General features: G+C 50.8%; 92 protein-coding genes, 1 tRNA gene and 2 pseudogenes (1 of these 95 running past the window's edge). 47 read left to right on the top strand and 48 right to left on the bottom strand.

Annotated features, from left to right (window positions below; all coding sequences use genetic code 11):
• The 3 genes from ACYVJQ_RS00475 to hemN form a co-directional block, all read left to right on the top strand.
• Positions 1 to 1101, top strand: partial view of a homogentisate 1,2-dioxygenase gene (locus ACYVJQ_RS00475; protein ID WP_460891099.1) — the 3' portion only. The gene continues 99 nt to the left of window position 1, outside the view; 1101 of the gene's 1200 nt are visible here — the last part of the coding sequence; the start codon falls outside the window, past its left edge; its stop codon occupies positions 1099 to 1101.
• 232 nt (positions 1102 to 1333) lie between these two features.
• Positions 1334 to 1882: an REP-associated tyrosine transposase gene (locus ACYVJQ_RS00470; RefSeq protein WP_460891098.1), complete on the top strand. Its 549-nt coding sequence runs from the start codon at positions 1334 to 1336 to the stop codon at positions 1880 to 1882.
• 237 nt (positions 1883 to 2119) lie between these two features.
• Positions 2120 to 3517 carry an oxygen-independent coproporphyrinogen III oxidase gene (gene hemN, locus ACYVJQ_RS00465; protein ID WP_460891097.1) on the top strand — a complete coding sequence of 466 codons (1398 nt, stop codon included), beginning with the start codon at positions 2120 to 2122 and terminating at the stop codon, positions 3515 to 3517.
• Between the two features lie 246 nt (positions 3518 to 3763).
• Here hemN and ACYVJQ_RS00460 read toward each other — a convergent pair whose 3' ends face one another.
• The 3 genes from ACYVJQ_RS00460 to ACYVJQ_RS00450 form a co-directional block, all read right to left on the bottom strand.
• On the bottom strand, positions 3764 to 4291 hold the full coding sequence (locus tag ACYVJQ_RS00460; RefSeq protein WP_460891403.1) for a CopD family protein: 528 nt from the start codon (positions 4289 to 4291) through the stop codon (positions 3764 to 3766).
• A 138-nt stretch (positions 4292 to 4429) separates the two neighbouring features.
• A complete protein-coding gene (locus ACYVJQ_RS00455) occupies positions 4430 to 5050 on the bottom strand; it encodes a hypothetical protein (protein ID WP_460891096.1) in 621 nt (206 codons plus the stop codon).
• A 5-nt stretch (positions 5051 to 5055) separates the two neighbouring features.
• Positions 5056 to 5871: a metallophosphoesterase family protein gene (locus tag ACYVJQ_RS00450; RefSeq protein ID WP_460891095.1), complete on the bottom strand. Its 816-nt coding sequence runs from the start codon at positions 5869 to 5871 to the stop codon at positions 5056 to 5058.
• Positions 5872 to 6116: 245 nt separating this feature from the next.
• On the opposite strand from ACYVJQ_RS00450, the gene ACYVJQ_RS00445 reads away from it, so the two are divergent.
• Together ACYVJQ_RS00445 and ACYVJQ_RS00440 are read left to right on the top strand one after the other, a co-directional pair.
• On the top strand, positions 6117 to 6533 hold the full coding sequence (locus tag ACYVJQ_RS00445; RefSeq protein WP_460891094.1) for a hypothetical protein: 417 nt from the start codon (positions 6117 to 6119) through the stop codon (positions 6531 to 6533).
• Between the two features lie 80 nt (positions 6534 to 6613).
• Positions 6614 to 9484 (top strand): FlgD immunoglobulin-like domain containing protein, encoded by a 2871-nt coding sequence (locus tag ACYVJQ_RS00440; RefSeq protein ID WP_460891093.1) that lies wholly within the window; start codon positions 6614 to 6616, stop codon positions 9482 to 9484.
• A 138-nt stretch (positions 9485 to 9622) separates the two neighbouring features.
• On the opposite strand, the gene hemB is transcribed toward ACYVJQ_RS00440, so the two are convergent.
• A complete protein-coding gene (gene hemB / locus ACYVJQ_RS00435) occupies positions 9623 to 10603 on the bottom strand; it encodes a porphobilinogen synthase (RefSeq protein ID WP_460891092.1) in 981 nt (326 codons plus the stop codon).
• 276 nt (positions 10604 to 10879) lie between these two features.
• The gene (gene rocD / locus ACYVJQ_RS00430) at positions 10880 to 12121 is read right to left on the bottom strand and encodes an ornithine--oxo-acid transaminase (RefSeq protein ID WP_460891091.1); all 1242 of its coding nucleotides are present in this window, start codon (positions 12119 to 12121) and stop codon (positions 10880 to 10882) included.
• A 727-nt stretch (positions 12122 to 12848) separates the two neighbouring features.
• Here rocD and ACYVJQ_RS00425 point away from each other — a divergent pair.
• From ACYVJQ_RS00425 to ACYVJQ_RS00385, 9 genes are all read left to right on the top strand, one after another.
• A complete protein-coding gene (locus tag ACYVJQ_RS00425) occupies positions 12849 to 13046 on the top strand; it encodes a DUF5522 domain-containing protein (protein WP_460891090.1) in 198 nt (65 codons plus the stop codon).
• Positions 13047 to 13156: 110 nt separating this feature from the next.
• Positions 13157 to 13396: a 50S ribosomal protein L28 gene (gene rpmB / locus ACYVJQ_RS00420; protein ID WP_181305142.1), complete on the top strand. Its 240-nt coding sequence runs from the start codon at positions 13157 to 13159 to the stop codon at positions 13394 to 13396.
• 45 nt (positions 13397 to 13441) lie between these two features.
• On the top strand, positions 13442 to 15025 hold the full coding sequence (locus ACYVJQ_RS00415; RefSeq protein WP_460891089.1) for an aminopeptidase P N-terminal domain-containing protein: 1584 nt from the start codon (positions 13442 to 13444) through the stop codon (positions 15023 to 15025).
• Between the two features lie 204 nt (positions 15026 to 15229).
• Positions 15230 to 15418: a 50S ribosomal protein L33 gene (gene rpmG, locus ACYVJQ_RS00410; RefSeq protein WP_062543030.1), complete on the top strand. Its 189-nt coding sequence runs from the start codon at positions 15230 to 15232 to the stop codon at positions 15416 to 15418.
• Positions 15419 to 15420: 2 nt separating this feature from the next.
• Complete coding sequence (locus ACYVJQ_RS00405; protein WP_071887815.1) at positions 15421 to 15573, top strand: DUF4295 domain-containing protein; 153 nt, start codon at positions 15421 to 15423, stop codon at positions 15571 to 15573.
• A 109-nt stretch (positions 15574 to 15682) separates the two neighbouring features.
• Entirely contained in the window at positions 15683 to 16645 is a 963-nt protein-coding gene (ftsY, locus tag ACYVJQ_RS00400; protein WP_460891088.1) for a signal recognition particle-docking protein FtsY, read from the top strand.
• A gap of 211 nt (positions 16646 to 16856) precedes the next feature.
• A complete protein-coding gene (gene rimO, locus ACYVJQ_RS00395; RefSeq protein ID WP_460891087.1) occupies positions 16857 to 18170 on the top strand; it encodes a 30S ribosomal protein S12 methylthiotransferase RimO in 1314 nt (437 codons plus the stop codon).
• A gap of 1025 nt (positions 18171 to 19195) precedes the next feature.
• Positions 19196 to 20752, top strand: coding sequence for a bacillithiol biosynthesis cysteine-adding enzyme BshC (bshC, locus tag ACYVJQ_RS00390; RefSeq protein ID WP_460891086.1), 1557 nt, complete (start codon positions 19196 to 19198; stop codon positions 20750 to 20752).
• 2 nt (positions 20753 to 20754) lie between these two features.
• A complete protein-coding gene (locus ACYVJQ_RS00385; RefSeq protein WP_460891085.1) occupies positions 20755 to 21384 on the top strand; it encodes a 5-formyltetrahydrofolate cyclo-ligase in 630 nt (209 codons plus the stop codon).
• 110 nt (positions 21385 to 21494) lie between these two features.
• Here the strand turns inward: ACYVJQ_RS00385 and ACYVJQ_RS00380 are convergent, their stop codons facing one another.
• Positions 21495 to 21878 (bottom strand): PH domain-containing protein, encoded by a 384-nt coding sequence (locus tag ACYVJQ_RS00380; RefSeq protein WP_460891084.1) that lies wholly within the window; start codon positions 21876 to 21878, stop codon positions 21495 to 21497.
• A gap of 213 nt (positions 21879 to 22091) precedes the next feature.
• Between ACYVJQ_RS00380 and ACYVJQ_RS00375 the strand changes: the two genes are divergently transcribed.
• On the top strand, positions 22092 to 25205 hold the full coding sequence (locus tag ACYVJQ_RS00375) for a SusC/RagA family TonB-linked outer membrane protein (protein ID WP_460891083.1): 3114 nt from the start codon (positions 22092 to 22094) through the stop codon (positions 25203 to 25205).
• A gap of 11 nt (positions 25206 to 25216) precedes the next feature.
• Positions 25217 to 26635, top strand: a complete 1419-nt coding sequence (locus tag ACYVJQ_RS00370) for a SusD/RagB family nutrient-binding outer membrane lipoprotein (protein WP_460891082.1) — start codon at positions 25217 to 25219, stop codon at positions 26633 to 26635.
• A gap of 115 nt (positions 26636 to 26750) precedes the next feature.
• Here the strand turns inward: ACYVJQ_RS00370 and ACYVJQ_RS00365 are convergent, their stop codons facing one another.
• The 6 genes from ACYVJQ_RS00365 to ACYVJQ_RS00340 all read right to left on the bottom strand — a co-directional run bounded on the left by ACYVJQ_RS00365 (position 26751) and on the right by ACYVJQ_RS00340 (position 34265).
• Complete coding sequence (locus ACYVJQ_RS00365; RefSeq protein WP_460891081.1) at positions 26751 to 27134, bottom strand: SRPBCC domain-containing protein; 384 nt, start codon at positions 27132 to 27134, stop codon at positions 26751 to 26753.
• A 39-nt stretch (positions 27135 to 27173) separates the two neighbouring features.
• Positions 27174 to 27764 (bottom strand): hypothetical protein, encoded by a 591-nt coding sequence (locus tag ACYVJQ_RS00360; RefSeq protein WP_460891080.1) that lies wholly within the window; start codon positions 27762 to 27764, stop codon positions 27174 to 27176.
• Positions 27765 to 27958: 194 nt separating this feature from the next.
• Positions 27959 to 30469 (bottom strand): S9 family peptidase, encoded by a 2511-nt coding sequence (locus tag ACYVJQ_RS00355; protein ID WP_460891079.1) that lies wholly within the window; start codon positions 30467 to 30469, stop codon positions 27959 to 27961.
• A gap of 846 nt (positions 30470 to 31315) precedes the next feature.
• On the bottom strand, positions 31316 to 31990 hold the full coding sequence (gene mnmC2 / locus ACYVJQ_RS00350; protein ID WP_460891078.1) for a tRNA (5-methylaminomethyl-2-thiouridine)(34)-methyltransferase MnmC2: 675 nt from the start codon (positions 31988 to 31990) through the stop codon (positions 31316 to 31318).
• A 326-nt stretch (positions 31991 to 32316) separates the two neighbouring features.
• Entirely contained in the window at positions 32317 to 32976 is a 660-nt protein-coding gene (locus tag ACYVJQ_RS00345; RefSeq protein WP_460891077.1) for a hypothetical protein, read from the bottom strand.
• A gap of 326 nt (positions 32977 to 33302) precedes the next feature.
• Complete coding sequence (locus ACYVJQ_RS00340; protein WP_460891076.1) at positions 33303 to 34265, bottom strand: YihY/virulence factor BrkB family protein; 963 nt, start codon at positions 34263 to 34265, stop codon at positions 33303 to 33305.
• Between the two features lie 214 nt (positions 34266 to 34479).
• Between ACYVJQ_RS00340 and ACYVJQ_RS00335 the strand changes: the two genes are divergently transcribed.
• Entirely contained in the window at positions 34480 to 35244 is a 765-nt protein-coding gene (locus tag ACYVJQ_RS00335; RefSeq protein WP_460891075.1) for a hypothetical protein, read from the top strand.
• Between the two features lie 137 nt (positions 35245 to 35381).
• On the opposite strand, the gene ACYVJQ_RS00330 is transcribed toward ACYVJQ_RS00335, so the two are convergent.
• From ACYVJQ_RS00330 to ACYVJQ_RS00310, 5 genes are all read right to left on the bottom strand, one after another.
• Complete coding sequence (locus ACYVJQ_RS00330) at positions 35382 to 36809, bottom strand: DUF4403 family protein (RefSeq protein WP_460891074.1); 1428 nt, start codon at positions 36807 to 36809, stop codon at positions 35382 to 35384.
• Between the two features lie 78 nt (positions 36810 to 36887).
• Positions 36888 to 37217, bottom strand: a complete 330-nt coding sequence (locus ACYVJQ_RS00325) for a thioredoxin family protein (protein ID WP_460891073.1) — start codon at positions 37215 to 37217, stop codon at positions 36888 to 36890.
• Between the two features lie 87 nt (positions 37218 to 37304).
• A complete protein-coding gene (locus ACYVJQ_RS00320) occupies positions 37305 to 38033 on the bottom strand; it encodes a DUF3891 family protein (protein ID WP_460891072.1) in 729 nt (242 codons plus the stop codon).
• Between the two features lie 183 nt (positions 38034 to 38216).
• Complete coding sequence (locus ACYVJQ_RS00315) at positions 38217 to 38876, bottom strand: outer membrane beta-barrel protein (RefSeq protein WP_460891071.1); 660 nt, start codon at positions 38874 to 38876, stop codon at positions 38217 to 38219.
• A 231-nt stretch (positions 38877 to 39107) separates the two neighbouring features.
• The gene (locus ACYVJQ_RS00310) at positions 39108 to 40070 is read right to left on the bottom strand and encodes an NAD-dependent epimerase/dehydratase family protein (RefSeq protein WP_460891070.1); all 963 of its coding nucleotides are present in this window, start codon (positions 40068 to 40070) and stop codon (positions 39108 to 39110) included.
• Positions 40071 to 40179: 109 nt separating this feature from the next.
• On the opposite strand from ACYVJQ_RS00310, the gene ACYVJQ_RS00305 reads away from it, so the two are divergent.
• From ACYVJQ_RS00305 to ACYVJQ_RS00295, 3 genes are all read left to right on the top strand, one after another.
• Entirely contained in the window at positions 40180 to 41115 is a 936-nt protein-coding gene (locus ACYVJQ_RS00305) for a hypothetical protein (protein WP_460891069.1), read from the top strand.
• 49 nt (positions 41116 to 41164) lie between these two features.
• Positions 41165 to 42358, top strand: a complete 1194-nt coding sequence (gene kbl / locus ACYVJQ_RS00300; protein WP_460891068.1) for a glycine C-acetyltransferase — start codon at positions 41165 to 41167, stop codon at positions 42356 to 42358.
• A 760-nt stretch (positions 42359 to 43118) separates the two neighbouring features.
• Positions 43119 to 44015, top strand: a complete 897-nt coding sequence (locus tag ACYVJQ_RS00295; RefSeq protein ID WP_460891067.1) for an NYN domain-containing protein — start codon at positions 43119 to 43121, stop codon at positions 44013 to 44015.
• Positions 44016 to 44402: 387 nt separating this feature from the next.
• On the opposite strand, the gene ACYVJQ_RS00290 is transcribed toward ACYVJQ_RS00295, so the two are convergent.
• Complete coding sequence (locus tag ACYVJQ_RS00290) at positions 44403 to 45086, bottom strand: 3'-5' exonuclease (protein WP_460891066.1); 684 nt, start codon at positions 45084 to 45086, stop codon at positions 44403 to 44405.
• Between the two features lie 130 nt (positions 45087 to 45216).
• On the opposite strand from ACYVJQ_RS00290, the pseudogene ACYVJQ_RS00285 reads away from it, so the two are divergent.
• Positions 45217 to 46659 (top strand): annotated as a pseudogene (locus ACYVJQ_RS00285) (phytoene desaturase family protein); the annotation flags it as partial.
• Positions 46660 to 46871: 212 nt separating this feature from the next.
• Here the strand turns inward: ACYVJQ_RS00285 and ACYVJQ_RS00280 are convergent.
• The 3 genes from ACYVJQ_RS00280 to folP form a co-directional block, all read right to left on the bottom strand.
• Positions 46872 to 47795 carry a serine hydrolase gene (locus ACYVJQ_RS00280; RefSeq protein ID WP_460891065.1) on the bottom strand — a complete coding sequence of 308 codons (924 nt, stop codon included), beginning with the start codon at positions 47793 to 47795 and terminating at the stop codon, positions 46872 to 46874.
• Positions 47796 to 48666: 871 nt separating this feature from the next.
• Positions 48667 to 49497, bottom strand: a complete 831-nt coding sequence (gene cdaA, locus ACYVJQ_RS00275) for a diadenylate cyclase CdaA (protein WP_460891064.1) — start codon at positions 49495 to 49497, stop codon at positions 48667 to 48669.
• The gene (gene folP / locus ACYVJQ_RS00270; RefSeq protein ID WP_460891063.1) at positions 49494 to 50273 is read right to left on the bottom strand and encodes a dihydropteroate synthase; all 780 of its coding nucleotides are present in this window, start codon (positions 50271 to 50273) and stop codon (positions 49494 to 49496) included. The genes cdaA and folP overlap by 4 nt, the downstream gene beginning before the upstream one ends.
• Before the next feature lie 126 nt (positions 50274 to 50399).
• On the opposite strand from folP, the gene ACYVJQ_RS00265 reads away from it, so the two are divergent.
• The 5 genes from ACYVJQ_RS00265 to ACYVJQ_RS00245 all read left to right on the top strand — a co-directional run bounded on the left by ACYVJQ_RS00265 (position 50400) and on the right by ACYVJQ_RS00245 (position 56289).
• On the top strand, positions 50400 to 50969 hold the full coding sequence (locus tag ACYVJQ_RS00265) for a DUF1599 domain-containing protein (protein ID WP_460891062.1): 570 nt from the start codon (positions 50400 to 50402) through the stop codon (positions 50967 to 50969).
• Complete coding sequence (locus ACYVJQ_RS00260; RefSeq protein ID WP_460891061.1) at positions 50950 to 52065, top strand: BT_3928 family protein; 1116 nt, start codon at positions 50950 to 50952, stop codon at positions 52063 to 52065. The genes ACYVJQ_RS00265 and ACYVJQ_RS00260 overlap by 20 nt, the downstream gene beginning before the upstream one ends.
• 133 nt (positions 52066 to 52198) lie before the next feature.
• Positions 52199 to 52759, top strand: coding sequence for a shikimate kinase (locus tag ACYVJQ_RS00255; RefSeq protein ID WP_460891060.1), 561 nt, complete (start codon positions 52199 to 52201; stop codon positions 52757 to 52759).
• A gap of 78 nt (positions 52760 to 52837) precedes the next feature.
• Positions 52838 to 53449 carry a sterol desaturase family protein gene (locus ACYVJQ_RS00250; protein WP_460891059.1) on the top strand — a complete coding sequence of 204 codons (612 nt, stop codon included), beginning with the start codon at positions 52838 to 52840 and terminating at the stop codon, positions 53447 to 53449.
• Positions 53450 to 53970: 521 nt separating this feature from the next.
• Entirely contained in the window at positions 53971 to 56289 is a 2319-nt protein-coding gene (locus tag ACYVJQ_RS00245) for a T9SS type A sorting domain-containing protein (protein ID WP_460891058.1), read from the top strand.
• A gap of 93 nt (positions 56290 to 56382) precedes the next feature.
• Here the strand turns inward: ACYVJQ_RS00245 and ACYVJQ_RS00240 are convergent, their stop codons facing one another.
• Entirely contained in the window at positions 56383 to 56553 is a 171-nt protein-coding gene (locus tag ACYVJQ_RS00240) for a hypothetical protein (RefSeq protein WP_460891057.1), read from the bottom strand.
• A 360-nt stretch (positions 56554 to 56913) separates the two neighbouring features.
• Entirely contained in the window at positions 56914 to 58086 is a 1173-nt protein-coding gene (locus ACYVJQ_RS00235) for a S8 family serine peptidase (RefSeq protein WP_460891056.1), read from the bottom strand.
• Positions 58087 to 59247: 1161 nt separating this feature from the next.
• Between ACYVJQ_RS00235 and ACYVJQ_RS00230 the strand changes: the two genes are divergently transcribed.
• The 3 genes from ACYVJQ_RS00230 to ACYVJQ_RS00220 all read left to right on the top strand — a co-directional run bounded on the left by ACYVJQ_RS00230 (position 59248) and on the right by ACYVJQ_RS00220 (position 65179).
• Positions 59248 to 61398, top strand: coding sequence for a YDG domain-containing protein (locus ACYVJQ_RS00230; protein WP_460891055.1), 2151 nt, complete (start codon positions 59248 to 59250; stop codon positions 61396 to 61398).
• Positions 61399 to 62034: 636 nt separating this feature from the next.
• Positions 62035 to 63300 (top strand): T9SS type A sorting domain-containing protein, encoded by a 1266-nt coding sequence (locus ACYVJQ_RS00225; RefSeq protein ID WP_460891054.1) that lies wholly within the window; start codon positions 62035 to 62037, stop codon positions 63298 to 63300.
• Positions 63301 to 63646: 346 nt separating this feature from the next.
• The gene (locus ACYVJQ_RS00220) at positions 63647 to 65179 is read left to right on the top strand and encodes a SulP family inorganic anion transporter (protein ID WP_460891053.1); all 1533 of its coding nucleotides are present in this window, start codon (positions 63647 to 63649) and stop codon (positions 65177 to 65179) included.
• A gap of 357 nt (positions 65180 to 65536) precedes the next feature.
• On the opposite strand, the gene ACYVJQ_RS00215 is transcribed toward ACYVJQ_RS00220, so the two are convergent.
• The 5 genes from ACYVJQ_RS00215 to ACYVJQ_RS00195 form a co-directional block, all read right to left on the bottom strand.
• A complete protein-coding gene (locus ACYVJQ_RS00215) occupies positions 65537 to 66904 on the bottom strand; it encodes an MBL fold metallo-hydrolase RNA specificity domain-containing protein (RefSeq protein WP_460891052.1) in 1368 nt (455 codons plus the stop codon).
• Between the two features lie 467 nt (positions 66905 to 67371).
• Positions 67372 to 68400 carry a UDP-glucose--hexose-1-phosphate uridylyltransferase gene (locus ACYVJQ_RS00210; protein WP_460891051.1) on the bottom strand — a complete coding sequence of 343 codons (1029 nt, stop codon included), beginning with the start codon at positions 68398 to 68400 and terminating at the stop codon, positions 67372 to 67374.
• A 59-nt stretch (positions 68401 to 68459) separates the two neighbouring features.
• Positions 68460 to 69632: a galactokinase gene (locus tag ACYVJQ_RS00205; protein ID WP_460891050.1), complete on the bottom strand. Its 1173-nt coding sequence runs from the start codon at positions 69630 to 69632 to the stop codon at positions 68460 to 68462.
• 90 nt (positions 69633 to 69722) lie between these two features.
• Complete coding sequence (locus ACYVJQ_RS00200; protein WP_460891049.1) at positions 69723 to 71360, bottom strand: sodium/sugar symporter; 1638 nt, start codon at positions 71358 to 71360, stop codon at positions 69723 to 69725.
• Positions 71361 to 71455: 95 nt separating this feature from the next.
• Positions 71456 to 72499, bottom strand: a complete 1044-nt coding sequence (locus ACYVJQ_RS00195; RefSeq protein WP_460891048.1) for a LacI family DNA-binding transcriptional regulator — start codon at positions 72497 to 72499, stop codon at positions 71456 to 71458.
• A 715-nt stretch (positions 72500 to 73214) separates the two neighbouring features.
• Between ACYVJQ_RS00195 and ACYVJQ_RS00190 the strand changes: the two genes are divergently transcribed.
• Positions 73215 to 74369, top strand: coding sequence for a cellulase family glycosylhydrolase (locus tag ACYVJQ_RS00190; protein WP_460891047.1), 1155 nt, complete (start codon positions 73215 to 73217; stop codon positions 74367 to 74369).
• Positions 74370 to 74696: 327 nt separating this feature from the next.
• Here ACYVJQ_RS00190 and ACYVJQ_RS00185 read toward each other — a convergent pair whose 3' ends face one another.
• The 6 genes from ACYVJQ_RS00185 to ACYVJQ_RS00160 form a co-directional block, all read right to left on the bottom strand.
• Positions 74697 to 75380 (bottom strand): porin family protein, encoded by a 684-nt coding sequence (locus ACYVJQ_RS00185; RefSeq protein WP_460891046.1) that lies wholly within the window; start codon positions 75378 to 75380, stop codon positions 74697 to 74699.
• Positions 75381 to 75720: 340 nt separating this feature from the next.
• Positions 75721 to 76218 carry a hypothetical protein gene (locus tag ACYVJQ_RS00180; protein WP_460891045.1) on the bottom strand — a complete coding sequence of 166 codons (498 nt, stop codon included), beginning with the start codon at positions 76216 to 76218 and terminating at the stop codon, positions 75721 to 75723.
• 81 nt (positions 76219 to 76299) lie between these two features.
• Positions 76300 to 78084: a GmrSD restriction endonuclease domain-containing protein gene (locus ACYVJQ_RS00175; RefSeq protein WP_460891044.1), complete on the bottom strand. Its 1785-nt coding sequence runs from the start codon at positions 78082 to 78084 to the stop codon at positions 76300 to 76302.
• 36 nt (positions 78085 to 78120) lie between these two features.
• The gene (locus ACYVJQ_RS00170; protein ID WP_460891043.1) at positions 78121 to 79776 is read right to left on the bottom strand and encodes a P-loop ATPase, Sll1717 family; all 1656 of its coding nucleotides are present in this window, start codon (positions 79774 to 79776) and stop codon (positions 78121 to 78123) included.
• A gap of 629 nt (positions 79777 to 80405) precedes the next feature.
• Positions 80406 to 81077: a hypothetical protein gene (locus tag ACYVJQ_RS00165; protein WP_460891042.1), complete on the bottom strand. Its 672-nt coding sequence runs from the start codon at positions 81075 to 81077 to the stop codon at positions 80406 to 80408.
• A gap of 75 nt (positions 81078 to 81152) precedes the next feature.
• Complete coding sequence (locus ACYVJQ_RS00160) at positions 81153 to 81863, bottom strand: RDD family protein (protein WP_460891041.1); 711 nt, start codon at positions 81861 to 81863, stop codon at positions 81153 to 81155.
• A gap of 96 nt (positions 81864 to 81959) precedes the next feature.
• Between ACYVJQ_RS00160 and ACYVJQ_RS00155 the strand changes: the two genes are divergently transcribed.
• Genes ACYVJQ_RS00155 through ACYVJQ_RS00130 form a run of 6 tightly spaced genes read left to right on the top strand, consistent with a single transcriptional unit; the run spans position 81960 to position 88069 of the window.
• On the top strand, positions 81960 to 82922 hold the full coding sequence (locus tag ACYVJQ_RS00155) for a stage II sporulation protein M (RefSeq protein WP_460891040.1): 963 nt from the start codon (positions 81960 to 81962) through the stop codon (positions 82920 to 82922).
• Positions 82903 to 83787: a hypothetical protein gene (locus ACYVJQ_RS00150; protein ID WP_460891039.1), complete on the top strand. Its 885-nt coding sequence runs from the start codon at positions 82903 to 82905 to the stop codon at positions 83785 to 83787. Before ACYVJQ_RS00155 ends, ACYVJQ_RS00150 begins: the two co-directional genes overlap by 20 nt.
• A 12-nt stretch (positions 83788 to 83799) precedes the next feature.
• Positions 83800 to 84534, top strand: coding sequence for a DUF4129 domain-containing protein (locus ACYVJQ_RS00145; protein WP_460891038.1), 735 nt, complete (start codon positions 83800 to 83802; stop codon positions 84532 to 84534).
• Positions 84531 to 85733 carry a DUF4350 domain-containing protein gene (locus tag ACYVJQ_RS00140; RefSeq protein WP_460891037.1) on the top strand — a complete coding sequence of 401 codons (1203 nt, stop codon included), beginning with the start codon at positions 84531 to 84533 and terminating at the stop codon, positions 85731 to 85733. Before ACYVJQ_RS00145 ends, ACYVJQ_RS00140 begins: the two co-directional genes overlap by 4 nt.
• Positions 85734 to 85742: 9 nt before the next feature.
• A complete protein-coding gene (locus ACYVJQ_RS00135) occupies positions 85743 to 86738 on the top strand; it encodes an AAA family ATPase (RefSeq protein ID WP_460891036.1) in 996 nt (331 codons plus the stop codon).
• Positions 86738 to 88069 carry a DUF58 domain-containing protein gene (locus ACYVJQ_RS00130; RefSeq protein ID WP_460891035.1) on the top strand — a complete coding sequence of 444 codons (1332 nt, stop codon included), beginning with the start codon at positions 86738 to 86740 and terminating at the stop codon, positions 88067 to 88069. The genes ACYVJQ_RS00135 and ACYVJQ_RS00130 overlap by 1 nt, the downstream gene beginning before the upstream one ends.
• Positions 88070 to 88165: 96 nt before the next feature.
• Here the strand turns inward: ACYVJQ_RS00130 and ACYVJQ_RS00125 are convergent, their stop codons facing one another.
• From ACYVJQ_RS00125 to ACYVJQ_RS00115, 3 genes are all read right to left on the bottom strand, one after another.
• Positions 88166 to 88840, bottom strand: a complete 675-nt coding sequence (locus ACYVJQ_RS00125) for a helix-turn-helix transcriptional regulator (RefSeq protein WP_460891034.1) — start codon at positions 88838 to 88840, stop codon at positions 88166 to 88168.
• A 244-nt stretch (positions 88841 to 89084) separates the two neighbouring features.
• Positions 89085 to 90128: an SDR family oxidoreductase gene (locus tag ACYVJQ_RS00120; protein WP_460891033.1), complete on the bottom strand. Its 1044-nt coding sequence runs from the start codon at positions 90126 to 90128 to the stop codon at positions 89085 to 89087.
• 10 nt (positions 90129 to 90138) lie between these two features.
• On the bottom strand, positions 90139 to 90378 hold the full coding sequence (locus ACYVJQ_RS00115) for a hypothetical protein (RefSeq protein WP_460891032.1): 240 nt from the start codon (positions 90376 to 90378) through the stop codon (positions 90139 to 90141).
• A gap of 241 nt (positions 90379 to 90619) precedes the next feature.
• Here ACYVJQ_RS00115 and ACYVJQ_RS00110 point away from each other — a divergent pair, with 241 nt between their 5' ends.
• The gene (locus ACYVJQ_RS00110) at positions 90620 to 91021 is read left to right on the top strand and encodes a hypothetical protein (protein WP_460891031.1); all 402 of its coding nucleotides are present in this window, start codon (positions 90620 to 90622) and stop codon (positions 91019 to 91021) included.
• A gap of 74 nt (positions 91022 to 91095) precedes the next feature.
• Here ACYVJQ_RS00110 and ACYVJQ_RS00105 read toward each other — a convergent pair whose 3' ends face one another.
• Positions 91096 to 91335 (bottom strand): hypothetical protein, encoded by a 240-nt coding sequence (locus tag ACYVJQ_RS00105; RefSeq protein ID WP_460891030.1) that lies wholly within the window; start codon positions 91333 to 91335, stop codon positions 91096 to 91098.
• On the opposite strand from ACYVJQ_RS00105, the gene ACYVJQ_RS00100 reads away from it, so the two are divergent.
• From ACYVJQ_RS00100 to ACYVJQ_RS00075, 6 genes are read left to right on the top strand one after another with little or no spacing between them, the layout of a single operon-like run.
• Positions 91307 to 92575, top strand: coding sequence for an efflux RND transporter permease subunit (locus ACYVJQ_RS00100; protein ID WP_460891029.1), 1269 nt, complete (start codon positions 91307 to 91309; stop codon positions 92573 to 92575). The two genes, ACYVJQ_RS00105 and ACYVJQ_RS00100, sit on opposite strands and share 29 nt — an antisense overlap.
• Complete coding sequence (locus ACYVJQ_RS00095; RefSeq protein ID WP_460891028.1) at positions 92575 to 94503, top strand: efflux RND transporter permease subunit; 1929 nt, start codon at positions 92575 to 92577, stop codon at positions 94501 to 94503. The genes ACYVJQ_RS00100 and ACYVJQ_RS00095 overlap by 1 nt, the downstream gene beginning before the upstream one ends.
• A gap of 7 nt (positions 94504 to 94510) precedes the next feature.
• Positions 94511 to 95803, top strand: coding sequence for a TolC family protein (locus ACYVJQ_RS00090; protein WP_460891027.1), 1293 nt, complete (start codon positions 94511 to 94513; stop codon positions 95801 to 95803).
• Complete coding sequence (locus ACYVJQ_RS00085; protein WP_460891026.1) at positions 95781 to 97106, top strand: efflux RND transporter periplasmic adaptor subunit; 1326 nt, start codon at positions 95781 to 95783, stop codon at positions 97104 to 97106. The genes ACYVJQ_RS00090 and ACYVJQ_RS00085 overlap by 23 nt, the downstream gene beginning before the upstream one ends.
• 2 nt (positions 97107 to 97108) lie before the next feature.
• Entirely contained in the window at positions 97109 to 98308 is a 1200-nt protein-coding gene (locus ACYVJQ_RS00080) for an efflux RND transporter periplasmic adaptor subunit (protein WP_460891025.1), read from the top strand.
• Between the two features lie 46 nt (positions 98309 to 98354).
• Positions 98355 to 99008, top strand: a complete 654-nt coding sequence (locus tag ACYVJQ_RS00075) for a DUF2911 domain-containing protein (protein WP_460891024.1) — start codon at positions 98355 to 98357, stop codon at positions 99006 to 99008.
• Positions 99009 to 99149: 141 nt separating this feature from the next.
• Here the strand turns inward: ACYVJQ_RS00075 and ACYVJQ_RS00070 are convergent, their stop codons facing one another.
• Positions 99150 to 99824 carry a DUF305 domain-containing protein gene (locus ACYVJQ_RS00070; RefSeq protein ID WP_460891023.1) on the bottom strand — a complete coding sequence of 225 codons (675 nt, stop codon included), beginning with the start codon at positions 99822 to 99824 and terminating at the stop codon, positions 99150 to 99152.
• Positions 99825 to 100231: 407 nt separating this feature from the next.
• On the opposite strand from ACYVJQ_RS00070, the gene ACYVJQ_RS00065 reads away from it, so the two are divergent.
• Positions 100232 to 101290 carry a class I fructose-bisphosphate aldolase gene (locus ACYVJQ_RS00065; protein ID WP_460891022.1) on the top strand — a complete coding sequence of 353 codons (1059 nt, stop codon included), beginning with the start codon at positions 100232 to 100234 and terminating at the stop codon, positions 101288 to 101290.
• 135 nt (positions 101291 to 101425) lie between these two features.
• Here ACYVJQ_RS00065 and ACYVJQ_RS00060 read toward each other — a convergent pair whose 3' ends face one another.
• The 6 genes from ACYVJQ_RS00060 to pheS form a co-directional block, all read right to left on the bottom strand.
• Complete coding sequence (locus ACYVJQ_RS00060; protein WP_460891021.1) at positions 101426 to 101839, bottom strand: EamA family transporter; 414 nt, start codon at positions 101837 to 101839, stop codon at positions 101426 to 101428.
• Positions 101840 to 101865: 26 nt separating this feature from the next.
• Positions 101866 to 104925: an efflux RND transporter permease subunit gene (locus ACYVJQ_RS00055; protein ID WP_460891020.1), complete on the bottom strand. Its 3060-nt coding sequence runs from the start codon at positions 104923 to 104925 to the stop codon at positions 101866 to 101868.
• The gene (locus ACYVJQ_RS00050; RefSeq protein ID WP_460891019.1) at positions 104922 to 105854 is read right to left on the bottom strand and encodes an efflux RND transporter periplasmic adaptor subunit; all 933 of its coding nucleotides are present in this window, start codon (positions 105852 to 105854) and stop codon (positions 104922 to 104924) included. Before ACYVJQ_RS00050 ends, ACYVJQ_RS00055 begins: the two co-directional genes overlap by 4 nt.
• Positions 105851 to 107101, bottom strand: coding sequence for a TolC family protein (locus tag ACYVJQ_RS00045; protein ID WP_460891018.1), 1251 nt, complete (start codon positions 107099 to 107101; stop codon positions 105851 to 105853). The genes ACYVJQ_RS00050 and ACYVJQ_RS00045 overlap by 4 nt, the downstream gene beginning before the upstream one ends.
• 380 nt (positions 107102 to 107481) lie before the next feature.
• Positions 107482 to 107555 (bottom strand) — tRNA-Asn (locus ACYVJQ_RS00040).
• Between the two features lie 192 nt (positions 107556 to 107747).
• Positions 107748 to 108773 carry a phenylalanine--tRNA ligase subunit alpha gene (pheS, locus tag ACYVJQ_RS00035; protein ID WP_460891402.1) on the bottom strand — a complete coding sequence of 342 codons (1026 nt, stop codon included), beginning with the start codon at positions 108771 to 108773 and terminating at the stop codon, positions 107748 to 107750.
• Positions 108774 to 109150: 377 nt separating this feature from the next.
• Between pheS and ACYVJQ_RS00030 the strand changes: the two genes are divergently transcribed.
• On the top strand, positions 109151 to 110632 hold the full coding sequence (locus tag ACYVJQ_RS00030) for a TolC family protein (protein WP_460891017.1): 1482 nt from the start codon (positions 109151 to 109153) through the stop codon (positions 110630 to 110632).
• A 479-nt stretch (positions 110633 to 111111) separates the two neighbouring features.
• The gene (locus ACYVJQ_RS00025; RefSeq protein WP_460891016.1) at positions 111112 to 111369 is read left to right on the top strand and encodes an acyl carrier protein; all 258 of its coding nucleotides are present in this window, start codon (positions 111112 to 111114) and stop codon (positions 111367 to 111369) included.
• A 288-nt stretch (positions 111370 to 111657) separates the two neighbouring features.
• Here ACYVJQ_RS00025 and ACYVJQ_RS00020 read toward each other — a convergent pair whose 3' ends face one another.
• The 3 genes and pseudogenes from ACYVJQ_RS00020 to ACYVJQ_RS00010 all read right to left on the bottom strand — a co-directional run bounded on the left by ACYVJQ_RS00020 (position 111658) and on the right by ACYVJQ_RS00010 (position 114497).
• A complete protein-coding gene (locus ACYVJQ_RS00020) occupies positions 111658 to 112410 on the bottom strand; it encodes a M48 family metallopeptidase (RefSeq protein WP_460891015.1) in 753 nt (250 codons plus the stop codon).
• 646 nt (positions 112411 to 113056) lie between these two features.
• Positions 113057 to 113134: pseudogene (locus tag ACYVJQ_RS00015) on the bottom strand (DUF1232 domain-containing protein); the annotation flags it as partial.
• Positions 113135 to 113855: 721 nt separating this feature from the next.
• A complete protein-coding gene (locus ACYVJQ_RS00010; protein ID WP_460891014.1) occupies positions 113856 to 114497 on the bottom strand; it encodes a C40 family peptidase in 642 nt (213 codons plus the stop codon).
• Positions 114498 to 114784: 287 nt separating this feature from the next.
• Here ACYVJQ_RS00010 and ACYVJQ_RS00005 point away from each other — a divergent pair, with 287 nt between their 5' ends.
• Complete coding sequence (locus ACYVJQ_RS00005; protein WP_460891013.1) at positions 114785 to 115138, top strand: hypothetical protein; 354 nt, start codon at positions 114785 to 114787, stop codon at positions 115136 to 115138.
• Positions 115139 to 115343 lie beyond the last annotated feature (205 nt).

The raw sequence follows: 115343 nt of genomic DNA, 5'->3' as shown, positions 1-115343 counted from the left end.
CTCGGGTTCTCGGGTGTCTCTTCGCTGCTCTACCACAATCACCCGCCCACCCGCATCACGCGCATTGGCGAGCCGGTAGCCTACGGTCCGGTAAAGTCAGACGTGCCGCTGGCGCCCTACCACCTGCGTCCCTTCAAGGGAGAAAGCACCGGTATAGATTACCTAAGTGCCCGCAAGACGGTGCTCATGAACAATGATTGCACCATCTCCATCTGCCTGCCGCAGGAGCGCCAGATGAACTATTTCTATAAGAATGCGCTGGCAGACGAGATTGTGTTCATCCATGAGGGCTTCGGCGAACTGCTCTCCCAAATGGGGCGTCTGGAAGTAGAGGCTGGCGACTATGTGGTTATCCCGCGCACCATCATTCACCAATGGAAATGGAACGAAGGCCCCGTACGCCTGCTTATCACCGAAAGCTTCAGCCCCGTGGAGACCGTACGGCGTTACCGCAACCACTTCGGGCAGTTGCTGGAGCACTCGCCCTACTGTGAGCGCGACATCCGTCCGCCCCATGAATTGCTGGTAGATGATGCCCCCGGCGATTACCTGGTCCAAATCAAGAAAGAAGGCTTCCTGCACCAGTATCACTATGACTTCTCGCCGCTGGATGTGGTAGGCTGGGACGGCTATTTCTATCCTTACGCCTTCTCCATCCATGACTTTGAGCCCATTACCGGCCGCATTCACCAACCACCGCCCGTACACCAGACTTTTGAGACGCAAGGCTTTGTGGTTTGCTCGTTCGTACCGCGCCTCTTTGACTATCATCCAGAGGCCATTCCGGCGCCATACAACCACTCCAACGTAGACTCAGACGAGATCCTGTACTATGTGGCCGGTAACTTCATGAGCAGAAAAGGCATTGACATCGCCTCATTCACCATTCATCCCAGCGGCCTTCCGCATGGCCCGCACCCCGGAACCGTAGAAGCCAGCATTGGCAAGAAAGAAACCCATGAACTAGCCGTGATGATTGACACATTTAAGCCGTTGTATCTAACAGTGGATGCCCTGGAATTGCTTGATCAGAACTACCCCATGAGCTGGAACCCAGACATAGCTCCGGCCGCGCCCCGGCCCGCCGATATGATGGATTAGCGTTTTAAGCCCGTTTTTGGGAAAACAGGCTTAAAACAGCTTTTAAAGCAGCAGCCTCTCCTTCCAGAGAGGCTTCTGCTTCTTTAAAGGAAGTTTATAAACTTCCGGCATATTCATCACAAGTTACGCTATCGCTAAACTTGCGATAGGTAACACATTCTCCCGCAAGTTTAGCGATAGCGTAACTTGTGGGGACTTAGTGAAGTAAGTTTATAAACTTACTTATTCCCCTATGAGCCGCAGCTACAAAGTAAGAAACCAGCACTACCTGTACTTTGTCTCTTTCGCCACCGTTAATTGGATAGACGTGTTTACCCGAAGGGAGTACAAAGACATCTTCGTGGAAAGCCTGAAATACTGTATCAAGAACAAGGGCCTGGAGGTGTATGCTTGGTGCCTCATGTCCAACCACGCGCACCTCATTATCGGGTCAACCGGCGAAAAGCTGGAACATATCTTACGGGACCTGAAGCGGCATACTTCCAAAGAACTGACCAAGGCCATTGAAGGGAATAATCAGGAAAGCCGGCGGGCCTGGATGCTCTGGATGTTTGAGCGGGCCGGCAGCCAAAACCCAAACAACACGAAGCATCAATTCTGGCAGCAGCACAACCACCCCATTGAATTAAGCACCAATCTACTGCTGGAGCAACGCCTGAAATACCTGCACCAGAACCCAGCGGTGGCGGGTTGGGTAGACGAGCCGGAGCATTACCTCTACAGCAGTGCCCGTGACTATGCCGGTCAGAAAGGGTTGGTGCCGGTGGTTTTAATCAGCTGATAAGGAAGTTTATAAACTTCCGGATTTGTTACCCACAAGTTACGCTGTCGCTAAACTTGCGGGAGAGACGAGCTTTCCTGTTTTGAGCCCATTTTGGCCAAAACAGGCTCAAAACGGCATTCCTGGAGAATAACGTCCATAATGTCACCCAGCAGGAGGTAGTAAACTGATGAAGATCACCCTTTCCGGTGACGGGGCTCCAGTGCAGCAGGGGAGGCGGGTGCCTACCTTTGTAACATGGATTTGCAACTTACTCCCTCAGTTTCGTCTTCAGACTTAGTTAAGAAATATAATGTGCCGGTGCCCCGGTACACCAGTTACCCAACTGTGCCTTTCTGGGGCAATAGCTTACCAGACACCCAAGCCTGGCAAGAAACGCTACTTTCTACGTTTAAAGCCACTAACAAAGAAGAGGGCATTAGCCTGTACCTGCACCTGCCTTTCTGCGAGAGCCTGTGTACCTACTGCGGTTGCAACAAACGCATTACCAAAAACCACGGCGTGGAGCCTATTTACCTGAAAGCCATCCTTCAGGAATGGGACAAATATTTGGCGCTGTTCCCAGAGAAACCGGTCATCCGGGAAATTCACCTGGGCGGCGGAACCCCCACCTTCTTCAGCCCTGAGAACCTGACCCATTTGTTAACCAAACTGCTGGCCAACGCCGAAGTACACCCGCAGCATGAGTTCAGTTTTGAAGGCCACCCCAACAACACTACGGCAGAGCACTTGCAGGCCCTCTATGACCTAGGTTTCAGAAGAGTAAGCTATGGCGTGCAGGACCTCTCAGAGAAAGTGCAGAAAGCCATTAACCGTATTCAACCCCTTGAGAACCTCGTTCGGGCCACTGAACAGGCCCGCGAGATTGGCTACACCTCGGTGAACTATGATTTGATCTATGGGCTTCCGTTCCAGACGGCAGAAAGCATAGCGGAGACCTTCCGGCAGGTCATTGCCTTAAAACCAGACCGCATTGCCTACTACAGCTACGCCCACGTGCCCTGGAAAGAGAAATCGCAGCGGGCGTACTCAGAAGAAGACCTTCCGGCGGAAGACGAGAAACTGGCGTTGTACACCCTAGGGCAGAAAATGTTGCTGGAAGCCGGCTATGAAGACGTAGGCATGGACCACTTCGCGTTCCCGGAGGAGGAACTGTGCGTGGCCCAGCGCGAAGGCCGCCTACACCGCAATTTCATGGGCTACACCACCAACCAAACCCAGTTAATGATCGGTCTGGGCGTGTCTGCCATCAGTGACCTGTATCGCGGGTACCTGCAGAACGTGAAAACGGTAGAGGAATATTATGCCCTGCTAGCCATGGGTGAATGGCCCGTCATGAAAGGTTTCCTGCTCACCGAGTTGGACGTGCAGATGCGCCGCCATATCCTGGACATTGCCTGTAACGGACAAACCAGCTGGCAAGACAGCCCAGCCCTGGCCCTTATCCAGGGGAAAGTAGTACCCGCCCTGCAAGACCTGTCCGCCGATGGCCTGATTGAATTGGGTGAAAATGAACTGAAGCTTACCAGCACCGGCCGCCGTTTCCTGCGCTCTGTGTGTGCCGCCTTTGACCTGTACCTGAAGGCTACCCCGGCAGAAGGCCCGGCCAAGCCGATGTTCAGCAAGGCTGTTTAATAGAATACGTTTTGAGCCCGTTTTTTGAAAAACAGGCCTAAAACAGAACCATCAGGCCACGCCTGAACCAAAAGAAGTAGAAGAAGAAATCGGCTTACGCCGAAAAAGATATTTTTTGTTTGTTAGTAATGGTGAGAGGGAAGGCGCGGATTTTGTCTTAGTCATCCAGCAGTGTCAGGTGGTGCAACATCTGACACTTTTTTTTTGCCCAAACCGGAAGGGCGCAGCAAAAACAACGGTAGCAACTTAGTCTTTTCTAAGCCTTCTATACACCATAATGGCGGCCATGAGCAGCACGGAGAGCGCTATAAAACCCAGTACGCCCCACGTGGCGCTGAGTCCGTTTTTGAGCACCACCAGAAACACAATGCTGATCAGGAGTAGGGTGGCTACCTCGTTCCAGATCCGTAAGGCCGTGGAGCTTTGCCGTATCTCGCCGCGCTGCTGCTGTTTGAAAATGTGGTGGCAGTAAAACTGATACCCCAGCAATGCGGCTACAAACCCCAGCTTCATCCAGAGCCAACCTGGAATAGGCAGGTAAAACTGCAGCAGGCTAAGGCCCATGATCACGGTAAGGATGGCCGAGGGCCAGGTAATGCCGTACCAAAGGCGCCGCTGCATGAGGGCAAACTGTTTCTGCAGAATGCTTTTCTCGGGTTCGGGCTTTTGGGCGGTCTCGGCGTAGTACACAAACAGGCGCACAATGTAGAAGAGCCCGGCAAACCAGGTCACTATAAAGATGATGTGCAGTGCTTTCAGATATGCGTAGCTCATAGCGGTGGTGGCCAGGGGAGAAGCCAAGACTTTCTCCCGCAAAAATGGGGGGTTGTCCGGTAGAAACCTAACGGCAGCGGCGCAGAAAGGCAAATTACGTTTTGGGCCTGTTTTCTGGAAAACAGGCCCAAAACAGGTTTACAGGCTCAACCGCAGACCCACGGCCAGGTTAAGAATGTCTGGGATGCTAATGCCTTTGTTTCGGTACTTGTCTACAATCATCACCTCGCTGGTGCCAATCTCGCCATAAAATTCACCATACAGGGGTCGGTTTCTGCCCTTGAAATTCCTGCCTAAAGAGGAGCCTACAAACGGGAGAATACGGGTGGCGGTGGGCCAGATGTAGTAGCCGTTGGGGTATTTCTTAGGGAAGAACGTCTCAAACTGCTCGCCAATGGTCATGCTAATGCCCGCGCCCGCCTTAATCCAGCTTATCATAAAACCTTTGTACAGGGGTTTGGGATGGGACTGGTAGTAGATTCTGGTGGTAAACGTATGGATGGTGTTCTTGAACCCATGGTTGGGCGCGAAGCCGTACATGAGCTCGGCGTTGGTGCGGTCATGCTTACCGAAGTCATAGCCAAAACCCGCCGAGAGAACGCCAATGAGCCCGGCATGCTGCATTACCAGATAATCTGGGGCCCAGCGGCTGTTCTTGGGGCGGTCTACTTTGTCAACTTGGAGCGTATCTGTTTGTGCCAGCCCGCGCAAGGGGAGCGTAAGGCAAAGAAGCAGGCAAAAGGAGGTGAGGTAACGCATACGGCCTAAAAATCAATTTTTTCAAAGGTGGCTTGCGTGCCCTGCACCGTCACCAGCACATAGCTTCGTTTCTGAGAGGCCGCCGTGGTTACATACTGGATGCCGTCATTGTAAAGCTGCTTGGCTATGTAGTTGTGCGTATGGCCGTGCAAAGAAAGGCGCACACCGTACTTGCGCATGAGGCTGGCATAAGCCTGCTCTTTGGCTTTGTTGGCCTCGCCGTTATTAGGGATGATGTGTGAGATCACAAACTTATTGGTGATGGTGGCCGGGGTCTGCAGTTCTTTTTCCAGCCAGCCCAGGTCTGGCACGCTCTCATCAAACTCCAGGAAGTTGGTGTTCAGAAAGATGAATTTGTTGGGGCCGAAGGTGAAAGAGTGGTTCAGGGGGCCGTACATTTCCTTGTAGACCTTGTCACCGTCACCCAGGCAGTCATGGTTACCGATCACGGTCACGTAGGGTACCTTAAGCTTGGCCAAGACGCGGTGCATGCGCTCAAACTCATCTGTAAAGGCGTAATTGGTCAGGTCTCCGCCGTGCAGCACAAAGGCAATGTCACGGTTGTTCATGTCTTTCACCATGTCTTCGGTTTCGGCAAAGAACCCCTGGGTGTCTGCCGTAAAGGCGAAGCGCAAAGGCGTCTGGGGGTTGTACTGCCCCTCCAGGGCTTTGATCCACTCCACGTTCTGGGCGGTAAGGTTCTTGTATTCCAGTTTGCCCTCATAGGGATGGTTCTGGAACGCGTCGCAGCCGGAAAGGGAAAGAAATAGAAAAGATAGGGCTACTTGCCTGGTAAACCGGCGAAGCATAGGAGCATTCATCTGGAATAGGAAAAGGAGTAAATACTCTCCTATACCTATTCTTGCCAGAAGAGTTGTGTCCCCTAAGCTCTTATAGGCCCCTAAAGATCCTTTTGTAACTGAGAAATGTAAAATAAAAGCGCTTTTAAGGCCTAAACCTTTGAGGGATATAGATATATTTGTTTTTATGTGAAAGAATGACCGCCCTGTTTCGCACTATTTTAGTTGTTCTCTTGTCTGTACTAAGCAATACGGCATGTAAACAAATGGCAGATTCGGGGTCAGGAAAAGCATCACCAGATACGCTGGGAAATACGGTATCTATAGGAAAGGCTGGCAGGACCAGACCGGCCCTTGCGGTGCCGGCACCCATTGCCCCTGGCACCGCTCAGGTAACCATTATAATTTCTGAGATTTTTGCCGTGTCAGACCCCAATGGCGCGCCTTGTGCCCAGGGCAACTGCCGGGCAGAGGCTAAGGTAGAAGCGGTAATTGGTTACGGCGCTGCCTTCCAGGAGGCCTTTGGCGAAGGACAAGTGATTAAGCTGTTTTTCCCTGTGGGCATGAAGTTGGCAGAGGAGGGAGGAAAGATAGAAGTCCAGGACCGCCTGGAGGTGAACCTGATGGCCCCCACGCCTGCCAGCGGTTGGTTCACCGTAAATTCCTTCAGTAAAGTAAAGTAGTACCTGCTCTCAGGGCAAAAGCAAAGCTCAAATTCCAATTTTAGTACCTATAGATAATATACACTTTTACTATTTAGTGCATGAACCGTACTGCTCCGCAGCGCCAATTTATTCTTTCTGGCCTCTTGCTCCTGGTTTTTGGGGCCATATTGTACTTCGCGGCGTTGGTGCCGGCGGTAAAACAACAGAATTCCCATTTTTCATTAGAGGGTTTGTCTGCTGCGGGAAAACTGTCCCGGGCAGAGCGGCTGCATAAGAAAGGCGCCATTGGCACCAAGGAAAAGCCAGAAGCCCGCGCCGATTATGAATTGGAGCGTCTGAAAGATCCCGCCACTGGCGTGATTCCTAAAGGCATACGGGAACTGGAACTGGCTTACGCTGCCACTATTCCCACCATGGAGCAAGTGGAGCGCATGAAGAACCCCTACGGGTTGTTTGCCAGCACTGCCTGGAACAGCCGCGGTCCCTACAACGTGGGCGGCCGTACCCGCGCCATGGCCCTGGACGTAGCCAATGAAAGCCACATTCTGGCCGGAGGCGTCTCTGGCGGCATGTGGCGCAGCACCAATGGCGGCAGTTCTTGGTCTAAAGTGACAGACCCCAACCAGTTGCAGAGCGTGACTACTATTGCCCAGGATAAGCGGCCGGGCAAACGCAATATCTGGTATTATGGCACCGGCGAAATTCTGGGTAACTCGGCGGGTAAAACCGGCGCCACGTACCTGGGCAATGGCGTCTTTAAATCCATTGACAACGGTGTTACCTGGAACCCGCTGCCTGCTACGCAAACCACTAACACTACTACCTTCAACAACGTTTTCCAGTACATGTACCGCGTGGCCACTGGGACCAGCACTACCCAGGATGAGGTGTATGCCGCTACGCCCGCAGCCATCCATAGGTCTGTAGATGGAGGTGCTACCTGGGGAATTGTATTAGGGGGCGGAGCCGTCGGGTTTTCTACCAGCTCCTATTATACAGACGTTACCGTTAGCCCTGCCGGGGTAAAGTATGCGGGCATGAGCCAGTTTACCTCCAACGGCACCTCCACTGGAGGTACGGCCCCAGTTAGGGGCGCCTTCCGGTCATTGGATGGCGTGAACTGGACCAATATTACCCCCAGTACCTGGCCCGCCACCTACCGGCGCATTGTTATGGATGTGTCTAAGTCTAACGAGAACATCGTATTCTTTTTCCTTTACACAGATAACAACGCTGCGGCCAAAGCCAACCTATGGCGGTATCAGTACCTGTCTGGCGACGGTAGCGGGGCCGGTGGCGAGTGGACCGACCTTTCTGCCAACCTGCCTATGTTGGGCGGTTCATCGGGTAACCTGGATCTGCAGGGCGGGTACAACATGGTGGTGAAGGTAAAGCCAGACAACCCGGAGGTGGTGGTGTTGGGCGGTACCAACCTGTATGTCTCTACTGATGGGTTTGCCTCTACCGCTACCACCCGTAAAATAGGGGGCTATAACCCAACCAACGCTAATTATTCGCTTTATACCAACCACCATCCAGATCAGCACGAGTTTATCTTTTATCCGTCAAACCCAGCAAAGGCCCTTTCCAGCCATGACGGGGGCATAAGCAGAACCAGTGATGTGCTGGCGTCTTCGGTGGCCTGGGAGTCACTGAACCGGGGTTACCAGACCACCCAGTTCTATACCGTAGCCATGGATCTGAACACCCAGGATGATTTTGTGGTAGGCGGTATGCAAGACAACGGAACCTGGTCTGTGAGTAACATAGACGCCACCACCGTGTGGGAAGAGGAATTAGGCGGCGACGGCTCTTATACGGCGGTCACCACGCACTCGCTCTTCGTGTCTGTGCAGAACGGCACCGTATACCGCTACATCTTTGATGACGCCGGCAACTATAAAGGCTATTCCCGCATAGACCCGCCAGCCGCTAAAGGGTACCTTTTCATTAACCCCTATTCCGTTGACCCTAACAACGAGTACAATCTGTACATTCCGGCCGGTGACTCTTTGTGGCGCAACCGCAACGTGGCGCAGCTCCCTACGGGGGGTACCCAATCTGCCCTGGGCTGGGAAGTAGTAGCCGATATCAATGACGGCGAAACGATTACGGCAGTGGCTGTGAGCAAGGTGCCGGCAAACGTAGTGTACTTTGGCACCAACAAGGGCAAAGTCTACAAACTACAGGATGCGGCCCCGGGGTATGTAGATGTGTCTGGTTTTGATTTCCCGGTTAACGCCAACGTGGGCTGCATTGCCGTAGACCCCCGTGATGCCAACAAGGCCGTGGTGGCCTTTACCAACTACCGCGTGGAAAGCCTTTTCTACACCACCAACGGCGGCGCCTCCTGGACCGCGGTATCGGGTAACCTGGAGGAATCCGGTAAATTACCCACGGTTGGCAACGGGCCGTCTACCCGATGGGTAACCATCTTGCCAGACCAGGGAACCGGCACCAAGTTTTTGGTAGGCACCAGCACAGGTCTTTACTCCACCGCTACTTTAGACGGTTCTTCCACCACCTGGATTCAGGAGGGCGGCAGCACCATAGGCCAGGTGCCTATTGATATGGTCATCAGCCGTACCACCGATAACATGGTGTTGGTAGGGACTCACGGGAACGGGGTATTCAGCCGCCGTTATTCTGGGCCCTTGGCCACTAAAGACGAAATAGAGAAAGTAACACAACTGGGCCTGCAGCAAAATTACCCTAACCCGTTCCGGCAGGGCGGTACTACCACTATTCCGTTTGCCTTAGACAAAGCCACCGATGTGAAATTGGTGATCTATGACCTGAATGGAAGAGTAGTCACCACCCTGGTAAACGGTAAGAAACCGGCCGGGCAGCACCAGGTTGTCTGGTCAGGAGTAGGGGCCAACGGGCAGATTTTGCCTTCGGGTACCTACCTCTACCAATTGACCCTAGACGGCAAGCGCTATACCAAACGGATGGCTTTCGTCAGGTAATCTGTCACGCTGTTCAAAAGAAAGGGGCTGAAGAAATTTCTTCAGCCCCTTTCTTTTGCGGGTAATTGCCAACGTGACTAAGTATGGTAATTCCTGTTTTGGGCCCGTTTTCTGAAAAAGAGGCTTAAAACGCAATCCTTACCGCTTTACGTATTGGGCAAACTCCTTGGCGAAATAGGTAAGGATAATATCGGCGCCGGCGCGCTTCATGCTCAGCAGTGTTTCCAGCATCACTTTCTCGCCGTCCAGCCAGCCGTTCTGGGAGGCGGCCTTCACCATGGCGTACTCTCCGCTCACGTTATAGGCGGCAATGGGCAGGCTGGAGTGGTCACGCAGCAGCTTAATCACGTCCAGGTAAGAGAGGGCAGGTTTCACCATCAGATAGTCCGCTCCTTCCAGGGTGTCCAGTTCGGCCTCAATTAGGGCCTCGCGGCTGTTGGCCGGGTTCATCTGGTAGGTTTTCTTGTCGCCGTGCTTGGGGGCAGACTCCAGGGCATCTCTAAAGGGGCCGTAGAAGGCGCTGGCGTACTTGGCGGTGTAGCTCATGATGGCCACGTGCCCAAAAGCGTGCTTGTCCAGCAGCTGGCGGATGTGCGCCACCCGACCGTCCATCATGTCTGAGGGCGCCACTATGTCGGCACCGGCCTGGGCCTGCGCCAAGGCCATCTGGCCCAGTACCTCTAAAGAGGCATCATTGATGATTTCGCCGTTGTCTACAATGCCGTCATGGCCGTCACTGCTGTACGGGTCCATGGCCACGTCAGTGGCCAGCATGATGTCCGGGAACTGGCGTTTCAGCTCAGAGATGGTTTTCAGGTACAGGCCTTCGGGGTTCTTGCTTTCCTGCGCGAAGCGGTCTTTTTTCTCCTCGGCAATATTGGGGAACGGCGCAAATGCCTTGAGGCCCAAATCCACGCACTGGCCTACCTCATCTACCAGCCGGTCAAGGCTGAAGCGCGAGATGCCGGGCATAGAGGCAATGGATTGGGAAACATTCTGGCCTTCGGTAACAAATATAGGGTAGATCAGGTCATTAAGGCCCAGGTGGTTTTCCTGCACCAGGTTTCTGATCACTTCTGACTTACGGTTGCGGCGTGGCCGACGGGTTAAATGGTTCATAGCAGCTTGGTTAGAGGAGCAAACGGTTTGTTGGGCCGCCTGCCGCTGGTATAACAAAAACGAGCCTGGAAAAGTGTGCGGTAAAGGGAAAATCCGTGTCCTTCCAGGTTCAGGCGCAAAGGTACGGCAATAGGTTTATTCCCGCTATCTTTTTATGACCGCCAGGGAGGTAGTCTGTTTTAAGCACGTTTTTGCGAAAGCAGGCCTGAAACAGAAAGAGCTGCCCCACCCAAAAGGAAGAGCAGCTCTTTCTGTTTCTAAAGATAATGCCAACCATTAAAACTCCTCCAGCGTCTTTTCAATAATGTCACAGCACTCGTTCAGCTGGTCCTCTGTGATCACCAGCGGCGGGGCGAACCGGATGATATCGCCGTGGGTAGGTTTGGCCAGTAGGCCGTTCTCCATCAATTTCACGCAAACGTCCCAAGCGGTGCGCCCGTCTGGAGTAGGCTGAATAACGACGGCATTCAAAAGACCTCTGCCCCGTACCAGGCTCACCAGCTCAGGGTGTCGGTCTTTGAGTTGGTTCATGCGGCTTCTGAAGATTTCGCCCAGGCGCATGGCATTCTCGGTTAGGTTCTCTTTCTGGATCACCTCCAGGGCAGCTACGGCCACGGCACAGGCCAAAGGGTTTCCGCCGAAGGTGGAGCCGTGCTCACCGGGTTGGATGGTGAGCATGATGTGGTCATCGGCGAGCGCCGCCGACACGGGTAGCACCCCGCCGGAAAGGGCCTTGCCCAGAATGAGAATGTCTGGTTTGATGCCGTCATAGTCAGAGGCCAGCATCTTGCCGGTGCGGCCAATACCCGTCTGGATCTCATCTACAATTAAAAGCACATTGTATTTGGTACACAGCGCTTTGGCTTTGGCCAGATAACCTTCTGAGGGCACCATTACGCCGGCCTCACCCTGAATAGGTTCTACTAAAAACGCGCAGATGTGCAGGTTTTCCTGTAGGGTCTGCTCCAGCGCCTCAATGTTGTCATAAGGAATGACTTTGTAGCCCGGCATGTACGGCCCGAAGCCGGTAGTGCTGCTGGGGTCTGTGCTAAAGGAGATAATGCCAGTGGTGCGGCCATGGAAGTTATGCTCTACCACCACAATCTCAGCTAAGTGCGGCGGAATCAGTTTCTCTTTATAGCCCCACTTACGGGCCAACTTGATAGCAGTCTCCACAGCCTCGGCACCTGAGTTCATGAGCAGGGCCTTATCATAGCCAAACAACTCACAGAGGTATTTTTCGGCGGGGCCGAGTTTGTCATTGTAAAAGGCGCGGGAGGTGAGGGTGAGCTGCTGGGCCTGCTCGGTGAGGGCATTAATGATATGGGGGTGGCAATGCCCCTGGTTCACGGCGCTGTACGCGCTCAGGAAGTCAAAGTACTGCTTTCCTTCCACATCCCACAGGAACACGCCTTCGCCACGGGTCAGGACTACAGGCAGCGGGTGGTAGTTATGGGCGCCGTACTTGTCTTCTAAAGCGATAGCCTCCTGGCTGGAAGTGATGGTGGAAGTTTCCATAGGAAATAGGGTTAAGGTTAGGGAAAGCGCGACCAATTCTCTCTTTCCAGATTTGAATTAATACGCAGGAACCATTGGTGGAGATAAAAGTAAGGAAATTCTTTGAGGGAAAAGTTGCCGGCGGTTTGGCCTGGGTGCAGAAGTAGATAGAGGTGATATATGTGGGCCTAGGAAGAGGGCAATGCGTAGGGCGATACGCCCCTACGTATGGATTGGGCCGCAAATCCCTGCTAGGTAAAGCGAGAAAGGCCTGCTTGTGTAAACACCCCCCCTTCGCCCCCTCAAGGGGGGAGTCTGCGGTGAATAGGCGGCTATAGCGTTTTGGTCCTGTTTTCCGGAAAACGTGCCTAGAACGCTACCCACCTTTATCCAATCCCCACTACGCATTCCCCCGATTCCAGTCTTTACTTCGAGCGCCTCGCTTGTGGCCCTGCAGGGGCTTTGCTAAGAATAAAAGGCAACCCGGCCGCAAGGGCAGTGCGAGGGGGAAAGACGGGGCCCCGCGGCCGTGAGCGCTCGGAGAGAAACCATGAAACAACCAAGCATAAGGACTAAGGCATTGCGCTCGCCACGCCAGCAATAGGCGGATTGACGAACACAAGCAACTTGTAAAGCAGCTTTTGTCGTTGGCCCCAAGGAGTACCAACAAAGACCTCAAAACACTTCTAAAAAGAAAGCAATCAAAACAAACCTTTCCTGCTATGCCTTTCCCCCTTACCTTTGCGGGATGAAAGCGAAACCGCAGCCCCTGGAGCCCGGAGACTTCTATTTCAATGAGCAGGAGTTGATGGTGTTCACGGCGCAGTACCACCTGAGAAGGGGCTTCTGCTGCCAGAGCGGCTGCAAGCATTGTCCCTTCGGTAGTAAGAAATCAGCCCCCTCTGGCCACCCAGATGAAAGCAAAAAGGGGGCTGAGAACGGGTAAATCGCTTTTTAAGAACACCTTAAAGAAAAAAGTTGCGGAGCGGGGTTGACATTCCACATCTTTTTGCGGATATTTGCATCCCTTTTGTAATAAACGATACTAACGATACAATGGCACGAGTTTGTGATTTAACCGGTAAAAGAGTGCAGGTGGGTAACCGCGTTTCGCACGCCAACAATAAGACGAAGCGTAAGTTCTTCCCTAACTTGCAGAAGAAACGCTTTTACATCCCAGAAGAAGATGCTTGGGTAACCCTTAAAGTTTCTACTTCTGCCCTTCGTAACATCACCAAAAACGGCATCTCTGCTGTTTTGAAGAAAGCAAAAGAAGACGGTTATATCGTTTACTAAGTTTCTGCCATGAAGGCTCTGCGACACCTTTGTTTAACATTGCTTGTGTCGCTGTCCCTGGGTGTGGCCGCGCAATCTACCGGCCCAGACAAACCCTCGGATTTCCTGGATAAAGAATTTCACCGGCAACGGAGAGAAACCCTGCGGCGACAGCTGCCGGCTCACTCCGTTGCCGTTTTCTTTTCCAACCCCATCAGAAACCGGGCCAACGACGTAGACTTTCATTTCCACCAGGATCCTGATTTCTACTACCTCACCGGCTACCGCGAACCCAACGCTGTCCTGCTTATTTTCTCAGACCAACTCATGCTTAACGGGGTGGCCACCGAGGAAGTACTCTTTGCGCAGCCCCGCAACCCGGAGCGCGAGTCCTGGACAGGAAAGCGCCTGGGCGAAGAAGGCGTAAAGCAACACCTGGGCATCACCCACGCCCTGCCAGCCACCAGTTTTGCCGGTTTTAAGCTAGACACGGCCGCTTTTGAGCAGATCCTGTTCATGGATCTTCCCCATGACCTCCGCAATGACCCGCGAGACAAAGCGGACCTATATGACCTGGTGGCGCAGTTCCGGCAGAAGGTAGGCGTGGCGCCAGGCCAAAGCTTTGATCACCAGCAGGCATACCAGATCATTAAGCTATATGATGCGCAGGCGGGTGACAAAGTACAGCAAGAGGTGCAGCGCCAAATGGCCGCTAACCCGGCGCTGGCCGACAATCCGTTTTTGAAAAGGTATGTGGCCGCTAAAGACGCACCTACCCGGGCGGCTGTGGTAGCCAGCCTTCCCAAAGAGAAGCTGAACCTGTCTGCCCTGGAAGATATCCTGGCGGAGATGCGGGAGGTGAAAACGCCGCAGGAGCTAAAGCTTCTCCGGAAGGCAGTGGCTATGTCTGCCATTGGGCAGGTGGAGGTCATGAAGGCCATGCGCCCCAACATGTCTGAGACTGAGGTACAGGGCATCCATGAGTTTGTCTACAAGAAGTACGGGGCTGAGTATGAAGGCTATCCGTCTATAGTAGGGGCGGGTAACAACGGCTGCATTCTGCATTACATTGAAAACGAAAAGCCAAAGCTAGGCAATGACCTTGTCTTGATGGACCTGGGCGCCGAATACCACGGCTATACCGCTGATGTGACCCGAACCGTGCCGGCCAACGGCAAATTCAGCCCGGAGCAGAAGCAAATCTATGAGCTGGTGTATGCAGCGCAGGAAGCTGGTTTTAAGGCCTGCAAGGTTGGCAACCCGTTCAATGCTGCCAATGAGGCCGCCCAAAGCGTGCTGGCCGCTGGCCTGGTAAAGCTGGGTATCATCCAGAAACCCGAAGACGCGCGCCGCTACACCATGCACGGCGTATCTCATTACCTGGGGTTAGACGTGCACGATCGGGGCACCTACGGGCCTTTCAAAGCCAACTCGGTCATTACCGTGGAGCCTGGTATCTACATCCCGGAAGGAAGTCCTTGCGATAAGAAATGGTGGGGCATAGGCGTCCGGATTGAGGACGATATCCTGATCACCGACAAAGGCTGGGAGAACCTCTCTGCCGGCGCCCCACGCACCGTGAAGGAAATTGAGGCCACCATGGCCAAACCCAGCCCACTGGACAATTTCAAGCTCCCGGAACTGAAGTAACCGGCAGGTAGCGCCTAGCACAAAACAAGGGTATCGGTGTAAGGCTCTTTTGTCAAAAACAGGCTGGAAACGGAGGGGGCGCTGATTTTCTCCGGCCCCTGAATGCCTGATTGTTATTTCGGGTAAGAATTTTATAATAAACCATTTGTAATTACAGGACTGGTCTTGTATATTTGCAGTCCTAAATAAAAAATCAACTTCGCGATGGCAAAGAAAGCTAAAGGCAATAGAGTTCAGGTGATTTTGGAGTGCACTGAGCAGAAAAACTCCGGAGTACCTGGCATGTCTCGGTATATCACTACCAAAAACAGAAAGAACACTCCTGAGCGTTTGGAGATGAAGAAGTTCAATCCTTTCATGAAGAAAGTTACCGTACATAAAGAAATTAAATAACCATGGCTAAGAAAGTAGTAGCAACCCTGAAGACCGCCACTGGTAAAGACTGGGCAAAGGTGATCAAAGCTGTTAAGTCTCCTAAGACTGGCGCGTACACCTTCAGAGAAGAGATGGTGCCTATTGACCAAGTTCAGGACGCCCTGAAAAAGTAATTGCTGATATCGCATTCATGATATACCTGTAAAAGTCCCTCCATACGCGGGACTTTTTTGGTATTTCCCCCTTTCACTCACCCTTACACCAAACCGCACATTTACCGCCATGGCACTTTTCGGCTTCTTCAGCAAAGACAAAAAAGAATCTCTGGACAAAGGCCTTGAGAAAACCAAGACCAGCCTCTTTGACCAACTCAGCAAAGCGGTGGTAGGCAAGTCTAAGGTAGACGAGGAGGTGCTGGATGAGCTGGAGACCGTTTTGGTACATGCTGATGTAGGGATTGGCACCACCGTCAAGATCATTGACCGCATTGAGAAGCGCGTAGCCCGCGACAAGTACGTGGGCACCTCTGATCTGGACAAGATCCTGCGCGAGGAGATCATGGCGCTTATGGAGGAAAACAAAAGCGGCATTGCCGCTGACTTCTCCCTGCCAGACACCGGCGGGCAACCGTACGTGATCATGGTAGTAGGCGTGAACGGCGTGGGCAAGACAACTACCATCGGCAAGCTGGCCTCGCAGTTCCACAAAGCCGGTAAAAAGGTAGTGCTGGGCGCGGGGGATACCTTTAGGGCCGCCGCCGTGGACCAACTCAAGATCTGGGGCGACCGCGTGGGTATTCCCGTGATTGACCACGGCATGAACACAGACCCCGCCTCCGTGGCCTACGACGCCGTGCGTAAAGGCGTGGAGATGGGCGCCGATGTGGTGATCATTGACACCGCCGGCCGTCTGCACACCAAGGTGGGCCTCATGAACGAGCTTACTAAGATCAAGCGCGTGATGCAGAAAGTGATTGACGTGGCACCGCATGAGGTCTTATTGGTACTGGACGGCAGCACCGGCCAGAATGCCGTAATCCAGGCCCGTGAGTTCACCAAAGCCACCGAGGTAACCGCCCTGGCCGTCACCAAACTGGACGGTACGGCCAAAGGCGGCGTGATCATAGGCATCTCAGACGAGTTCAAAATCCCCGTGAAGTACATTGGTGTGGGCGAGCGCGTGGAGGACCTGCAGGTCTTTGACAAGCGCGAGTTCGTGGATTCGCTGTTCTCCAAGAATAAGTAAACCGTTTTAGGCCCGTTTTCCGGAAAAGAGGCCCAAAACGCAAAAGGATCTGGCCCGGGTTGTCAACTTTGGGCAGGCACAGACCGGATGGGAAACATCCTTCTGGTATAGAAAAAGACACATTTCCAATTAATTGGGCGCAGACTAAACCAAAAGAGCCTGTTTGGTTGTTGCCCTTCCAGCAAAGACAACAGGCTAAAGTAGAAGGCACGTGAAAGTAAGATCCCTTAAACAAGACAAATACAACGTGATCACCCTGGGGTGTTCCAAAAACCTGGTAGACTCTGAAGTGCTCATGGGCCAATTGCAGGCCAATGAATTTGACGTGGTCCATGACTCAGAGAAAGATGACGCCAACATCATCATCGTGAACACCTGCGGCTTCATCGACAACGCCAAGCAGGAATCCATTGACACCATTCTGCGCTACGCCGATGCCAAAGAGGCGGGCGCCATAGATAAACTCTACGTGACGGGCTGTTTGTCGCAGCGCTACAAAGACTCCCTGGAGGCCGAGATCCCGCAGGTGGACGCCTACTTCGGGACCCTAGAATTGCCCCAGCTCTTGAAAACCCTGGAGGCTAACTACAAGCATGAACTCATTGGCGAACGCCTGATTACCACCCCCAAGCATTACGCCTACTTCAAGATAGCCGAAGGCTGTAACCGGCCATGTTCGTTCTGCGCCATTCCGCTCATGCGCGGCAAGCACGTAGACCGCCCCATGGAAGACCTGGTGCGCGAGGCTACCCGCCTGGCCAACATGGGCACCAAAGAACTGATCCTGATCGCTCAGGACCTGACCTATTACGGTTTGCAGCAGTACGGGGAGCGCAAGCTGGCCGAGCTCCTGCAGCGTCTCTCAGACGTGAACGGCATAGAGTGGATACGCATGCAGTACGCCTACCCGTCACAGTTCCCCATGGATGCCCTGGATGTGATGGCCGAGCGCTCCAACATCTGCAAGTACCTGGACATGCCCCTGCAGCACATCTCAGACAATATGCTCAAGACTATGCGCCGCGGTATCTCCAAGCGCCGCACCCTGGAGCTGGTAGATACTATCCGTCAGCGCGTACCAGACATCGCCTTAAGAACCACCCTGATTGCCGGTCACCCCGGTGAGACGCAGCTGGACTTTGAAGAAATGTACCGTTGGGTGGAAGAAACTAGATTTGACCGCCTGGGCATTTTCACCTACTCTCACGAGGAGAACACCCACGCCCACACCTTAGAGGACAACGTACCCGAGGAAGTGAAGCAGGAGCGCGCCGATGCCATCATGGAACTGCAACAAAGCATCTCTATGGAACTCAACGAAGCCAAGGTAGGTAACACCTATAAAGTGCTGTTTGACCGCAAAGAAAGTGGCTACTTCGTGGGCCGTACCCAATATGACTCTCCCGAGGTAGACAATGAAGTGTTGGTACCGGCAGACAATACCTATGTGCGCCTGGGCGATTTCGCTAACGTGAAAATCACAGATTCTTCAGACTTTGACCTGTACGGTGAAGTAGTGTTATAGGCGTTTCAGGCCTGTTTTTTGAAAACCGGGCCTAAAATAGAAAAGATAGAGAAGCCCTCGCAGAAATGGTTTGCGAGGGCTTTTTTGTGGATAAAGAATTTGCTTGTCCCTAGGATTGTCTGCTTTTCTATGGCTTTAGAAGCGGAGTTGTTTCATCTTCTCTCTCCGAGCGCTCACGGCCGCGAGGCCCGCCTTTCCCCCTCGCGCTGTACCCTCTCGCCTGGCCCCTCAGGGCCTGCCGCTGGCCGCGGCACCGGGTCGAGTGCTAGGCGCTCAGACGAAAGGCTGGAAATAGGGAATGCGTGGGTATGGTAAATAGCGTATGTTTAGATGGCGGTGGCGTTTTGGGGCACGTTTTTACAAAAACAGCCTTAAAACCCAGTTGAAGTAAATAACAGTAGTATCGCTTCTTCAAGGCAGACTCTCCCCTTGAGGATCGCCCAAACGAGAGTTTGAGGCAGCGAGCGAAGCTCTGCAGAGGGAAGTTTACATAGGAGAGCACTCAAGGAGAAGACAATGGCGCGAGTCTCCAGACTCGTGCCTTGGGATAAGGGGTAGTCTCCAGACTACCCTCGCTGCCAAGCAGCGATACCACGCATTCCTAGACTCCGGGTGTTCTTATCCTATTCCCCGTGAGTCTGGAGACTCACTTCACATTTAGTCACGAGTCTGGAGACGCGCGCCAGGTGGATCTCCGGTCGAACCCGTATGTAGGGGCGTATCGCATACGCCCAACGCATTGCCCACGCATTTCGTCCCCCTTTGAAGGGGGTAGGGGGATGACTACTCGTGCAGATCAACTCAGAACTCTGCCCATCTGTTTTGAGCCCGTTTTTCTAAAAGCAGGCCCAAAACAGAAATGCCAGGTCTTTCTTAGGCTGGTAACCGCCAAACATTTTCTAACTAGTGTAGTTTCCTGTACAACACCATCTACAGATGGCGCAGAAACGTACTACCGGTATAATTCTGAAAATAGATTTTACCTTTGCGCGGTAGGTGCGCTTAATGTGGCCTACATCCCTGATATGAAAGTTTCCTGTATTGACTATAGCGCCACCGGTGCCTTCTCTTCCTTAGTGCTGGCCTATTTAAGCCAGAATGAAAGCCTGAAACCGTTTTATGCACGTTTCCCGGAGGTAGATTCCTTTTCAGCCTTGATGGAGGAACGCCATTTTCCCCAGGCGCAGCGGCAGGTATTGGTCCAGGAATTAGAGCGGCAATACCAGGGCTTGGAGATGCCGGAGGCGGTGCGGCAAAATATATCGGCGCTCGCCCATGAGCAGACCTTCACTATTACCACCGGGCACCAGCTGAACCTCTTTACTGGTCCGCTGTACTTCATTTACAAGATTGTCACGGCCATTAAAACGGCCCAGGAACTGCAGAAAGCCTATCCAGCGCAGAAATTTGTGCCCGTGTACTGGATGGCCACCGAAGACCATGACTTCGCTGAGGTGAACCACTTCACGCTCTTCGGGAAAACCTATACCTGGGAGAGTGACGCCAAGGGCGCCGTGGGCCGCTTCTCCACCGACGGGCTCAATGAACTTCTGGATGAGATGCCCGAAGATTACCCGCTCTTTGAGGAAGCCTATACCAACAGCACTACTCTGGCTGAGGCCACGCGCCGCATTGTCAATGGCTTATTTGGGCAATACGGCGTGGTTTGCGTAGACGGCGATAACCCGGCTCTCAAGCAGGCCTTCAGCGCGGTAGCACAGCAGGAGTTGACCGGTCAGGTAAGCTACAAGGCCGTCACCCAAACCAACACCCAACTGGAGAAGCATTTTAAGCCGCAGGTCATGGTGCGGGAAATCAACCTTTTTTACCTGGATCAAAACTTACGCGAACGTATTGTCCAAGAAGGCGACCACTACAAGGTGCTCAACACAGACCTGGAATTCACGCAGGAGCAGATCCTGAAAATTGCCCAGGAACAGCCCGAGAGAATCAGCCCGAACGTGGTCTTGAGACCTTTGTACCAGGAGTTGGTGTTGCCTAACCTTGCCTACATTGGCGGCGGGGCCGAAGTGGCCTATTGGTTCCAGTTGAAGGGCATGTTTGAGGCGTTTGGGGTGCCCTACCCAGCAGTGATGCTCCGTAACTCCGCGCTGTACATCACCAAGCCAAACGCCCAGCGCCTGGAGAAACTGGGGCTCACCGTCACTGAGATGTTCCAGGACTTGCCTGAGCTCAAAAAGCGCCTGGCAGTGCTGTTAAACCAAAAGGAAGTAAGCCTGGAGGAACAACGCGCTGCCTTGGCGGAAGCCTTTCGGCAAGTGGAGGAGTTGGCCCAAACCATAGACTCCACCCTGGTGAAAGCCGTGGGCGCCGAAGCCCAGAAAGCGCAGAACAGCCTGCAATTGCTGGAGAAAAAACTGAACAAGGCCGTGGAGAACAAGAATGATACGGCCTACAACCAGTTGGCCAACCTCAAAGATAAATTGTTTCCTGGGGGCGTGCTGCAGGAGCGGGTAGACAACTTGCTTACCTACAAGACCAATAACCCTCAGTTTATTGAGGAGCTGGTGGCGGCCTTTTCGCCTTTTGAATACAAGTTCACCGTTTTACAGGAAGAATAGGCATGGCGCTTAAAGCTGAACTTAGGAAAGCATACCTTGCCCAGCGGCGGGGCATTACTGAGCAGGAGATAGAGGCGCTTAGTCAGGATATTGCGCGTCAGTTTTTTACCCACTTCGCGCCTAAGGCCGGGCAGACGGTGCATACTTTTCTGCCAATTCAGCACCATCATGAGATCAATACCTGGCTGCTGGTAAAGGAAATATGGCAGCAGTACCCAGAGGTGCAGGTATCTGTGCCCATCGCCAATCTGGAAGATGGCTCTATGGCCCATTTCCTGCTCACCCCAGACACAACCTTGAAAGAAAGCAAATGGGGTATTCCGGAGCCTGTCAACGCGTTGCCTTTACCTGAATCTGAGATAACCACCGTCCTGGTACCTCTGCTGGCCTTTGACCAACAAGGGCACCGCGTGGGCTATGGCAAAGGGTTCTATGACCGGTTCCTGGCGTTAATACCCCAATCAAGCCTAAAACTAGGCCTTTCTCTGTTACCCCCGGTAGATCGCATTGATGACGTGCACGCCAATGACCTGGTGTTGGATGCTGTGATTACCCCAGAAAAAATCTGGCGGTTTGAGGACCAATCAAGCGACCAGGATTCTGAAGACGCAGACCTGGAGATTATTGACTAGCGCAACTCCGGTTTAAAGCTGACCAGATTCCCGTTTAGAACAGAACTTTTGCCCTGGTCTAAGTCTTCGCCGAAATCCTTTTCCGTAAAATCCCGCCCCAATGCCATCTCCTATCCTTTGTTCAGGATATGGGTGCTCAGCAACTGGTAGACCTCATTGATACGGTCGCCTTTGCCAAATTCCTTTTTAATAGGCACGTCATCGCCGGTAAGCCAGATCTTAAGTTCGGCGTCCAGGTCCAGAATGCCCGCGCTTTCTTTAGAGAACTTCTTGATGCTGGAATAAGGGATGGTCATGAAATCTACCTTAGAGCCGGTCAAGCCCTGCTTGTCTACCAGAATCAGGCGCTTGTTAGTGAACACAAACATGTCGCGTATCAGCCGGAAGGCCTTTTCTATGCGTTCGCCCTCAATAAGGATGGGTGCGAATTCCTTGCCTACATTCTCAATAGAAATTTCAGAGGCATTGCCCAGGAGGGCGTCAAATAGTCCCATATGGTTTTCTGGTTACAGGTGTGATTTAAGAAAATATAAAGCCTTACTCAAGAATAATGGCCAGGCCTCTATTTACGCACCATTTTCGCTAAAGAAGCAAACCTAGCGGAAAGAATATTAATTATTTAATACAGGGATTAGGAGAAATAGAAAATTATAAATATTATCCCCACTTAATTGCTCCACTTTTCCTCCAATCCAAACCTAACAAGCATGAAAAAAACCTTACTTCTTTTACTGGCGCTGGTTTCTTCGCTGAGCATGAGCTATGCGCAGCAACGGGAAATCAGCGGAAAAGTAACTGCCGCAGATGATGGCACCGGCCTGGCCGGGGTTAGTGTGGTAGTGAAAGGAACCACCAACGGCACTTCTACAGATGCTAATGGAAACTTTAGCCTGAGCGTGGCAGATAAGGCCACGGTACTGGTGCTAAGCTACCTGGGTTATGTCACCCGCGAGGTGCCCATTGCCGGGCAGACTTCCTTTAACATTACCCTTACCCCAGACAGCAGGCAATTGGGAGAGGTGGTAGTAACGGCCCTGGGTATCTCAAGGGAGAAAAGAGCTCTGGGGTATGCCACCCAAGACGTGAAAGCAGAAGAAATATCCAGAAGCAGGCAGCCCAACGTTTTAAATGCGTTGCAGGGGCAGGTGGCTGGCGCCCAGATTTCTAGTACGGGAGGGGCGCCTGGCCAGGGAACCAGCATACGTATTAGGGGGGTGAACTCCATTGACGTGGGCAGATCTAATGAGCCGCTGTTTGTGATAGATGGGGTTTTGATGGACAACTCCACGTCTACGTATGGGGCAGGGGCAGAGCTTAGGGGCATGAGCAACCGGGCTGCCGATATTAACCCAGACGATATTGCCAGCATCAACATCTTAAAAGGCGGGGCTGCTACTGCCCTGTATGGCTTAAGAGGGGCAAACGGCGTAGTGGTCATCACCACTAAAAAAGGCCAGGAAGGTTCTTTGCGGGTAAACTTCACCAGTAGCTTCGGGGTGGAGAATGTCAACAAACTTCCTGAAGTGCAACGCACCTACTCCCAGGGCTATCTGGGGGTGTATGACAAAGACAGCTTCTGGCCAGCTTGGGGACCCTCTGTAGAGGAGGCCCGCAAACTTGATCCTACCCACCCTGAAAAGCTGTTTGACAACCTGAAGAACGGTTACCGGACGGGCAAGCAATACAGAAACTCCCTGTCTTTCTCTGGGGGTTCAGAAAAGATCACCTTCCTTTCGTCGTTGTCTTATCTAAACCATGAGGGCGTATTGCCTTTCACAGACTATAAGAACTTCTCGGCGCGGTTAAACACCGAGGTGAAAATAAGCGAGCGGTTCAGGACCGGGGCTAACTTTAACTTCATAAACTCTGGGGGGTACCGCTACAATGCTGACCGCTTTGGAGAAAGCCTTGCCTACTTCACAGACCGGTGGGATGTGCGGGATTACCAGAACCCAGACGGGACCATGCTCACCCATGGCGGCAATGACAACCCTCTGTTCGGAGCTGCTACCAACCGGTTAAAAGACAACGTGAACCGCTTCATTGGTGGCCTCACCTTTGGCTACACCCCCTTTGAGTGGCTGGATTTCAATTATCGCTTAGGCCTTGATACCTACACAGATAACCGGACCGGTACGGCGCCAGGCTTACGCGGCATACCCGGGGAAGCTAACTATGATAATGGCTTGGGTTTCGTGAACGAGTATAACTCCAACTTCAGAGCCATTAACTCTACCCTGATTGCTACCTTGACGCATAACTTCGGCAGTGACCTGAAAGCCACCCTGCGCCTGGGCCATGACCTGTATGACAGAAGCACCAAAGATGTGGGAGTGTCCGGTTCTGAATTGACGGTATATGACTGGTTCAGCTTGAGAAACGCCAAGGTGATCAGCGCCACCCAAACCGACACAGATTACCGCCTGATGGGGATTTTTGGGGAAGCCACCTTAGATTACAAAGACTTCCTTTACCTGACATTGACCGGAAGAAATGACGTTACCTCTTCGCTATTAAAGCCTAATAACTCGTTCTTCTACCCATCTGTTAGCTTGGGCTATGTGTTCACAGAGCAGTTTGAATTACCTGAATTCATTGAATACGGAAAGCTAAGACTCTCCTATGCCAAAGTAGGGAAAGACGCTTTGGCGTATTCCACCTCTACGGGGTACACCTCTTACACGGGGCTTCCGTCTGGCTATACCGGTTTTACCAGGGGCTCTATTTTGGGTGACCCTAACCTGAAACCAGAGTTTACCAACACCTATGAGGGTGGTCTGGAGATGAACTTCCTTAACAACCGTCTTGGGTTTGACCTGACCTATTACCACTCCTTGAGTGAGGACCAAATCATCAACATAGATGTGTCCAACACCACCGGTTACCTGAAAGCGGCTGTGAACGCCGGAACCTTGCGGAACAAGGGCATAGAATTGGTGCTCAATGCTACCCCCATCCAAAAAGGAGATTTCAAATGGGATTCAAAGCTGATTTTCTCTGCCAACAGAAATGAGGTGGTAAGCCTGCGCGAAGGCCTGAAAGAAATACCTATGGGTTCTCAGTTTGGGTATGGCCGCGCCACCGTCACCATGAAACTGGTGCCGGGACAGCCTTACGGAAACATTTACGGCTCGCATTATCTGCGCTACTATGGTACAGACAAGCCAGACCCCTTGTTCACAGATACCTCCCGTCCAATGGTAATTGGGGCAGACGGCTTCCCGGTGATTGCGCCTTCCAGCAGCCAGAAAATTTTGGGTAACACCCAACCAGACTGGATTGGCGGTTTCACCAACACCTTCACGTTTAAGGGGCTAAGCCTTTCTGCGTTGTTTGATGCCCGCATTGGACAAGACAAATACAACCAGCTAGAGAACTTCTATTCAGCCTTCGGGAAAGCAGACTACACAGAGAACCGCAATGACTTTGTAGTCTTTGAAGGCGTGCTGGCAGACGGCACCCCTAACACCAAAAGAGTGTGGTTAGGCCAAGGCATAGGCCCAGACGGTGTAAACTACGGCAATGGCTACTACCGCAACGTGCATAGAACCGTGTCTGAGGAGTTTGTGCACGATGCCTCTTGGGTTAGGCTGCGCACGCTTACCTTAAACTACAACCTGCCTTCTACCTGGCTGCCCAAGAAATTCATCAAGAACTCCTCCATCTCTGCAACGGGCAACAACCTGTGGCTGTCAACAGACTACTACGGCTATGACCCAGAGACCAGCGGAACCAACAGCGGTAGCAACGTAGACGGCTTTTCCGGATTTACCTACCCGGCGGTTAGAAGCTTCTTCTTCACCCTTAATGTAGGATTCTAATTTACAAGCATATGAAAAGAGCATATAGATATATCCTTCCGTTTGCATTAATGGGGGCTTTGAGTTTACAGGGGTGCGATGATTACTTTGACTTGAGTGATAACCCCAACCAGGTCACAGACCCGGCGCTTTCGGCGTTGCTGACCACTACTACCCAAAAGGCGGGCGTGAGCAACTACAACGTGTCTAACATCACCTCATATTTTGTGCAGTACCTGGCCAGCCCCAGCGCGTCAGCCTCCACAGATATCTATGACATCACTAATTACTCTGGTACCTGGAACTCCCTGTACCTGGCCATGGCCGATATTTATGACATGCGCAAGAAGGCCATGGAGCAGGGCTCTAGTGAGTACCTGGGCGTGGCAGACGTGCTCATGGCCTATCATCTTACCCTGGTGACCGACTTGTGGGGGGATGCCCCATACTCGCAGGCGTTTAATCTAAGCACCCTCACCCCGGCCTATGACTCTCAGGAGAAACTCTACCAGGAAACCCTTACCCTGCTCAATGAGGCTATTGCCGAGTTAGGTAAAACAGACGCCAAGCTTAAGTTGAATGCCAGCTCTGACCTAATTTATGGCGGCAACCGGGCCAAGTGGCTGAAGTTGGCTTACGCCTTAAAGGCCCGTCAACTGAACAAGGTAAGCGAAACCTCTACCTATGCTCCGGCAGAGGTACTGGCCGCCCTGCAGAACTCCTTTACCAGCAATGCTGATGATGCCGGCATGAACGTGTTTCCTAGCCGTAACTATTGGTCTGGCGTGGCTTTATCCAATGAGAGTAACCTGTTGGGTGGTTGGTTGTCTGAGCAGCTCATAGACCATTTGAATGGCAAAACCTATGGCCTGGTAGACCCAAGGCTGCCTAAACTGGCCACCACTACGGTCACTAACACCTACAAAGGCACCACCAACGGGGCCGGTAACTTGGGGCCTGCCAGCAACACGGTGAAAGATGAGAGCTACATTTCCAGAACCTCTCCGTTCACCAGTGACACATCTCCCATCTTTCTGGTCACCTATGCAGAGCTGAAATTTGTAGAGGCTGAGGCTGCCTTCAGAGCCAATGACAAAACGCGGGCGTACGCCGCCTACCTGGCCGGTATTGGCGCCAGCATGGATAAGTTTGGCGTAGCCGCGGCAGACAAACAAACCTATTTGGCAAACCCGGCGGTGGCTGTGGGCGCTAGTGGGCTTACCCTGGCGTTGATCTTCAAGGAGAAGTACATTGCCACGTACCTTAATCCAGAGGCATGGAATGATGCTCGCCGCTTTGATTACCAGTACAAGGACTTCACCCTTCCGGTGAACGCCGCCTTGAATACCTTTATCAGAAGAGTGGCGTACCCTACAGATGAGATCAGCAGAAACGGCGCTAACGTGCCAAACGTAAGCGCTCTGTCTCAGAAACTGTGGTGGGATAAATAGTCTTTCCAAGGACTCTCATCATAAATAGAAAAGGCCGGTAAAATACCGGCCTTTTCTATTTCAACAGTTTCTGTTTTAAGCCTGTTTTTCTAAAAACAGACTCAAAACAGAAAGTTTACTGCTCCTCAAAGAAATTCAGCAGCTGTCCCATGTAAGCCTCGTCCCAACCTTCGGTGATGTCCTGGAAATCCTCGTCGGGGATGTTGGTGTGGCGTACCTCTACAGAGCAGCCCTGCTTGTGGGGATGCAGTTTAATAGTCACGGTGGATTCCTCCTCCTGTTCCCCGAAGTACCATTGCTGCACCAGCTTCTTGTTCTCCTCAAACTCCAGGTTCTTGCCTACAATGCTGCCTTCCCAGAGGGAAAACTCAGAGCCGGGCTCCGTGGACATCTCGGCGGGTTCGCCGGTCCAGATCTGCAGGGTGATGGGGTTAGTAAGGGCAACGTATACTTCTTCGGGCGTGGCCGGCAGGAGGTAGTATTTCTTAAAGTCTTTCATGCAGGTATTCTAAAGGTGCGGGCAACCGTCTCAGGGCTGTTATTTGACTTCCTGGATGTCGCCTTTGGGCGTTATTTTAAATTTTTTGCGGGTGACGGTGAGTTTGCGGGTGCCGGGCAGCTCATTGTCCTGGGCATCTGACTGCCAGCGGGCGGTGCTGTCTATGTGCTCAATGGTGAAGTCTTTCTGGATGGTGAACTGCTCGCGGTGGCTGAAGCCTGGTTCCTCGCCGCAGGTCGCAAATTTAAGGTCCTGCTCGTCTAGGATTATGCCTTCTTTGGAATAAGTCCTGAGCCGAGGCAATATCTCATCTGTGGGGAACAAGACCAAGAGAGCGGTCACGTTTTTATTGACCGATAAGCGCCTATACGGCTGCTCGTCGGGCTTGAGATAGGTGCTGGCCACGGTAGTGTCTGCCCTGGGGCCCACCACATACGCATAGGAGCAACCCGCCTTGAAAGGCAAAGGCAATACCGGCAATTTAGCGCTGAAACTGGCGAAGGAAACGGGAGAGGGGGCCTCTACCACCACTTGTTCTACTACCGGGTTGGCCTCATACTGGGCGGTGTTGTCTCTGGTACAGGAAAATAACAGCAACGAAAGCAGAAGGCCGGGAAACAGTTTTGTCATAGAAGGCTTATACGGAAAGTAACCGGGTAAAGGATTGGCCGCCGGAACCAGGGAGCAAGATAGAACTTTTACCCCAGCCGCCGGGAATCTGTTTTGGGCCTGTTTTTAGAAAAACGGCCTTAAAACGGGATAACGTAAAAAGCCGCAGTTCCTTACGGGCTGCGGCTTTTCTTTTACTTAAGAAGAGTTAGCGGTTATTCCTCGTCTTCGGGTTGGGTAGTGGTCCTGGTTTGTGGTCTTTTGTTGTTCTGCTCGGCTTCTCTGTTGATCTCTGTGATGTCTACGGTCTGCGAGAAATCACCCAGCAGGTATTTAGAGAAGTAGTCGGCGGTCATCCAGAAGGAGTACTCCGTCATGTCACCGTAGCCGTGGCGTTGGCCGGGCATCATCACAAAATCAAACCGTTTGTTGGCTTTAATGAGGGCGTCGGCCATTCTGATGCTGTTGGCGGGGTGCACGTTGTTGTCCACATCACCGTGGGTCAACAACAGGTGCCCTTTCAGGTTTTTGGCCAGTTCTGGGTTTCTGTCAATGGTGTACTGGAAGGTAGTGTCGCCTTTGGCCGTGATCACCTCTTTCACGCCGTGGTGCTTCTCTGACCACCAGCGGTTGTAGATGTTGTTCTCATGGTTACCGGCGCCAGACACCGCCACTTTAAAGAAGTCTGGGTACACCAGCATGGCGGCGGTAGACATGAACCCACCCCCGGAGTGACCCGTGATACCCACGCGGTTCACGTCAATGAAGGAATACCGGTCTGCCAGTTGCTCTACGGCAGCTTTCTTGTCGGCTAAGCCATAATCCCGCAGGTTGCCGTACCCGAAGGTGTGGTACCACTTGGAACGGGCCGGGTGACCCCCGCGGTTACCCACGGTAATCACAATGAAGCCCAATTGCGCCAGACGGTCCATGCGGTCCATGCTGCGCCCGAAGGCCTTGTTTACGGCCTCTGTCTGCGGGCCTGGGTAGATGTACTCAATGATAGGGTACTTCCTGGTGGAGTCAAAGTCAAAGGGCTTGTACATAACGCCGTAGAGGTCGGTTACGCCATCATCGGCTTTCACCATGAACGGCTCAGGGAACTTGTAACCGGTGGTCATGAGGCGGGAGAGGTCTGCTTTCTCCAGGTCCATCACTTTCTTACCATTGCTGTTATACAGGGCAGAAACCGGCACGGTATTCACGCGAGAAGCGGTGTTTACGAAGAACTTGCGGCTGTCATTTAGGCTGCTCTGGTGGTCAAAGTTGCCGCTGTTAAGCAGCTTCAGGCCCGAGCCGTCAAAGTTCACGCGGTACAGGTGCAGGAAATACGGGTCTTCCTTGGCTTCGCGGCCGTTGGCGGTAAAGTAGAGCACCCGGGCTTTGTCATCAATGCCTACAATCTCCTCGCAGTGGTAAGCACCCGAGGTGATCTGGTTTTTGAGCTTGCCGTTGCCGTCATAGAGATAGAAGTGGCCCCAACCGTCGCGCTCAGACCAATGAATTAACTCGTTTCCGCCGTTTACCAGGCCCACGCGGGTAATCTCTACGTAGGTGTTGAACCGCTCATCAATCAAGGGTTTCACGGTGCCCGAAGGAACGTCCAGCGACAGCACGTCAATCTTTTTCAGGTCACGGCTGGTGCGGGTAAAGTAGATTTTGTCATTGGTACCGTGCCACAGGTTAGCCCGGAACTCGTCATCACGAGAGCTCTGCTTGGCCGGCGCGGGCCACACCGAAAGCTCCTGGTCCTTGAACGCGGCGGCGTTTATTTTCTTAGCGGTCTTGTCTGCGAAATTGAACAACAGCAACTCTCTCATAGGCGCCTCTTTTTCGCCGGGCATCTGGTACTTGTAGGTTTCCAGGGCTGGGCGGCCGGCGGCGGTATTATGGATTACCCACAGGTCTTTCACCTTGCGGGCATCGGTGCGGGTCATGATAAAGTGTTTGCTGTCCGGAGACCACATGATAAAGGCCGGCTTGCGGTTCTTTTTGTTTTTCTCGCGCTCCACGTTGGTTTCGCCCTGCGAGTCGCCGTAGCTGTAATTCTCCACGCCATCAGTGGTGAACTTGGTTTCCACAATGGTGGAGTCTTTCTCGTTCTTGAGGGCTTTCTCATAGTTGGCGCGGTCCATCCAATAGAGGTTGTGCTCTTTGGCGAACACCACAAACTTTTGGTCCGGAGAAATAGAGGCCCACATGGGCTTGCGCTTGGGCTTGTTGTAGTCCTTGAGTTCGGTGAGTTTGCGGGATGCCAGGTTGTACTGGAAGTAGAAGGTTTTCTTCTCCAGGGAATCGGCGGCTTTTTTGTCTATGCGGTCTTTCTTCACCTGGTCAATGGAGCTTTTGACCTCAAACTGCACGTTTTTCTCATCTGGGGTGAACTTCAGGTTCTCCAGGGGCAGGTGCTGGGCATCAAACGGGTCGCGCACCACCAGGGTAATGTCGGCGGCCAGTTTATCGGTGTTGAAGATGGCTTGTTTTGATTTGGTGGCTGGGTCTACCACGTACCAGTTCTTGCCGTTGGAGGTCTCATACATGTACCAGAATCTATCTGTTTGTTTGAGCCAGTGCGGGTCCAGGCTGGTGGTGAAAATAAGCTTCTCCAGTTTTTTTGGCGAGAAGCGGGCGGCCAACTGGTAATTGGCTTTGGCCGGTTGCCCAGATTGGGCGTGCAGCCCCAGGCTGGCCATAAAAAAGACCGCCAGGAAAGAAAGAACTCTCATGTGAAAAGTAGTGTGTTTGTTTGGAAGCTGGAAGATACGAAACGGCTGTTGAATAATAAGATTGGAGGGAGAGGGGAGGTGAGCCATCCCTTTTAAACCCAGGCTTTTTTTGATGTTTATTATCGGGAGATTACTTCTTTCGCCGTTGTTGGTTTTCTTACTAACGACTTAGACTGCTTTTCGATTAGCTACACAGTATTCACTTCCTGTCCCTACTTTTTTAAGCCTTTACGGTCCATTACCTTTCCTGCCAAGCCTCAAGGCGGTAGTTGCGGCCTTCCCGCGTCTGTCACTTTTCTCCTTGATGAGAAAAGTAACCAAAAGAATCAAGAACCCCCGAACTCGCTGCCGCTCAGACAGGCGGGGCTTCCTTTCAGTACCACCGGGTGAAAGCCTTCTGCTGCGTAGGGAGCTGAGGCCACTGCCATTTTATAGAATACTGCTTGCCCCTGCCCATGCTTCGGGCTACGCGGTGGCGGCCCTCCGCAAGGTCCGGGGCACATAGGCCTATTGCTGCCGGTGGCGTTGCAATACCTTTATCGCCCGGTGGGCGGAGGGGGAAAGCAGTTTTAAGTTAGAAAGCGGCTGTTCCATTGACCTCGTAGCGTGCGCAGCTCCTACGAGTGTCTATGCCAAAGCCTTAACTTATGCAGTAAGGTATTAGATCACGTTGGTGTAGGGACAGGGCTTGATCTGTCCGTGTCTCAGGCTGCTAGGGGGCAGTTTCCTTGTAATAGCCTTGGAAACCCGTTTTGAGGCTGTGCCTCACGGAAGTTAAAAACTTCCGTCCAAGGTAGGTCCAAGTTGGAAACTTGAACCAGAGAAGGCCGAGATGGAGGCTTAAAGCTAATTGGCTTTCACACCCCTAGTCATTTCCCTTTTGCCGGGAGGGCCGGGGAGGGCTTCTACGGTGAAGCCGGCTGCCTTCAGGCTGCGTTTGAAGCTACCCTTGGCGCAGTAAGTGACCAAGGTACCCCCAGGGGCCAGGCAGTCATACATTTTCTGGAAGACGGCGTCGGTCCAGAGGTGGGGCTGTTTTTCTGGGGCGAAGGCGTCAAAGTAAATAAGGTCATAGCTTTCCGGCGCGGGCGCGAAGGTCTCCAGGTCCGTCTCCAGCTTGCGGAGAGTGAATTGCGGGGTAATAGCTACCGGTTGCTCCCAGGGGGCTGCGTGTAAGGGCGTGAAAAAGTCCAGCAGCTCGGGGTTCAGAATGAATTTCTCAAAATGCAATTGGGCCACTACCTCCATAGAAAGCGGGTATTTCTCCAAGGTGTCATACTGCACGGCGGCGCCTGTGGCCAGCGTGTGTTGCAGGGTAAGCAAGGCGTTCAGGCCGGTGCCGAAGCCAACTTCCAGAATGCGCACTGAGGGTAGGCGCTCCAGCGTAGCCTGCAGGCCCATCTTGATGAACACGTGCAATGATTCTTGCAAAGCCCCGTGCACGGAATGGTAATGCTCATTCAGCTCCGGCACGAAAAGCGTGGTAGAGCCGTCCTTGGTTTGTCTTACTTCCAGGTTCATGGGGTGAAATTAGGAATTAAGAACCAGGAAATAAGAATTTAGGGAAAGTGGAGATGGCTGTTTTAGAACCGTTTTTCAGAAAACAGGCTTAAAACGGAAACCTGCCAACTACCGCCATGAGCGGTGTGCTGCGTAGAGGAAAATAAGGAAGTGGCCTCCTGTTTTGAAGGTGATTTTATGAAAACAGGTCCAAAACAGAAATGGTCTGAAAAAGGAAAGGAATATGCCAGAAGAGATTATCAGGCAGGAAGCCTAGCCAGTAGTTTACGCAGGCCAAATCTGCACCCGCCCTTCACTCAGGACTCAGAACTCAAGACTCAGAACTCTTAGTCAATATACCCCTCATACTCAAAGCTAGTCACCTTGTCTTTTGACAGGTGGAACTTGAGCCAGGAGTTGCGTTCCCAGTCGCAGACTTCTACCACGTTTTTGTGCTCTTTGATGAACAGCTTGTAGCCTTGTAGTTTCTGTAACAGCTCCTGACGGCTAGTGCCTACCTTAATGCCATTCTTCAGGGTTAGGTTGGGACTTTTTACATCAGCGTAAGATAGCAGGAACTGTTTGGTGTACTGGGGGTAGTACAGTTCCACAGTGCTGGAGTCAAAGTTCACTTGAAAGATGGTGTCTATGTAACGGGCATTGTGCAGGTTGGCAATGGTGTCTTTCAGCACCTGAAAAGTAGTACGCACCTGTGCCGTATAATGCCTGAGCACGGGCTCAGTCACGGCCAGAAACGGGTTGGAAATAAAGTCGGTGGCTTTGCGCACTTCAGGGTTCTCGTTTTCCTGCATCTCAATGCGCTGGTAGAACGCGGTCATGCTGGCCGTGTTATTGAAGTTGCGCTGAAACGCGGGTTTTACGGGAACAGCTTTGGGTTTAAGGGCGGTGGCCGCGGCTACCCGGGGGGTGTCTGGTTCCTGCTTGCTCTGGCAGCCACCATACGCCCATACCGGGAGTAATAACAAGAGCACAATCAGCCGCCGCATACCAGAATCAGGAGTAGAAGGTTTATTCAGAATGGTAGAAGGTATACGGGAAAACGTGGGGCAAAGCTACGCAATACCCACATTTATTTCCCTTTTATTTGGACCAGGAAAGCAACTTTTACCCCTAGTGTCAGGGCAAATAAATCTGATAATTTTTATACTGAAACAGAGGTTATTTTTTGGCGCATAGAAACCGGTCAGGCAGCAACAATAAATGCTGCCGGCAGCTACCCTCATCCAAAGAAGGTGGCCTAAACCAAACCAGTCTGGCCCTCTGTATAGGAAACGCGTTCCAAGCCCATTCTTTGTGAAAGGGCCTTAACCGGCTATTCCTTAAAACGCCCCTGTGCGGGTGGCCGGCCAGCTTTGGCATCATCAGATTCTTCAAACGGTACTTCGCGTACCTCAATGCGCACAGAGTTCTCATTGGGAGTGATGGGTTGTCCGAAGCAGTCAGCGTATTCCTGGGTAACCTCTGCCCCAAAGAAGATGATGAGCGAGGAGTAGTACACCCACACCAGCAGAATCACCAGGGACCCGGCTGCGCCGTAAGAACTGTTGAAATCGCTTTGCCCAATGTACCAGCCAATAAGGTACTTGCCCAGCAAAAACAGGAAGGCAGTAATGGCGGCCCCCACCCAGACATCGCGCCAGCGAATAACGGCGTCTGGCAGGTACTTAAAGATCAAGGCGAACAAAAGGGTAATGAAACCCATAGACACCACCACGTCCAGTATGTAAATGAAGACGATGGCCACGTCTGGGATCATCTGTTTCATGTAGTCTGTAAGAATGCCAATGAGCGCGCTCACCACCAAACTCACCAGCAGCAGAAATGCAATGCTTAGAATCATGCCAAAGGAAAGCACCCGGTCCATGACCAGTTTCATGACTCCGTTTTTGGCCTTGGTCTTGAGGTTCCAGACCTGGTTAAGCGATTCCTGCAGGGTGACAAAAATGGTGGTGCCGGCAAAAACAAGTGTGCCAATCCCAATCCAGGTGGCCATGGTGCTGGTGCCTTCCAGGTGCTGCCGGGACAGCATTTCCTGGATTTGGGTGGCCGCGTCGGGGCCTACCAAAGAATCAAGCTGCGTGTACAACTGGCCGCTAACGGCTTTTTCACCGAAGAAATAGCCCGCGGCGGTGACCACAATGAACAACAGCGGGGGCAGCGAGAAAATGGTGTTATAGGAGAGCGCCGCCGCTAACCGCAGCGAGTTGTTCTCCATGAACTGCACCCCCGAATTCTTGATAAGGGAGAAAATACTTTTAGCAGCATACTTGGCCATTGGCGTGGGTCTTTTTAGTGGGCTTGGAGAGCCGGCTGCTTTTCTGTTTTCCTGGAATAAAAACCAGACAGAAGCCTACTCTAAGGCAAACTACGGGAGCGGCAATACAATTGTTGAAATTATAAGTATAAAGGCAAGGCGGTGCCGGGGTAGAGATAGCCGTTCATTCATGCTTTTTCGTACCTTAGTCCAACACCTTTGACCCACCCTTGCTATGAGATTGTTCTTTCTGTACCTGTTCCTGAGCAGCAGCATGCTGCTGGTAAAATGCGGCAGTACCAGCCCAGAAGCCCTAGGCACCGCCGACCCCAAAGCGGCGGCTCTTGCCAAAGAAGTGATGCAGGCCATGGGCGGCCGCAAAGCCTGGGAAGATACCCGCTTTCTGGCCTGGACTTTCAATAACCAATACCATCTCTGGGACCGCAAAACCAATGACCTGCGCTATGAGCGCGGCGACTCTCTGGTGGTGATCAGTAATCTGGATACCAAAAAAGGGCAGGTGTTTCTCAGGGGCACCCAGGTAACCGACACCACCAAGGCCAACCCCTGGCTTCGGCGCATGTACCCCACCTGGGCCAACAACTCTTACTGGTTTATCATGCCGTACAAGTTACAGGACGCCGGAGTAACCCTCAAATACGTGGGCGAGGGCCAGACCCAGGCCGGTGCCCCCGCCGATATCCTGGAAATGACTTTCCAGAAAGTGGGCGTGACACCCGATAACAAATACCTGCTGGCTATAGACAAGAAAAGCCACCTAATCACGGAGTGGAGTTATTTTGCCAAGTACACAGATCCTAACCCGGCCTTCACCCGCCCCTGGACCAATTACCAGCGGTACGGTAACCTGCTGCTTTCCTCGGGCCGCAGCACTGATCCCAATGACCGCCTCAATATCAGAGACATCGCCGCCCCGGCAAACGTGTCCCCGGACGTGTTTAGCAGCCCAAAGCCAATTAACCGGAGTCTTTTTAAATAGAAGGCTGAATAAAAGAACATCTTAAAAACAGGAAGGCCGAATCTCGTTTAGATTCGGCCTTCCTGTTTTTAAGAAAGTCATGGTTTTTGTTTTGAGGCTGTTTTCTCAAAAGTAGGCCTAAAACAGGATTCCAGCTATTACTCCACAAAAAGCGCCAGCTTGCCGGTGGCCTGGAAATGGGCGCGTATGCCGGTGGGGGTTACAAAAAGCGTATCTGGCTCCAGGGTAAAGCCAGAGCCCCGTAGCAGGACCTGTTCCTGCAGGCGGTTTTCGGCCAGGCCAGCCTGCAGGGCCTGCCGTAGCGTAGTGAGCTGGCTTTTCACGGGGAAGTCTAGGTTCTGCTCCAGCTGCGCCAAGAGTCGGTTTTTAAGCAGCCATTGGGCGGTGTTGAGGAGTTGGTCCTGGGTGTCTAGGGTGTAGTTTAATTGGCGCACTTTAATGCTTTGCGTGCTGGGGTCATAATACGGTACACCCTGTAGGTATATTTTTCCGGAGAATTTCTTGGTCAGGAAAGCCGCCTTGGTCTGGCCGCTGGTCTCCAGGGCCAGCAACAGCTTTGTGCCGGTTCCGCTCACCTGTGCCTGGTGAATGGTGAGTTGGTGCTTGCCGTCTTCAAAGGTAAACGTCTGGCCTTTGAGGCCCTGCTGCACCATTTGCGTGAGGGAGGCATAGGGTACTTCACTGGCCAGCGCAATCTGGGCTTCCTGGGGGAGCGTGCGCACGGGGGTAAACCGGGGTAATCCAGATAAAGCCTTCGCCTCTGGTTTTTTGCCGGTGGCTACATGTACAAAAGCGTCTATGCCCACCTGCAGGCTAAGTTGGTCCTGTTGAAGTTCCAGGGGCGTAACCCTAATGGCCTGCGGCGAAATGGAAAGCCAGGCCTGGTACTGCTTATTCAACAGCAACGGGTTTTGGATCTGCTGCCAGGTCTGGTTCAGGAAGGTTTGCAGCGGAATCCTTTCCTGCAGTTGCTGGTCTAACTGCGCCAATAACGGCGCCATCTGAGCTTTCAGCTTGGGTTCTACAAATGGCGCCAGATTGATGCGCAACGGCCCAAAAGAGACGGTAGGCTTGCGGGCGCCCCAGACAAAATCGCCGCTGGTATAACTTTTAAGGGTATAGTCTGGCAAGACCTGCAGGCGGCTATCGGTGCGCACGGTTACATCAAACTCGGTTTCTTCTGTTTTCTGGATGCGTTTGCACAGGGTGCAGGCGTTCCATTGCCATCGGCCGCGGGCCCAGATTTTAAGGGGCACCTCCATGGTGAGTTTGCTGAATGCGGCGGTTAGTTTTATAGGGCCGGCCTTGGTCACTTTCACTTCCAGGTTGTCATCCTGCAGGTTGTTGTCCTGGTAGAGCACGCCGTTCATTTCCTGGTTCAGGCGTTCTTCCAGCACCCGCACGGGCACGGTTACCGGCAGCGTGATGGTGGAAAGTTGCAGGGGAGGGGCGGTGTACTCATCAATAGCCGGTGCCGGGGCATTCTCTGCCAGGGAAGAGGTGCGCTGGCAGCCTGAAAGCCCTATTAGGGCCGGTAGAAAATACAGGAAAAAACGCTTGGGCATAGCAGGCAGAAATGAAGGAGCGCGGTAGAAAGCCTTTCTGTTTTGGGCCTGTTTTTGGGCACACGGCCTCAAAACGCCTTAGTCACAGCAGACCAAAAGCTTTTCAAGGTACTTTCTTACCTTTTCTTCAGTAGACAACAAGGCACAGTCCCGTAAAGTGCCTTTGTAGTAAATGGCAAAGAAAGGGGTGCCGCTTAGTTTCACTTCCTGGCTGGAAACCGGGTTCTCTGAGGAGTCAAGTTGCAGGAAGGTGATGTCTTGGTAGGTGGGGTTTTCAGAGAGCTTTTTATAGGCCGGGGCCAGGGCTTTGCAGATACCGCAGTTCTCATCCACAAACTTGACAATTACCCGTTCTTTTTCAAAGATGATAGAACGAAGCTCGTTGTCTGAGGAAATTTGAATAGCCATTAGGATAAGAAAGGAAAAATAAATTCAGGCTAGTATTAACGTGTGAAATAGGCTTTAGGTTAAAAAAAGGATACTGGATACCCTTATTCAGCCTTTCTGCAGATGCCATTCCTTGAGGTAGATGGGGGCTTCTTTCATGGCCTGGGCCAGTTCAGGATCATTGGCAAACTGCAGTTGCGTAAGGCAGCGGGCTTCTACCTGCAGGCTCAGTTCTGGGGCCTGGAAGGGCCAGGGCTCCAGCTGCACGGCACCTGATTTTAGTAATTTTACCTCATAGCGTATGCGGTCGGGGCCGTGGCTTATCTCCAGGGCGCGCTCCATCTCGGGCAGTTCGTTGCGGCACAGGATAAGCGAAAGGCGGTCACACCACTGCATGAAGTCATAGGCGTACTGGGCCTGGGATTTGGTGACTTTGAGTTGCCGGCGCCAGTCTTGCTGACAGGCCAGCTGTTGGTCTAGAAAGGCGTCCCATTCTTTTTTCTGGCCGAGCAGGTCTTCATACAGAAAGGAAAGGTGCATGCTGGTAAGCAGACTTCGCCACCGGCCCTGGAACCGGGCTTCTTTCATGACCTGTTTGGCCTGCTGCAGCGCAAAGGGCAGTTGCGTGAAATTGGCGGGTGCGCCGGCGGCAGTGAGGGCGTAGTGGCCGGTCCAGTCTTTCTGGCCGTCATCATGCTGGGCAATGGCGGCCAGGGTTTGCATGAAATGGAGCGGGTGTTTCTCTGGTGTCCAGGCGAAGCCTATCTCTGCGGCCAACAGCGCGTGCGCCTGCTGGTAGATAATTTCCCACCCTTTCTCATGCGTGTTTACAATCATACCGTTTTTTTGCCTAAAGTGCCGCCGCCGTTTTTAACTGAGAACCCCGCGCAAAGGTTTTATACCCAGATGCAGAAACTGTTTTGCACCTGTTTTGCCAAAAACAGGCTCAAAACAGAAAAGGCACAAAAAAGCCCGGCAGTATGCGTTACTGCCGGGCTTTGAAAGTACAATGGCTTGATACTAGAACACGAAACCCAGACGCAGGCCGCTGTTCACGGTTGGGGTCAAGGAAAGGGTGTTTCTGTCATCATCATACGTGATGGTGTTGCCAGAATTCTTGGGGTCTCTCTCTACCTCGCCGTAGGTTCTGTACTGGAAGCCCAGGCCAAACTCCACGCCTAAATACACGTGCTTGGCAAAGTAGTAATCAGCGCCGGCTACGGCCCCTAAGCCTAAGCCAAAATAGTTGCGGTTAGAAATGCCGTTCCCGTTAGACCAGGCACCGTCAATTTCCTCAAAGGAGCTTTCCTCATGGGCAGAGAACTTGGCCAGGGTAAGTTCAGCGCCTACGTAAGGAGACAGGCGGTCTGTGCCGGCAAAGTGTTTTTCAATGCCTGGGGCAATGGCCACGTAGGTAGTGCTGCGGTTGAAATTGTCGTCAAAGTCCTCAGTGGTCATGTTGAGGGAGAAAGAGGCGCGCACGGCCAGATCTGGGGCCATGAAGTAACGGCCGCGCAGTTGGTTCAGGCCCAGGCCCACGGTGTTGCCATCAGAAAGGCTCAGTTGCACCTCACCGGTTACCTCACCGGCAGCAGGTTTGATGATTCCAGAATCTTGGGCAGAAGCGGCAAAACCCAAAGAAAGACAGAAGGTGGCGGCAAAGAAAAATTTCTTCAACATACTGGTAATGGTTAAAAGGGGGTTAAATGAAGCCGCAATATTAAAGAAGCAAACCGTATTTATAACAGTATCGGCGCCAAAAGAAGAAACCAGAAATGCCAAGGTGATGAGAATGAACAGGATAAAAAATACAGGTACGTTTTAAGCCTGTTTTTCTAAAAACGGCCTTAAAACAGAACGCCCACCGCTTCTGCAACGGTGGGCGTTTTAAAAAAGAGTAAGGCAAGGAGCCTAGTTGTTGGTGCGCTTCAGGTTCAGGAGCATGTCATCGGTCATGGTGTCCAGGTCAAAGCTAGGCTGCCAGCCCCAGTCCTGGCGGGCGGCGCTGTCATTGATGCTCTGGGGCCAGCTATCTGCAATCTGTTGGCGGGCATCTGGCTCATAGGTAACGGTAAAGTCTGGGTAATGGCGCCGGATGCTGGTGGCAATCTCCTGGGGAGTGAAGCTCATGGCGGCCAGGTTGTAGGAGGAACGTATTTTCACTTGCTCCAGGGGGGCGTGCATGAGATCCAGGGTGCCTTTGAGGGCGTCTGGCATGTACATCATGGGCAGGCGGGTGTTCTCGCTCAAGAAACACTTGTAGGTGCCTTTGGCCAAGGCCTGGTGGTAAATGTCTACGGCGTAGTCGGTGGTGCCGCCGCCGGGCAGGGCCTTGTAGCCAATGAGGCCGGGGTAGCGCAGGCTGCGCACATCCAGACCGTATTTCAGGAAATAGTATTCGCACCAGCGCTCGCCGGCCTGTTTACTGATGCCGTAGACCGTATTGGGGTCCATGATGGTGTCTTGGGGCGTGTTCTGGCGGGGCGTGTTGGGGCCAAACACCGCAATAGAAGAAGGCCAGTACACTTTCTCTACTTTCTGCTCCAGGGCAAAGTCCAGCACATTGAAGAGGCCGTCCATGTTCAGGCGCCAGGCAAACTTAGGGTTCTTCTCTCCGGTAGCCGACAGGATAGCCGCCAGGTGGTAAATCTGGGTGAACTCATAGCGGGCGGCCAGGTCTGCCAGGTGTTGGGGCGTGAGCACATCCACAATCTCAAAGGGGCCGGTTTCGCGCAACTCGGCCTGTTTGGGGTATTGAATGTCAGCGGCCACCACGTGGGCGTTGCCGTAGAGCTTTCTCAATTCAAGGGTGAGTTCAGAGCCCAACTGTCCGCAGGCGCCTATCACTAGAATGGCATTTTTTTGTCTTGTCATGCAGGTGCTGAATAGGAAAACAAATGTACGTTATTCAACTGGCTCCAAAAAATATGGGGGACTGCACAGGTTTTGTATCTTTGGAAGTGGGAACCTGCGTACTGCCTCTATGACTTTTTCAGAGTTTCTGATTAAACGGCGCATTGCTGAAACGGCTTTTCAAGCCGATGATCCGGTGCGGTATGTCCGTTGGCAGGAGCTATACGCCCAAATGCACCCCAATAGTTTTTACAATTCGGTGAAGATGGTGCTCAATGACGTGCGCCGCCGCTACCTGCTAGTGCCAGAGCCAGCTGTGGCCGGCGCGCAGAAGGAGGTGGAGATCGCAGCCCCCGCCCGGCCCAGAGTTATTACCCGGCGCGCCGCACCCACCAAGGAAGCTGCTGATCAAACATCTCTTGAAACCACTCCGGTAAACCGGCCGCCAGCCGAAATCATTGCCCAGCTTTCCAAGGAAGAGACGCCAGTGGCAGAAGAGCCGGTTGTGTCCGCGCCTGCCTCTTTGGATGCCCTGGAAAAAGCCCCGCCCAAACCCGGTCGCGCCAGACCCGTTTTCAAACGCCCGGCCTCAGATGCGCCGGCTGTGGAGGCTGATGCTGGTGGTTCTGATAAAGATAAGTCAACAGGTAATTCAGCTGAAACTCAGGACACCCCTTCACCGGAAGCCCCAGTAGCAAAACCATCGCGCCCGCGCCCGGTGTTCAAACGGCCCGCCTCTACGCCAGAGATAACTGCCGTCTCTGCAGAACCTTCCACGCCGCTGTCAGCTCCGGAAAACGCTTTTCCTGTTATTACGCCGCCGGCAGAAGAAAGCAAACCCAAGCCGCCCAGACCCAGACCGGTTTTCAAAAGACCAGCTTCCGGCGAGAGCGAAAAACCTGTTAACGCAGAGTCGCCAGTTTCGGGCAGTTTTCCTAAAAACGGCCCTGAAACGGAAACCGGTGCTCTAGAAACTCCGGCCCAGGAACCTGCCAAAACTCCGCGGCCGCGACCCATTTTCAAACGGCCTTCATCCCCGGCCGGTGAACCCGAAAAGCCTGAATAATTCCTTAGAACTTACATACCATAATCCCGAACGCCTTAAACGCAACACTATGTACGAAACGCTGAAACCAGATGTAGAGCAGCAGTTAGCTGAGATCAAAGCCAACGGCTTATATAAAGAAGAGCGCATTATCACCACCCCGCAGCACGCTGAGATCAGAACCCAGCAGACCGGCGAGGTGCTCAACTTCTGCGCCAACAATTACCTGGGCCTGTCTTCGCACCCCGCGGTGCTGGAAGCGGCCAAGCAGACCCTGGACACCCATGGGTTTGGCATGAGTTCGGTGCGGTTTATCTGCGGTACCCAAGACATCCACAAGCAGCTGGAAGCCAAGATTGCTGAGTTCCTGGGCACCGAGGATACCATTCTTTACGCGGCCGCCTTTGACGCCAACGGCGGGGTGTTTGAGCCTTTATTTGATGAGCAGAGCGCCATTATCTCAGATGCCTTGAACCACGCGTCTATCATTGACGGGGTGCGCCTGTGCAAGGCCCAGCGCTACCGCTATGAGCACAACAACATGCAAGACCTGGAAGCCAAGCTGCAGGAAGCCCAGGGCGCCAAGCACCGCATTATTGTGACAGACGGCTCTTTCTCCATGGATGGCACCATTGCCCAGTTAGATAAAATCTGTGACCTGGCCGATAAATACAAGGCGCTGGTGATGGTAGATGAGTGCCATTCCTCAGGCTTTATTGGCAAGACCGGCCGCGGTACGCATGAGTACCACAATGTAATGGGCCGCGTGGACATTATCACCGGTACCTTAGGCAAAGCCTTGGGTGGCGCCATGGGCGGGTTTACCTCCGGTAGAAAAGAAATCATAGAGATGCTGCGCCAGCGCTCACGCCCGTACCTGTTCTCCAACTCCCTGGCCCCGGCCATTGTAGGTGGGTCTTTGGCGGTGCTGGAACTGCTGAGCTCTACCACTGAACTGCGGGACCGCCTGGAGTGGAACACCAAATACTTTAGAGAGAAAATGACCGCCGCCGGGTTTGACATTAAGCCAGGTGTGCACCCCATTGTACCCGTGATGCTGTATGAGGCCAAGCTGGCCCAGGAGTTTGCGGCCAAGATGCTGGAGAAAGGCATTTACGTGATTGGCTTCTACTACCCGGTAGTGGCTAAGGGGGCCGCCCGTATACGGGTGCAGCTTTCCGCTGACCATACCCAGGAGCACCTTGACCGCGCTATTCAAGCCTTCACGGAGGTAGGCAGAGAACTGGGCGTGCTGAAAGGGTAAATTCTCTTTCTAGCCTGTTTTCCGGAAAGTACAGCAAAATGCCCCACTGGTCAACGGAGATCAGTGGGGCATTTGACTTGGGGGAAAACTATCTCTACATAGAATCCATAGCAATATTATAAAATAATTTAACAAATTAAAACTGAACCGGTTTTAAAAGGAGCAAGGGTGGCAAATACTTAGGTGGCTTGCCGTCTTTCACCAGCGCTCTAAAGGATGGTTAGTATTTTAAATTAAATAATTCTATAAAAATTTATCTTTTGGGAGGAGGATTAAGATGGTCTATTTGCGTAAGACTTTGGTAGTTTCAGTTGTCTATGGACTATACCAGACTATGCAATTACGTAAGTACTAGAAGAAGGAAATAGAACGTTAATAATTTAGGTTGTCACCTAACCAATGAATGTCTACTTTTGGCAAATATTCCCTAACGGAAAGGGGCCTTTATTTTCCGGGTTATTAGTGATAAGCGTACCAGTAAAGATATACCAGATCACCTACTAAGGTGCTAATGCTCACCAAGGAGTGAAAATTGAATAAGATTGTGGTTCCCCCGATTGGTTTATTGAGATTCTATAAGATATAGCAGATTAAATAAGTTAGGTTTTTGTTTCGTTACTGCCTCTAATTCCTGCTTCTCCCATCTCCAGTAGCAATTTCTGTTTCCTTTCCGCTTTCTTATGGTGGTTCTCCCTCCCTTCTAGTTTAATAGTGAAACAGATTAAATAATAAACAGACAAACGTAAAAAAAACCGACAACATGCAGGACAAACTAGTGAGGATTGGCGTCTTCTACGACGGCAATTACTTCTTACAGGTGAGTAACTATTATGCGTACGGCCACCAACGAAAGCGCCGTATCAGCATATCAGGGTTACATGAATTCATCAGAGACCAGGTAGCGGAGGAAGAGAACATAGATCCGCGCTTTTGCCGGATTGTGGATGCCCACTACTTCAGGGGAAGATTGAATGCCTATGAGGCCAGCCAGCGCGGCGACACCCTGTACTGGGACCGCGTATTTGATGACATCCTGATGTCTGAAGGCGTGACTACCCATTACCTGCCGGTGCGGACTACGCCGGAAGGGTATAAGCAGGAACGCGGCATAGACGTATGGCTAGCGCTGGAAGCTTTTGAACAGGCTTTCTACAAGCGGTTTGACGTACTGGTGCTTATCTCTTCAGACGGAGACTACGTGCCCTTGGTGCGTAAGGTGAACACGCTGGGTACCCGCGTAATGGCTATGACCTGGGAGTTTGAGTACACCACAGACAACGGCCAGCGCATGACCACCCGCCCATCACAAGACCTGTTGGCCGAAGTGACATACCCTATGGCCATGCACGGCATTATTGACCAGGCCATTGCCCGTAATGATGCGTCTATCCAGCACTTCTTTGTGCAGCCAGACCAGAAACGCACCACCGCGGTAGTGAAGGATGAGGAGGAACAGCCAGACCACGGCGAAGGAGAGATCATGAGCCTGAAGAATGGCTACGGCTTTATCAAATTCCCACCCAACAATCTGTTCTTCCATTTCACTAACGTGATAGACACAGATTTCAATGACCTGCACGTGGGTGACCGCGTGGAGTTTGACATTGAGAAAGATGAGGAAGGCAATGATGTGGCCAAGAGTATAAAACTGTTGTAGTAGCCTGACTAACTACTGCGGCAGTATCTGGCCACAGCCAAAAATTTTTAAAGACAACAAAAAAAACAAAAGGGGGAGCCGCCAAGCTCCCCCTTTTTTGTGGAAACGGTAGTTTCCTTGTCGGGTGATGGGTTGAATCCTGCTTGTCAATAACCGCTGGAAGATGTAAAAGCTATTACCTGAAAGCAGATGAATGTCTGTGTAGCCTTTCTAAAGAAAATTATAAATTCCTTTAAAGCTATATAGTTCTTATGCCTTTAAACGGAAGCCGCCGGGATAGGGTCTTTGGAATAAATACGGCATTTTCTTTAGATAAATACGTCAAATACTTTCCCATGCCAGTGGTTGAGATATTGATTTTGTTATAATATATTGAGTATCTGATGGCTACGCTTCCGGGTTGGTCAGTGGATTGTCTTCTGAGGAGGCAGGGCTTTGGGGCGGAAGCACCTCGGCCAATGGCGGAAGCCAGAAAGGATTTCCGTATTTGGGGTTGAGCACCAGCTTGTTGCGCATGTCATCCAGGGGGCTTTCTTCATGCAGGCGGTGCAGTAGATGCCAGGTAGCGGTGGCGTCCGGCAAGGCGCGGTGCCAGCGGCTCAACGGAATGCCGTAGGCCTTGCACATATCAGGGAGGCTACGCGGCGAAGGCTGCCGTAACCGGCAAACCGACAGGGTGTCTATAAACGGGTGCTGCGCCGGACCCAGTTTTAAGCGGCGGTAGGTGCTGTAGAGAAAGCCCAGGTCAAATGGGGCATTATGTGCCACCACCGTGCTGTCGCCTATAAATTCCTTCAAAATAGAAAAGGCCGCGCGTTCCTCCATGCCATAGGCCAACTCCTGGGCCGTAATGCCGGTAAGCTGCGTGATTTTGGAAGGTAGCTCGCCTTTGAGCTTCACTAAGGTTTGGAACCGGCCGGTCAGTTGGCCGTTGGCACTTTTCAGGGCCGCAATCTCAATGACCCGGCCTTTGCCGCCGCCCACACCCGTGGTTTCAAAGTCAAGGGCGGTCACATTACTGAGAACCGGCGTTAGTTGCGGGAAAAGCGGAAGAAAAGGCGCGTCTGACATGCAAAAATGAGTAGCTTGTACCCTCTATACGCAAGAACAGAATTCTGTTTTAGGCCTGTTTTTTGGAAAATGGGCCAAAAACAGGTGGGCCTCTTTTCTGGTTTGAAAGTATAAGGGGGAAAATTTAAAAAGCATGACAGAATATGACGCGGTAGTGGTAGGCACGGGCCCCAACGGGCTGGCAGCGGCCATTGCCCTGCAACAGACAGGCCTTCAGGTACTACTGCTGGAAGGCAAAGACCAGATTGGCGGCGGCCTTCGCTCCAAAGAACTTACCCTGCCGGGCTTTGTGCATGACGTCTGCTCGGCCATTCATCCGCTGGCGGTGGGTTCCCCGTTTTTCAAGACCTTGCCGTTGCGGAAACATGGGTTAACGTTTATTTCGCCCCCGCTTTCTGCGGCGCACCCTTTTGACAACGGCACCGCAGCGGCCCTGCACCCCTCCCTGCATGATACCGCTGAGGCCCTGGGGCTGGACTCCAAAACCTACCTGGATTTAATGGAGCCCCTGGTGAAAAGCTGGCCCGGCCTGGCCGCAGATGTGTTGGGGCCTCTGCGCTTTCCCCGCCATCCCCTGGACATGGCTGCCTTTGGGTTGAACGCCCTTACTTCAGCCACGCACCTGGCCAAGAATTTCCAAACCCCTGAGGCGCGCGGGCTCTGGGCTGGTATGGCGGCGCATTCCATCCAGCCGCTTTCCAACCTGAGCACCTCGGCAATAGGCCTGGTGTTGATGGCGGTGGGGCATTTACAGGGTTGGCCGGTACCCAAGGGCGGCTCCCAGCAGATTGCCAATGCACTGGCCTCTTACTTCACTAGTCTGGGCGGGACCCTAGAAACTGGCGTCGATGTTAAGGCCTTGGCACAACTTCCGGCTAGCAAGGCCGTGCTGCTGGACGTGACGCCCAGGCAACTACTGGAGATAGCAGGGGAGAAGTTTTCGCCTATTTACAGAAACCAATTGCAGCGCTACCGGTATGGCATGGGGGTGTTCAAGATAGACTGGGCCCTGGACGGACCTATTCCGTTTACCGCCCCAGAATGCCGCCAGGCAGGCACCGTGCACCTGGGGAATACCCTGGAAGAGATTGCTGCTTCTGAACAGGCCACCGCCCAGGGGCAGCACCCCGAAAAGCCATTTGTGCTGCTGGCCCAGCAAAGCCTGTTTGATGACACCCGGGCACCTGACGGAAAGCATACCGCCTGGGCTTATTGCCACGTACCAAATGGCTCCACCGTAGACATGACCACCGCCATTGAAAACCAGGTGGAACGGTTTGCGCCCGGGTTCAAAGATCTTATTTTGGCCCGCCACACCATGAACACAGCCCAACTGCAGGCCTATAACCCCAACTACATTGGCGGTGACATTAACGGCGGCATCATTGACTTGGGCCAACTCTACACCCGCCCGGCGCTTCGCTGGTCACCGTACCAAACCTCAGTAAAAGGGCTTTACCTATGCTCTTCCTCCACGCCGCCCGGCGGCGGCGTACACGGCATGTGCGGATACCATGCGGCCCGGCGTGCCTTGAAAGATATCTTCGGGTTGCCGGCCCCGGCGCTGGCCTGATAAAAACAGAATAGGTGTCTGGTGATGGGTTGGCTCTATATATAAGAAAGAACGCAGGGCGGAGTCATTTAGGAAGCCTAAGCGCTGTGATGCGCAGACAGAAAAGCGTTATTAAGGTGAAGAAAGTCCATCCGCCGTTTTAAGCCTGTTTTTACAAAAACAGGCTTAAAACGGCGGATGAAACTTGGTTAGAAACTGTGATTAGGAGAAGTCTAATACTTTTCTACGCCTCTAGCCGGTTGCCAATCTGATTTAGGTTCAAAGTGCTGCCATATGGTTTTGGAGACAGCCCTAATCAAAGCATAGCCGGCGTTATTATACTGCCAACTTTCGTCTTTCTGGTTTTTGGTGATGACGCAGAACACGTAGTCGCCGTGCGGGGCGTTCACCAGCACCACCTCAGACCTTGACTGGTTAACCGCCCCAGACTTGGAGGCTGTGTGCGCTGTAGGCGGTATCTGGGAAAGGGCCACCTCATCATAGTAAATGCGACCCAGGTTGCGGTACATGCGCTCACTGGCGGCGGGGCTCACGGCGCGTCCTTCCCGAATCATGGTTACAAGACGGGCCATCTCGCGGGGAGTAGTCTGGCCCCAGCCATATTTCTGCCAATTAGGGCGGCGGCCTTGGGTACGGGAATTGACGCGCGTATGGGCGAAACCGTTCTTCTCCAGCCATTCATTGATGGCCACACCGCCACCAGCCAACTGCTGAAGCCATAGGCTGCCCGTGTTGTCTGAAGTGGTGATGCTGAGCATCTGTACCTTGCTCAAAGCCACCGTGCTGCTGTCCTTGAAATTGCCCACAATGTCTTCCCCGGCATAAAACAGTGAATCGCGGTACCGGAGAATGGTATCAGGAGCTATTTCGCCGCGTTCCATTTTCGCGAACATGCCCACCATAATAGGCACTTTGATCATGCTGGCGGTTGGGAAGAGGCTGTCTGCATTGATGGCCACCGTCTTGCCGGTCTTCAGGTTCCGCACATAAATGCCCACGTCTCCCCCAAAGCCCTTTGTAAGAGCCTGCAGTTTCTGAGTGAGTTTGGCGTCAATTTTCTCTTTATCGGCCTCTTGGCCGAAGGAAGGAGCAGAAAGCAGCAAAAGAAGAAGCGGGAGAAGATAGATCAGGCGCATATAGAATCAGGTTACCGCCCAAAAGATAAACATTTCCTTGGCATATCGCGCTTCCTTGGTGGTGGGGTAGAAACTGTTTTGAGCGTGTTTTGGGAAAAACGGGCTGGAAACAAACAGCTGCGCTGAGTTCTGAATCCTGAGTTCTTAGTTGACCGGCAGGAGTGCGTCATCCCCCTACCCCCTTGAAAGGGGGACGAAATGCGTGGTCATAAACATGTGTCATCTGCTGGTGTAAACACCCCTCTGCGCTCCCCTCAAGGGGAGAGTCTGCGTTTATTTAGCGGAATTGGATTTTGTTAGACAAGCCCCGTTTTGGGCCTTTTAATGGAAAACGTACACAGAACGCCATTCACCCTAAAGCGGATATTGAAGTACCTCATACCCAATCGTTCCCCAGTTCCAGTCTTTACTTCGAGCGCCTCGCTTGTGGCCCTGCAGTGGCTCTGCTAAGAGAAGAAGGCAACTCGGCCGCAAGGGCAGTGCGAGGGGGAAGGACGGGGCCCCGCGGCCGTGAGCGCTCGGAGGGAGAAGATGAAACAAGAAAGCATAAGGGCTTAAGGCTAGAACAGACACCACGCCAGCAGCAGGCGGGAAGGCGTGTACACGGAAGAAGCAAGGTGAGAGGAAGTCTTGGTCGTCGGCCCATATGAACACCAATAAAGGCAAACAGTAGGAGAATGTAGAGAATGCAAATTATGAGGCTTGCGCCTCAGGGAAGTTGGAAACTTCCCAAATGATAGGTCCAAGTTGAAAACTTGAACCAGGGAGAGTGCTCAGGTGACTATTAATGAAAGAGAAGCGATATCCTTGCCTAAAACGAGTAGAAGGCAAAGAGAACAGTAGCAGGAGAGGGTCGGAGAAAAATATGGTCTTAAGCCGCCGCTACTTTCTCCACTACCTTAGGCTCAATGTCAAACAGGAAATGGTTTAGTTTGGAGCGCAGGTCGGCGGCGGAAAGGTTGCGGAAGACCTCACCGTTGCGGACCAGGGCAATCTGGCCGGTTTCCTCAGAGACTACCAATACCACACTGTCGGTGACCTCGGTTAAGCCGATGGCGGCGCGGTGCCGGAGGCCCATAGAGGCAGGCACGTCGTTGCTCTCGGTGACAGGCAGAATGCAGCGGGCGGCTTTAATGCGGTTGCCGTGAATGATGACGGCGCCGTCATGCAGAGGGCTATTCTTATTGAAGATGGAGATAAGAAGACGTTTGCTTACTACGGCATCTATGGAATCTCCAGACTCAGCGAAGTAGCGCAACTCAGAGCTTCGGGCGAAAACGATGAGGGCACCGGTGTTCTTGCCGGCCAGGGACTTGGCTGCTTCTATAAAAGGAGTGATGGACAAGCGGTCTTCGGTGACGGTGCGGCGCCAGGGGAACCCTTTGAACAGCCGCTCATTGTTGAAGGCGGTGGTTTTGCCAATCATGAGCAGAAACCGCCTGATCTCGGGCTGGAACACAATGATGGCGGCCAGAACACCCACGCCCATGAACTGGCCCAGAATGATAGTGAGCAGCTCCATGCCCGCGGCTTTCACCACCAAGTACAGCAAATAAACAGACAGAAGCCCCAGGAAAATTTTAAGGGCCACGCTTCCCGTCAGGAGTTTGTAGAGTTGGTAGAGTAGCACCGTTACCAGCAGGATATCTATGATATCCAGCCACTCTATGTCTAAAAACCCTATGGAAAACAGTGAAATCACGGCGCTAATGTCTTTTTTACAATTTGTATGGTCTGCATGGCCTCCTTTACGTCATGTACCCGCAAGATATCGGCTCCGTTGAGTAACGCCAGGGTGTTGGCTACAATTGTGCCGGTGAGGGCTTCTTCTGGACCTACGTCCAGTGGCTTGTAAGTCATAGATTTGCGGGAAAGGCCAATTAGGAGCGGTAGCTGGAAGATTTCCAGTTCCCGCAGGTGACGCAGCAGCTGGAAATTCTGCTCTACGTTTTTGGCGAACCCAAAGCCCGGGTCCAGGATGATGTCTTTCACACCCGCCGCCCGCAGCATAGCTATGCGCTCCGAGAAAAATGAGATAACCTCTTCCAGCAGGCCCTTCTCATAATGGGTAAAGTTAGCCATGGTTTGCGGCGTGCCGCGCATGTGCATGAGCAGGTAGGGAACACCCAGTTTGCCGGCCACGGCAAACATCTCCTCATCCAGGGTGCCGCCAGAAACATCATTGATAATATGGGCTCCGCGTTGCACGGCCTCCCGGGCTACTTTGGATCTGAAGGTGTCTATGGAGAGCAGCGCCGCTGGAAACTCTTTGGCCAATGCCTCTATTACAGGTATTACGCGATCCAGTTCTTCCTGTTCTGAAACCTCTGGGGCGCCGGGGCGCGTAGAATACCCGCCAATGTCCAGGAAGGTGGCTCCCTCAGTGAGCATCTTCTTTGCCTGGGCCAGGGCCTGCTGCACCCCTTGCAACCGGCTCTCCGGATAGAAAGAATCTGGGGTGAGGTTTAGGATACCCATAACCGTGGGCTGCGGCAGCAAGACCAAGCGCCCCCCGCAGTTGAGGGTGGTTTTTTTGCAAAAAAGTGTATCTTTCGCGTTCAATTGGCCTATAGTATCATTTCCTATAAAGTTAAAATTAAAAACTTGATTCACCAAACCGCCCAGGAGTACAACCGCGTGATAGAGGCCTGCCAGCGCCTGTTTTTGCAAAAAACCCAGGACTACGGGACCGCCTGGCGAATTCTGCGGCTGCCCTCCATCACAGATCAGATCTTTATCAAAGCGCAGCGCATCAGGTCTATTCAGGAGAAAGGCACCCAGAAAATCCAGGATGACATTACCTCTGAGTTTGTGGCCATTGTGAACTACTGCGTGATTGCCCTCATGCAGGAGCAATTAATGGCGCAGGGCGAAACCGAGCAGGCCCTGCCGGTGGAGCGGGTGCGGGCCCTGTATGAAGAGGAGATCCAGAAAACTTCTGCCCTGCAGCAAGATAAAAACCATGACTATGGCGAGGCCTGGCGCAGCATGCGTATAGAGTCTATGACGGATCTCATACTCATGAAGCTTTACCGCACCAAACAGATAGAAGACAATGACGGGCAGACGCTGGTCTCTGAGGGCGTGGAAGCCAACTACCGTGACATGCTCAACTATGCCGTGTTCTGCCTCATTAAACTAAATTACCCCAGCCATGGCGCTACGTCTGCTTAGTAGGTTTGCCTGGGTGATAGTGGGCGGGCTGTTCATTTTCTCGGGTCTGATCAAACTCAATGACCCGGTAGGTACCGCCATAAAACTGGAGGAGTACTTTGAGGTGTTCGCTATTGATTTCTCAAAGCTGTTTCTGAGTATCAAGCCCTTTGCGCTGTACCTGTCTATTTTCCTGAGTACCCTTGAGGTAGTTTTAGGGGTGGCGCTGTTGGTGCGCTGGCGGCTGAACCAGGTGCTCTGGTCTCTGTTTTTCCTGACCCTGTTTTTCACCTTCCTCACGTTTTACTCGGCGTACTTCAACAAGGTCACTGACTGCGGCTGCTTTGGCGATGCCATAAAGCTTACGCCCTGGGAGTCCTTTAGCAAAGACGTATTTCTACTGGTCTTGATTCTGCTGTTGCTGGCCACGCAGCGCTCCCTGCGCTCCTTGGGAAGTGTGAGAAGCAAGGTGCCTGGTATTTTGGTGGTATTGGCCCTTTTGCTTTCCGTAGGCATTGGGGCGTATGCCTACCGGCATGAGCCCTTCATAGATTTCCGGGCGTACCGGGTAGGGGCCAATCTGCCCAAACTCATGAAGCCTTCGGCGCCGCTCCGGTACCAATACGTGATGGAGAAAGGTGGCAAGCAACATGCCTTTGAGAGCTACCCCACAGATACCACCTACGTGTTCAAGCAAATGGTACCACTCAACCCCGAGGACGGACCCAAGATCACGGATTTCAATGTCTGGAACGACCAGGGCGACTTTACTCAGGAGATGTTCATTGGCAACCGCCTGCTCATTCTGGTCAAAGACGTAAACAAGGCAGATCGTGAGAGTTTTGCGGGCATCAATACCCTTCTGGCGGGCCTGGAGAAAACCCCGTCGCCTAAAGTGGTGCCGGTGGTGATCACCTCCAGCAGTAGCCAGGACTTTGATGTGTTCCGGCATGAGATCAACCTGTCAGCGCCGTACTTCTTTGCGGATGCCACCGTGCTTAAAACCATGATTAGGGCCAACCCCGGGCTGTTGTTGCTCAAGAACGGCATTGTGGTAGGCAAGTGGCATTACCATGATGTGCCTACTGCCGCTGAGGTGCAAGCCCTCTTAAAATGACCCGGCCAGATGCCTGATGCAATTGCGTTTTAAGCCTGTTTTTGGAAAAACAGGCTTAAAACGCAATTGTTCTCTGGGCTTTCCCCAGGTTCTCCCACCTGGTCACTTTTATTCTTCAAGCAAAAATTCAGAAATGACAGATAGGTCTTTGTCCCAGGGTTCAAAAGCCGGCGTGGTTTTTCTGGTGGGTATGCCCGGCTGCGGGAAATCTACCGTGGGCCGCGCGCTGGCAGAAGAAGTAGGATACACCTTTTTGGACCTTGACACGTTAATTGAAGAACAGGAAGGTGCCACCGTGCCCCAGGTTTTTGAGCGAAAAGGCCAGGCGTATTTCCGGGAGGCCGAGGCGCGGGCCTTACGGCAGGTGACAGGGGAGAAGCGCGGTGTGGTATTGGCAACGGGTGGGGGAGCACCCTGCTTTCATGGCAATATGACGTTTATGTTGGAAAACGGGGCCGCCGTTTATCTGCAGGTACAGCCCCAGGATTTGGTAGCCCGTCTTACCCGGCAAGATCTGGATGCCCGCCCCTTGCTGCGGGAGAAATCGCCGGAGGCACTGGAAGAGTACTTAGCAGAAACCTTGGCGCAACGGGAGTTATTTTATGCCCAGGCGGCTTTTACTGTTGAGGCTGGGGGCAAGACAGTTGCAGAGGTGGTAGCCGCCGTAAAGCAGTACCTCACCGGTCTCTGGTGATATTCTGACTGGAGACATCAGATATTTGTTTAATTTTGCGTTCAGAAGCAAAGCAACGTTTCATTTAATCTTTTACTTATGAAACCGAATCACAAAGGATCAGCAACACTTTTCCAAAATCCTGTGCTGGAACGGCTCACCCATACCCACATTGCTATTCCAATCACCATCTTCCTGATTATTGCCACTGGCTTGCTGGTGTATGGGTTTCAATACGGCTTTTTAGATGTCTTGTCGGCGGTAGGGTTGTTTCTGGCCGGTTGGTTGATTTTCTCGTTAGTAGAGTATCTGGCGCACAGGTTCATCTTCCACATGGAGCCTACCAATGATCTTAAGAGAAACATCCAGTATACGTTCCATGGCAACCACCATGATTACCCCAAAGACAAATCCAGGCTGGCCATGCCTCCTATTGTGAGTCTGTTTCTGGCTTCCTTCTTCTTCTTCGTGTTTAAACTGATTTTTGGAAGTATGGTATTTGGTTTGGTGGCAGGTTTTCTGTTTGGCTATGCCTTGTATCTGTTTGTACACTACGCCGTGCATGCCTACGCACCGCCCAAGAACTTTTTGAAACAACTCTGGATTCACCACAGCATTCACCACTACAAAGACCCTGAAAGGGCTTATGGGGTTTCTACCCCGCTTTGGGATTGGTTACTGGGTACCATGCCACAGAAAACCAAAAGATAGGATTGCTTTCTGAATCATAAAAAAGGGCCTCTGGTAAGAGGCCCTTTTTTTATACCCAACCCTTTTTGAAATAGCCTGTTTTTGGGTTGATTTTACCTACTAGTAGGTATTGCCAGTGTTGGATAATTTCTCATTATCTGTCATTAATATTAATTTAAAGTAAAATAGCATTGTATTTTGCCTATATAGTTAGAAATATTACTGGATTGTTGGATAATTATATTGGATATATAGCATAATGTTGAAAATATTTAAAAAGAGGACCTCTTTTCAGTGCTTATATCCTTTGCCGAGTTTTCAAAATGCCTCCATTTCATCGGGTGTATGCACTAGTTCATCCCTCAAATCCTATTGTTCAGCTTATAGAATGAAAAAGGCGCAAAAAAGATAGCACATTATAGGGTAACCGTGGGATTTTACTTTGTTGAGTGCAAGGGATTGGCCTATTGAATTGGACGATTTGGCCCGTCTACCTTTGTAGGGACAAAACAACAAAGAACAAAGACAACACAAGATTACCAATGACAACCATTTCCCGCTACTTAAAGGTAGCCTTAGTAGGTGCCCTTACCTTTCTCACTTCGGTTCCCTTTGCCAATTCCCAGTCCATTTCCATTACCAAGCCAGGGGTTTCCTATTCCCAGGATTTTAACGCTCTTCCTAGGCTCCTCTCCACCGACAATGGAACGGTAACCTCAAAGCCTTGGCAAAATGACATAACCCTGCCTGGCTGGAGTGCCACTGTAAACGGCATTAGCGTTTCTACCATTGAAATAAGCCAGGGCGCAATCTCTGATAAAGGACTTAAAAGCATTGGCGCTACGGCCACCACAACAGAAAGAAGTCTGGGAAGTTACGCCTCCAGCAGTGAACCGGTAGTGTATGGTGTCAGTTTCGTGAATGCCATCGCCCGGCCGTTAACCCAAATTGGCATTGGCTTTGAGTTGCAGCAATGGTATGCAGGCCCATCTGAATCCAGCCTTCGGGTAGAGTATAGAATCACCGCTAAAGGAGCCATTGCCGGCGCCTGGGTACCTCTTACTTCCTTGGTTTCACCGGTATCTGGCAACCTAAGTTCCATTATTGACGGTAACGCTTTAGCTAATAAGACTATTGTAAACCTTACCCTGGCTGGTATCAACTTGGCTCCTGAGGCAGAGTTGGCCATCCGGTGGATTGATGACAAAACGAATGGTAAGGACTTGTTAGCCATTGACAATTTTCAGCTTTCCACGGCTTTGTATGAAAAGATCTTTTACAGCAGCTCTACTGTAGGTACTGACCTGAGCAAGCTCTCGGCCTGGAACTCAGACGCAGCAGGCAAGGGTACCCTCCCGGTTTCATTTACAGACCCCTACCAAACCTTTATAGTGCAGGCGCCACTTTCGGGTAGTCATACCCTTGCCAGCCACCTGGTCCTTTCAGGTTCCTCTAAAGTGGTGGTAGGTACTGGTTTGCCTATCCAATTCACTATTCCTGAGAATGTGAGGTTAGAGGCCGGCGTAATGGATATTGCTGCCAGTGCTACGGTGACAATTGCCAGTGATGTGGTGCCTACCTTAGGCTTAGTGAATGCTAATAGTACCGTTATTTATAACTCCAAAAACAGCCAATTGATAAAGCTAGGTTCTTACGGCAACCTATTGATTGACGGGACCGGCGGAAACGTGAAAAAACTAAGCCAACGGGTAGTGGTACAAGGAGAGTTAGAACTGCGGAACGGTGCCAGGCTTGAGGCCGGTGAGTTTGATGTAGTGCTGCAGGATAGTAAAAAAGCTATTAAATATGACGTGAACAGTTTTCTGGTAACTAATGGAAAAGGCCGCCTGAAGATGAAGTTAGCTCCTGGAGATAGCGCCGTTTTTCCGGTGGGCCTTGTAAAGGCACTGCCTGTTAAACTGAAGCTTAGTGCCGCCAGCTTGGCAGATACCTTTAGCGTGAAAGTGATGGAGGGGATCTATTCTGCCTACAATAATAACCTGCCTACCGGGTTTTTGCTAGACAATAAAGTGGTAGGCAAAACCTGGGTAGTAGACGAGCATACAACCGGTGGCTCTAACCTAACCATGACCCTTACCTGGAACGCAGAAGATATAGCCCTTGGATTTGCCTCTGACAGCGCGCACCTGCTGCACTACTACAACCAAAACTGGGACAAGGGTGCCGCCGGGAAAGTGACCCTGAAAAATGGGTTGTACTCCATTACCAGAACCGGTATTACCTCCTTTTCTCCCTTTGCCGTGGCAGACCCAAGTGCTAATCTAACCAGCCCGCAGCCCCTGCCTGTAGAACTGCTCTACTTTCAGGCCAAGCGAGTAGGCCAGCAGGTGCAGTTTCTATGGGCCACAGCCTCTGAGAAGGACAATGCTTTCTTTATTCTGGAGCACAGCCTGGACGGAAAGAACTTCCTGCCGGTAGGCCAAGCCATAAAGGGAAGTGGAAATAGTGCCGTGGCTTTGTCCTATAGCTACCTCTTGGATAATGCAGACACTCAAACCAGTTATTTCCGGTTAAAGCAAACCGATTTTGACGGTGGGTTTGAGTATTCTAAAGTGGTAGCCGTGAATGCTTTAAAAAGCAAGGCGCCCTCTCTGCCAGCTATTGCCGCTTTTCCTAACCCTAGCGCAGACGGTAAAATACAGTTGGTAACTGAAAAATCCCTTGGTCTTGTGACTGTTACTGTTCTGCAAGGAACCGGGCAAGTAGTTTTTCAGCAGCAGGCAGAATGGGGGCAAGGGAAGCCTCTGGCACTTGATCTGTCTGCGCAGCAATCAGGCGTCTATTTTGTGCAGGTGCAGACCGGTTCTTCCAAAGAAGTGATAAAAGTAATAAAGCGCTAAAAGCGCAGCTATACTTGCAAAACGCAAAGGCCACCTTGGTTTCAGGGTGGCCTTTGCGTTTTGAGCCCGTTTTTTAAAAAGTAGGCTTAAAATCTATCTTCTTATTTTTCTGAAAAGCCAAAGAATCAATAAAATGACCAATACAATAATGATCACCGATGCCCACATTCCTGCCTTGAAAATATCACCTATAACGTCACAGCTGGAGAGGGTTATGGTCAGGACCGCCATAAGGGCGAAGAAGTATGCTTGTAAATTTTTCATAGTAGTAGGTTAAAGTCAAAGAAGGGCTCTTGCCATTCAAGAGCCAGTATATAGTTTAAATACTCTATCTAGCTGTAAAAGGTTAAAACCGAAGTAGAATAAGTCCTTTGTCTTAATAAGGTGAAATGGATGAAGAGCGCAGAAGCTAACGGAGACCGGGGCAATCCTATACCAAATTCCTGGGTTGGGTCTAAGTATCTTAGAACTTGGGATGCAACAGAACCGTGATGGCAAAGCCTTCTTTGACTAGCCATTTTACTGCTAGGTGTAGTTGATGTGATAGCAGGAGCTTTATATAGAAGAAAGGCCCGTCTCCATTGGAGACGGGCCTTTCTTCTATATAAAGCTCAAACTTATTGCTTATTTAAGGGCGATTGGATCTGGTTTGCCATCTGGATCTGCCGTCACATAGCCTTGGCTTCCTACTCTTCCGCCGGTGAGGGCTAAGATACCGGCCACGTGTGGGGCGGCGTAAGAAGTACCGTTACCGGTTGCATAGCCACTTCCTTTCCAGGTCATTTGTACGTCTGTGCCAGGAGCAGCCACGTTCACAGAAGCACCGAAGTTAGAGGTAGGGTTGAACGCAGACAAAGAAGTCATGTTAGATACCACAAATACATTAGGGGCTACCACACGGGCTGGGGAGATGTTAGAGCAATTTGTGTAGCTGTTACCAGCAGCTACGGCTACGAAAATACCGCGGGCGGCAACTTTTTTCACCAAGTCATCCAGCATGGTAGAGCCGGTAACCCCAAGGCTCATATTTACTACATCGCCGGCTTTACCGTTCTGATACACGTGGTTCAAGGCAGAGTAAATACGGGTAAGCGTGCCGTAACCGGTATTGTCAAACACCCGAAGGGCTACGATGGAAGCATTAGCAGCTACTCCTACCACACCAACTGTGTTGTCTTTAGCGCCAATGATGCCTGCTACTGCCGTACCGTGGCCATAGCCATCTTCATAAGAAACATCACCAGAGATAAATGATTTGCTGCGGGTTTTGTCAACGTTCAAATCTGGGTGGGAAGACTGTACGCCTGAGTCAATTACCCAAACGGTTTTGCCGGTACCATCACCATACCCTACGCGGGCAACACCCCAGGGAATAGTCTGCGAAGAGGAGGTAGAAGTAGTGGTAGTGGTTGAAAATAAAGTAGCGGTAGATTTCTCTAGGGTAATAGCTTGTTCCTGTTCTACATAGGCAACTTCGCCATCTTGTTTCAACTGCTGTACTTCCTCTTTGCTGAGGTTGCCAATGAACCCATCTGAAGCGCCATTAAACACATCGCTTACACGTTCGCTGTTAATACCTAATTTCTGCAGTATGCGGTTTCTTTGCTCCTGGGCGTTGCTGGCTTTGCCGTCTTTCAGGATAACAATGTATTTACCAGAAACAGCCTGGGTAGTTCCAGCAGCGGCTGGAGTTGCAGAAGTTTCTTCTAGAACCTCATCTTTTTGGCAACCAGCCATGGTAAACGCAGAAGCAAGAGCAAAGAATGATACTGCTTTTTTGAAATTAGATGTTTTCATAGACATTCAATTTTAGTTGAAGACGAAAGCGCAACCTTGCGTTGTGCATATCCGTAACCTCCGGCCTTTGTGTAAGGTTCAATAGGTTTCAAAAAAACATATAATATTTTTACTAAGTTGATATCACTATGGGTTGGTAATGAGTAAGATATAGTTGCATGTAAATACATGGATATTGCTATACTCAATTCCTTAAAGGTATGTCCTCACATTAAATTAGAGTCACAGAAATTAAATATCCTTGTAGGATCATTAACCATTAAAATTGTCACTCTACTCTACTAAAAAAGGGACAAAAAACATTTTTTAATAGGGCCGTTCTTAATAAAGCTTAGAGTAACTAGCCAATCGCTGAGGGAAGAGAGCCTAAGCTAGGCTACTGTCTTCATTAGCAGAAAGGAGAATAAAAGAGCCAACATGGGCTGCAATTCTTCCATCACTATCTAATCAGGTAGGACCAGATCCCACGCTCCTTATAAACTTGGTGAACATGCAAAACCAGCTATGGCCAGTTGTTTCATAGAAATACGGCAGCAATTCTTTTCACCTCAGAAAAACCAGCTTGCTGAAAACCGTGGGTTTGCTACTTACAAGCTGATTATATATTGAAAGTTTAAAGCGAGTTTAAATTTCTGATTTTGAGCTTAAGTTGTTTGTGTTAAGGTGTTTATAAAGATGAATGTTGATTTTTGGTTATCCATTTTACTAGCTTAAGATGTAGTTGTTTGACTTAGGTAAAAAGTTGAGTATGTGACTTTAATAGGATAATTTGAATTATTTTAAATAAAATATTTAGAAATAAACTTATAAACCTGTTAAAGCATGTGTAACATTAATTAGAAAGTTTTGAAATTAAATAATAAAAAATAAAAAATATACATACTAAGCGCTTGATGAGTAAAAAAGCCAGTTGATATAAATTTTTATGTTAAGTAATAGGTCAAAATCAACTGTTTCATGTCAATTAAAGGTTTTGTAAAATACTTAAATAGGATAATATTTAATTTTTTATGTATTAAATTAAAGGTGATATGGGGTTTTATTGATTTAGTTATATAAATAACAATTGGGAATTGACTTGGAATAATTTACAATTTTGCAAAGTAGTTTCTAAAAAATAAGAGCTAAATACAAAATCGAAATTATTTAAAGTAACCTCAAATGAAAAACTTGTACTCATCTTGTAAAGATCTTTTGCTGGTAGTGTGTTCGCTTGCTTTGGAGATAGTGCGCTTAGGTAAATCAGCAAAACCTTCCTCCTCATCTAAACCCTATTTTTCAAGCCAAACTTTTGTAGGGCTTATAATAGCGGGATTAACTTTGGCAACCAGCCTAAATGCAGAAGCACAAACTATCAAAGTTACAGCAGTTACACCCAATCCAGTTTGTGCCGGCTCGGTTGTCAATATTGCATTTGATGCTGTTAATCATAATGGAGGTGGGAATACAACTTCCCATTTTTCAGAAACTTCTTCCTTTCAGGTATATGTAAGTGCTGCTGGAGGTGCAGCGCCATATACCTTAGTTGGCCTTTTAGGGAATAGAACCTCTACTAATGGGTTTGCAGTGGGGTCAGGAGGGTACGTAAACAAGCTAAATGGTACCATAACGTTGCCAAGTAACCTTAGCGGCACGTATACCATTGCCATTAATTCTGATAACCCAGCTTCCACAAATACACTTGCACAAAGCGCATCACCTTTGCTTACTGTTTATGGTACAACAGCTGCACCTACAAACCCAACTAACAGGTCTTTCACCTATGGAGAAGCCAGTCCGAATAAAACGCTGCAAGTAACTGTACCTGCTGGTTATACCGTTAACTGGTATAGTGATGCTACAGGCTCTAATAGAGTTGCCACTAACTCTACCTCCTTTCTTGTAAACCAAACCACTGCCGGAACTTTTACTTACTATGCTGAGGCCATAAATGAATTAGGGTGCGTTAGTGGGACAAGAACCTCTGCCAGCCTTACAATCAATAAAAGGTTACTAACCATTTCTAGCCCTGCTGCTGTAGCCAAAACGTATGATGGCACAAATGCTGCCACTATCACAGGTACTTTGCAAAATGCCTTAACTGGAGATGATATAGCCTTTATAGGAACAGGCACGTTCGGCTCTGTGAATGTAGGAATAGGTATCAGTTGTACCTCTACTTGCACTCTTAAGGGTGATGCAAAAGATAATTATACTCTTGTGCAGCCTACGGGTTTAAGTGCAGCAATTAACCCCAAGTCTCTCACTTTAACTGCTATTGGTATTGACAAGGAGTATGATGGTTCAAGAATTGCTGCAGTCACTTTATCGTCTGATAAATACCCTGCAGATAACTTATCTGTGGTTTATTCAGTAGCAGAGTTTTCAGACAAAAACGCGGGTTCTAACAAAACTATAAATATCAATGGCATCTCATTGAGAAACAATGACCTTGGTAATTATACCCTTGCTGGTACAACTGTGCCTCGCGCTTCTGCTGCCATTACCCCTAAAGGGATTGTGGGATTCTTTACCGCAAAAGACAAAGAGTTTAATGGTACAACAGCTGCTGAAGTTGTCACCAGATCCGTTGCCGGGCAACTTGAAGGGGATAACGTTAGCTTGTTTGGTGGAACAGCTACCTTTGATACTCCTGAAGTAGGTAATAATAAAATTGTTACTCTAAGTGGTGCCTCCTTGTCAGGGAATGATGCAGGTAATTATTTCCTGAACTCTATAGCTACTGCAACTGCTGCCATTACAGCACCTGTTGTTCCGCTCCCTGTTTCATTAATTTCCTTCTCTGGAAAGCAAACCGACGGTTCTGTTAAGCTCTCCTGGTCTACAGCGTCAGAAAAAGACAACGAGTACTTCCAGGTGGAACGGAGCAAGGATGGGAAAAGCTTCCACGCAATTGGGAAAGTGGCCGGGCATGGAACCAGCAGCCTTCGCCTTGACTACAGCTTTGTAGACCCGGCCTCTGTATCAGGTACTATCTACTACCGCCTCAAGCAGGTAGATTATGACAAAAAGTTTGAATACTCTAAAGTAATAGCAGTAAAAGTTATTGGCCAAAAAGAAGTGCAAGCGACCTTAGTTGTATATCCTAACCCAACAGCAGGTAATGTTTCTGTAATGGCTTCTTCAGACTTAAGTGGCGAAGCCTTCTTGACCTTATTCCATAGTAGTGGAAAAGCAGTGCTCAAAAAGTCAGTGCAGGTAGAGGCTGGGCAGCCAGTTAATCTATCCTTGGAAAATCTATCGGCTGGAGTTTATTACCTGCAAATACAAACGGCTACTGGCAAAGCTACTACTCGTGTGGTAAAACAATAGGTATTCTTAAGAATTTAAAGCGGGAGCTATATAAAAAGTAGCTCCCGCTTTTTATTGCTTAATGTGTAAGGATTCCATCTTCAGAACCTTAGGGCATTGGTGCTATAGCTACATTAACAATAATGATTTGCCTGTGGGGAGGTAAAAAGAGAAGGAAGAGTTCTCTGAATTCAAGCCTTGATAATGAGGATTATAGGCTATAAGGTATCCAAACCTGCTCCATCCTGAAGATAGGTTGGTATTATTTCAATATAAGGTTAAAAAATAAATAGTATATAAAATGAAACAATAAAAAAGGTTATGCACTTAATAAAGAACTTTATATAATAATTCTTATATAATTTAGTGCCATTATTGATACAAGCATATAATTTGTTGGTTTTATCAAGTATAAACATTTTATAAAGTTTTGTTCTTCATTCTGCAAGGATTAGCTACAGGACTGGATTTATAAGAACTAGAAACAGGAATATACTTATTTAGGTTTGGCGAAAGTATTATTTTTAATTTTTCATAATTAGAATAGTTATAATGTTTTTCTGTCTGAATTGATATTTTTTCTTCCTCATCTTTGTGGAGTTATTTCAAATGAATAGCAGGTAAATACAACAAAGTATAACTTAACTAAATTCTCTTATGAAAAACTTGTACTCATCTTGCAAGGCTCTGGTGTTGGTAGTGTGTTTGCTCACTTTGCAAATGGTTGCAAATGGACAAGTATTGTTTAATGGAACTTCATATAGCCAAGACTTCAGTGCTTTGCCAACTTATTCAAGTGCCGCTAATGCCACTAATGAAAGCCCTTGGACTAATAATTCAAGTCTTCTTGGTTGGTATGTAACTTTAGGAACTGCTTCTCCAACTACAATTACAACTTATACTTTAGAAACTAAAAAATTTACAGGCAACGCGCAAGGGGTTCTATCATGTTATAATGATCCGAATACAACTCTAAAGGGTTTAGGATTTAGATCAAAGGGATTAGACGCAGCATATGGAGTGCGTCTGAAAAATACATCTGGTAAAACAATTACTAATCTAGTTGTAAATTTTTCAGTTAAAGCAATATACGTTAATACTTTGCGCGGCTTAACAATGGGGTATAGAATTGGTTCAACACAAACTGAAACTCTTATATCTCCTGCAGATGCAGCGGGCACTTGGCAGTCAATTCCGGGTTCATTCGATCGTAATTCCACTGATGCCAAGGTGGAATTGAATAATATATTATTACCCGATGGTTATGAAATATTTATAAGATTCGTTGATTTTGTCTCAACTAGATCTGGAAATGAAGATGATTTAGCTATTTCAAATTATAAAGTTTCATTAGGTGTACCAACCCCTCTCCCAGTAGAACTAACCTCCTTCTCTGCCAAAAGAGCCGGTAATGTGGTAAACCTCGCCTGGGCCACTGCCTCTGAAAAAGACAATGCTTACTTTGAAGTACAGCAGAGCGAAGATGGAAAAGCTTTCCAGGCAGTTGAAAAAGTAAAAGGTCACGGAACTACTTCCGTTGTTCAGTCTTATACCGCAGCCATTACTGCCGCAGCCGCTAAAACACTTTACTTCCGCTTGAAGCAAGTAGACTATGACGGCAAGTTTGAGTACTCAAAGGTAATTGCGGTAAAGGCAGCAGATGCTAAAACTAGCGTGAAAGCAGCACTGGAAGTATATCCTAACCCAACTACCAGCAAAGTGACCGTGAACACAACTGAAACCTCAGGAATAGCAGCAGTAACCCTGTTCCATAGCAGCGGACTTGCCGTTCTACAGCAAGAGGTACAACTGGCCGCTGGCAAAGGAATTGAGCTCGACCTGGCTGGTCAGCACGCAGGCATCTATTACCTGCAGGTTCAAACAGCCACTAGCAAAGCCATTACTCGCATTGTGAAAAAATAAGTACCTTCTTATATAAGAGTATCAAAGGCCACCTCTTGAGAGAGGTGGCCTTTGTCTTTTAGAGCTGTTGAAAGGTTAGACCACCCTTGCCAGCATGGTAGGGCAGTTGGCAGAAAAAGCCCTCCAGAATAAAATAGTACCTTTGCGCCAGATATGGCCTACTCCTCTCTGTATATAAGGCTCACTCCACCGTGATTCTTACCCGGCCAAACCTCTTTCGGTTTCAGAGCCTACCACACAAATAAAAACAAACGGTTTATCTTCTGCCTACTCCAGACCTATACATAAAAGGGCTAAACAAGGGCAAGGTGACCAATTATTGCAAATAGTACCATTGCCGTTTTAAATGAAGCCCTTTTTACGCCTATTTGATTTCAGCCAGAAAGTAGATTATAAAATAGAGGTCTTGGCTGGCCTCACGGTGGCCATGACTATGATCCCCGAGTCTCTGTCGTTTGCCATTTTGGCTGGCTTCCCACCACTTATGGGCTTGTATGCCGCCTTTATCATGGGGCTGGTCACGGCCGTGCTGGGCGGAAGGCCTGGTATGGTGTCTGGCGGGGCCGGGGCTACCGCCATTGTGTTGATTGCCCTCATGCAGGCCTATGGGCTGGAATACGTGTTTGCCGCAGTTGCCCTGGCGGGTGTGCTGCAGATTCTGGTGGGTCTATTTAAGCTGGGTAAGTTTATTCGGCTGGTGCCGCAGCCGGTGATGTTTGGGTTTGTGAACGGGTTGGCGGTCATCATCTTTATGTCCCAGATAGAGCAATTCAAAACCGTGGTCAACGGGGAAACTGCCTGGCTGACGGGCCCCGCTTTCTATACTATGGCAGGCCTGGTGGCCTTGACAATTGCCATTATTCTGTTGTTGCCTAAACTCTCCAAGGCCGTTCCGCCCTCGTTGGTAGCCATCCTGGTGGTGTTTGGCGTGGTCATGGGCTTCGGCATAGAAACCAAGGTAGTAAAGGATATCGCTTCCGTAAGCGGAAGTCTGCCTCCCTTCCATATACCCCAGATCCCATTCACATGGGAGACCCTGCAGATTATTTTCCCCTACGCCCTCATTATGGCCGGCGTAGGGCTCACCGAAAGCCTGCTGACCCTGAACCTGGTAGACGAGATTACGGGTACCCGCGGCAACGGCAACCGCGAGAGCATTGCCCAGGGCAGCGCCAATGTTTTGAATGGGTTCTTCTTTGGCATGGGCGGCTGTGCCATGATCGCGCAGACGCTGGTCAACCTTTCGGCGGGAGCCAGAGCCCGGTTGGCGGGTATCGTTTCTGCGCTCACCATTCTGGTGATTATTTTGGTGGGTGCTCCGGTCATAGAGCGGGTGCCCATGGCGGCGCTGGTGGGCGTGATGGTAATGGTGGCCATTGGCACCTTTGAGTGGATCAGTTTCAGGATTATCAACAAGATGCCCCGCCATGATGTGTTTGTAGGGATACTGGTGGCCGTGATCACCATTTGGCTACACAACCTGGCGCTGGCCGTGCTCATTGGCGTGATCATCTCGGCCCTGGTATTTGCCTGGGAAAGCGCCAAACGCATACGCGCCCGAAAATATGTGGATGACCAAGGCGTAAAGCATTATGAACTGTACGGCCCCCTGTTCTTTGGGTCGGTGTCGGCTTTCACTGAGAAGTTTGACGTGGCCAGTGATCCCCAGGAAGTGATCATTGACTTCAAAGACAGCCGCGTAGCCGATATGTCTGGTATAGATGCCCTCAATAAACTTACTGAACGCTACCAAAAGGCCGGCAAGAAACTGCACTTGCGGCACCTAAGCCCCGACTGCTTGACCCTACTCAAGAACGCTGATGCCGTGATTGATGTCAATATCCTGGAAGACCCGCATTACGCTGTGGTCACAGATTAAGCGTTTCAGGGCCATTTTACTGAAAACAGGCTCAAAACAAAAGAGTACTCTTTCAGTGCAGACTCTCCCCTTGAGGGGAGCGCAGAGGGGTGTTTACACAGGAGGGCACGCATTCCTGAGCCTGTCAAGTGTTAAACTTTGATCATTAGATATAAAGGCATTTCTTCAATACATGGCTCGGCAGATGTAAACACCCCTCTAACTCCCCTCAAGGGGAGAGTCTGCGCTTAGTAGGCGGTATTGGGTTTTGGGCCTGTTTTCTGGAAAACAGGCCCAAAACGCACTCCTTATATATAGAGTCACCAGCACTCCTTATTATATAGAGTAGCCAAAGTTAATCCGTAGTGCCACCAGCCACTAAACCACGTAAGACAACCTGAACTCCGGGATCTCAATGTTCTGGTAGCCCAGTTCAGACAAATCATCCTTCAGCTGGCCCATCACAGATTTCTCGCCGTGCACCAGAAAGATGCGCTGGATCTGTTCTTTGTCCTGGCAGTGCAGGAACTTGGCAATGTCGCCGTAGTCGGCGTGGGCGCTGTATTCTTTCATGATGAGCATTTCGGCTTTAACCTCTACCTCATCGCCTAGGATATAGACCTTCTCAGCGCCGTTCATGAGCTTGCCGCCCAGGGTGGAGGGCTCGCAGTAGCCGGTGATGAGCACGGCGCTGTTGGCGTCTGGCAGGTTGGTCTTGAGGTGGTGCTGGATGCGGCCCGCCTCCATCATGCCTGAGGAGGAGATAATCACGCAGGGCTCATCTATCTTGTTCAGCTCCTTGGAGTCATCTACCTCCGTTATATAAGTCAGCTCTGGAAACCCGAACGGGTCTGGGTCTTCTTTGAGGTACTCCTGCATGGTCTCCCTGAAGTACTGCGGGTTCTCGCGCAGAATATCAGTGGCGTACACAGAAAGCGGGCTGTCCACAAACACCTTCACCTCAGGCAACCGTCCTTCCTCGGCTAAGTAGTTCAGAGAGTAGATCAGTTCCTGGGTGCGGCCAATGCTAAACGCAGGGATTAACAGTTTGCCCTGCCGCTCCACGCACACCTCTTGAACAATCTTCTGCAGACGCTCCTCGGTGTTCTCCAGGCTGTCATGCACGCGGTTGCCGTAGGTAGACTCGCAGATAATAATTTCGGCCTGCGGGAACGCCTGCGGCGGATTTAAGATGCGATTGGCAAAGCGGCCTATGTCCCCACTGAAGCAAAGGGTGCGTTCCCGCCCGTCGTCCTGCAGCTTGAGGTTGATGGCAGCGCTGCCCAGCACGTGGCCGGTGTCGGTGAAGAGCAGTTCAATGTCTTCGTCTATGGTAAAGGCTTGGTCATAGGGCACGGTCACAAACTGTTGCAGGGCCTGCTCCGCATCTGCCTCGGTATAGAGAGGTTCAGAACTGCCATTGCCGTTGTTGCTCTGTATGCGGGCGCTGTCCAGGAGCAATAGTTTGCAGAGCTCCAAGGTAGGCGGAGTGCAGTATATGGGGCCTGTGTATCCCTCTGCTACCAGCCTAGGAATCAGGCCAGAGTGGTCAATGTGCGCGTGCGAGAGAATAAGGCAGGTGAGGTTCTCGGGCTCGAAATCAAAGGAGCGGTTGCGTTCCTCGGCTTTGTCGCCCATGCCTTGGGTAAGGCCGCAGTCCAGCAGAATGCGTTTGCCGTTTTCCAGGGTAATCAGGTGTTTGCTTCCAGTCACGGTCTGGGCCGCACCGTAAAAAGATATGGTCATAAAAAGAAAGTCTGAGTCTGAATAAGACGGATATTTACGGCCCCCAGTTTATTCAGATACAGGCAAAAGCCGTTTTGGGCCTGTTTTTCTAAAAACAGGCCCAAAACGAACAACCAGAAACGCCTGAATGGTTGAAGATTAGGTGGTTATGGTTTTCATCATTATCAGGAAGAGTAGGGGCAATCCCTTGTGGTTGCCCTTATATTTTGCTCACGTTTGGTGATCGTCCCCCCTTTGAAGGGGGTAGGGGGATGATTACTCGTGCTGTAAATAGCATTCCCGAAAATCGCCTTTCCCATCTCCGCAGATTGGTAGTTGGTTTTTTAATCGGCCTAGTCATCCCCCTTACCCCCTTCAAAAGGGGACGAAATGCGTGTTTCTTTTTGACTCAGGACTCGAGACTCTTGACTCAGAACTCATCACAGCTGTTTTAAGCCCGTTTTTCCAAAAACAGGCCCAAAACAGGTTTAAAGCAACGCACGCAGGCGGTCGGCGGCACTTTCTGGGGTGATGTCGCGTTGCGGGTCGCCCAGGAGCTCATAACCCACCATGAACTTCTTGACCGTGGCCGAGCGGAGCAGGGGCGGGTAGAAGTGCATGTGCAGGTGCCAGCCGGGGTAATCCTTGCCGTCTGTTGGGCTTTGGTGAATGCCTGCGGAGTAGGGGAATGAGGTGTCAAACAAGCGGTCATAGACCGAAGAGAGCTTTTTCATGATATCGGCGTAGCCGTCTTTCTCTGCATCTGTGATCTGGCCTAGGTGCTGGAAATGGCGGCGCGGGATGACAATGGTCTCAAAGGGCCAAATGGCCCAAAACGGGACCAGCGCCACCCAGTGCTCGTTCTCTACCACTATGCGGGCTTTGGTATCCAGTTCTTCTTTTAGGTAGTCTCCCAATAGGCTTCGGCCGTTTTGCTGGAAATAGCCTTCCTGCTGCTCGGTTTCTTTGGCGGGCTCACCAGGTACTGAGCTTTGGGCCCAGATCTGGCCGTGCGGGTGCGGGTTGCTGCTGCCCATCACGCTGCCTTTGTTCTCAAAGATCTGCACGTAGCTGATGTAGTCCAGTGCGCCCAGTTCCAGGTATTCCTGCTGCCAGAGGTCCACCACTTTCCTGATCTCAGTTACCTCCATGTCAGAAAGCGTGAGGTCATGGCGGGGCGAGAAGCAGATCACTTTACAGAGGCCACGTTCGCTTTGGGCCTGTAAAAGAGAGCCGGGTCTGGTAAAACTGCCAGATGGGCTGTCTGCCTGCAGGGCCGCGAAGTCATTCACGAACACAAAGGTGGAGGGGTAATCTGGGTTGGTCTCGCCGTTGGCGCGCATGTTGGTGGGGCAGAGATAACAGCCGGGATCATATTGCGGACGGGTATCTTTCTCAGCGGCCTCTTGCTGGCCTTGCCAGGGGCGTTTGGAACGGTGCGGCGATACCAGCACCCACTCGCCCAGCAAGGGGTTGAACCGGCGGTGAGAATGTTCCGTGATGTCAAATGCGCTCATAAGCGGAAATTGGTTTTAGCCTCTCCCGTTTGGCGGGGAGAGGCTTTGTAGAAATAAGATTAAGCGCTGGTTTTGGAGAAGTCTACCGGCACCAGGCTGCTGCCGTTCACAATCTCGGCCACGTAGGTTTTCAGGTCAATCCCGAACTTCTCTTTGTAGGCTTTGGTCATGTCTTGTGTGAAGGCATCCAGGTGGGTTAGTTTCACGATGTTGATGGTGCAGCCACCAAAGCCGCCGCCCATCATGCGGGCGCCTAGCACGGCGTCATTTTCCTTGGCCAAGGCGGCCAGGAAATCCAGCTCGGGGCAACTTACCTCATAGTCATGCTGCAGGCCGTGGTGCGAGGCATACATCTTCTGCCCGAAGGCTTCCACATCGCCGCGTTCCAGGTCTTTGCAGCCTTCTTCTACGCGCCCGTTCTCCTCTACCACGTACGTGCAGCGCTTATATACCACCGGGTCAAACTCCTGTTGGTGTTTAGAAAGCATTTCAAGGGTGGCGTCACGCAAGCTGTGCACCTGCGGGTAGTGCTTCTGCAGAATGGCCACGCCGGTTTCGCATTCCTGACGGCGAGTGTTGTATTCAGAGGAGGCTAGGGAGTGTTTCACCTGGGTGTCACAGAGTACGATGCGGTAATCGTCAATCTCCAGGGGGTAATACTTGTACTCCAGAGAGCGGCAGTCCAGCTTTACCACGTGGTTGTGCTTGCCGAACATGCTGGCGAACTGGTCCATGATGCCGCACATCACCAGCGCGTACTCATGCTCGGCCTTCTGGGCCATCTTGACCAGATCAAACTTTTCAATGCCGTAGGCGAAGAGGTAGTTTAGCCCGTAGGCGAGCCCGCACTCAACCGCCGCCGACGAGGAAAGGCCCGCCCCAATGGGAATGTTGCCGCCAAACACTACGTCAAAGCCCGGCACGTCATGGCCTGCCTTCTGCAGTTGCGCTACCACGCCCAGCAGGTAATTGGCCCAGCCAATCTCAGAACGCTGCACGTGGTTGAGGTCAAACTCGGCGGTTTCTTCCAGGTCATAGGCGTGGGCCCGCATGCTTTTGGTGCCGTTGGGCGCCAGTGCGAAGTAAATCTCTTTGTTGATGGCGGCCGGCAGCACGAAGCCCAGGTTGTAGTCTGTGTGTTCGCCAATGAGGTTTACCCGGCCGGGCGAGCGTACCACTATAGGTTCCTGACGGTATATTTCCTTGAATTTTGTGACAATGTCTTGGACCATAATTTCTCTTTTAAGCGCTAAAGGCACAGCACTTGGGTAAATGCGGTGCCTTTAGCGTAAACGTTATATAATTTCTTTTAGCGGTGGCACCTACCAGAAAATGATGTAAAGGGCCGCTAGAATACCGCAGATGATGATAGAGCCAATGGCAAACCCGGTGCTGGTCTTGAACATGGAAGAATCAATCTCCAGGCCTTTAGGGTTGTTTTTGCTCTTAGGATCCAGCAGGGTAATGATCACCATTAAGAGAATACACACCACAAACACAATACCCATACGGTCCAGGAACGGAATTTCTGGGAAAGCGAATTTTAGGAACGTGGAAAGCGGAATGGTTAACACCGCCGCGGTTAAAGCCGCCGGAGACGTGGTGCGCTTCCAGAAGAAGCCCAGAATAAAGATGGCAAACACCCCCGGAGAGATAAAGCCAGTGTATTCCTGAATGTACTGGAAGGCCTGGTCCAGGTTACGCAACACCGGAGCCACCACAATGGCAATAATGAAAGCCGCTACCACGGTCAATTTCCCGAAGGCCACCAAGCGCGTCTCAGAAGCATTCTTGTTGAAGAACTTGCGGTAGATATCAAGGGTGAAGATAGTGGAGATACTGTTGGCTTTACCGGCCAGAGATGCTACAATGGCAGCGGTAAGGGCGGCAAAGGAAAGACCTTTCAAACCGGTTGGCAACAGGTTCAGCAATACAGGATAGGCGTGGTCAGGTTTCACGTGGCCCAGCTCGTTGGCCATCTCGGCTTGGAACATGCCATTCTTGTGCAATACATAGGCCGCAATACCTGGTAATACCACAATAATAGGCATCATCAGTTTCAGGAACGCCGCGAACAAGATACCGCTACGGGCAGTTCTCAAATCGGCACCCAGGGCACGTTGCGTAATGTACTGGTTACAGCCCCAGTAGTTCAGGTTCACAATCCACATACCGCCAATCAGTACAGAAAGGCCGGGTAAGTCCATGTAGGCATCGCGGGTACCGCCTTCGCCGTTAGGGATCATGATCTCGCCTTCAGAAAGAATCATGGAGAAGTGGTCACCGGCTTGTTGGCGAAGATGCACCAGGCCGTCCCAGGCACCGGAGCCGCCCAGTTGGTCAGACACCAGGTCCAGGGCCAGATAGGTAGTGGCCAAACCGCCCAATACCAGCACAAATACCTGAATTACGTCTGTATAGCCAATTACCTTCATCCCGCCCAGAGTAATGAAAATAGCGAAGATGGCGCAACCGTACATGCAGTAGTAGAAGTCAATGCCGGTAATGGTCTCAATGGCCAGCGCCCCCAGGTAAAGAATGGAGGAAAGGTTCACAAACACGTACACCAGCAGCCAGAATACCGCCATGATGGTACTCACCGAGTCATTGTAGCGGTGCGACAGGAACTGAGGCATGGTGTAGATCTTGTTCTTCAGGTAAATAGGAATGAAGAACACAGCTACCACAATAAGGGTGGCGGCGGCCATCCACTCATAAGTAGAGATAGCCAGACCCATGGCAAACCCGGAGCCGGACATACCAATGAACTGCTCAGCAGAAATGTTGGAGGCGATGAGGGAGGCGCCAATGGCCCACCAGGTAAGGGAACCCTCGGCCAGGAAGTACTCCTTGGAGTCCATGTGGTCAGCTTTCTTCTGCCGGTAGATCCAGTACCCGTACCCCGACACTATAAAGAAATAGGCCAGGAAGATGATGTAATCAAGATAAGTTAGTCCCATAAAAATGTAAAGGTGTGACGCGTTGGTTTGTTAGTTTAAGTTCTTTAGAAAGTTGAGGTAAGTGTGCGAGGGTATTGAAAGTAAAATATAAAAACTTAGGGTTTACTCTTCTTTTTTGGTTTCCGCTTGATTGAAGATTCCCGCTGGACCAATAGCGGCTCCAGAACAATTTTTTGGGGCGGTAGGTCAGGCTTCTTTCCTTTCTGGCTCAGGTCCATGAAGATTTTGGCTGCTTCCTGGCCCATTAAAGCCGTTTGCTGGTCAATGGTGGTGAGGCTGGGCGTGATGTAGGCGCTAAAGGCCTCATTCGCGAAACCCACCAGCCCTATCTGCCCGGGTTTGGGCCACTTGCTTTCCTTAATGGCCTGCAAGGCTCCCAAGGCAGTAAAGTCCTCGGCGGCGAAAATGGCGTCTGGCGGCGAGGGCAACTGCAGCAACTGCTCGGCGCAGGTTCTTCCAGAGTCAATGGTCACTTTGCCGTACATGATCAGATCCCCGTCTATTTTCATGCCGTGCGCGGCCAGGGCGTCTACGTAGCCTTTCAGGCGCTCATGGAAAATACTGATGTGCTGCGGGCCAGAGATATGGGCAATGCGGGTAAAACCCTGCTCAATTAAATGCTCGGTGGCCATGAAGGCGCCTTTGTAGTCATTGATCATGACGGAAGGCACGTCTAAGGCCTCAATGGAGCGGTCAAATAAGATCAACGGAACGCCGCGCCGCTTTACCTCCAGAAAGTGGTCATACTGGATGGTCTCTTTGGAGATAGAGGCAATGATACCATCTACGTTAGACTGCAACAGCGTCTGCACGCCCTGTACCTCGTCTTCATATTGCTCATTGGTCTGGAACAGCAGCACGTTGTATCCCTGGCTTTTGGCTATCTTCTCAATGCCGTGAATCACTGACCCAAAAAAACTGACCTCGGCACTGGGAATCAGGACCCCAATCACATAGGTTTTGCCGGAGCGCAAGGAAGAGGCGGCCCGGTTGTGCTGGTAATTCAAGCGTTGGGCCGTAGCTTTCACCGTCTCCTTGGTGGCGGCACTAATAGAGGGGTGATCATTGAGCGCGCGCGAAACCGTGGCTGCCGTGGTGTGCAACTCTTTGGCTATATCATGGATAGTGGTTCGGGCCATGCAACGTAATCGATTACGTAAATATAGAAATTTACTATTCACTTTTACAAACAGCATTATTTTTCTTGAAGATTTAGGAGAATGATAACTAGATAAGGTGTTTTTGCCTTTAAAGTCAATTATGATAGTTTGTTTTACCGATAGGTTAAAGATTCTGTAAAATAAGATAGACGTATTTATAGGAAGGGTAAAGCTGGTGAAAACAGGAATTTCTAATGTCGTGCACGTAATCGATTACATGAAAACGGGCTTCTTTTCAGGCTCTATTATTCAAGAAATAAGAATGGGGTTGTCCGCGCTTCTGATTCCGTGCCTGAATTGTGTGGTGAATTAGGCGAGCTTTACCCGCATGTTAGGAAGGCCAAGGGCATAGGCGTAGCGGGGATAAGGCACTAGTGCGTTTTAAGGGCGTTTTTGGCAAAACAGGGCCAAACCACCCATTCAGAAACCCCCTTGCAGGCCCAAGCCCATGTAACCACGTTGTAAAAAGCTGTAACTATTGTTGATTCTGAAACAGGAGAGAGACCTGGCACGCGCCGGCGGTAGGAAGTTTTATGCGCTCTTTGTAATTATGCCATAACCCCGGTGCGCCTTTTCTGTTTTGAGGCCGTTTTTGCTAAAATGGCCCCAAAACAGAAAACAAGATAAGCGCCAGGGAGGCTGTGAAATACTAGACATTCAACACGCAACAGACCTTACTTACTAACCATTACCCATGAACCTGAAGAACCTTTACCTGTGGGCTGTGCTTTGCTGCCTGCTCACCCAAAGCTGTTTCAAGACCGGCCCCGAGAAAGAGGTAGGGAACCCCCGCGCCATCTGGACAAAAGAAAAAGCCAACGAGTGGTATAGCCAACAGGGTTATTTGATTGGGCCTAACTTTTCGCCCAGCACCGCCATTAACCAGCTAGAAATGTGGCAGGCCGAAACCTTTGATACCGCCACCATTAACCGCGAGCTGGGCTGGGCCCAGTCTATTGGCATGAACACCGCCCGCGTGTACCTGCATGACCTGCTGTGGGAGCAAGACTCCGTAGGCTTCCTGAACCGCATTGATACCTTCCTGAGCATCGCGCAGCGCCACAACATCAAGCCTATGCTGGTAATCTTTGACTCCGTGTGGGACCCTAACCCTAAACTAGGGAAGCAGCGCAAGCCCAAGCCGCACGTGCACAACTCTGGTTGGGTGCAGAGCCCGGGATCTGCCGGACTGCAGAATTCTACCCAATACCCGCGCCTGGAGCGCTACGTGAAAGGAGTAATCGGCAGGTTTGCCCATGACAAGCGCGTGCTGGCCTGGGACATCTGGAACGAACCTGATAACCTTAATCCGGGTCCTGTGTACAGCAAACAGGAATTGCCCAACAAATTGGACTACGTGCTGCCACTCCTTAAAAAGTCATTTGTCTGGGCCCGTACCATGCGCCCCTCACAACCTGTGACCGCCGGCATCTGGACAGGTGACTGGAGCAGCCATGAGGCCCTCAGCGCCCTGCAGAAACTAATGGTAAGCGAGTCTGACATCATCACCTTTCATAGTTATGACGGCCCCGAAGAACTGGAGAAACGCATAAATTGGCTCAAGCGCTATGGCCGTCCTATGATCTGTACTGAGTACATGGCCCGCACCAACGGCAGCACGTTCCAGGGCGCTCTCCCCATTGCTAAAAAGCACAACGTAGGCATGATCAATTGGGGCTTGGTAGATGGTAAAACCCAGACCATCTACCCCTGGGACAGCTGGGATAAGCAGTACACCGCAGAACCCACCGTCTGGTTCCATGACATCTTCCGGAAAGACGGTTCTCCTTACAGCCAGGAAGAAGTAGATCTAATCAAAAGCATAACCGGCGTAAAAGCGAAGAAGTAACCCAGTAGGTAACTATTGAAAAAGCGTTTCGGGGCTGTTTTTAGAAAAACGGCTCTGAAACGCTTTTTTGGTTGTAAATGGAAGTCTGGTGACATTGTTTGCTACCTGTGTCTCCTGAAAAGAAGGCTAGGTTGGCAGAGCTGCGTATGGTTTTGTTACGCAGTTATATCCGCTAGCAAAATAGGTGGCTGGCAAGAAAGTTACTTCTTGCTACGCCTGGTAAGAGCCTGAAAAATAGGGGAGGATGAGTTTTTGACTGCATATGGGCTAAGAAAAAAATGGAACCCTACGTTGTAAGGTTCCAGGTGTTAGCAATGGGAGTTGGAATTATTTGAACTGATAGAAGAATCCGAATTGGCCTGCCCGGGTGCGGGCCGCCGGGTCATTAGCGTAGAAATCCTTCTTATAAATATTAGATAATCCCGCATTATATCTAGCGTCAAAACCAAGTCCCCATTTTGTTAAATAGCCAAACCCAATGGCCCAGGCTATATTCCCTTTTTGGATGTCATTTTTTTCAAATTCATCATTGTACGGGTCTTCATAGTCTCTATTTATCATATAGCCAAATTGGGGGCCCGTTTGTATTCTAAAACCTGGTCCAATCATATACTGGACCAGAATAGGTAGATTAATATGGTTTAAATCAGTCTTGCCTTCATATCTTGGTATGGTGGCAGAACCCTGAAAGTCATAGAGAGCTCCTTCTTTAGAATACATCAATTCTGGTTGAAGGGCCCAATGATCAGTTATATGAATGTGGGCAAGGCCCCCTGCATGAAATCCAGGGCGAGGCGTAGCCTTAGGATCTGGTACTCTATCTTCATCATTAACACTTGTTACGTTAAAACCAGCCTTCAGGCCAAAGTTTATTCTGTCCATAAACTTGCTTTGCGCAGAGGCTACCTGGCTAGTAAAGACATTAAATAAAAGTAACCCTAAAACTAGTAAACCTATTCTTTTCATTATTTTGTCCATTTGTGGTTTGTTACCCATTCTTACGAAAGGCATAAACAAGATTTTTAATCAATGTTTTCTGTGATGTTGAAACCGCTGTGTAAAGGAGAAAACCTATATGCATCACGAAAGAAAACTTCCCTGGAATTGCTGTGTTTGCAAAGGTAAAGGTTCTTCAGTGAGGCGATACGCGCACCCTTTCGGTTATTTATTATTGCTTTACTGTTGCTAGCAAGAAAAAGTTTAAGGAAAAGGGGCCGTGGCCAGATTTATATTAACGAAGACCTATATTTCTTTCGTCTGAACGTTTTACCTTGAAGTGGGATGGACCAAGCAGCCAGTACATTGGCTAACTTAGAAGGATAAATAGATTTTGTCCGATGTTCTTCTGTAACTACACTAAGGCGCCCTGCAGACAGGAAATACCAATGACTATGTGCATGCAATCGGTGGGTAGTGTTTTGTCTACGCCCATGCCAAAGGTGATGTCTGAATATTCCCCTAGCACCTGTTCCAGGTAGTCAGAGATACCATCAAGTTCTTCTGCCGCCAATTGTGCCTCTTGACGGGTAGTAATGCCTAAAATTATTTTGATTGGTGGTGCCAACGCACGCTTTTGTTCTGGACTAGGGCGAAGCGCTTTCTGGATGGCCACCGCTGCCCGGTCAGGCCCATTGGCCTCTGCCACGCCTACCAACGCCGCGCCAGTGGGCTCCAACACCAATTCAAAGTCCTGTGCATCAATATTGAGGTTATGGGGTCCGTGGGTAGCAATGGTTCTTCGGATGCCGTGCAGGAACAGAGGGTCAAAAGTGGGCTCTGGTGTGGTGGTTACCTCCAAGGCGTCTTTGCCTGTTAGGTGGTGTAGCATTTCCTGGGTGAGAATATACATGCTATTTAGAATTAAAGGAGATATTAAAAGATAAAGGCGCTATCAGACCTCACAGGTTTTAAAAACTGTGAGGTCTGATATTTACAAAGAGAAATAGTAGTCTCTTATTTTGATTGCCATCAATTTCCGGCGTTCCATTAGAAATTCTGAGTAATGCTCAAGACTCATGTCACTAATTGGAAGTGGAACTGCGTTCCTTTCTAAGTTATGCCTTAATTCTTCTTTTGATGAAATGCCCGTTAACAGATGGTTTCCCTGCTCCATTTGGCTAAACACCATGTCAAAGTACTCGTTAGGTGATTTGCTGCCTACCTTAATATTGATTTCAGATTGCATATAAGCATAATTGGCAATCTGGTTGTACTTGGCCTGCTCTAGCCCATGTTTCTTTAAATAGTCTTTTGGAAACAGATGGTGGATGTCCCCTTTGTGTGAGATAAGGTCGGCCACAGTTATGTCTTTTGACAGGAAACCTTTGTCATTCGCTTTGACTTGGGCGGCTAAAAAAAGAAGGAACAGTGGGCTGCTAGCAACAGAGGTTTCTAGCCGTTGAGGCAAAGAGAAATTCCAAAAAGCCTCAGATAATTCACCCTCTTCTTTTTCCTTCAGATATTCAGCAAATGAACGCTCAGAAATCTGTTTGATGTCGTAATCAAAATAACTTTCAGCAGAGCCAGAATAGCGACCAGTTAAAATGGAATACACCAACCAGCGGCGCACATAAGTTTCTATGGAAACAGAATTAACACCCAACTCTTTCAACTTCAGATACACGATGTACGCGAAATTGAGAACGTTCTGAGACCTGATTAACTTGGGAGAAATAAAGCCTGCAGATTTTACAATCATAATGAACCGCTTGTAGTTGGTTTCATTGATGAAGTTGTACACGCCTTCTTTTAGGGTAGCAAAGGACTGCTCTGCAATGGAAGCTTCAAAACTCCTGGTTTCAAAGTTTCTGCCTGAGAGAAGACTTACTAAATCTGATAGTTTGCCCCGGTTGAATTTTGAGGTGAAAGCTACTCTGATAAGATCTGTGTATTCCGGGTCATATAAGTCTTCAGTCTCAGACCTAAGCCATTGCATTTTCTGGAAGAAGTCTGTTTTGGCAAACTCTGGGTCATTGTCTACAATGTGGCGGAAGAACTCTGGAGCAATGGCCAGGTGGCAGAAATAGTCAATGGCTTTGCGCAACTCATTGCCGTTGTATTCTGAGTTGGAGGCAATCTTGCTCATGGCAAAGTCTGCCTGGCTCAGGACTACGCCTTTAGAGTTGATTCTAATGAAAATCTCTGTGACAGTTTCTATGTCTAGGTCAGGGGCCAGCTCAATCATGCCTATCTGCTTCTTAGGTATGTTAATAAGCGTAGAGAAGGCGTTGCGGACTTGTTTCTTGTCTACCTCGGGGTTCAGTTCAAAATACCTGTCAGCTATTTCAAAGAGGTCACCATTAATGGCTTCGGCTATGTCTGGCAGCCAGGTCTTGTCTTTGAGAATGGCTGAGTTTTGTACCTCAAATTTTTCTTCAATAGGGTGGAAGGCTACTTTGATTTTTACCCGCTTGTAGTTTTTGTTCACTACGTACTGCCCCAGAATGGCGGCAGTTAAAGCGGTAATGCGTTGCTGCCCGTCAATAAGTACTTTTTTGCCCTCACTCAGCGTGCCATCTTTCAGTTTCACATTGGGGTTCTTCCAGGCAATGACGTAGCCCACCGGGTACCCCTGGTATAGGCTGTCCATGAGGTCCCGCACTTTGGAACTGTCCCAAACAAAAGGACGCTGAATCTCTGGTATAGCAATCTCGCCTGATTTCACCCAGGCGAGCACTGTTTCTATAAGGTACTGGTTAACAGAATATTTTTGCATTTAATTGTTTAATAATTGATTTTTATTTTTTTTATATTAATCTAAATAATCCACTTCTAATGCTTTTACATTTATACTCAAAACAGAATAGAAAGCTTTGTGGACATATATTCTGCAATCCGAATCAAAATCACTAACCAATATTGGGTTGGAATTTTCATATGAAAACTGAATTGAAGAATTTGGCTTTTTTATTCCAATTATTCCTACTTTATATAAAATATAAAGAACTTCCTTTATGAATTCTCGAAATTTTAATTTGCCCTTTTGCCATAGAATTAATGAATTTTTAAAATCTCCCTTAAAACCTTTAGCATCTTCATCGCAATATAATTCATAAAATGAATCTTCCTTTATGTTTCTTAAACGAAAGCCATTGTGTATTCCAGTAAGAAAATTAGTAAGCCTTTTAATATCACCATAGTTTTCATTCCATTCATCTTCAATAGCTTGAAATCTTTCTATTGAATATTCTGGCTCGGCAAGTTTAATAATGCTATTTGTAAAATGAGACTTTGAATTTGCATTTTGAATAATTTTATTGACAAAAGAAATAACATCTCTTGGTCGGAGAAAAGTCCGGTCTAAAATATAATCAAAACCGCTTTCATTATTGCTGTTCTTTCTTTCAAATGTTGTTTTAATATCTATAATATTATTCGATATTAATTTTAGTCTTCTATCTAATAATTCTTTTAAGCTTCCTCTATCCCATGTAAGGTACAAATAGAGTGAGCTAAACTTCTCCCTTTGTCCGCCTCTATGTTCTCTTGCTGTAAAGACTAGCTGATGTAAGTTGTCTCTTAATGCAACTATGATTTTTGCACTTTTAAATACTTGGAATTCTTTTATGACCTCAACCATTGCTGCAATCAAATCATAAACGATTTGAGGAGAAACCCATTCCTTATCTAAATCATCAATGATTAAATAAAATTTTTTCTGTGAATCATCAAACAAATCTGTTTTTAATATATTGATAATTTCATACAATTCTTCGGCTTGTATTTCATTAATTACTTTTTCTGCTTTATGTTTAATTTCAGTTGATGTTTTTGTAGTCTTACTTTCTTCTATTATTGCCTTTAATGTAATTAAATCCGTAGCCCCAACTTCTGATTGTAGTTTTTGAGTTAAATCGTCCTCTAAGGATTTAATTCTATGCTCTCTATACTGCCAAAATTCATCAGACCAATTTTCTAAATATGCAATAGCTTTAGCTTTGGCAGGGTTTACTTTGCCAAACTTGTTTTGGACCTTATCATAAATAGATTGTAGCCAATTTTTTCTTTTAGAAATATCTTCGTCAAAATACAGTTTAAGTAATTCAACTATAAAAACATGCTTCCAAAGTACCTTGTAAAAAAAATTAAGATTTACATCAAGTTGAAGCAAATAGGTAATTATAGTCGAATTACTTAAGTATTTAATTGACATTGACTCAGGCTCTATTCTTCTAACTTTTGGAAGGGTTTCTTCAAGTTGCTTAATTAGGGCTGATTTACCTGCTCCAGTTCTACCTACAATGATGCACTTGGCACTATTTAAACTTTCCAAAGTTTCTAGTTCGCCATTTTCTACGAAAACTTTATCGAGGTTATAATCAGATTCAGCATCGGGTGCACCAATGGTTAAATGTTTGTTGAATTTAAATTTATTCTGAGATTTCGTTTGGTTGTTTTTTCTGGTCATAGTATTTAATTCAAGAATTTAATGCAGGGTTAAGATATTTTTACAGCGCCATTTCTGACTGCTTGCTTTTGTCTTGTTGCTTTTGAGTGCTTTAGCGGTGCTGGCTTTAGCTACTAGTTTCTTCTCTAAAAGCAAGCTGGCCGGTTCATCTGTGGGGTCTTGGGGCACTAGGTCTCACCGGAAGGCTTTGGCCAGCAGGGCTTGCGGCAGTTGGTCTATCTTCGCTTTCAGCTTCAGGTAGTGCGCTTCCAGGGCATTGGCGGCGACAAACAGGCCTTCTACTTTTTGGACGATTTCTTTTTGTTCTTCTAAGGGTAGATCAGGAAAAGGTATCTCATATAGAATGTTTAAATTGATATTTTTTTGAGCCGTTGCTGGTGCAAAGTGCTCAATATCTTTCTAGACAGTTTTAGGATGGGACATTGCAAATTCCGATGAATATCAATTTTTAAAAGGAATAAAGCCTACTACACTATCAGGAAAACAATTGCTCACCAACCACTAGCCAGACTCCTGCATGTAAATTGTTTGTGATAACACAAACAATGACGAAATAGATACAATTACGGGGTCTGGCTAGAGTTGATAGGTATTGGCCTATGAGGGTGGTTACGCGATGGTAAAACCTGTTATTTTAGGGTGGTTTCTAATTTAGGATATTTAGCAAGGAGTACTTCTCTCCATTTGTTAGTAGTAAAATAACTTGAGGGGTGTTTAATAAATATTATTTCTGTTTTATGACTTTCGATAGATACTTCAGCTTTCTTCAAATAGGAGCGATTTATATAGTCTTCCCAAACTATTGATTTAAATTCAATAGTTCTTTTGTTACATGCCTTGTTAAAAGTGTTGGCTGCTGTATTTCCAAAAAATATACAATAATCAGGTTTGGTTTTATTTATAACATCAAAAAATATGTTCCAGCTATTTTCAAAATCAACTTTAAGAGGTCGCTCAATTACTCCTTGTGTAACTTTCTCTCCTTTATTCATTGGTCGTTGAATAAAGTTATAAAAAGAAGTTTTATTCCAAAGTTCTGTTCTATCTGAAAAATTAAATAAATCAGATATTCTATTAAAAAAAGGAGAGCCATATTGATAATTGCATATTGCCATTTCATCAACAATCATCCTGGTGAATTCTTTCTTTTTAAAATTTTCATTGTTGCTTTTCGGGTCTTTGTAATGACTTTCACCAACAAAGAGTATCTTGCTGTGAGTAGAGTCATAGTCTTTTCCTACAAAAGGTAGCCACGTTAAGCCTTCAATCTTAAGTAGCTCATTATCATAATTTATATTCATATTTTTTATAGATGTTAACATTATAGTTTTAAGAATACCTTTAAAAGCCAAAGTTAGAAAACTTTAATTCTCCACCTACGCCTCCACCCCAGCCGTTAAATGGTGGTAATCAGTGATCACCGTCTTCAGGAAATCCCGGTCGCTCATTTCCCCTGCCTGAACCTCCATAACTTCTTTGGTGCGTTCGGCAATGCGGCTTAGCAGCACCTCATTCTTATACTGGATGGCCTTGAAAAGCAGTTTGCGCAGCAGGGCCATGTCTTTGTCTGAGAGGACGGCTACCTCTGGGAACACAATCTGGTAATTGTCTTCCAGTTTCACCTGGAAGGAATTGCGGCGGCGCACGGGGGTGGTCTTAATCACGCTGGTGCCGGCGGCAATATCGCCCAAGCGCTGGCCTTTGTTGTTAACGGCGATGGTGATAATGGCAATAAAGCCGCTGAAGAGCGTGATGTCCAGCAGCCGGAACACCCACCGCAGCAGGTAATCGCTCACCGAAGGGGCGTGGCCCGAGAGTTTGACCACCTTCAGGTCTATGGCGCGTTTGCCCAGGCTCTGGCCGTTCAGGAAGATCTCGCAGAGCAGGTGGTAGAACATGATGGGGAGAAGGGCCAGGATAAACCAAACCCCAGAAAGCCCCAGGTACACGTTGGCCAGGCCGAAGACAATCATCCAGCCCAGGTAAATAGCGCCATCCACCAGGTAGGCCAGAATGCGGTCGCCAATGCTGGCAATGGCGTATTCCACCTCTACGTTCTGGGTGGTTCTTATTTTAATGGTATCCATGAGAAAGGGTAAGCTGAGCGCTTGGATAAATTGTAGGCAACTGCTTTAATAAATAGCCTAAGTTAGATATATTTGGAAGGAAACAAAACCAGGTACATGCGCGAGGCCGCTTTTATTAAACAGAATACTGCTAAATGGAAACGGTACGCTACAGAGCCCACGTCCAACCCAGATGAGCTGGCTAACCGGTTCATAGAGCTCACCGACGACCTTTCCTTCGCGCGTACCTTCTACCCTGAGTCTGACAACACCGAGTACCTCAACAGCCTCACGGGCAGGGTGCACCAAAGTATTTACCGCAACAAGAAAGAGAAGACCAGCCGGTTTGTACTTTTCTGGAAACAGGAACTGCCCCTGCTCATGAAACAACACCACCGGCAGCTCTTCTATGCATTCCTCATCTTTGCGGTGGCCTGCAGCCTGGGCGCATTGTCGGCAGCCTATGATGACACGTTTGTGCGCCTGATCATGGGCGACCACTACGTGAACGAGACCCTGGCCAACATCAAGAAAGGTGACCCTATGGCGGTGTACAAAAGCTCTGATGAAACCAGCATGTTCCTGCAGATCACCATTAATAACATAAAGGTGGCGTTCATGGCCTTTGTGCTGGGGTCACTGTTCTCAGTGGGCACGTTCTGGGTTCTGCTGCAGAACGGCATCATGCTGGGGGCATTCCAGTACTTTTTCTACAAGCACGGGCTGCTGCTTTCGTCGGCGCTCACCATCTGGATTCACGGCACCCTGGAGATCTCGGCTATTGTTATTGCAGGGTGCGCCGGCTTTGTGATGGGCAACAGTCTGCTCTTTCCCAAGACCTTTTCTAGGCTGGAATCTTTTAGGCGCGGGGCCAAGCAGGGGCTTAAACTAGTGGTGGGTCTGGTGCCTATCTTCATTACCGCCGGTTTCCTGGAAGGCTTTGTGACCCGCCACACCGGCATGCCGCTGTACGCCAGCCTGTTTATCATTCTGGGCTCCGGGGCCTTTATCTTGTTCTATTTTATTTACTATCCATATCGGCTGCAGGCCAAAGCCATCTATGAGCAACCACTTGATTGAGTTTAGGGAAGAGCGCGACCTGGGGCAGAAGATAAACGCCACCTTCGGGTTTCTACGGCAGAACCTGAAGCCACTGCTGCGCCTGCTATTGGTGTTTGTGGTGCCATTCGCCTTGCTGGCCGGTATCTTCTCGGGTATCTACCAGAGCCGCCAGTTAGATGAGATGACCGGCGCAGTGCGCCATGACTCTTTTGGCGCCTGGTCTTTTGCCAGCAGCATAAACTCGCTGCATTACTGGGTGAGCGTTTTCTTCTCTTTGGTAGGCGTGGTGCTGCTCATGCTGGCCGTCTATTCTTACATGATCCGGTACCAGGACCAGGAAGGGCAGGTAGAGACGGCAGAAGTGTGGGAAGATATCAAAAGCCATTTTATCTCCTTGCTCTATTCGTCGGTGGGGGTCATTCTTCTGTGTATACTGGCTACTTTTTTGCTGGTCTTGCCGGGTATCTACGTGTATGTGGCCCTGAGTATCTTCGCCATGGTGATGCTGCGCGAAGAGACAGGTTTCCTGGAGACCCTGGAGCGCTGCTTTTACCTGATAAAAGGCAACTGGTGGGCCTCCTTCGGGTTTGTGCTGGTAGTGCTTATTATCCAGGGAGTCATAGGGTTTGTGGCGTCTTTGCCGGCCATTGTGGTGTACGTGTTCCGGATTCTGCACCTGCCGGGTGGCGAAAGCGATCTGCTGTTGATCATTGCCAGCTCCTTTACCACCATTCTCAGCCTGCTGCTCTACGTGATTTACATCACCGCCAGCGCGTTTCTGTACTATGACCTGGTAGAGAAAAAAGAGGGGGTAGGTCTTCTGGAGAAGGTGAACCAGATTGGGGCCCGCCCAGAGGCAGTGGCTGGCGCCGAATATCATTAATATAGAACGTACGTGCGGTTTTCCTTTCCCCTGTTTTTTCTGTTGGTGTTGTTGAGCAGTCTGCTGCTGGGTCAAGCGGGAGCCGCCGCTGTGCCTGCCCGTCCGGTAGCCGCTGCGCCCGCGCCTTTGCAACTGCGGTACCCAGACCCTGCCAAGCTGCAGGAGCTGCGCGAAAGCCGGGATTTCCAATACCAGCAGGACCTTCGGCCCGATCTTTCTTTCTGGCAACGGTGGCTGCAGCGCATAGGCCAGTTCATTAACCGAGTGCTGGAGGCCCGCTCTTTCCAATCCTTCTGGAAATACGTGATCTACGCCTTTGCCATTAGTATTACTCTGTACGTGGTGCTCAAGCTGTTTCAGGTAGATTTTGTGGGGCTGTTCTCGCGCAAGGCCCCGGCGGCGGTCATCGCCTATGACACCTACCGCGAGAACATCCATGAAATAGACTTCAAAGCCCTGATAGAGGAAGCCGAGGCGCAGGGCGATTACCGGCGGGCCATACGGTTGCACTACCTGAGCACCCTCAAGCTTCTCACCGACCAGCAACTGATCCAATGGCACCCGGGCAAGACTAACCGCAGCTATGTCTCAGAGCTGAAGAGCCCGGCCCTGCGGCGGCCCTTTGAGCACATCACGCAGTTGTTTGAGTATGTGTGGTACGGCGGGTCGGGGCTCAGTGAGCAGCGGTTTTTGGTGGTGCGCCAAGCCTTTGAGGAGTTCAACCGCTCTTTACCCGTGGCCGCATGAAAAGCTATAAAACCTACGCCCTGGCCTTAGCGGTCTTGTTTGCTGCCTTTGTGGCGGTGGAGTATTATCGGCCCAAACCCATTAGCTGGCAAGAGTCCTTCTCCAGCAAAGATAAGATCCCCTACGGCACCTACGTGCTCTATGAGGTACTGCCAGATCTGTTCAAAAACCAGTCGGTAAGCTTGGTGCGCCTGCCGGTGGTGAACCAGGTAGAGGAAAAAGAGGCCCGAAAAAAAGACAGCGCCCTTACCAAGGTTAACTACCTGTTTGTCGCGGCTGACCTGAAGCTAGATGAACACGATATGTCTGCGCTGCTGCGTTTCGTGGATAGGGGAGGGCAGGTGTTCATGAGCGCGTACCGTTTCCCGGAGAGGCTGGAAAAGAAGTTGGGGCTAAAGACCGGATTCTCCAAAAAAGCGAAGCAAGATTCCCTGGGCCTGGTGTTCACCCACCCGCAGCTGGCCCAACGCAAACCCATTTACTATGCCTGGGAGAAAGTAGACAATACCATTCTCTTGGATTCATCAACGTTTGCCACCACCGTGTTGGGCCGTAACACTGCCGGCGATGCTAATTTTGTGCAGGTGCCCTACGGCAAGGGCAGTTTCTTTCTGAGCTCGGTACCGCTGGCCTTTACCAATTACTACCTTATCTCACCCCAGAAAAGCAGCTATGCCGCCCAGGCCTTAAGCCATTTGCCGGTGGCGCCCGTCTGGTGGGACGAGTACCAGAAGCAGGGCCCCGTGGGTGACAAATCGGTGTTCAGGGTGCTGCTCCAGCATGAGGCTCTCACCTGGGCCTACTACCTTGCCTTGGGCAGTCTGTTGCTGTTTGTCTTATTTGAGAGCAAGCGCACCCAGCGCATTATCCCCCTTCTGGAGAAGCCCAGAAACACCACCCTGGAGTTTGTAAAAGTCATTGGCAACCTTTACTTCAATCACCGCGATCACCACGTGATTGCCGAAAAGAAGGTGAACTACTTTCTGGAGTACCTGCGCCTGCACTACTTTGAATCTACCAGCGCCCTGGACCAGGACCTGGAAACCCGCATCGCCCATAAATCTGGGGTAGACGAAAAAGACATAGCCGAGCTGTTCCGGGTTATCCGGCACGTGAAGGCAGTAGACAGTATTCAGGAGCAGACCCTGTGGCAATTGAATAAGAAATTAGAAAGCTTTTACCGGCAAGCCCGCCGCTAACCTAATATCATGGAACCACTAGAAGAAACCGCGATGGCCTTGGCCCCCCAGGCAGATTTTTCGGCCTTGCAACAGGCTGTGCAGCAGATCAAAGAAGAACTAGGCAAGCGCATCATCGGTCAGGAAGCGTTCATAGACCTTTTGCTGGTGGCTATCCTAGCCGATGGGCACGTGCTCATTGAAGGCGTGCCCGGCATCGCCAAAACATTGACCGCCAAACTGCTGGCCCGCACCATAGACGTGGGCTTTAACCGTATTCAGTTCACCCCAGATTTGATGCCCTCAGACGTGCTGGGCACCTCGGTGTTTCATCCGGGCACGGCCTCGTTCCAGTTTAAGCAGGGGCCGGTGTTCTCCAACATCATCCTCATTGACGAGATCAACCGCGCCCCCGCCAAAACCCAAGCCTCTCTGTTTGAGGTGATGGAAGAGCAGCAGATCACCCATGACGGCACACAGTACGCCATGGCCGATCCGTTCATTGTGCTGGCCACCCAAAACCCCATTGAACAGGAGGGCACCTACCGCCTACCCGAAGCCCAGCTGGACCGTTTCATGTTCAAGATTCTGGTGCAGTACCCAACCCTGGAGGAGGAAGTGGCCATTCTGGGCGTACACCACCACCGCCCCGCCCTGCAGCGCGACCTGGAGGAGATACAGCCGGTCCTGAACGCCGCGCAGGTGTCTGAGCTCCGGCAGCAGGTAAAGAGCGTGCACGTAGACCCCAAAGTGCTGGAGTACATTGCCAGCTTGGTGGTGCAGACCCGAGCCAACAAATCTCTGTACCTGGGCGCCTCGCCGCGCGCGTCTTTGGCCCTGCTCAACAGCGCCAAGGCCCTGGCCGCCATCAGAAACCGCTCCTTCGTGACCCCCGAAGATGTACAGGAACTAGCGCCCTCCGTGCTACGCCACCGCATTCTGCTCACCCCGGAGCGCGAGATGGAAGGCGCCACCCCCGATGACGTGGTAAAACAGATCATTCAGAAAATAGAGGTGCCCCGGTAGTGTCGTTTCTCAGAGGCCTGTATTTCACCCGCTACTTTTTCTATGCCGCGCTGGCGGCGGTAGGCTTGTTTGTGCTGGCCTTCTTTTTCCCGGCGCTGCTGTTTCTGGTGAAGGTGCTGTTTGGGGTGCTGGTGCTGTTTGTGGTAGTAGATTTGGTGGCGCTTTTCCGGCAGCCGCAGGGCGTGGTCTCCTCCCGAAGCATGCAAAGCAAGCTCTCCAACGGCAGCGAGAACCCGGTGTACCTATACGTGGAGAACCACTACGGCTTTACGGTGCATCTAGAGGTGATTGAGGAATTACCGTTTCAGTTCCAGAAGCGCGATGCCAGCTTTCATGTGACCGTGCCCAGCAATGAAACCCACGTGATAGAATACCACCTGCGGCCTACGCAACGGGGCGTGTATTCCTTTGGGGCCACCAACGTACTGGTAGATGGCCCGCTGCGCCTGGCCCGGCGGCGCTACAAGTTTGGGCAAGGGCAGGAGGTGCCGGTCTACCCGTCTTTCATTCAAATGCGGCAGTATGAGCTGCTGGCCGCCAGTCAGCAATTGTCAGCCTTCGGGATCAAAAAGCTGCGCAAGGTGGGCCACAGTGCCGAGTTTGAGCAGATCAGGTCTTACGTGTCTGGTGATGACCAACGTACCATCAACTGGAAAGCCTCGGCCCGCCGCGATGAACTCATGGTCAACCATTTCCAGGACGAAAAATCGCAGCAGGTGTACTGCCTCATAGACAAAGGCCGGGTCATGGAAATGCCCTTCGCCGGTTTAAGCTTGCTGGACTACGCCATCAATGCCTCGCTGGTATTATCCAACGTGGCGCTCCGGAAAGAAGACAAGGCGGGCCTCATCACCTTCTCTAGCCACATTGGCTCCATGCTGCCCGCAGAACGCCGAAGCACCCAGCTGCAGAAGATCCTGGAACTGCTCTACAACCAGCAAACCAAGTTCCAGGAAACCGACTTCGAGCGCCTCTACCTCACCGTTCGGTCCAAGATCAAGCAACGCAGCCTCCTCCTGCTCTTCACCAACTTTGAGACCCTGAACAGCGCTCAGCGCCAGCTGCCGTATTTGCGCAAGCTGGCCCGCCATCACCTGGTGCTGGTGGTCTTCTTTGAGAACACTGAGACCCAGGAGCTGCTCCAGAAACCCGCCGTCAATCTGGAGGAGATTTACCTGAAAGCCGCCGCTGAGAAGTTCGCCTACGAGAAGCGCCAAATTGTGAAGGAATTCACCATGCACGGCATCCACTCCATCCTCACGCCCCCGGAAAAGCTCACCGTCAACGCTGTGAACAAGTACCTGGAGTTTAAAGCCCGGGGCTTGCTCTAATTAGCCTAAAAAGTAAATTTCCGTTTTAAGCCTATTTTCTCAAAAACAGGCTTAAAACGGAAATCATGCTGCGCTTTCTTTTTTGCGCGGCAACCATCAAATCAAATCAAAGGCGCGGGCGTACTGGGCTAGTTCAAAGGAGGTGTGGGCGTTGAGTTTTACCTTGATGTTGCGCCGGTGGGTGTTGACGGTTTTCTCTGAGATGAACATTTCCTCGGCAATCTCAATGGAGCTTTTGCCTAGGGCTACCAGCTTCAATACTTCGCGCTCCCGGGGCCCCAGGTGCGAGAATTGTTTGTAATGCTGGCGCAGGAAGGTGTTTTCCTCTAAAATACGGTTCACCTTGGTGGTGATATGGTGCATGGGGTCTATGCACATGGCAATGGTGATGGTGAGCAGAGGCCGGTTGGCGGTGTCACGCATAAAGATTTTAACGGTGCTGAGGTGGAGCTTCCAATCTTCTTGTTCCCGAAACCGAACCTGCTGAAAGAAGGAGATGATCTCGTGCTCATTGTTTCGTTCCAGCAGGCCATGGAAAAGCTTGGGGACATACTCAACAGAATCAATGGGGTTGAAGAAACGGGTATGAAATTCGGGGCCCATCAATTGGAGTTCCTTCAGGGAAACGCCTATCTGTTTTAGCCCCAGGGAAGACATGTATTCCACCTTCAGGTTGTCCTGGATGTTATGGATTACCACCACCCCCGGCAATTGGTCTGCAATGCCCTCTATATCTGATATTTTATTTTTTATTTTCTGCCTCAACTCCATGTGCCGTGTGTTAGAAACATACCAGACCGGATGAATCAGTTAGTATTCAATTTTCTATATATAAAGACTATTCCTTCCTGCGGGGGTAGGAAGGAATATTTCAGGTACTATTTAATGTTAGATTATTACTATACGTGCCAAATGAAAAAAAGCTTCCTTCTCCGCAAAGAAAGCCAGAGGCCAAACTGCGACGAAGGAAGCTTTTGTTAACAGGCCTTTTCAGGAAAGCCTGTTCAAATTAATTTTAGATCACGTAGTTGCCTTTTCCGTTGCCGTTCTTTTTCTGGCGGTTATTATCACGGAGGGCAACGGCGGTAACGGCACCGGCCACTGCCAGCACGGCCCCAGTCAACAGAGGGTTCATACTGGCCCTGGTGTAGAGGCTGGTTTTCATGACGTGGCCTTCGTAGTTACCATGCACACGGCCATCGGGACCGGGTCGGTGCAGAGAGCCTTCGGTGTGGCGGGCTGGTTCATTGCGCATCTGCTGCTCGGTCATGGTTTTCTCATTCACCCAGTCCATCACGCTGGGGGCGTATTTATTCAACGAGCTCATGATCTTGGCGCTGCCTCCAATCAAAATATCGCGTTCTGGGTGCGTGGCGGCGTGCAGAATGGCGTTGGCCACTTCTTCGGGGGCGTAGACCGGGGCTGGTAAGGTGAGTTCCCGCTCTGTGTAGTTGCGGGCGTGTTGCGGATAAGGGGTGTTAATGCCGGTTGGTTTGATGAGCGTGACTGAGATAGGGGCCTTCTCTTCTTCCAGTTCTATGCGCAGGGCATCGGTGAAGCCTTTCACGGCGTGCTTGCTGGCCGCATACATGCCTTGCAACGGGATAGAAACATCTGAGAGCACACTGCCAATGTTGATGATAGCTCCCCCGCGGGATTTCAGGTGTTGTGCCGCTGCCAGAGAGCCGTACACGAGCCCCCAGAAATTGGTGTCAAAAAGGCGGCGGTTGTCTTCATCGGTGACCTCCTGCAGGCGGCCATAGATGGAAACCCCGGCGTCATTCACCCAGGTGTCAAATCCGCCAAAGTAGGTGATGGCGGCATCAGCTATGCGCTGCACATCTGCCTCATATCCCACATCGGCGGTTACGTGAATGGCCTCGCCGCCTTTCTGGGTGATCTGCTCCACAATCTCTTCCAGGGCTTCCTGGTTACGGGAGGCCAGCACCAGTTTGGCTCCTTTTTTAGCCGCTGCCCGGGCCGTGGCCAGCCCAATGCCGCTAGAGGCGCCCGTGATCACGATAACTTGATTTTTGAGAGGTTTTAGTTTAATGGCCATAAGAAATACTTTAAGTGAATAATATTGGATGGATAAGCCGTGTGTTTAGAGTTTTTACGCATCTGTTCCCAATGCAGCCATGCAAAAAATAAACAGCTAAGTGTCTGCCAACACCAAAAACCTGAAAATTGAGATTGCCGCGGCGACGGAAAAAGGACAATTCAAAGGCCGGTTTTCCGGGCACCGGCAGGGGAATGAAGGCCTTGACAAGCCAGGTGTTTTGAGCACGTTTTTCTAAAAACAGGGCCAAACCAGCGCGGGCAGGGGTTATAAACGAGATTCTATTTTAAGCCTGTTTTCTCAAAAACGGGCTTAAAACGCCCGTTGGGAATAGTCGCTCTCCTGGCCAAGTGCCCTTTACAGAGTTGTATAAAACTTAACCTGAATTTTATAACAAAGGGCACTTTTAAGAACGCTACTTTTGGGGAAGTGATTTCTGGGTGCCGCAACCCTGCGCTACCAGAAACGTTCTGACAGTGAACCAGATCTATATGCAGACGCTGCGAAAAAGTATGCACCTTAGCTTGATAGTGGCCTTCTTATGGGCTTCTTTCGGCTTCCGTGTGGAAGTTTCGCACTGCGCTAAAGGCATGGACCTGTCTGTGGGCCTGGCAACCGCAACGGGCTGTTGCTGCGGAAAGGCCGCCAAGGTCCCCGCCAAGCCCTGCAAGGCTATGACCTGCGCCCTGCCTCAGGCGGTGTTCACCCACCAGGCCAGCCCGGCTGCGGCTACCCAACCGGTGGCCAAAAAGGCAGTGAAAGAGCAAATGGTCGTGGCTGCGTTCTTGGGCAGCATCCGGCCGGCCCTCCTGGATAAACTGCCCCTCATTTCTTTGCCCCCGCCGGCCTCCGGTAGAACCCTGGGCATTCTGCATCAAACTTTCCTTATCTAGCTTTCCGCTTCTTACCAGAGGCGGCCGCTTTGGCGTGGCTATGGCGCAATGTGTGTAACCCAATTGCCACTGCCCTAGGCGCTATCTTTTCTGCCCGCATTTCTGGTAACACCCCAATTCCCACCCTTGCCGTGGCGCAGGCTGCCGTATGCCTGCTGTTTTTTTTCCGTAGCCTGTAAAAGGTTTTCGGCCCCGCCGCAGGGAAACCCTGGGTCAACTTGCCTTTTCATTTTCTGAACAAACCAGCGTCCAGGTACGCCTGCCCGCTGGGTAAGGAAGTCTTTTATGATTGAAAAAATAATATCGTTTTCCATTAGGAGCCGGTGGGTGGTATTGGCGGTAGCCGCCGTGCTGTTTGGCTGGGGGCTGTACTCGCTGGAAACCAACTCAGTAGATGCCATTCCAGACCTTTCTGAGAACCAGGTCATTGTCTACACCGAATGGATGGGCCGCAGCCCACAGCTGGTGGAGGCGCAGGTCACCTACCCGCTGGTGTCTAACCTGCAGGGAATCCCGGAGGTGAAAAGCATTAGGGCCAACTCTATGTTCGGGATGAGCTTTGTGTTTGTGATCTTCAATGATGACACCGACATCTACTGGGCCCGCACCCGCGTGATGGAACGCCTGAACTACGCGCAGCGCCTATTACCCGAGCAGGTGGTGCCCACCCTGGGCCCGGACGGCACGGGGGTAGGCCATATTTTCTGGTACACCCTGGACGCCCCCGGTTATGACCTAGCCGAGCTGCGCACCCTGCAGGACTGGTACATCAGGTTTGCGCTGCAGAACGTGCCGGGCGTAAGCGAGGTGGCCTCTTTTGGCGGGTTCCAGAAACAGTACCAGATTGCCATTGACCCGCACAAGCTTACTTTCTACAAGATTCCGCTTTCTACGGTGCTGCAGGCGGTAAAGGCCAATAACAATGACGTGGGCGGTCGCACCTTTGAGGTGAACGGGTCCAGTTACCTTATTAGGGGCCTGGGTTACATCCAGAGCATTGAAGACATTAAGAAGATTCCGCTGGGTACTTTCAACTCGGTGCCGGTGACCATGCAAGACGTGGCCGCGGTACAGACGGGCGGTGAGCTACGGCTGGGCATTACCGAGGAAAACGGCGAAGGCGAGGTAGTGGGCGGCATTGTAGTCATGCGCTACGGCGAGAACGCCCGCGCCCTCATTGACCAGGTGAAAACCAAAATGACCGAGGTGGAGAAAGGGCTGCCCAAGGGCGTGAAGTTTAAGGTAGTCTATGACCGCAGCGACCTGATTGAGGCGGCGGTGGCTACCCTGCGCGAGGCCCTCATTGAGGAGATTCTGGTGGTGTCTTTGGTGATTCTCATCTTCCTGTTCCATTTCCGCAGCGCGCTGGTCGCTATCATTACCATTCCGCTGTCTGTCCTGATAGGCTTTATTTTAATGAATCTGTTTAACGTGGAGAGCAACATCATGTCTCTGGGCGGGGTGGCGCTGGCCATTGGTGACTTAGTGGATGCGGGCATTGTGATGGTGGAAAACGCCTACCGTAATTTATCTGAAGGGGAGGGGGTAAGCTAATGGAGACCATGCCCAACAACCAACCCAGACACACCCGTGACTTGCCGGAAGGCGAGCGGGTAAGAATCATTGAAAGCTCCGCCCGCCGGGTAGGCCGCGCCGTTTTCTTCTCCATTCTGGTCACGCTGGTGTCTTTTGCGCCGCTGCTGTTTTTAAGCGGGCAGGAAGAGAAGCTGTTCACGCCGCTGGTCTTAACCAAGACGTTTGTCATGATCGGCTCCGCCATTACCGCGGTTTTTGTGGTACCGCAGCTCATGCGCCTACTCATGAAAGGGCGCCTGCGCCCCGAAAGCCAGAACCCGCTGTCCCGGTTCTTTATCCGGTTATATGGCCCGCTCATAAAGTGGGCGCTGCGCTGGAAAAAAACGGTGCTGGCTATCTCTATCCTGATCGTGTTGGGGAGTATTCCGGTCATTATCCATACCGGTAGTGAGTTCATGCCACCCCTGGATGAAGGCTCATTGCTCTTTATGCCGGTCACCTTGCCTGACGTCTCCAACGCCGAGGCCAAACGGATTCTGCAGGTGCAGGATAGGCTTATCAAATCTGTGCCGGAGGTAAAGAACGTGCTGGGCAAAGCTGGCCGGGCCAACACCGCTACAGACAATGCCCCCATGAGCATGATTGAAACCATTATTCTGCTCAAGCCACGGTCTGAATGGCGCGAGGGCATGACCCAGGAAAAACTCATTGCCGAACTGGACGAAAAGGTGCGCATACCCGGCGTGACCAACGGCTGGACCATGCCCATCATCAACCGCATTAACATGCTGGCCACGGGCATCAGGACAGATGTGGGCGTAAAGGTGTACGGCCAGAACCTGGATACGCTCTACCGGCTTTCCCTGGACATTGAAAAAGCCCTGAAAGGCGTAGACGGCCTCACCGACCTGTATACGGAGCGCCTGACTGGCGGCAAGTACCTGGACATTGAAGTGAAGCGCGACCAGCTGGGCCGCTACGGCTTAAGCCTGGATGAGGTGAACCAGGTGATTGAAACCGCTCTGGGGGGCATGAGCCTCACCAATACCATTGAGGGCCGTGAGCGCTATTCCATTAACGTGCGCCTGGCCCAGGATTACCGCAATGATATCTCTGAGATTGAGCGCACGCTTATCCAAACCCGCCAGGCCGGGCCGGTTCCTCTCTCGGCGGTAGCCGATATCAAGATGACCGACGGGCCAGCCATGATTAGCTCTGAAAATGCTATGCTGCGCGGCACGGTGCTGTTCAACGTGCGGGGCCGTGATATGGGCAACGTGGTGGAAGACGCGCGGCAACGGGTGGCCGCCCACATCAAAACACTCCCCAAGGGCTATTACCTGGAGTGGAGCGGCCAATATGAGAACAAGATACGCGCCGAGCAGCGGCTGCAGTTGATTATTCCGGGGGTGTTGCTGATCATCTGCCTTATTCTGTATGTCACCTTCCACTCCTGGAAAGAGATGCTCATTGTGCTCTCCAGCATGCCGCTGGCGCTCATTGGCGGGGTGTATTCGCTGTACTTCTTTGAGGTGAACTTCTCGGTGGCCGTGGCCGTGGGCTTTATTGCCCTGTTTGGGGTGGCCGTAGAGACCGGAGTGCTTATGTTGGTATACCTGAATGAGGCCATGCAGCGGCTAAGTGAGCGCCGGAAAACGTTTCCCATTACCCTGCAAGACCTGCGGGAGGCGGTGTATGAAGGCTCTGTGCTGCGAGTACGGCCCAAGCTCATGACCGTGATGGCCGATATGATTGGGTTAATGCCCGTGCTCATGGCCACCGGGGTAGGAATGGACGTGATCAGGCCCATCACCATTCCGTTTGTGTTCGGGCTTATTTCCTCCACCCTGTATGTGCTCATTGTCCTGCCCGTCATTTACCTGTGGGTAAAAGAACGCGAATTGAAGAAAACCGGAAGCATAGAGTTCCTGGACATTAAAGAATAGCAAGACCATGGAAATACAAACATTCAAAATAATAGAGAGGCACGCTTTTGAGCTGAAAGCAGTCTTCTGGTTGCTGCTTTTTCTGGCAAGCACCAGAGGGATGGCCCAAAAAACAGAAAAACCAGTGCTTACCCTGCAGGAGGCCCTGTTGCAGATGGAGCAGAATTACCCTCAGCTAAAGCAATATGATTACCGCCGCCAGGCCGCCGAAGCCCGGGTGGCCGGCGCCCGCAGCTGGATGCCACCCCAGGTGACGGTAGGGTTGAGCAGGCTGCCTTACAATCCTAAAATGATAGACATGCCCATCATGGAAAACCAGTCTGGGTTGATGATAGGGGTGGAGCAGATGATTCCCAGCCGGGCCAAACAGCAGGCCAAGGAACGGTACCTGCAGGCACAGGTGCCCGCCATTGCCCTGCAGCAGCAATGGACGCAGAATGAACTGCGGGCCCAGGTGAGGCAACTGTATTTTACCCGCTACGTGAGTGAGAAGATGCTGCAGGTGATTGGCAAAGGGGAACGCGTCTTAAATCTGCTCATCAAGAATTCTGAAGCCCAGTATGCCTACAACCAGGCGCAGCTCAACAATATTTACAGTGCCCGCGCCCGCCTGCAGGAATTGCAAAACCAGCGTCTGGCCCAACGGCAGATGATTGTGGAAAGCACCCTGGGGCTGAATACCCTCATGGGACGACCCCTAGATCAGGAGTTTGCGGTAGATACCCTCAAAGAGCCCAGTCTGGGCCTGGCGCCGGTGCTTCTGTCAGATTCCGGGGCCTTGCGCAGTGACGTGGCCATCATGGAATCATCTATCAGGGCCATGCAAGCCAACCAGGAATCTATGAGGGCAGAACTAAAGCCTGAGTTTGGGGTGCGGTTTGAGCATATGCCTATGTTTAACATGGAGTCTATGTATTCGGCTATGGTCATGGTAACGCTTCCGTTTATGCCCTGGGCCTCTAAAATGAATAAAGCAGAGGTGAAGGGCATGGAGTTGGATATTCTGGCCATGCAGCGGGAAAAGGAAACCATGCAGGTCATGCAGCGCCGCATGGCAGCAGAGAAACAAGCCCTATGGAACCTGGAGCGGGAACGATTGCAGAATTACCGTCAGAAAGTACTGCCCGCTTACCGCAAGGCCCTGGACGTGAATCTGCTGGCCTACCGGCAAAACACTGCCAATCTGTTTGTAGTGCTTGAGGCCTGGGAAATGTGGCAGATGAAGGAAATGGAGTATTACACACTGCTTGACAAAGCCTTAAGACTGGAGGTGGAATATGCGCGCGAGCTGGAGAAATAAGGGAACGCAGCTACTGGTAGTACTGGCTTTGCTGCTGGCCGGTGTGGCCTGCACCCAAAAGCAGGCAGACCCGCATGAGGGGCACACCACTGGCACCCAGGTGGCAGCCGATGCCTACACCTGCCCCATGCACCCCGAGGTGATCAGTGACAAACCCGGAAAGTGCCCTATCTGCAAAATGAACCTGGAGCCCAAAGACAAGGTGCTGGAACAGTTAACCGCCGACCCAAACGGCGTGGTGGTATCCTCACAGGCAACGGTGAAAGCCAGCTACCATACCCAAGATCAACCTATACAGGTGCAGGGTACTATTGCCTTTGATGAGCGCCGCAACAAGGTGGTGTCTGCTTATTTCGCGGGCCGTATTGAAGAACTGTTCGTGAAATACAACTATACCCTGGTAAAGAAGGGGCAGCCCATCCTTACCCTCTACAGCCCCGACCTGCTCACGGCCCAGGAGGAATTCCTGTTTGTGCTCAACGCCGGGGACAGAGTCCTGGCCGAGCAGGCCCGCAAGCGGCTCAGGCTGCTGGGGTTAACTGCCGCGCAACTCAACACGCTGGAGCGAACCCGCAAGCCCCAGCCCAAGATTACCGTGTTCAGTCCGTTTGAGGGCTATCTGCAGTTTGCCGGTTCTTCTGCCAGTGCTGAAACCCCGGCGGTTGGTTCCGCCCCTGCGCCAGAGGCCGGCGGAATGGGTGGGATGGACGGAGGAGCCGTTCCCGAAGCCACCGCCCCAACCACAGCAGGGGCAGCAGAGAATGCCTTGCGGGAAGGGCAATATCTCTCCAAAGGGCAGGCCCTGTTTACCGTCAATGATCTGAAAACCGTGTGGGCTATTTTAACCATACCGGCCAGTGCCACCGCAGGGATAAAAGTGGGCAATGTGGTGTCGCTTACCTCGCCGCTTCTTCCTGGGCAGGCCCTTTCTGGCAAAGTTGATTTTCTGGAGCCCGTGGTGCGGGAAGGGCAGAGCCAAGTTACCGTAAGGGTGTACCTCAATAACCCGGCGCAGAAACTCAAACCCAATGCCTTGGTGCAAGCCACCGTTATGCCGGGCAAGGGCAATGATCAATTGGTGGTACCCGCCTCGGCGGTCTGGAGCCTGGGGCGCCGGCACATTGTATGGGTCAGGAAAGACCCGGTGGGGGCGCACTCCTTTACATTTCAGGCCCGCGAGGTGCAGGTAGGGCAGGAAAGTGGGGGCTTCGTGCAGATCCTTTCCGGTTTACCTGAGAATGCCCGCATTGCCAAAGAAGCCGGCTACATGACAGACAGTGAATCTTTTATTAACCCGCAGTAAGGATGAAGCAGCTAAGATTTTTAAGAATGATTCTGGTGGGCATGTTCCTGTTTGCCGGATGCACCTCAGAAGAGAAGGGGGAAGACCACGCCGCTGCGGATGTGTTCTATACCTGCCCCATGCACCCGCAGGTGCGGTCTGAGACGCCGGGGGCCTGCCCTATTTGTAACATGACCCTGGTAAAGGTAAGTGGTGCCCAAAGTGCTGCAGAAGCAGGACTCATGCTCACCGACCAGCAACGAAAACTGGCCAACATTGAGGTCTATCAAATCAATGGCGGAAAGGTAGGCGGGGTCTCCACGTTTACCGCTAAGGTAGTGACAGATGAGAATACGGTGGAGTCTGTGACGGCGCGGGTAGCGGGTAGGCTGGACCGCCTGCTGGTGAGAACCGCCGGGGAACGGGTGCAAAAAGGGCAACCGCTCTATGAACTGTACAGTGAGCAGTTGCTAGCCGCGCAGCAGGAATACCTGCTGGCGCTTAAGCAGGAAGGCATCCACCTGGGAGACATGCGGCGGCAGTTGGCGGCGGCCTCCAGGCAAAAGCTCCAGTTGTGGGGCATGACCAGCGCCCAAATCAACCAACTGGCTAAAAGAGGTAAAGCCAGCCCGCGCATCACGTATTACAGCCCCGTGGCGGGCACCGTCACCAACGTGCCGGTACAGGAAGGCAGCTATGTAGCTGAAGGAACACCGGTGCTGCAGGTAGCGGATTTAACCTCTGTATGGGTACAGGCTGAACTGTACCCCGGCGAGGGGGCCGCGCTAGGCCAAAAGACCCAGGTACGCATTGTGCCAGAGGCTTTCCCGCAGGATACTCTTACCGGCAAACTGGTGCAGAACAACCCAGTAATGGAAAAGAACCAGCAGCTTACCCTGGTTTCCTTTAAAGTGTCCAATGTCAGCGGCAAGCTAAAACCCGGCATGTTGGCCTACCTCCTTCTTCAAAACCAGACAGATGCGGTGCTTATGGTGCCAACCTCGGCAATTGTACCCGGCGAAAAACCCATGGTCTGGATAGAAAACAAAAAGGGCGGGTTTGAAGCCCGCATGGTGGAACTGGGCACTGAGAACAAGCAATGGGTAGAGGTGCTGGACGGCCTGTATACCAATGAAAAGGTAGTGGTGCGAGGTACTTACTTGTTGAACAGTGAATATATTTTGAAGAAAGGCACTGACCCTATGGCCGGCCACAACCACTAACTTTTTTATAACTACTTTTCCTGAGTTTTACCTTCCTATCACTGACATGATGATTTCTAAAACCATTTTGCCTGCCCTTCTTTTGGTTTCCTGTTGCACATTTTTGGCCTGTGAGCAGAAACCTGCGCGGGGGCAGGTTTCTGCTACAGACTCTGCCTCTGGGGCAGAAAATAGCAAAGAGCTGTCTTCTTCCTTTATGGTAGACTCAGGTGCGGTGACTATTCCAGAGCAACCCGCCCCTGATACGCTCAAAGGAAGCCTAAAGGCCGTAGCCACTGGCAAAATAGGTGCCACCCACCTACAGGTAAACTACTACTCGCCGGCCGTACGTGGCCGCCAGATCTGGGGTGGATTGGTGGCCTATGATCAGGTCTGGGTAACAGGTGCCCATTCTGCCACCAATTTCCAGAGTGATGGGCCCATTTCCATTGGCGGGGTGCAGATTCCGGCTGGCAAATACGCCTTGTTCACCATTCCTGGCAAAGAGGAATGGACGGTGATTGTCAATAAGAATTGGGAGCAACACTTAGCAGACAAGTATTCTGCCCAGGAAGATGTGGTTAGGATATCTGTAAAGCCTACTAAAACGGTCCAGAACCAAGAGCGCCTGCGGTATGAGATCAGACCTGAAAGTGATACCAAAGGCAGTATTGACCTCACCTGGGAGCAGGTAAGAATCTCCGTCCCGGTAAGTCTGTAGAAACTAGGCTGGGAAGCGTCCTTCCCGGGGCTTCTTTATCGTTTCCATAATAGGAGGCTTAAAAAAAACGGGTCTATCCAAAGAAGACATTATATGCAGTTTCTTTTGGATAGAACCGTTTTCAATAAATAAGGCTTTGTCTTATTTTGGTTGTTTGGCAAGCCAGTTGTCCAGCATTTTCTTTTCTTTTTGCTGTTCATCCTTAATTTTCTGAGCCATGGTTTTCATAGCAGGGACTTTGGCCTGTTTCAGGTAGGCATCTACTAAGTCCATGCCGTTTTGGTGGTGCATGCTCATGAGGGTAGCGAAATGGAAGTCAGTAGTGCCAGTCTTACTATGGTCCATCTTGCCCATCATGTCTTTCATGGGCTGCATAAATTTCATGGTCATGGAAGTATCCCGGGATGCGGGTTTATGATCATCGGCAAAGTCTTCCAATTTTTCCCGCTCATCCTTCTGTAAGGTGATGCTTCTTTTGGCCATGTTGACCAGCATGGTGTCGGTACCGTTATCTACTTCCTCTTCAGCCATCTCAATGCCTCCTTTATGGTGTTCAGCCATTATGAGCGCGAAGTCATTATCTGGGTCTCCGGTTAATTTAACCTTCCGCATGTCCTCCATGTGGTCATGCATCTTATCCATGATTTCATTAGAGCCTGCTTTTGCGCTGTCCATGTCCATATCATGGCCCATGGTATCTTCAGTTGTAGTGGTGCTTGTAGTTTCTGTGGTCTTTTCTTTACTACAGCCTCCTAAAAACAAGGTGGCCCCCAGAAGTACCATGGGAAGCCTTACATCAAAAAGGTAATTTTTCATAGGTAGTCAGGTGAAGGTTTATAATTTGTTAAAATCTAGGCAGTTATAAATTTATACGGTCTTTGAAAGTGGTGGTTTTTGCCCCATTATATGTAGGTTTCCAGCTTATCCAGTGCCAGAAAATAATGTGCCTTGCCCAAATTGGAATAAGGTCTGCCCCAGCGCACCAAAAACCCTGCGGGCCGTAAAATGAAATAAAAACCCATTGGACGTTTTAAGCATGTTTTTCGCAAAACAGGGGTAAAACGCCAAGCCTGCAGAGGGTACTAGAAAAGACAATCATCTACTACTGCTGATCCCAACATCTGGCCCCTGTTACCGTCTTCAGGAAAGAAACAAACAATATACCCTTGTCCAAGCCTGGTCGTTTGCCCAAGGTTTTTATCCACTATTTAGAAACAGTTGTTATGGCAAATCTTACCATTGATGAATTACTAGGCAAAGAGGCCGAAGATCTGCTGGAATACACCGCTACAGCGGTTTCCAAGGAACAACTCCACCTGCCTGGCCCCGACTTTGTAGACCGGATCTTTCTGCCCTCTAATCGTCCGGTACCGGTGCTCCGGAGCCTTTCCGCGCTCTATAACCATGGCCGACTGGCCGGTACCGGTTACCTGTCCATTCTACCCATTGACCAGGGCATTGAGCACACGGCCGGGGCCTCGTTTGCGCCTAACCCCCTGTACTTTGACCCCGAGAACGTGGTGCGGTTGGCCATAGAGGGCGGTTGCAACGCCATCGCTACCACGTTCGGGAATTTAGGCATGGTGGCTCGTCGGTATGCGCACAGGATTCCGTTTATAGTAAAGATTAACCACAACGAGCTCCTAACGTACCCCACCAAATACAGCCAGATTATGTTTGGGTCTGTGGAAGAAGCCTGGAACCTGGGCGCGGTGGCGGTGGGAGCCACCATTTATTTCGGGTCTGAGGATTCTAACCGCCAGATTGTGGAAGTAGCCCAGGCCTTTGAGCGGGCCCACCAATTGGGCATGGCTACCATTCTGTGGTGCTACGCACGCAACAACGCCTTTAAGACCGCTGATAAAGACTACCACGTGGCCGCCGACATCACCGGACAGGCTAACCATCTGGGCGTGACCTTGCAGGCAGACATCATCAAGCAGAAACTCCCTGAGAACAACGGAGGCTTCAAAGCCATCAATTTCTCTAAGTGGAGCCCTGCTATGTATGATAAACTCACTTCAGATCACCCCATTGACCTGTGCCGCTATCAGGTTCTGAACTGCTATATGGGCCGCGCCAGCCTCATCAACTCCGGCGGTGAGTCACAGGGTGCTTCTGACCTGCAACAGTCCGTGAGAACGGCCGTCATTAATAAGCGGGCCGGCGGGACGGGTTTGATTTTAGGCCGCAGGGCATTTCAAAGGCCCTTTGAGGAAGGAGTAGACTTATTGAATCTGGTACAGGACGTGTATTTAGACCAAACCATTACCGTGGCGTGAAAGATTAGAAAGCGGGCCTTAGGTGGAGTAGCTATGAAACGTGGTAAAACAAAGAAGCCTGACCAGTTTCCTGATCAGGCTTCTAAGGGAAATCGTTAGGGTTTCAGGGCTGCCTAAGGCTGCGGTCGCCCTCTTTTACAGGATAAGCACAATGGTGCCGGCAATAATAAGCAAGGCACCCAGGGCAACCTTTAGGGTTAAAACTTCCTTCAGAAACACTACTGAAAGTAGAATGGCAATGGCTACGCTTAGTTTATCTACCGGTGCCACCTGTGATACCTTGCCCAGTTGCAGGGCCTTAAAATAAAAGATCCAGGAAAGCCCGGTAGCCAAACCTGATAGAACCAGAAAAAGTAAGTTTTGCCTGGTCAAGGTGGCCAGGCCGGTTTGTTCCTGCCTGAAGAATACCAGACCCCAGGCAACCACCAGAATAACCACTGTTCTGATAGCAGTCGCTAAATTTGAATTGACGCCTGTTATACCAACCTTGGCAAAGACGGCGGTCAGCGCCGCAAAAAAAGCAGAAAGTAAGGCGTAAGTCCACCACATAACATTAAAATAAAGACGTTCAAAACTTAACTATTCGGCAAGGCCCGTATGTCTGCCTGGCCTCCTTTTTCCCGGAAAAGTAGAAGCAAAAAGGTGGGGTACACGACCAGAAGTAACGGTAAGGCAATCAAAAAGCCGCCAATCACGGCAATGGCCAGGGGCTGGTGTAATTGGGCCCCGGTGCCAATGCCCAGGGCAATGGGCAGTAAGGCTATAATAGCTCCGAAGGCGGTCATCAGTTTAGGCCGCAGGCGCGTAGAAATAGCGTAAACGATGGCGTCATGTACGTTGCTGTTCTGCCTTGATTCCTGGAACTGAAGAAAGGTAAAAATGGCGTTTTCGGCAATGATCCCGATGATCATAATAAGTCCAGTGTAGCTACCCACATTCAACGCGGTACCAGTGAGGTAAAGCGCCAACAAACTTCCGGAAATCCCTAGAACGGCAAGGCAGATGATCAGAACGGCAATCCTGACTTCGCGGAAAAGGAACAGGATAGAGGCGAAGACCAATAGTGCGGCCGCAACCAGGATCATGAGAAGTTCAGAGAAGGATTTCTGCTGTTCCTGGTAAGCGCCGCCATAGCCTATATGAAAGCCTTTGGGCAAATGGACCTGCTCGTTGATTTTGTGTTGGATCTCAGCAATGGTGCTGCCCAGGTCCCTATTGTCAAGGCGAGCTGTGATAGGAATCATGGATTGCAGGTTTTCCCGCTCTATCTCGGCGCTGCCGGCTTCAATCTGGATGGCCGCCAATTCTGAGATGGGCTTTAGTTTGCCGTCAGGGAGGAAGATCAGGCTACTCTCTAAGTTGCTTAGAGAGGTTTTGGTCGCATTGGGGTACTTGAGCCGGACATTGGTTTGCTGTTCTTTCTCAAAGATACTCCCAAGTACGTTGCCCTCCAGTTGGGTTTGTAGCTGAAACTGAAAGTCGGTGGGGGTTAACTGGTATTGGCCCAGCCGTTGGTTATCCGGGCGGATGTTCACTGAGGGGCCCGCGATCACGATTCCGTCAAATACGTCGGCGGTGCCTTTCACGTGCTCCGTGATGGCGGCTACCTGCCGGGCAATTTTCTGGAGCTGTTGCTGGTCGTCCCCGTAGACCTTTATCTCAATAGGCTGCGTGGAACTCATCAGGTCTCCAAGCATATCGCCAATCACCTGGCCAAAATCAATCACGAGGGCGGGCTGCGTGGATTCTATACCTTGCCTGATCTCGTCTATCACCTCCTCAGTTGTCCGATGTCGGTCTTTTTTTAGCTGGATCAGGTAGTCGCCGCTGTTGGGTTCGGTAATGAAAAAGCCCATCTGTGTACCGGTTCTACGGGAATAGCTCTCAACTTCCGGTACTTTCACAATAATCTTCTCCGCTTCGCGCAGCATCCGGTCCGTCTCGTCTAAGGAGGTGCCGGGCGGCGAGGTGTAATCCAGCACAATGGAGCCTTCGTCCATCTCGGGCAGAAAACCCGTCTCCAGAAGCGGGGCCACCAAAACCACTACCCCTATCAGGAGTACGGTGAACCCGAAGCTCAAAACAGGACGGTGCATAAAGAACGCGATCCAATTACCCTGTTGGTGGGGCTGGTGCGCGGGAGCAGGTTTAACTTTGTTGCTTTTGCCGGATAAAAGCAGGTAAACCACCGGTAATCCCAGCCAGGTGACCAGAAAGGAGCAGACCAGGGTAATGATCATGGTATTTGTCAGGATCTTGAAGTAGGCACCTGCCACGCCTGAGAGCAAAATGAAGGGGAAAAAGATGACAATGGTAGTGATGGAGGAGCCCACCATGGCCGGCAGCAGGTAATGGACACTTTGGGAGAGAAGGTCACGGGTGGGGGTTTCAGGATGTTCCTCACGGGTTCTATGGATCTGCTCCACCACCACAATGGCATCATCTATGATCAAGCCTATGGCCGCCGCAATGGCACCCAGGGTCATGATATTGAAGGTATACCCCAGCACATACAGCACCAGGAGGGTAAGTGAAAGCGTGAGCGGAATGGTTACCAGGATGACCAGGCTGGACGTAAGCGAGCGCAGGAATATCACGGTGACCACAATAGCCAGCAGCAAACCAATCAGAAGGCTATCTGTTACGCTCCTGATGGAGTCATGCACGAAATCTGCCTGAATGTAATAGGGCGTAAGCTTCACGCCCTTGGGTAAAATGCGGGAATTCAGGGTTTTTACCTTGGCTTCCACGGCACTGGAAATGTCAATCAGATTGGCGTTTGGCTGCTTTAAGACTGCAAGAAGAACCGCTTTCTTGCCGTTCGCATTAATCCTGATGTATTCCACCTGTTCCTCTACTTTTACCTGCGCAATATCCTGGAGCCTTATTATGCGCTTGCCATCACTGCTGATGACCAGGTTCTGCAGTTGGTCCAGGGTTTCAATGGCCGCGTTGGTGGTAGAGAGGTAGAGCCGGTCATAGTCAGATATATACCCGTTACTGGTCAGGAAGTTGGTACTGGCTAGAGCGTCAGCTATAGCGGTTGGCGTTAGCCCTAGGGAACTCATTTTCTGTTGGTTGGGCTCCACCACAAATTCCTTCGTCTTGCCGCCTGTAACCCGCACCTCAGACACGCCTTCCACTTGTGAGAGGAACGGCCGCACGGTGTAGTTTGCGATCAGGTTCAGTTCAATGGCGCTGCGCCCCGGGCCATCTATCACATAACCCATTACCGGCAATATGCTTGGGTTCATCTTGGCTACCGTGATGTCGGTGCCCGGAGGCAAGGCCGCCTTCACTTCGGCAATAGCCGATTCTACCTGCTGCTTGCTGAGGTCTACGTTTGCGTTCCAGTCCACAAAGGCAGAGATTTCGCAGCTGCCCCGGCTGGTAACGCTCCGGATAAGCTGTAGGCTAGGTACTTGCTTTATGGTGTTTTCCAGGGGCTTGGTGACGGTGACCATCATTTTACTCACCGACTGCAGGCCGCTGTCAGCAATGATTTTTATTTTGGGGAATGTAACCTCTGGGAAAAGCGAGGTCTGCATACGGGAGTACGCGAAAACACCGCCGGCCAGCACTAAGGCCAGAATGACCGTAACCGGGTTCTTGTACCTAACGAAGAAATCTCTCATGGCCGTTTCTGGTTCAGAACAGTTACCCGGGCGGTATCAGGCAGGCCATAGTTGCCTGTGGTGACCAAGCGGTCTGTAGGCTTGAATAGAGGCGAGAGTATCTCTATTTTCCTTCCCGAAGCAATTCCTTTCTTTACTGGGGTTTTTACGGCCGTAGAGTCATTTACCAGCTTCATCACCCAAAAGCTCTCCATAGTCTCATCAGACAGAACAGCGGATTTGTCTACCACCTGGCTACTGGCTTTTTCCTGCCTATTGAGTTCCACGTTCACCAGTAAGTTCTCAGGCAGGTCTTGGTTGGTATGGGGCACCACCACGTAGCTCTGGGTTTGCGAGCCGGGTTCTACTATGCCCAAGCTAGAGGTGATTTTCCCGGGGATTCTGGTGGAGTCAGGCAAGACAATGGTGCAGCCAGTGCCGGGCTTTACGTACCTGTTGAACTCATACGGCACATTTAGGATAAAAACGAAGCTGCTTTCATCGGCTAGTACCGCTAACTGGTCACCGTCATTCACGTAATCATTCAACTGGAAATTGATCTCGCGCACGCGGCCCGTGGCTGGGGCCTTTACCGTAATTCCGCCTTGGAAAGATGCCAGTACAGGGTCTTTTCTAGCTAGGTCGCCCAGGACTTCAGACTCTTTGGTGCGCAGTAAAAACAACGGTTTACCGGCTGGGACTAAATCTCCTAGGCCAACGTATATTTTCTTCAGGTAACCCTGCGTAGGTGCTTTGATGACGTTCTTTTTCTGGTAAACTGAAGTGGCAGATAAGGTAAGCGTCTCAGAAATAGGAGCGTTTTCAACAGTGACTACTTGCACAGGAGTTCTCACTTCTATATCAGCGGCTTCTTCCCCGGGCGGGGATGGGGTGCAACCGGCCAGCAGAAGCGGGAGCAAAAACGCGGGAAAAAGAGAGCGACTTTTCATTTCAGGTAATTGAGTTCGTTCAGAAGCTGTAGCCGGTCGTTTTCTGCCTGCACCAGGTCGTTGCGGGTGGTGGTGTAATTGGTCACGTTGATGATGAAGTCCGTAAATCTCACCAGGCCATTGGCAATTTCTACCTTATACATAGTGAGAAGGCGTTGCTGGGCGGCAATTTGCGCGCGTATTTCAGTTAAGAGCTCATCTGTTGCACGCAGGCGCTCCAGCAACTGGCTCACCTGGGTCTGGTACTGGCTGAGGTAATAATCTCGGTACTTCTGGCGGGTAATCTCCTGGAGCTGCAGGCGGCTGTGTTGCAGGCGACGCTGGCGGCCATCATAGAGAACGGCCGTGAAATTGAGGCCAAAGCTGGCGCCCAAATTGCGCGGGATGTTTCGCGGGTTTATGGCGTTTATCCCACCATCTGCAAAAGCGCTAAGCCGCGGCCGGTAATTTAGATCAAGGAGCTGGCGGGCCGTCACCAGTTTTAAACTGTCAACCCTGAAACGCAACATCTGCGGCGAGCTATTCACCAGAAATGCGGTCCTAATGGGTAACTCGGGTTTCAGTAAGATGACCTCTGCCCGGTTGTAAACGCCGCACAAGAGATTCAAGGCATACAAATCATCACGGTATTGAAGGGCGGCTTTCTTCAGGGCAATGAGTTGGGTATGAATGCTCACGGTCAGGTTCAGATAGTCCGTTTGCAGGTACACCCCATTCTCCACCAGCTTCTTTAGGGCCGGTTGCTCATTCTGGAGGATCTTGAGCAGATTTTGGTTGAACTCCAGCTGGCTGTAATCTGAGTAGGCGGTTATATACTGGGCGGTAATGCTCTTTTTTAAGTCTATTTCAGAGAGCTGTACATTCAGCCGCAGCGCCTGGTTGAGTAACGTAATATTCTGGAACTGTGCCCGCCGAGGCCTGCCATTAAAAAGCGGCTGTTCCACCGTTACCACGCCCGAATAATTAGCCCCGTTGGTGATGGCACTGTCATAGCCAAATTTGCCGACCACCGGTGCCCGCATTATTTGGCCCGTAGAGGTAACCTGGGGCCCAAAGCCAGCCAACACTCTAAGGCTGTCCAGTAGATTGGCTTTGTACTGGTTACTACTGTCTAACAGCATAGGGCTGTTGGCCAGGCCGGCGTTCAGGTAATAATCAAGGCCACGTTTTTCCTGGGCATATAATTCTACCGAGGTGACCCATAGGATACCTAATACTGCAGATAGCTTTATTAACGCCCAACACACCTTCTTCGGAATTAAAGTCCTGGATAAGGTAAATACGCATTCTGGTTAGGGGTAGGGTAGAAAGCAACCCTAAAACTGAGGCCTGCTTTAAAATTCCACCTGAAGGGAGAAAGGAATAAGGGACTTCAGGTGGTTAGGGAAAACGATTGTTGCTCTTGGCCCAATAAAAGACTTTGCTTGGTAGCCATTACTATTCAAGGAAAGGATTCACGTGACATTCCCTTTACCAAAGAAGAATTTTGCTGTTATGTCTCCTTTGGGTTTGGGTGAGGAGGAAAGAGAAATGAGTGAGACCCAATTGGCTAAGGTAGTAGCTAAGGCGGCAAGAAATTGGATGCAAACAAAAAAGCCTGACCAGTTTCCTGATCAGGCTTTTGTTGCTCCCCCTCTTGGGCTTGAACCAAGGACCCCATGATTAACAGTCATGTGCTCTAACCAACTGAGCTAAGGAGGAGTTTACCATTTAGACCAGGTGGTCTTGAATGATGATGCAAAAGTAGGGGCTAAGCAGTCATTACGCAAGTATTGGCCTAGAAAAATTTCTAAAAACTTAGTAAGTGTCTGAGAATGACAATAAAAAAATCTGTTTTGGGCCCGTTTTTCTAAAAACAGGCCCAAAACAGATTTCTAGCGGGCAGCTGCTCCGTTACACCGCCTCAAACTGGCGAAGGAAACGGGCATCATTCTCGGTGAAGAGGCGCAGGTCTTTGATCTGGTACTTGAGCATGGTAATGCGCTCAATGCCCATGCCAAACGCGAAGCCCGAGAATTCCTTGGAGTCAATGCCGCAGTTCTCCAGCACCTGCGGGTCTACCATACCCGAGCCGCCAATCTCCACCCAGCCGCTTTGCTTGCAGATGTTACAGCCCTTGCCTTTGCAGATAAGGCAGGTGATGTCAATCTCGGCAGAGGGCTCCGTGAACGGGAAGAACGACGGCCGGAACCTGATCTGCGTGTCTGGCCCAAAGAGCTCCTGCACGAAGTGGTACAAGGTATCTTTAAGGTCTTTGAAGCTCACACCGCGGTCCACGAACAGACCTTCCACCTGGTGGAACACGCAGTGCGCCCGTGCCGAGATGGCCTCGTTGCGGAATACGCGACCCGGTGACAGCGTCCGGATGGGCGGTTTCTGGTGCTCCATGACCCGTACCTGCACGCTAGAAGTGTGCGTGCGCAGCAACATGTCTGGATTCTTGCTCAGGAAGAACGTGTCCTGCATGTCGCGGGCGGGGTGGTTCTCTGGGAAGTTGAGGGCCGAGAAGTTGTGCCAGTCATCCTCCATCTCAGGGCCTTCGCTTACGTTGAAGCCAATGCGCTCAAAAATGCGAATGATCTCTTCGCGCACGCGGGAAAGTGGGTGGCGGGTACCTAGGGTGTTGGGTACCGGGGGCAGGGTGAAATCCAGGCCAGCCAGGGCGTCTGGCGTGGCGTTCTGTTCCAGGGCCTCCTGGGCAGTGTCCATGCGTTGCTGGGCCAACTGCTTGAGCTGGTTCAGTTCCTGACCCATTTGCTTGCGCTGCTCAGGCGCCACGGTTTTCATCTCGTCAAACAGGGCGGCAATCTGGCCTTTGCGGCTCACGTAGGTGTTCTTGAAAGCCTCCAGGTGCTCCTTGTTCTCTATAGCGTAGGCTTCCACCTCTTGGGTCAGCCGTTTAATGTTCTCCAATAGCATAGTGCAAAGATAAAGAAGTAATGGGAATGCGTATCGTTTTGTCTGGAAGACCTTTGGCTCCAGGCTGCGGTCATGGTCTGTTTTAAGCACGTTTTTCAGAAAACAGGCTTAAAACAGAAATTTACCTGCTAGCTTAAGGCCGTAAAAGCTGGCAATAAGTAGCGGTATCTGGTAATTGCCTTTTAAAGGAAACGTTAATAACAAAGGGCGTTCCGGTGGGTTTCCCCAAGGGAGTAGTTGCTTACCCAGACACAGTGTTTGCCTGAGGCCAGCAAAGACAAGGCGCCTGAAGCTAGACTGTTCCATAGCCAGGAAACCTTAAAAGTATATCTTCTCTGCCACAGCCAGGAAAGAACACCGTAGAAGAAAAAGTGCCTATGAAAAAGCAAAATATGGTCTGTTGGCTTATATGGAGCGGGCTGTTCCTTTCGGTTGTGCTTTCTACGCCTGCGGTGGCGCAGGAGCAGGCGTTATCATTGGAGCAAGCTATCAGGTACGCGCTGGAAAACCGGCCCAACATTAAGGTGCTGCGCAATCAGGAGCAAATAGCCAAGGCTAGGGTGGGTGAAGTACGGGCCGCCGGTTTGCCCCAGGTGAATGCCGGGGTTGACCTCAGCAACAACTTCATCCAGCAGAAGTCTATTGTAGATTTCAGCGCCTTGAGCGGAGCCGGTCTCTTAAATTCCTTCGTCATTACCCAACAGCAGCTCAACGCTGGGCAGGACATTGTGCTCACCCCCACCTACACCCCCCCTAAAGATAGAACTGGCCCCCAGGCTATCACGTTTGTGCAACCCTGGACCGGTACGGCGGCCCTTTCCGGCACGCAATTACTGTTTGACGGCTCTTACCTGGTAGGCCTTAAGGCGGCGGCTACTTTTACCCAGCTTTCGCGCAAGAACACCCACCAGAGCGAGATTGAGGCCGCAGAGCTGGTGAGCAAGGCCTACTACAGTGTACTGGTGGCCCGTGAACAGCTGAAACTGCTGGACCAGAACCTGGCCCGGTTAGACACGCTCCTGCGCCAAACCATTGCCATGAACCAGAACGGTTTGGTGGAGAAACTAGACGTGGACCGCCTGCAGGTAAGCTACAATAACCTCAAAATTGACCAGGACAAAGCCCAGCGGCTGTTGGTGCTGAGCGGGCAACTACTCAAATTCCAGATGGGCATGCCCCAGCAGCAGGCCATTGCCCTCACCGATTCCCTACAGGAAGAAGCTCTGCAAAGCGCTCCGCCAAAACTGAATTACCAAGGGTTCCAGTATGCCAAACGCATTGAATACTCCATTCTAGAAACGCAGCGCGACCTGGCCCAATTGGATATGCGCAACCTCAAGGCGGGTTTCTTCCCGAGGCTGGTGCTAAACGCCCAATATGGCTATAACGGTGTAGGCTCCTCCCTCTCCAGGCTGCTAGACGTACGGGCTGGGGCGAATAATACCACCACCCGCAACTGGTTTGACTACGGCGCCGTGGGTATAGGCTTGCAGGTGCCCCTTTTTGATGGCCTGCGCAAGCGCTACCAGGTGCAGCAGTCCCGTATAGAACTGGAGAATGTGAAACTGGGGTTTGAACAACTGCAACAGTCCATTGACCTGGAACTGCAGCAAGCTGACGTCACGGTAACCAACACGCGCAGTGTGCTCAAGGCCCAACGGCAGAACCTGGAATTGGCCAAAGAAATTGCCCGGGTGTCTCATATCAAGTACCAGGAGGGCGTGGGCTCCAACCTGGAGGTCATCACCGCCGAAACAGAGCTCAGGGCAGCCCAAACTAATTACTACAGTGCCCTCTATGATGCTTTGATTGCGCAGATTGAGGCAGACCGGGCCTCCGGGGCCTTACTCCTCAAATAGACCGTCAGGTTGATTGCCACCTCTTTTTCCTTTCAAAACACTCTCTCTCACCCACTGCACTGGTAAATATCCGGTCCAGTAACAAATGAATTTCCATGCCTGCCTTGAGTGTCTTACTTCCTACATCGGCAAACGCCTTGCCCAGCCCCACAGTGCCCAGGCTGGCTAAGTAATGCCGACTATCCTACTGGCTGGAAGGGTGCTTCTGGGAAAGATAGCGGAGATAGAAATGCCGTGAAATTTCTTTTAAAGCTTGTCTGCTAGGTAAGTGTCTGATAAGCTTTATTTTAGAAAAGCTGGTTGAGCGTATTTACATGTTGTGGATGAATTTTATTAGAAGTTATTCCTTCTCTTGTAGGGGTATCGCTTGGTTTCCCTGTCATCACTATGGACGTGTCCATTTTGATAGCCGGCCCTAGGCAGATTCCTGTTAACGCTTTGGTTGGCTGCCTTAAGATTGGATTTTATTTTTTACATATATGATGACAGCCTATACCCCCTCCATCACCAAAGAGGTAGTTAAAATAATCAGCAAGACCAAAGAGATCAAGGCTTCCCGGCTTCGGGTGTCCGCTAATCTCAGCAAAGAGTTCGGGTTTGATACCGTAGATGTGGTGGATATCATTCTAGAACTGGAGAAGAGCTTCAAAATTGTGATTCCTGATGAGGTGCCCCTGAACACGGTGGGTGATTTTGTAGAGTATGTCTCTACGCATACCATGCGTCAGGCGAGTTAACCCTTTCTTAACGATTGCTCATTTTTACCTGGAAAGGCAGGGGGATATTCCTCCTGCCTTTCTTTTTGCCCCTTTCCCTGCCGAAAGCGTTTTGAGGGTGTTTTCAGGATATCAGGCTTAAAACGGAAAACCTCTCTGAATGAGTAATAATCCCCCTACCCCCTTCAAAGGGGGACGAAATGCGTGAGTTTCCACCCAGGGCTTGAGTCCCGAGACCCCAGATTTCGTTTTAAGCCTGATTTTCCAAAAACGGGCCTGAAACAGAATGTGCTAAATGACTTAAAACGGCTACAATATTTGCAACCTATATGCTTTCAATTGCTTATCCAGGCCTTTGGCATCACCACTGATCTTGTCTAGCAGGGCCCAGAAGCGGGGGCCGTGGTTCTTCTCTACCGTATGGGCCAGTTCGTGCAGGATCACGTAGTCGCAGAGGTGCGCGGGCAGGCGCATGAGGTGCAGGTTCAGGTTGATGTTGTTGGTGGCCGAGCAGCTTCCCCAGCGGGTTTTGGCGTTCTTGATGGTTACCTGTTGGTAAGAGAAATTAAACTGACGGGCAAAATAGGCTACCCGTTGGGGCAGGTGTTCCTTGGCCTCCAGCCGAAGGGTGTATTCAATGGCTTTCTGGATGTAGTCCTGTACATCTTCATGCGCATAGCCAATGGTCTGGGGGTACCACACGTGCAAAATGCCATCCTTTAGCCGGCTCTTGCAGTGGGGCAGGGAATGGGGCTGCAACTGTAGTTGGTGAAAACGGGTGTTGTAGGCTAGTTCTGGGGTGAAAAGCGTCTTTCTGTGCTGCTCCTGCTGTTGGGACACCAAGTGTTTTCTAATCCAACTAGACTTCTCCTGCACAAAGGCCTCGGCCTGGGCCATAGAAGCGCGCCGGGGTAACGTGACCCGTACGCCCTGCCCGGGCCTGATGCTTATTCTTACGTATTTGGCGGTAGCACTGGGAATAAACCGCACCGTGCCAATAGCCTCTATCTCCTTCTCCACAATTCCCAGCTGCAGGGCAGACTCCTTTTTTCCACTTTTCATACCGGTACAAAGGTACGGCAAAGAGGCTACTTCTCCAGAGGTTTAAGGGTGGTTGCCAGGCAAATAAAAAAGGCGCCTTGCATAAGGCGCCTTTCGTTATAAAAGCTGGAGAGCAGGAGGGTTATCTGATATTCCCGCCGTGGTCCATGTCATCTGAGTTTCTGCTGGGTACGCGGGTGCTGTCTGTGGTAGAGGCCCGCACATTGGGCTCGCCGTAACCGGTGGGCACGCCTTGGTTGGTAGGGCGGGCGTCTGGGGTGTTGGTAGGGTGGATTTCCTGCTCAGGGGTGCCTTCCACGGTGGTATAGCTGGTCACCGGAATGTCATTCTGGGTAGGAATCTCGCCGCCGGTAGAGCCCTGGCCCTGCGAGCCGGAAGAAGAATTGCCCATACGCATGTTGCCTTCGCCGTAGGTAGGGCTGTTTTGCGGGCCAGAGGAACCGTAGCCGCTGGTAGAGGGTGCCGTGGTGTGGCTGGAACCATACTGGCCGGCGGGCTCATTGCCATATTTAGGCGTATGCGCCGAGGTGTCTACATCCATAGAGGTAACCAGATCAGTGCTGGAATCTGCCGATTTGCTGGGTTGGGCCGCTTCCCAGGCCTGAAACTTGTCCATCTCGGCTTTGATGCTGGTCATGAACCAGGCCAGCAAACTCACGTCATCCAGCAAGCCAATCACCGGAATCCAGTCTGGGATAAGGTCAATAGGGGACAGGAAATAGATGATCACGGCTACACCCATCACTACGGTGCTGGTAGGAATGCCGTGGTATTCTTTGGCCAAAGCCGCCCTGATCATGCGCGAGAGGGTGGCCAGGCTCTCAAAGGCCTCGCTGGCAATGGTTCCGAAGTCTTTCTTCTCGCTGGCTTTCTGGTAGGCATCATTGAGCAGTTCCTTTACGCGCAGGGGCTGCTTAACGTATTCTTCGGCTTTGCTGAGAAACTTCTTGAAGATAGAAGACTCCTGTACGTTTTTGTTTGACTGGTTTTCCATAGGTGTAAGTAGAAAGTGCTAACGGTTATAAAGCTGGGATAACGTTTCTGCCCGGGACGAAATAACGAAAAAAAGCGGACGAAACAGGCGGAGGGGCAATAATCCTCTAAACAGAGCCTCTTGCCTGGCCTTGCTCTCTATACTTGTTTCCTATGAAAATAGTTAGAACCTATTGCCGTATTTTTATTCCATTACCAGCATCAGGCTCATTTTAGCAGAAAGCCCGAAAAAGGCCCCGGGTAAGGCTCTATTGGCGCCCTCTTGCTGCCTTTATATCATAAGCCAAACCCGCTTTTTTGGGGGCGGGCTTCTTGCGACAGTAAAAGGGGAGCTTGTTAAGGATTCCTGTTTCAGGGGTGTTTTGAGAAAAACAGGCTTAAAACAGGTTAATAAAAAAGCGCCTGCCCAGTAATTTAGGCAGGCGCTTTCCACGCATGGGGGCAAGAGGAGTTTAGATCACTCTGCCGGCCGCGTAAAAATTTCTCTTATAGTAAGGAGAGTTCAAGGAGTTTATCATGACCCCGCCGTTGCTGGCCGAGTGGATGAATTTGCCGTTTTTAAGGTAAATGCCCACGTGGTAGATGGGTTGGCCGGGCCCGCGGCGGAAGAAAACCAGGTCTCCGGTTTCAATAGCGGTTTTAGAGACTCTGTTCACGTCCTGGAACATGGAGCGGGAGCTACGGCTGAGGGTGATACCGTACACTTCTTTGTAAACGCGGGTCACAAAGCCAGAGCAGTCAGTGCCTCTTTGTGAGCTTCCGCCAGAGCGGTAAGGAGTGCCAATCCAGTCGGCTACTGTTTCCAGCAGCTCTTTGTCTTCATTGAACTCCAGTTTGAGGCCAAAGGATTGGGAATAGTAGTTGTAGAACAGAGAGTCTTTGAACGTAAGGGTCTTCTCTACCGGAACTACAGTGGTTGGCTCATTTACTTCTAAGTTGTTATGGGCTAATGCCCATTCCTGAAGCTGTTCGCCGGGGGTGACCATAAAGGCTTCTTCTGAATACGTAGTTGCCTGAGTGGCAGGCACTTCATAGAAAAAAGACAATAATGCAGAGCCTAAGGCTAATGCAGACAAAATATAACTTTTCATCATCTGTTTTAATGGTGAAACATCGGGAGGTACTGGCTGCAGCAGACCAACCGCGGCCCTTCCAGGGTAAGTGCCAAAGCACCCAAAAACAGGAAGTGAGCCCTTAAAACAGAAAGCATTTAGAAACACCTACTTACTTTCTGGTATTTCAAAGATAAAAACGAAACCTTTAAAACCAAGGGTCGTATAACGGAAAATTTTTCAGGAATAGGAAAAAAAAGAAGGGAAGGGGTGGCTAAAATGCAGCTTTAAAGACCGGCAGACCGTATAATGGGGCAAAGGAAAAAAAGATGGAGCCCCTTGAAAAAAATTTGAGAATAGTGGAGAAATCTCCCTTCGCCCGCATTGCCCGGTGGGTCTTGAAAAGTACCAACGTGGCCATGGTGCTGGGTAAAACTATACACTTAAGCGGAGTTTCCAAAGAAATTTTCTTGCAGAACCGGCCCTGGGTAGCCCATGAACTTTGCCATGTGCGTCAGTTTCAGGAGAATGGAAGAATAAAATTTTTGTGGCTCTATTTTGTGGAGTCTTTGCGGGTGGGGTATTACCATAATAAATATGAGGTAGAGGCCCGCCAGGCCGGCACCAAAGAGGCGTATCTGGCCAACCAGGATAAGAACCCTGCTGCCTCTTCGGTGGGGTAGCCACCTTCCCATGTAGGACCTTCGTCAAGCCTTTTCTAAAACTAGGGTAATTTGTATATTACCTATATTCTATCTCTTTAGCCCATAGAAAGAAGGATCGGTTTTCCGGCACCTAACCAGTTAGAGGTCTTTAAAAGGAGCCGCCGCGTTTTGGGCCTGTTTTCAGAAAAACAGGCCCAACACGCAGCGGCTCCTGGCATAACTG

This window comes from Rufibacter soli, from assembly GCF_054781795.1.
Note: the sequence above shows the minus strand (reverse complement) of the source record. Positions and strands in the feature narration are given on the sequence as shown.

Bases quoted from the DNA above. Each gene is read 5' to 3' on its own strand.
- ACYVJQ_RS00470 (WP_460891098.1), top strand. From the start codon at position 1,334: ATGAGCCGCAGCTACAAAGTAAGAAACCAGCACTACCTGTACTTTGTC.
- hemN (WP_460891097.1), top strand. From the start codon at position 2,120: ATGGATTTGCAACTTACTCCCTCAGTTTCGTCTTCAGACTTAGTTAAG.
- ACYVJQ_RS00460 (WP_460891403.1), bottom strand. From the start codon at position 4,291: ATGAGCTACGCATATCTGAAAGCACTGCACATCATCTTTATAGTGACC.
- ACYVJQ_RS00455 (WP_460891096.1), bottom strand. From the start codon at position 5,050: ATGCGTTACCTCACCTCCTTTTGCCTGCTTCTTTGCCTTACGCTCCCC.
- ACYVJQ_RS00450 (WP_460891095.1), bottom strand. From the start codon at position 5,871: ATGAATGCTCCTATGCTTCGCCGGTTTACCAGGCAAGTAGCCCTATCT.
- ACYVJQ_RS00445 (WP_460891094.1), top strand. From the start codon at position 6,117: ATGGCAGATTCGGGGTCAGGAAAAGCATCACCAGATACGCTGGGAAAT.
- ACYVJQ_RS00440 (WP_460891093.1), top strand. From the start codon at position 6,614: ATGAACCGTACTGCTCCGCAGCGCCAATTTATTCTTTCTGGCCTCTTG.
- hemB (WP_460891092.1), bottom strand. From the start codon at position 10,603: ATGAACCATTTAACCCGTCGGCCACGCCGCAACCGTAAGTCAGAAGTG.
- rocD (WP_460891091.1), bottom strand. From the start codon at position 12,121: ATGGAAACTTCCACCATCACTTCCAGCCAGGAGGCTATCGCTTTAGAA.
- ACYVJQ_RS00425 (WP_460891090.1), top strand. From the start codon at position 12,849: ATGAAAGCGAAACCGCAGCCCCTGGAGCCCGGAGACTTCTATTTCAAT.
- rpmB (WP_181305142.1), top strand. From the start codon at position 13,157: ATGGCACGAGTTTGTGATTTAACCGGTAAAAGAGTGCAGGTGGGTAAC.
- rpmG (WP_062543030.1), top strand. From the start codon at position 15,230: ATGGCAAAGAAAGCTAAAGGCAATAGAGTTCAGGTGATTTTGGAGTGC.
- ACYVJQ_RS00405 (WP_071887815.1), top strand. From the start codon at position 15,421: ATGGCTAAGAAAGTAGTAGCAACCCTGAAGACCGCCACTGGTAAAGAC.
- ftsY (WP_460891088.1), top strand. From the start codon at position 15,683: ATGGCACTTTTCGGCTTCTTCAGCAAAGACAAAAAAGAATCTCTGGAC.
- bshC (WP_460891086.1), top strand. From the start codon at position 19,196: ATGAAAGTTTCCTGTATTGACTATAGCGCCACCGGTGCCTTCTCTTCC.
- ACYVJQ_RS00385 (WP_460891085.1), top strand. From the start codon at position 20,755: ATGGCGCTTAAAGCTGAACTTAGGAAAGCATACCTTGCCCAGCGGCGG.
- ACYVJQ_RS00380 (WP_460891084.1), bottom strand. From the start codon at position 21,878: ATGGGACTATTTGACGCCCTCCTGGGCAATGCCTCTGAAATTTCTATT.
- ACYVJQ_RS00375 (WP_460891083.1), top strand. From the start codon at position 22,092: ATGAAAAAAACCTTACTTCTTTTACTGGCGCTGGTTTCTTCGCTGAGC.
- ACYVJQ_RS00370 (WP_460891082.1), top strand. From the start codon at position 25,217: ATGAAAAGAGCATATAGATATATCCTTCCGTTTGCATTAATGGGGGCT.
- ACYVJQ_RS00365 (WP_460891081.1), bottom strand. From the start codon at position 27,134: ATGAAAGACTTTAAGAAATACTACCTCCTGCCGGCCACGCCCGAAGAA.
- ACYVJQ_RS00360 (WP_460891080.1), bottom strand. From the start codon at position 27,764: ATGACAAAACTGTTTCCCGGCCTTCTGCTTTCGTTGCTGTTATTTTCC.
- ACYVJQ_RS00355 (WP_460891079.1), bottom strand. From the start codon at position 30,469: ATGAGAGTTCTTTCTTTCCTGGCGGTCTTTTTTATGGCCAGCCTGGGG.
- mnmC2 (WP_460891078.1), bottom strand. From the start codon at position 31,990: ATGAACCTGGAAGTAAGACAAACCAAGGACGGCTCTACCACGCTTTTC.
- ACYVJQ_RS00345 (WP_460891077.1), bottom strand. From the start codon at position 32,976: ATGCGGCGGCTGATTGTGCTCTTGTTATTACTCCCGGTATGGGCGTAT.
- ACYVJQ_RS00340 (WP_460891076.1), bottom strand. From the start codon at position 34,265: ATGGCCAAGTATGCTGCTAAAAGTATTTTCTCCCTTATCAAGAATTCG.
- ACYVJQ_RS00335 (WP_460891075.1), top strand. From the start codon at position 34,480: ATGAGATTGTTCTTTCTGTACCTGTTCCTGAGCAGCAGCATGCTGCTG.
- ACYVJQ_RS00330 (WP_460891074.1), bottom strand. From the start codon at position 36,809: ATGCCCAAGCGTTTTTTCCTGTATTTTCTACCGGCCCTAATAGGGCTT.
- ACYVJQ_RS00325 (WP_460891073.1), bottom strand. From the start codon at position 37,217: ATGGCTATTCAAATTTCCTCAGACAACGAGCTTCGTTCTATCATCTTT.
- ACYVJQ_RS00320 (WP_460891072.1), bottom strand. From the start codon at position 38,033: ATGATTGTAAACACGCATGAGAAAGGGTGGGAAATTATCTACCAGCAG.
- ACYVJQ_RS00315 (WP_460891071.1), bottom strand. From the start codon at position 38,876: ATGTTGAAGAAATTTTTCTTTGCCGCCACCTTCTGTCTTTCTTTGGGT.
- ACYVJQ_RS00310 (WP_460891070.1), bottom strand. From the start codon at position 40,070: ATGACAAGACAAAAAAATGCCATTCTAGTGATAGGCGCCTGCGGACAG.
- ACYVJQ_RS00305 (WP_460891069.1), top strand. From the start codon at position 40,180: ATGACTTTTTCAGAGTTTCTGATTAAACGGCGCATTGCTGAAACGGCT.
- kbl (WP_460891068.1), top strand. From the start codon at position 41,165: ATGTACGAAACGCTGAAACCAGATGTAGAGCAGCAGTTAGCTGAGATC.
- ACYVJQ_RS00295 (WP_460891067.1), top strand. From the start codon at position 43,119: ATGCAGGACAAACTAGTGAGGATTGGCGTCTTCTACGACGGCAATTAC.
- ACYVJQ_RS00290 (WP_460891066.1), bottom strand. From the start codon at position 45,086: ATGTCAGACGCGCCTTTTCTTCCGCTTTTCCCGCAACTAACGCCGGTT.
- ACYVJQ_RS00280 (WP_460891065.1), bottom strand. From the start codon at position 47,795: ATGCGCCTGATCTATCTTCTCCCGCTTCTTCTTTTGCTGCTTTCTGCT.
- folP (WP_460891063.1), bottom strand. From the start codon at position 50,273: ATGGGTATCCTAAACCTCACCCCAGATTCTTTCTATCCGGAGAGCCGG.
- ACYVJQ_RS00260 (WP_460891061.1), top strand. From the start codon at position 50,950: ATGGCGCTACGTCTGCTTAGTAGGTTTGCCTGGGTGATAGTGGGCGGG.
- ACYVJQ_RS00255 (WP_460891060.1), top strand. From the start codon at position 52,199: ATGACAGATAGGTCTTTGTCCCAGGGTTCAAAAGCCGGCGTGGTTTTT.
- ACYVJQ_RS00250 (WP_460891059.1), top strand. From the start codon at position 52,838: ATGAAACCGAATCACAAAGGATCAGCAACACTTTTCCAAAATCCTGTG.
- ACYVJQ_RS00245 (WP_460891058.1), top strand. From the start codon at position 53,971: ATGACAACCATTTCCCGCTACTTAAAGGTAGCCTTAGTAGGTGCCCTT.
- ACYVJQ_RS00240 (WP_460891057.1), bottom strand. From the start codon at position 56,553: ATGAAAAATTTACAAGCATACTTCTTCGCCCTTATGGCGGTCCTGACC.
- ACYVJQ_RS00235 (WP_460891056.1), bottom strand. From the start codon at position 58,086: ATGAAAACATCTAATTTCAAAAAAGCAGTATCATTCTTTGCTCTTGCT.
- ACYVJQ_RS00230 (WP_460891055.1), top strand. From the start codon at position 59,248: ATGAAAAACTTGTACTCATCTTGTAAAGATCTTTTGCTGGTAGTGTGT.
- ACYVJQ_RS00225 (WP_460891054.1), top strand. From the start codon at position 62,035: ATGAAAAACTTGTACTCATCTTGCAAGGCTCTGGTGTTGGTAGTGTGT.
- ACYVJQ_RS00220 (WP_460891053.1), top strand. From the start codon at position 63,647: ATGAAGCCCTTTTTACGCCTATTTGATTTCAGCCAGAAAGTAGATTAT.
- ACYVJQ_RS00215 (WP_460891052.1), bottom strand. From the start codon at position 66,904: ATGACCATATCTTTTTACGGTGCGGCCCAGACCGTGACTGGAAGCAAA.
- ACYVJQ_RS00210 (WP_460891051.1), bottom strand. From the start codon at position 68,400: ATGAGCGCATTTGACATCACGGAACATTCTCACCGCCGGTTCAACCCC.
- ACYVJQ_RS00205 (WP_460891050.1), bottom strand. From the start codon at position 69,632: ATGGTCCAAGACATTGTCACAAAATTCAAGGAAATATACCGTCAGGAA.
- ACYVJQ_RS00200 (WP_460891049.1), bottom strand. From the start codon at position 71,360: ATGGGACTAACTTATCTTGATTACATCATCTTCCTGGCCTATTTCTTT.
- ACYVJQ_RS00195 (WP_460891048.1), bottom strand. From the start codon at position 72,499: ATGGCCCGAACCACTATCCATGATATAGCCAAAGAGTTGCACACCACG.
- ACYVJQ_RS00190 (WP_460891047.1), top strand. From the start codon at position 73,215: ATGAACCTGAAGAACCTTTACCTGTGGGCTGTGCTTTGCTGCCTGCTC.
- ACYVJQ_RS00185 (WP_460891046.1), bottom strand. From the start codon at position 75,380: ATGCCTTTCGTAAGAATGGGTAACAAACCACAAATGGACAAAATAATG.
- ACYVJQ_RS00180 (WP_460891045.1), bottom strand. From the start codon at position 76,218: ATGTATATTCTCACCCAGGAAATGCTACACCACCTAACAGGCAAAGAC.
- ACYVJQ_RS00175 (WP_460891044.1), bottom strand. From the start codon at position 78,084: ATGCAAAAATATTCTGTTAACCAGTACCTTATAGAAACAGTGCTCGCC.
- ACYVJQ_RS00170 (WP_460891043.1), bottom strand. From the start codon at position 79,776: ATGACCAGAAAAAACAACCAAACGAAATCTCAGAATAAATTTAAATTC.
- ACYVJQ_RS00165 (WP_460891042.1), bottom strand. From the start codon at position 81,077: ATGAATATAAATTATGATAATGAGCTACTTAAGATTGAAGGCTTAACG.
- ACYVJQ_RS00160 (WP_460891041.1), bottom strand. From the start codon at position 81,863: ATGGATACCATTAAAATAAGAACCACCCAGAACGTAGAGGTGGAATAC.
- ACYVJQ_RS00155 (WP_460891040.1), top strand. From the start codon at position 81,960: ATGCGCGAGGCCGCTTTTATTAAACAGAATACTGCTAAATGGAAACGG.
- ACYVJQ_RS00150 (WP_460891039.1), top strand. From the start codon at position 82,903: ATGAGCAACCACTTGATTGAGTTTAGGGAAGAGCGCGACCTGGGGCAG.
- ACYVJQ_RS00140 (WP_460891037.1), top strand. From the start codon at position 84,531: ATGAAAAGCTATAAAACCTACGCCCTGGCCTTAGCGGTCTTGTTTGCT.
- ACYVJQ_RS00135 (WP_460891036.1), top strand. From the start codon at position 85,743: ATGGAACCACTAGAAGAAACCGCGATGGCCTTGGCCCCCCAGGCAGAT.
- ACYVJQ_RS00125 (WP_460891034.1), bottom strand. From the start codon at position 88,840: ATGGAGTTGAGGCAGAAAATAAAAAATAAAATATCAGATATAGAGGGC.
- ACYVJQ_RS00120 (WP_460891033.1), bottom strand. From the start codon at position 90,128: ATGGCCATTAAACTAAAACCTCTCAAAAATCAAGTTATCGTGATCACG.
- ACYVJQ_RS00110 (WP_460891031.1), top strand. From the start codon at position 90,620: ATGCAGACGCTGCGAAAAAGTATGCACCTTAGCTTGATAGTGGCCTTC.
- ACYVJQ_RS00100 (WP_460891029.1), top strand. From the start codon at position 91,307: ATGATTGAAAAAATAATATCGTTTTCCATTAGGAGCCGGTGGGTGGTA.
- ACYVJQ_RS00105 (WP_460891030.1), bottom strand. From the start codon at position 91,335: ATGGAAAACGATATTATTTTTTCAATCATAAAAGACTTCCTTACCCAG.
- ACYVJQ_RS00095 (WP_460891028.1), top strand. From the start codon at position 92,575: ATGGAGACCATGCCCAACAACCAACCCAGACACACCCGTGACTTGCCG.
- ACYVJQ_RS00090 (WP_460891027.1), top strand. From the start codon at position 94,511: ATGGAAATACAAACATTCAAAATAATAGAGAGGCACGCTTTTGAGCTG.
- ACYVJQ_RS00085 (WP_460891026.1), top strand. From the start codon at position 95,781: ATGCGCGCGAGCTGGAGAAATAAGGGAACGCAGCTACTGGTAGTACTG.
- ACYVJQ_RS00080 (WP_460891025.1), top strand. From the start codon at position 97,109: ATGAAGCAGCTAAGATTTTTAAGAATGATTCTGGTGGGCATGTTCCTG.
- ACYVJQ_RS00075 (WP_460891024.1), top strand. From the start codon at position 98,355: ATGATGATTTCTAAAACCATTTTGCCTGCCCTTCTTTTGGTTTCCTGT.
- ACYVJQ_RS00070 (WP_460891023.1), bottom strand. From the start codon at position 99,824: ATGAAAAATTACCTTTTTGATGTAAGGCTTCCCATGGTACTTCTGGGG.
- ACYVJQ_RS00065 (WP_460891022.1), top strand. From the start codon at position 100,232: ATGGCAAATCTTACCATTGATGAATTACTAGGCAAAGAGGCCGAAGAT.
- ACYVJQ_RS00060 (WP_460891021.1), bottom strand. From the start codon at position 101,839: ATGTGGTGGACTTACGCCTTACTTTCTGCTTTTTTTGCGGCGCTGACC.
- ACYVJQ_RS00055 (WP_460891020.1), bottom strand. From the start codon at position 104,925: ATGAGAGATTTCTTCGTTAGGTACAAGAACCCGGTTACGGTCATTCTG.
- ACYVJQ_RS00050 (WP_460891019.1), bottom strand. From the start codon at position 105,854: ATGAAAAGTCGCTCTCTTTTTCCCGCGTTTTTGCTCCCGCTTCTGCTG.
- pheS (WP_460891402.1), bottom strand. From the start codon at position 108,773: ATGCTATTGGAGAACATTAAACGGCTGACCCAAGAGGTGGAAGCCTAC.
- ACYVJQ_RS00030 (WP_460891017.1), top strand. From the start codon at position 109,151: ATGAAAAAGCAAAATATGGTCTGTTGGCTTATATGGAGCGGGCTGTTC.
- ACYVJQ_RS00025 (WP_460891016.1), top strand. From the start codon at position 111,112: ATGATGACAGCCTATACCCCCTCCATCACCAAAGAGGTAGTTAAAATA.
- ACYVJQ_RS00020 (WP_460891015.1), bottom strand. From the start codon at position 112,410: ATGAAAAGTGGAAAAAAGGAGTCTGCCCTGCAGCTGGGAATTGTGGAG.
- ACYVJQ_RS00010 (WP_460891014.1), bottom strand. From the start codon at position 114,497: ATGATGAAAAGTTATATTTTGTCTGCATTAGCCTTAGGCTCTGCATTA.
- ACYVJQ_RS00005 (WP_460891013.1), top strand. From the start codon at position 114,785: ATGGAGCCCCTTGAAAAAAATTTGAGAATAGTGGAGAAATCTCCCTTC.